Source organism: Arthrobacter sp. P1_B4 (genome assembly GCF_056406555.1).
Genome location: NZ_JBFTZW010000009.1, coordinates 56,762 through 165,693, shown reverse-complemented (window position 1 = coordinate 165,693; position 108,932 = coordinate 56,762). Strand labels below are relative to the sequence as shown.

Sequence of the window (108,932 nt, the reverse complement as noted above, 5' to 3'; positions counted from 1 at the left end):
GTGGGGACCTACGGCCGGCAATACTACGTCGATGTCCCGCAGCAGAATCCATTGGCACGTTTTGTATTTATCACTCCGGGAATACCTTTTACGGGCGGAACCCCTGACTACTCCGTCGGCAGCCCTCGTTATAACTGGACAGCAGCAGCAATCGACGGAGCCCGGTCCGCGTCCATACCCTGGGTCGTGGTGGCCATGCACACACCTTGCATCTCGATCGGCATATACGACTGCGTTGCAGGCACCGACATTACTAACCTGCTTCTCAGCAAGAAAGTGGACGTCGTCCTGAACGGCCATGAACATCACTATCAGCGCAGCAAGCAGCTTTCAGTAGCAGCCGGATGCGCGGGGCTCCAGCCTGGCGTCTACAACCCATCCTGCGTGYGTGACGGGGACAATTCCCTGGCCAAGGGAGCCGGCTCCGTCTTTACAACCGTCGGGACGGGTGGCGTGGGCCTGCGCGATGTCAATACCGCCGATCCAGAAGCACCGTACTTCGCCGCCTATTCCGGCCTCAACCTGAACCCCAGTCACGGCCTGCTGGACATGAAGTTCACCGCCACCACCTTGGACGCCCGATTTGTCGCCACCGACGGCGCGTTCACGGATGCCTTCAGCGTCGCTTCGTCGGGGAGCAATGTGCCTCCAACGGCGTCCTTCAGCTCGTCCTGCTCCAATCTCACCTGTGCATTCGACGCGTCGGCATCCACAGATCCGGACGGCACCATAGCAAGCTATGCCTGGGACTTCGGCGACGGCACCAGCGGCACCGGCCCTTCGCCGTCGCACCCCTACGCCACCCCCAGCAGCTACAACGTCACCCTGACGGTCACTGACAACGGCGGTGCCACGGGCGCGGCAACCCAGACAGTCACAACAACAGCTGGCACAGCACCGTTTGCCCAAGACGCATTCAACCGGGCGGTCACTAATGGTCTCGGCACCGCGGAAACGGGTGGCCCCTGGTCCGTGACGGGTAGCACGAGCGATTACTCCGTGGCCAGCGGGACAGGACGCCTGCGCATCGCCTCTGCGGGCGTCGCCAACTACGCCTATCTGGGTTCTGTCAGTTCCTCGACCACCGACCTCTACCTCGAGCTTGCGACCGACAAACCCGCCTCGGGTTCCGGCCTGTATTTCTCGGCAGTCGGACGAAGGATTGCGGGATCCGGAGAATACCGGGCTAAGGCCCAAGTGACATCCACGGGCGCTGTGAACCTGTCATTGATAAGGACATCGGCCAGCGGCACCGAAACCACGATCCAGAGTGGCCTCACGATCGGTGGCCTGAACTATGCCGTCGGCGATCGATTGGCAATGCGCCTGCAGGTCACGGGCACGGGGACCACCACCATCCGCGCCAAAGTCTGGAAAGTGGGGACGGCCGAACCGGTCAGCTGGCAGCGCTCCGTGACTGACACGACGGCGGCTCTGCAGGCGGCGGGCGGCATCGGGTTATTCACGTATCTTTCCAGCAGTGCTAACAATGCGCCGATCACTGTGCTGCTGGACAATGTGACGGCGGCGGCCCCGTAGCCGGTTCACGAGCCCTGGGCGCTGTTATCCGACCGGCGCCCAGGGTGTAATACAGGCCTCCGGCCAGGCGGACCGTAGTGAGTGCGGTATTTTTGAACCTGTGCTGATCTCTGACCGCGACATTCGAACCGAAATTGACTCCCAGCGGATTGTCCTCGAACCCTTCGACCCCGACATGGTCCAGCCGTCCTCGGTGGACGTCAGGATCGACAAGTTCTTCCGGCTGTTCGATAACCACAAATACGCCCACATTGACCCGGCCGAGGAGCAGCCCGAGCTGACCCGCCTGGTGGAAGTTGAGTCCGGCGAGCCGTTCATCCTGCACCCGGGGGAGTTCGTCCTCGGCTCCACGTACGAGACCGTGACGCTGCCGGATGACATCGCGGCCCGCCTCGAGGGCAAGTCTTCGCTCGGCCGGCTCGGCCTGCTGACGCACTCGACGGCGGGTTTCATCGATCCCGGATTCTCCGGCCACGTCACGCTGGAACTGTCCAACATGGCCACGCTGCCCATCAAGCTCTGGCCCGGCATGAAGATCGGCCAGCTGTGCTTCTTCCGGCTGACCTCGGCCGCGGAGCACCCGTACGGTTCGGGGGAATACGGCAACCGCTACCAGGGCCAGCGCGGGCCCACGGCCAGCCGCAGCCACCTGAATTTCCACCTCACCAACATCTAGGCGGGACGGCTGCCATCCAGGCCGGACGGCCGCGCCAGGCAGCCAAGCCAGCCTCCCGGCCACGCAGCAAGCGCCGTGTCGCAGGGCGGCAGCGTTACGCTGGGCCCGAGGTCCGGAACGCGGGGCGCCGTGCGGGACGGCGCAGGAGCCGGACCAGCGGCTCCACAAAGCGGGCGGCCAGCGGCCCCACGATCGCCATGATCAGAACGTAGGCGGTGGCGAGGGCTGCCAGATCGGCGGGCACCACGCCGGAGGCAACGGCCAGGCCGGCGATGACAATCGAGAACTCGCCGCGTGCGATCAGGGCCGCGCCCGCGCGGTAGCGGCCGGGAATGCCAATCCCGGCCCGCTTGGCCGCCCAGTACCCGGTGACCACCTTGGTGGCTGCCGTCACCAGGGCCAGCAGCAGGGCCCAGCCCAGGACCGGGGGGATGGACCGGGGGTCGGTGTTGAGGCCAAAAACAACAAAGAAGATGGCCGCGAAGAGATCACGGAGCGGTTCCAGGACGCGGGTGGCGCTGTGGGCCGTGGCGCCGGAAATCGCGATGCCGAGCATGAAGGCGCCCACTGCCGCGGAAACCTGCATGGCGGCCGCGAGCCCCGCGACCAGAAGTGCCGCGCCCAGCAGGTTGAGCAGGAAAACCTCGGAGTTTTCGCTGTGCACGGCCTTGGACACGTGGTGTCCGTGCCGCAGGGCCACCACCAGGACCAGGCTGACGACGGCCAGGGAGATCCCCACCGTCTGCAGCCCCAGCAGGATGCTGACGCCGGCCAGCGTGGCGGTCAGGACCGGCAGGTACACGGCCATGGCGAGGTCCTCGAACACCAGGATGGACAGGACCACCGGGGTTTCCCGGTTGCCGATGCGGCCAAGATCCGTGATGACCTTGGCGGCGATCCCGGAGGATGAAATGTAGGTGACGCCGCCCATCACCATGGCCCCCACGACGCCCCATCCCAGCATCACCGCGAGCCCGGCACCGGGCAGGAAATTGAGCAGCAGGTCCAGGACGCCGGCCTGCCAGGACCGCCGCAGGCCGGTGACGAGCTCGGACGCCGTATATTCCAGCCCAAGCATAAGCAGCAGGAGAATCACGCCGATCTCGCCGGAAAGGTGCGCGAACTCGTGCATGCCTTCGAGCTTGACCAGGCCCCCGGCCCCGAAGAACAGCCCGCCCACCAGATAGAGCGGGATGGGGGACATGCCGATCCGCCCGGCCAATCTGGCCAGCAGGCCGAGGCAGAAGACGACGGCCCCCAGCTCGATCAGGGTCAGCGCGAGCGGATCCATCCGGCTTATCCGTTGCGGAGGATGCCGGCCGCCGTGTCCAGGCCTTCTTGCGTGCCCACCGCAACGAGGAGGTCACCGGGGTGAAGGACGACGTCGGGTCCCGGGGAGGGCAGGACCTCGCCTTCGCGCATGATGGCCACGATCGAGACCCCGCTGCGGGTCCGGATGCACGCCTTCCCCATCGGCTGGTTCTGGAAGGGTGACTCAGCGCTGATCGAAAACTGGCGCGTGACAATACCCGGGATTTCCCGGTGCGCTTCCGAGAGCTGCATGGCGATGCGCTGGCCGCCCAGGAGGTTGCCCAGGGCGGCGGCCTCATCCGCAGTCAGCGGGACAGAGGCCTGGCAGGTGTCAGGATCGTCCCAGGTCGAGACGATGAGTTCCGTCTGGCCCTCGCGGTATTCGACAACGCCGATCCGGCGTCCGGAGGCAGTCATGAAGTCCTTGCGCCGGCCGAGGCCGGGGAGGTCCGTCTCATCCACGTTCATACCCTCAGCCTAGTGCGCGAACCGGTGATTCGGCCGCCTCAGGACTCGGGGACCACCGCGATTTCGGTCTGGTCGGGGGCCTTGACCGGCAGGAGCACGAGCAGGCCCACGAGCAGCACCACCATGATGCCGAGGATGCCCCAGCGCTGGGCCTGGCCCTCCGCTACGAAGGGTGCGGCGACGGCGATGCACAGCGTGAAGAGGGCGGGGGCGAGGAAGCTTACGGCCCGGCCCGTGGTGGCGTAGAGGCCGAAGAGCTCGCCGGATTCGCCGTGCGGGGCGAGCCTGGCGAGGTAGGCGCGGGAGGACGACTGGGCCGGCCCCACGAAAAGGCACAGCAGCAGGCCGAAGACCCAGAACGTGGTGGTCCCGGCCCAGGCCATGCCAAAGAACGTGTAACTGCCGTTGCCGAGGACCAGGATCGCGGTACCCGCGACCAGCAGGCCGGCGAGGGACGCGATAATCACAGTCTTCGGCCCGATCCTGTCATCCAGGAAGCCGCCGAGGATGGCGCCGCCGGCCGCCACGACATTTCCGAAGATCGCGAAGAAGATGACGTCCTTGAGCTCGAAGCCAAAGGTGCCGGCCGCGATCACGCCGCCGAAGGTGAAGACAGCTGCCAGCCCGTCCCGGAAGATGGCGCTCGCGAGGAGGAAGTAGATAGTGTGCGGGCTGGTCCGGTAGATCGCCTTGATGCGCCGGACGAGCAGGCCGTAGGAGGCGAGGAACCCCAGTCCGGCGCCCCGGTCCGAGCGCGGCAGCTCCGGGACCGCGAACAGCACGGGCAGGGCAAAGACGAGGAACCACAGGGCCGAAAACACCGCCACCAGCCGGATGTTCAGGCTGTCCGCGGTGGAGGCGCCAAACCAGTTCACGCTGGGCTGGACAAAAAGCTGGAGCACAACCAGCAGCGCGACGATGCCGCCGAGATACCCCATGCCCCAGCCGAAGCCGCTCACTTTGCCGATGTTCCGCGGGGTGGAGATCTGGGTGAGCATGGCGTTGTAGTTGACCCCGGCAAACTCGAAGAAGACGTTGCCCAGCGCTATGAGCGTGACGCCCAGGATCAGGTAGTCCGGCCGCGGGAAGACAAAGAAGCAGAGCCCGGTCAGGACGACGACGGCGGCCGTGTTGACCCCCAGCCACAGCTTCCGCCGGCCGCCCGTGTCCGAGCGCTGCCCGGTGACCGGGGCCAGGAGGGCAACGGCCACGCCGGCGACGGCCAGCGCGGCGCCCAGGACTGCCGAGGCCTGGTCCTCCCCGCCGAATGCCCTGGAGGTCAGGTAGACGGTGAAAACGAATGTTGTCATGACGGCGTTGAAGGCTGACGAACCCCAGTCCCACGAGGCCCACGCGAGGATCCGGCCCCGGTGCGGGACGGGACTTCCCGATTCCAGTTCCGTGGGGCGCATGGCCTCTGGGGCGGCGGCAGTGTTCATAGCCAGAATCGTAGCCGCCCAGGGCGTCCTCCGAGGGGGAGCGGGAGGGGGTTTTGCCAGCCGGGGTTTAACCCCGGCTTCACATTTGCGTCGAATTGTTCAGCGGCCGATGACCCGGCCAAAAGAATTTGTACACGCTTGGTAAACTGACGGCACCGAACCTAACAAATGACCCGCCTGCTCCAACTTGCTGACAATCGACTTTCTGACGTTGCGGAGATACCAGTGATCACAGTCCTTGCCGTGCACTTTGCGGTGGCTGCTGTGGCCCCGCTGCTGTTCCGAAAGTTTGGCAGGAATTCGTTCTTTGCCCTGGCCGCGGTCCCCGCGGCCTCCTTTATCTGGCTGCTGCTGCAGCACGACGAAGTCTATTCAGGCACAGTCTATTCAGGTTCTGACGGGGCGATCACCGAAGTCATCCCCTGGATTCCCGGCTTGCAGCTCGAACTCGCGTTCCGGATGGATGCCCTGGCCTGGATCATGTCCCTGCTGGTGCTGGGGGTGGGTGCGCTGGTGCTGGTCTATTGCGCCCGCTACTTCAAGGACAAGGACGACTACCTCGGCGGTTTCGGCGCCCAGCTCCTGGCCTTTGCCGGGGCGATGTTCGGCCTCGTTACCGCTGATGACCTTCTGCTGCTGTTCATCTTCTGGGAACTGACCACAGTGCTGTCCTACCTGCTGATCGGCTACGCCCGCACCCGGCTGTCCGCGCGGCGCTCGGCGTTGCAGGCACTCGTGGTGACCACCGCCGGCGGCCTGGCCATGCTCGTGGGGCTCATCATGCTCGGTTCAACGGCCGGAACCTACCGGATCCAGGCCATCTTGGATCTGGCTCCCACCCTGGTCGCCGGCCCCGCAGGCGGGGTCGTGAACGCCGCCGTCGTCCTCATCCTGATCGGTGCGATCACCAAATCCGCCCTGGTGCCGTTCCACTTCTGGCTCCCCGGCGCAATGGCTGCCCCCACCCCCGTGAGCGCCTACCTGCACGCCGCGGCCATGGTGAAGGCCGGGATCTACCTTGTGGCCCGGCTGGCCCCCGGATTCGCGGACACCGCGGCGTGGCTGCCGATCGTGCTGGGCCTGGGCCTGGCCACCATGCTGGTGGGCGGCTACCGGGCCCTCCGGCAGACAGATATCAAGCTCATCCTCGCCTACGGCACCGTGAGCCAGCTGGGCTTCATGACCATGGTGGTGGGCCTCGGCACCCCCGACGCGGCACTCGCCGGAATAGCCCTGCTCCTGGCGCACGGGCTTTTCAAAGCCACGCTCTTCCTGGTGGTGGGCATCATCGACCACCAGTCCGGGACGCGGGACATCCGCGAGCTCTCCGGCGTCTACGGATCGGCCAGGGCACTGGCGGTCGTCGCGGCGATCGGCGCGGCCTCGATGGCGGGCGTGCCCCCGCTGGCCGGCTTCGTCGCCAAGGAATCGGTGTTCGAGGCCTTCCTCCAGTACAAGTCGGAGACCGGGACCGGACCCTGGCTCCTGGCCGGTGTGGTCCTGGGCTCCATCCTGACCTTCGCCTACAGCGCCCGGTTCATGTGGGGAGCCTTCGCCCTCAAACCCGGCGTGGAGCCCACGGCCTTCAAGCCGGTCAAACCGGCGTTCCTCGCCGCACCGGCGATCCTGAGCCTCCTCACAATCCTTTACGGGCTGTGGCCTGCCCCCGTTGACGCCTGGATCCAGCCCTACGCGGAGCTTTTTGTGCACGGCTCCGAGGCCCCGCCCGGGCACCTGGCGCTGTGGCACGGCATCACCCCGGCCCTCGGCCTGACCGCAGTGACGTTCGTCCTGGGCCTGGCCATGTTCTACGGCCGCAACGCCGTGGCCCGGCTGCAGGCGCTGGTGCCGGGCTGGATCGACAGCGACCGTGCCTACCAGCTGACGATCGGCGCCCTGGACGACACCGCGGTATGGATCACCGGCCGGACCCAGCGAGGTTCGCTCTTCTTCTACCTGTCCGTCATCCTGACCGTGGCGTTCGTCCTGCCGCTGACGGCGCTGCTGCTGGCCAACAAACCGCTGCCGCCCGGTCTCTATGTCATCGATCCCGGCTCGCCGCTGCAGTTGGTGGCCGGCGCCGGAATCGTGATCGGGGCGCTGGCCGCGGTGCGCGCCAACAAACGGTTCCTGGCCGTCCTGATGGTGTCCGTCACCGGCTACGGGATTGCCATGATGTTCGCCCTGCAGGGAGCCCCGGACCTCGCCCTGACCCAGATGCTGGTCGAAACCATGATCCTGGTGGCGTTCGTGCTGGCCATGCGGAGCCTTCCGCCGGGGCTGCGGGACCGCACCGGCGGCAAGTACAGGGTCATCCGCGTGGTGATCGGCCTGGCATTCGGCGTCACCATGATTTTCGTGGCCATCCACGCCCTCGGCGCCCGGGTGGCGCCGCCGGTCTCCCTGCAGTTCCCGCAACTGGCCTATGAGGGCGGCGGCGGACTCAACGTCGTCAACGTGACCCTGGTGGACATCCGGGCCTGGGACACCTTCGGCGAGATCTCGGTCCTGGCCCTGGCCGCCACCGGCGTCGCAAGCCTCATCTTCGTCCGCGGCCGCGGTGACCGCATCCGGACATCCGCGAGCGTCGCGGAAGGGACAGTGGGCCGGCGCACCGGGGCCAGGGGCAGCACCAGGGAAGACGCCGCCCTGGCGATGAACCGGCGGTTCGCTGCCGCCACTCGCGACGCCTGGCTGGTGGCCGGCCGGACCCTGGCACCCGAACGCCGCTCGATCATTTTCGAGGTGGTCACCCGCCTCATCTTCCACTCGATGATCGTGTTCTCCATCTATCTGCTCCTTGCCGGCCACAACCTGCCCGGCGGCGGCTTCGCCGGCGGCCTCACCGCCGGCCTCGCCCTCACCATCCGCTATCTGGCCGGCGGCCGCTTCGAACTGCGCGAGGCGACACCCGTCGGCGCCGGCACCCTGCTGGGGATCGGACTGGCCACGGCGGCTGCCGCCGGAATGACGCCGCTGCTGCTGGGCGGCGAAGTGTTCCAGAGCGCCATCGTGGAGCTGTGGCTGCCCGTCTTCGGCGACATCAAGTTCGTCACCTCGACCATTTTCGACATCGGTGTCTACGTCGTGGTCGTCGGACTGGCCCTGGATGTGCTGCGCAGCCTCGGCGCGGAGATCGACGAGCACTTCGAAGAGCAACCCGAGACGACCGAAGAGGGGGCCGCCGAAGACCAGGGCAGCGGAGGATTCCCGGGCGGTGTCCCCGCCGGGTCCGCCGACGAGTCCGCCGACGCGGAAACCACTGCCAAGGGGAGAACATGAGCGTCAACCTGACCCTGCTGACGGTCATGGGCGCCCTTTACGCCTGTGGCATCTACCTGCTCCTCGAACGCAGCCTCACCCGGGTCCTGCTGGGCCTCATGCTGCTGGCCAACGCCACGAACCTGCTGATCCTCGCCACCGGCGGCTACGCCGGGCTGGCGCCGCTCTTCGACAAGGACACCGCGGCGGGAGACTACAACGACCCCCTGCCGCAGGCCCTGATCCTGACCTCGATCGTGATCTCCTTCGCCGTCACGGCGTTCATGCTGGGCATCATCTACCGCACCTGGGTCCTGGCCCGCCAGGATGAAATCCAGGACGACGCCGAGGACCGCCGCGTCGCGGAAACGCCAAGCTTCGATGCCGAGGATGACTCCGTGATCCCGGTCGAGACGTCGGAGTTCCCGCTGGCCACGGTCATGTCCGGTGACCGCCCCGTGCGGGCGGACAAGGCCGCCTCTGAAGAACAGCCCGGCTCCCTCAACGTTGACCCCAGCCCGGAAGGAGGCGGAGAGTGAACATCACCAGCCTTGCCCCGCTCGCCGTCGTACTCCCCATCCTGGGCGCCGCTCTGACCTTCCTGCTCATCCATCACCCCCGGGTCCAGCGCGCGGTCAGCATCGCCGTGCTGACGCTGACACTGCTGCTGGAATGCTGGCTGCTGGCCTCCGTCTGGGATGGCGGGACGGCCGCGGTGAACATCGGCGGCTGGCTGCCGCCCTGGGGCGTCGTGCTGGTGGTGGACCAGTTCTCCTCCCTCATGCTCGTGGTGTCCTCGGCCGTGAGCCTTGCGGTGCTGATCTACGCAACGGGACAGGGCATGGCCGACGGCGACCGCGACGCGCCGGTCTCGATCTTCCACCCGACCTACCTGATCCTCGTGGCCGGGGTGTCCAACGCCTTCCTCACCGGAGACCTCTTCAACCTCTACGTCGGCTTCGAGATCCTGCTGACGGCCAGCTACGTGCTCATCACCCTCGGCGGGACAGGCCCGCGCATCCGGGCCGGCGTGACCTACGTGGTGGTCTCCGTCGTGTCCTCGGTGCTGTTCCTGATCGCGATCGCGATGATCTACGGCGCCACCGGAACCATCAACATGGCGGACCTCGCCATCAAGCTCGGCGACCTCGACCAGGGCACCCGGACGCTGCTGCACGTCATGCTGCTGGTGGCCTTCGGCATCAAGGCTGCCGTCTTCCCGCTGTCCTTTTGGCTCCCTGACTCCTACCCCACCGCCCCGGCCCCGGTCACCGCGGTGTTTGCCGGGCTGCTGACCAAGGTGGGCGTCTATGCGATGGTCCGCACGGAAACGCTGCTTTTCCCGGGGGATGCGCTCAACGCCCCGCTCATGGTCGCGGCGCTGCTGACCATGGTGGTGGGCATCCTCGGCGCCCTGGCCCAAAGTGACATCAAGAGGCTCCTGTCCTTCACCCTGGTCAGCCATATTGGCTACATGGTGTTCGGCCTGGCCATGTCCACCGTGGCCGGCCTGGGCGCCGCGGTGTTCTACGTGGCCCACCACATCACTGTCCAGACCAGCCTGTTCCTGGTGACCGGCCTGATTGAACGCCGTGGCGGCAGCTCGTCCATGGACCGTGTGGCGGGACTGGCCAAGCTCTCCCCGGTCTTGGGGGTCCTGTTCTTCATTCCCGCCATGAACCTCGCCGGAATCCCGCCGTTCTCGGGTTTCCTGGGCAAGCTGGGGCTGCTTCAGGCAGGCGTGGAACTGGGGACGCCGCTGGCCTACGCCCTGGTGATCGGCGGCGTGCTGACGAGCCTGCTGACCCTGCTGGCGATCGCGAGGGTCTGGAACCGGGCGTTCTGGCGCAAGCCCGGGGACGCCGAACACCCGGATCCGGTGCTCCTGGCAGCGCCGGCCGACTCCGCCACGGGTGACCGGGCCGGCAAGACGAATGTGACCCTGCTGCCCCGCACCATGGTGGGCTCCACCCTGGGCCTGGTGGTCTTTGGCGTGGCCCTGACGGTCTTTGCCGGGCCGCTGTTCAGGGTGGCCGACCAGTCCGCCCAGGAGATGCTGGACCGGACCTCCTATATCCAGGCCGTGCTCGGCCCGGACGCGCCCGTGCCGCCGGTGCCTCCATCGCTCCATCCGGCGCAGGTCCGGGAGGGCGGCGGGAAATGAACCGGCAAAGAATCTCGCTGCGCCAGGAACTGCCGCTGCTGGTCTGGCTCGTCTTTGTCTGGGGCGCGCTCTGGCAGAACTTCAGCCCGGGCAATCTCCTCTTCGGCGCCCTCATCGCGGTGCTCGTGGCGCGCATTTTCTATCTGCCCCCGGTGGAACTCGGCGGCCGCTTCAACGTGCTCCGCGCCGTGCCGTTCGCCCTCATCTTCCTCGGAAAAGTCGTCGCGGCAAGCTTCCAGGTCCTGTACCTGGCCGTGGTCCGCGGCCCCAACGTGGTCAGCGCGGTCGTAGCCGTGCCGCTCCGCAGCCATTCGGACCTCCTGGTCACGGCCACCGGGCACGTGATCTCGCTGATTCCAGGGTCCCTCGTGGTGGAGGTGGACAGGTCGACGTCCACGCTCTACATCCACGGCATCAACGTCCGCAATGCCGAGGACGCGGCCAAGCTGCGCAAAGAGGTCCGGGACACCGAGGCCGGGCTGATCCGGATCATGGGGACCAAAGCCGAACTTTCCGCCCTGACACTGGAGACTGCCGCATGATGCAGACCGTCCTGACGGTGACCGCCGTCGTACTGTCCCTGGCCGCCGCGGGGGCGATCGTCCGGATCGCGCGGGGGCCCTCGCTGCTGGACCGGGTTCTGGCCGCCGACGTGCTGCTGGCCATCTTCGGCGCGGCCCTGTGCATCGACATGGCCGCCAACCGGCACCTGAACAACCTGATGCTGCTCGTTGCGATTTCCCTGATCGGCTTCGTCGGCTCGGTCACCGTGGCCCGGTTCGTGGCCGACAGGCGGGAGGGCGTCCGTGAATCCTGACACAGTGATCGACGCCGTCTCCGCCGTGTTCATGGTGACCGGAGCCCTGATGTCCCTCGCGGCCGCCATCGGGCTGCTGCGCTTCCCGGACCTCATGAGCAGGATGCACGCGGCCACCAAACCGCAGGTCCTCGGCCTGTTCCTGCTGCTGGCGGCCCTCGGCCTGCAGATGCGCACCTGGTCGGTGTGGCCCGTCCTGCTGGTGGCCTGGCTCTTCCAGCTGCTCACCGTCCCCGTGTCCGCCCACATGGTGGGCCGGGCCGGCTACCGGACCAAGCACCTGCACCCGGAGCTGCTGAGCTCCGACGAACTCGAGGCGGTAGTCCAGAAGGCCGCCCAGCAGGCGGCCACGCACGGAGCGGACGGCGACGACCGCTGAGCCCCCGACCGGGCCCGGCGGACCCGGCCGGCACGTCGACGGACGCGGCCGGGGCCTTCGACTGCCGCGGCGGGCGCCGCGGCAGGTCGGGTCAGACGACGTCCTGGGTCTTGGCGAAGCGGGTGATCGCGCGCTGGGTGCCGCGGTTGGCGAGCACCTGGATGATGGCGCTGACCGATGCGGAGATCAGGGCGAACGTCAGGGCCGAGCGCAGGGTGGTGGGGACGTCGTCCTCCTGGCCCTTGGGCGGTTTGTTGCCCGTGGACTTTTCCCACAAGGTGTCCACCAGCTTGGTGCCGGCAAAGCCGGCCAGGAGGCTGACGCCGGTGCCGAGCAGCTTGATGAGGATGTTCATTCTTCGGTCTCCTTGGGACGGGAACGGTTTTCCCCTAGCCTAGCGTTCCGGGGTGAGGACCATCCGCAGGGCCTCGACCACGAGTTCGTGATCCGCCTTCTGGGGCAGGCCGGAGACGGTGACGACGGCGACGGCGCCCGTGCCGCGCACGTAAATGGGGAACGCCCCGCCGTGGGCGGCGAACTCCGACTGATCCCACCAGGCGTTGTCCTCGATCCTTCCGCCGGCGGCGCGGGCCCGGAGGCCCACCAGCAGGGACGGGACCTCGTACCGCATGGCGGTGCGCTTCTTGGCGTTGATCCAGCGCTCATTGTCCGGTGTGGCGCCGTTCAGTGCGGCGTGGAAGAGCACCTGCTCGCCTTTGGTGATGTCGACGGCGATCGGCAGCGAGCGTTGCCTGCCCAGCTCGACAAGGAGGAGCCCGAGGTCCAGGGCGTCATCCTTGCTGAACGACGCGAACTGGAGCGCCTCTATCTCGGCCAGCACGCGGCCGATGAGCGCCGCCAGGGAGCCGTGCGGCTGCGGCTCACTGGAGTCGGGATCGTATTCCCCGGAGGGATCTTGGGTGACCGGTGTGTGCGACAAAATATTCCAGCTTTCCGGTGGGTGACGAGGCCGCCCGCTGGCGGGTCCGGGGGTCCGGCACGACGACTCTACCAAGAGGGTTTTCCGGGCCGCCGGGACTGCCGCCGTCCGCTCCGCGATTGTGACGGCACACCACTGAAAACCCGGCCGTTCGGGTGTAAACTAAGCCAGCCCACAAGGGCGAAAATAATTACGACAGGGGAGCGCCGCCGTCGGGCATCGCCGGAACAATCCGGGGAAACCTTTGGTGGGCGCTGAGAGTGCGGACAGCCGCAGACCCTCGAACCTGATCCGGTTAGTACCGGCGCAAGGGAGTCGAGTTCTCAGGGTGCGCGGAGGGCGGCGGAAGCCGAGACCGGCCGGCGCACCCTCCCCTCCTGTTCCTCAGGAGGACGACATGACAGATATTTCAGCACAGCATGGTTCCGCCAGCCGTTCATCCGCCCGGCGCAACTACAGCTGGCGCGTGGTGGACATTGTGGTGGCCGCGTTGATCGCCGTTGCCGGCGGCGTCATTTTCTGGGCCTGGTCCCAGGGCGCGAACCTGATCTCGACTCCGGTCAACGCGGTCTACCCGCCGTTGAGTGGACTCTACGCCGGCGGCTGGATGATCCCGGCGGTGCTGGGCATGCTCATCATCCGCAAGCCGGGCGCCGCGCTCTTCTGCGAAACCGTCGCGGCCACCGGCGAGCTCATCATGGGTTCGCAGTACGGCACCACGGTGCTGATCTCCGGCATCCTGCAGGGCCTCGGCGCCGAACTGGTCTTCGCGGCCTTCCTCTACAGGAAGTTCAACCTGCCCGTCTCCGTGCTGGCCGGCGCCGGCGCGGGCCTCTTCTGCGGCCTGAACGATTCCTTCCTGCCGTGGGGCTGGAACATCGCCTACGAAGCCGGCGACAAGCTCGCCTACATCCTCTTCACCACGATCTCCGGCGCAGTGATTGCCGGCGGACTGGCCTGGCTCGCCACCCGCGGCCTGGCGAAGACCGGAGTGCTGGGCTCCTTTGCCTCCCGCAAGGCCGCCACGGAGCCCGTCTTTTCCTGAGCCCCGTCGCTGAATCCTGCAGAGAATCATGAGATCTTCACCGGGCGTCCGGCCGGCCGCCGTCACGGCCCGCGGCTGGGGCTGGCGGCATGCCGGACGGACCAGGCCCGCGGTCAGCGGCCTTGACCTGGACATCCGGCCGGGGGAGCGCGTGCTCCTGCTGGGGCCCTCCGGCGCCGGCAAGTCGACGCTGCTCCACGCCCTGGCCGGCGTGCTGGGCGACGGCGCCTCCGGCGACCCCGGCGGCTCCGGCGCCTCCGGCGAAGCCGAAGATGCAGACGAGACCGGCAGCCTCCTGATCGACGGCGCCGCGCCACGGGCGCAGCGCGGCCGCGCCGGGCTGGTGCAGCAGGACCCGGAAACGCAGGTGGTGCTCTCCCGCCTCGGCGACGACGTCGCCTTCGGGGCGGAGAACCTAGCCGTCCCTGCGGCGGAGATCTGGCCGCGCGTGCGCGAGGCCCTCGACGACGTCGGGCTGGGACAGCTGCCGCTGGACCACCCGACGGCGGCCCTCTCCGGCGGACAAAAGCAACGGCTCGCGCTCGCCGGGATCCTCGCGATGCGGCCAGGGCTGCTCCTGCTCGACGAGCCGACCGCCAACCTCGACCCCGCGGGCGTCCTGGAGGTCCGCGACGCTGTGGGCCGCTGCCTGGACAAGACGGGCGCCACGCTGGTGGTCGTGGAGCACCGGGTGGGGGTCTGGAAAGATCTGGTGGACAGGATCGTGGTGCTGCAGCCAGGGTCCGCCACGGACTCCGCGGTCTTGATTGACGGACCGCCGGACCGGGTCCTGGCCGAGGCACGGGACATGCTCATCGGTGCGGGCGTCTGGGTGCCGGGCTACGTCCCGGCGACGCGGATGCGGACACCGGCGCGGGGCGCAGGACAGACTCTGCTCACGGCCGACGCGCTCGCGGTGTCCCGCGAACGGCCGCGGCGGGCCGGGCTGCGCGACGGCTTCCGCACCATCGCGCCGCGTCCGGTCCAGTCCGGGCTCTCCGTCCGGGTCCGCGCCGGCGAGGCGCTGACCATCACCGGCCAGAACGGCACGGGAAAGTCCACCCTGGCGCTGACACTGGCCGGTCTCCTGCGGCCCGTCGCGGGAACAGTCTCGGCCACGGCGGAGCTGAGCAGTCCCGCCACCGGTCACTCCAGTGGTCGCTCCAGTGGCCGCGTACGCGACAGCGCCGGACCCGATCCCTACCGGTGGAAGGCCCAGCAGCTGATCGCCAGGATCGGAACCGTCTTCCAGGAACCCGAGCACCAGTTCGTCACTGGCAAGGTCCTCGACGAGCTCATGTTCGGGCCGCGCCACCTCGGCTACGGCGAAGACCGCGTGGACGAACTGCTGGAGCGGCTGCGGCTGACGGAGCTTGTGGACGCCAACCCCTACACGCTCTCCGGCGGCGAGAAGCGGCGCCTTTCGGTAGCCACTGTGCTGGCGGCGCACCCCCAGGTGCTGGTCCTGGACGAGCCCACCTTCGGCCAGGATGCCAATACCTGGGCCGAACTCGCCTCGTTCCTCTCCGAGCTCCTCGACGCCGGCACCGCCGTCGTGTCCGTGACGCACGACGCCGAATTCAGCGCCGTCCTCGGTGGCGCCGAACTCCGCCTCCGGCCACGGGAAACCGGAGCCGCGGACGCTCCCGGCCCGGATCTTCAGCTGCCGGAGGGGGCCTCGCCATGAGGGACGCACTGAGCCTGCGCGGCAACCATGCGCTGCTGACCCGAGCCAACCCGCTCGCCAAGTTCACGGCGGTCACCCTGATCACCCTGGTCCTGGCGCTCTCCATTGACTGGGTGTCGGCGTCGGTGGCGCTGGCGTTCGAACTGCTGCTCCTGCCGCTGGCGGGCCTGACTGTGGCCTTGCTGTGGCAGCGCGGCTGGCCGCTGATCCTCGCCGCGGCGCTGGGCGGCTGGAGCACGGCCATCCTGGCGCCTGATTCCGGACCCGTCCTGCTCGATGCGGGGATCTGGTCCATCAGCGCCGGTTCCCTGCAGCTGGGGATCGGCTTCATGCTCCGCGGGCTCGCGATCGCCTTGCCCGCGGTGCTGCTGATGAGCTGCACCGACCCCACGGACCTGGCCGACGCCCTGGCCCAGAACGCGAAACTGCCGCACCGGTTCGTCCTGGGCACCCTGGCCGCGATGCGGCTCGTCGGAATCATGGCCGAGCAATGGCAGACCATCGGCATGGCCCGGCGGGCCCGCGGCGTGGGCTCGAGCGGCAACCCCTATCAGCGGTTCCGAGCCACGCTGGGCCAGAGTTTCGGCCTGCTGGTGCAGGCGATCCGGAGCGCCTCGCGGCTCGCGGTGACCATGGAGGCCCGCGGGTTCGGCGGTGCCGCCCGGACCTGGGCCCGGCCCTCCACGTTCAGCGGACTCGATGCCTGGGTGCTGCTGGGCGGGCTCGGCATCGCGGCCGCCGCCGTCGCCGCGGCCCTCGGCGCGGGCACCTGGAACCTCGTCTTCCTCACCCGCCAGTAGACCGGCGCCGCCGGTTATCGCATGGCGTGGGTATCCGTGTGAGATTGACGCCATTCCGGCCGGAATTGCCGTGGTTTATAAATCATGCGTGATATTTTCGGGAGCATGACTCAACCGACTGCTGAACACGTAGGCATCCTGCTCCGCGAGGCGCGCGGCGCCAAGGGCTGGACCCAGGGGCAACTCGCCGCCGAGCTGGGCACCAGCCAGAGCGCCATCGCCCGGATGGAACAGGGCAAGCAGAACCTGAGCCTGAAGATGATCCAGCGTCTGGAGGCGATCGTCGGGCATAGCATCGTCAAGGTGGGCCGGCCCCAGATGACCCACCTGCGCGTCGAGGGCGGCCGCACCCTCGCCGGCGCGGTGGACGTCAACAGCAGCAAGAATGCCGGCGTCGCGCTGTTGTGCGCCAGCCTCATCAACCGCGGCACCACCACGCTGCGCAGGCTTGCCCGGATCGAGGAAGTCAACCGGATCGTGGAGGTGCTGACCAGCATCGGCGTCGAATGCACCTGGCTCAACGCGAACGACCTCCAGATCCGCCGCCCCGCCGTCCTGGACCTGGCCTCCATGGATGTGGAGGCGGCCCGCCGGACCCGCAGCGTCATAATGCTCCTGGGCCCGCTGCTGGACGAGGCCGACACTTACCGGCTGCCCTACGCCGGCGGCTGCGACCTCGGCACCCGCACCGTGCAGCCGCACATGCAGGCACTGCACCAGTTCGGCCTTAGCGTGGAGGCGAAGTCCGGGTTCTACGCGGTGCAGGCGCCGCCGTCGGACGGTCACGACCGCTCCTTCGTGCTCAGCGAACGCGGCGACACCGTCACCGAGAACGCCATCATGGCCGCAGCCCACCGCCGTGGCACCACCATCATCCGCAATGCCAGCCCGAACTACATGGTGCAGGACCTGTGCTTCTACCTGCAGATGCTCGGCGTGGACATCGCCGGGGTTGGCACCACCACGCTGAAGATCACCGGCCGGCCGTCGATCGACGCCGACATCGAATACTTCCCGTCCGAGGACCCCATCGAGGCGATGAGCCTCATCACCGCCGGCATCGTGACGAACTCGGAAGTCACCATCCGCCGCGTCCCGATCGAATTCATGGAAATCGAACTCGCCACGCTCGAGCAGATGGGCCAGCGGCTTGAGGTTTCCGGGGAGTACTTTGCCCGCAACGGCCGAACCCGCCTGGTGGACGTCACCACCAAGCCTTCGGAGCTGCGGGCGCCGGAGGACAAGATCCACCCCATGCCCTTCCCCGGGCTGAACATCGACAACCTGCCCTTCTTCGCGGTGATCGCCGCCAACGCCCACGGCCAGACCATGATCCATGACTGGGTCTACGAGAACCGGGCCATCTACCTGACCGAGCTCAACAAGCTCGGCGCCCAGGTCCAGCTGCTCGATCCGCACCGCATTTACGTCAACGGGCCCAGCAAGTGGCGGGCGGCCGAGGTGGGCTGCCCGCCTGCCCTCCGCCCCGCCGCCTGCCTGCTGCTGGCCATGCTGGCGGCCCGTGGCGTCTCGGAGCTGCGGAACATCTATGTCATTGAACGCGGCTATGAGGACCTGGCCGAACGGCTGAACACCATCGGGGCGAAGATCGAGTATTTCCAAGACTGAGCCCCGCGTTGGTGTGGGGCGTTTCGGCGGATCCTGACGCACAATAGATTCATGCGCACCTTCGGCGTGGAGGAAGAACTGCTGATAGTGGACCCCGAATCGGGGATGTTGCTTGCCCTCGCTGACCTCATGCTGCCGAGTCTGGTGCCGCCGCAGCAGGAAGCCGCCAGGGTTCTCCCGGCACAGAAACCGGTCCACGAAGGCGCCGACTTCAGCTACGAGCTCAAGCTCGAACAGATCGAGACCCAGACGCATCCGTGCCTGGAATACACGGAACTGCTCCGGCAGCTCAGGCGTGGCCGGTCCCTTGCGGACCAGGCCGCCCGGGCGCACGGCGGGCGCGTCGCGGCCATCGCCACGTCGCCCCAAGGCTCAGCCACCCACCTGACCCCGAATCCGCGCTATATGACCATGCAGCAGCGCTTCGGGCTCACCGTCCGGAACCAGCTGACCTGCGGCCTCCACGTCCACACCTTTGTGGAGTCCCCGGAGGAGGGCGTGGCGGTAATGGACCGGATCCGCGACAAGCTGGCCGTGCTGATAGCACTCAGCGCGAATTCCCCGTACTGGAACGGGGCCGAGACCGGATTCGAAAGCTACCGCACCCAGGCCTGGAACCGCTGGCCGGGCTCGGGTCCCACGATGATCTTCGGCAGCCTGCCCGTCTACCGCCGCGTGGTCACCCGGCTGGTCGAAAGCGGCGTCCTGATGGATGAGGGGATGGTCTATTTCGACGCACGGCTGGCCCGGCAGCATCCCACCGTGGAGATCCGGGTCGCGGATGTCTGCCTGCGGGCCGAGGATGCTGCCCTGATTGCCGTGCTGGTGCGCGCCCTCGTGGAGTCGGCCGCGCGGGAATGGAACGACGGCGTCGATCCCGCCCCGGTGCCCACGCTGCTGCTGCGGATGGCCGCCTGGCAGGCCAGCAATTGCGGACTGCGCGGGGAGCTCCTGGACTTCGGAACCTTCACCCCGGCCCCGGCCGCGGACGTGGTCAGGGCGCTCGTGGACTTCGTGGCCCCGGTGCTTGAGGAGCAGGGCGAGCTGGAACTGGCGCGCGAGGGCGTCGAACGGATTCTTGCAGAGGGCACCGGTTCCCAGCTGCAGCGCGGCCCGTTCCGGGCCGGCGGCCTGCCCGCCGTCGTCGAGCGGGCCATCGAACTGACCACCCAGGGGCCCGTCACCGAGGGGCCGGCAGGCAATCGTTCGGTCCTGGGCCGGTTGCGCCCGGCCTGACCGGGAGCCCGCAACAGCTGCGGGTGCGGGACGCCAAAAGAAAATACGGCCGAAGAGGCGCCGCATTTATTGCCGAATGCTGATAGGGAATCACGGTTGTTTAATGATTGCCGCCCAGCCCTTTTCAGTTAACCGTTCCCGGCAGGGCGGCACGCCCCCGTTCGCCTTGCGAAAGCCTGATCCGGGTAGTCGAAACAAGAAATATGAGTACTACCTGTGACCGCCATTAATTCCATTCACTGAGGTTCGGGTATTGCCTACTCGGGCGCCCTGATAGGCCACTCGCCTTTACTGGAAGAGCAAGTTCAAGGTTTTCCGAAGGTTTCCAGAAGGTCTCACAATGTCACGTAACACGCCGGGGGGCGGTTGTGCTGTGCCACATATGCGCTGGTCAACGTCCTGCAATGCTCGCACAGCCCGCAGTGGCTGCACCTTTCGCCGACGCGGCACCCTGCCAAGGGTGCCGCGAACCGATTCAGAAAATTGCCCCTCCCACTTCCCAAAGCCAGGTTCGCTTATGCGCCCGGCCCTGAAGATCAAATCCGGCCCGGCACTGGGGTGCCGAACAACATAGGAATTGAATTCATATGGTCTCGATTTATGTCTTGCTCATCGTTTTCCTGATTACTTTTGTGGCCGCCGCCGCCCTTGGCCGGTCCTGGTTCCACCGCCGCCTGCGCCGTCCCGAACTGCTTCGCAGGATTTGCCTTCTTGCCGGCTCAACGCTGCTGGTGGCAAATCTGGCCAGCGTTTTCCTCGATGCGCCCGAGTTGTGGCGGACTGCCGACCTCACGTTTACCCTTGGCGGGCTCGCGTCCCTGGGCGTTGCTTTGACGGCCCTTCGCACCGGGGGGGGGCCGGCCCCCCAGCCGCGCAGAGTTCTGGCCATCGGCGCCCACCCCGACGACCTTGAACTTGCTTGCGGCGGTACCCTGGCGAAGTTCGTAGACTCCGGACACGAGGTGCAGGGGCTCGTCATGAGCGATGGCACCCGTGGAGGGGATCCCCTGGAACGCTCCCTCGACGCGCGGCGCGGCGCGGCGTTCATGGGCCTGACCGGAATGACCCACTACAACTTCACAGACACGGACCTGTTCCGGCACAGCCAGGAAATGGTGGGTGTCATTGAAGCCGCCATCGCCCGCTACAACCCGGACATCATCCTCACGCATTCCAACCACGACCAGCACCAGGACCATCAGGCCGTCCACATGGCGACGCTGCGGGCCGCCCGCCAGCACCACTCAATCCTCTGCTATGAAAGCCCGTCGGCAACGCGGGACTTCAGCCCGAGCGTCTTCATTGACATCGACGACTACCTTGACGCCAAGGTCCAGGCCGTGAGGATGCACAGCGACCAGCTCGCCAAGCCGTATATGACGCCCGAGCGGGTCCGCGGCATCGCCTCGTTCCGCGGCGGGCAGGCGAGGCGCCGGGTCGCCGAAGCCTACGAACCCGTCCGTCTCCTGAGCACGGAAATGGAAAAGCTGTGATGCCCCGCGTGCTGGTCACCGGCGCCGGAGGCCCCGCGGGCCGCGCCGTAGCGGCCCAGCTGAAGTCCCGTGGCGTTCCCGTCCTGGGCACGGACATCCGCGAACTGCCCGCCGGGGCGGGCCTTACCGTCGTCCCGGTGCCCCCAGCCTCGGACCCGGACATGGTCTCGGCTCTGCGCCGGCTTGTCGTCCAGGAGGGCATCAACCTGGTCATCCCCACGGTGAGTGAGGAACTCCCGCAGCTTGCGGGGTACCGTGCCGCCTTCGGGACCGACGTCCGGGTCATCATCGGCGATCCCGGTCCGGTGGCTCTCGCCAACGACAAGCTCTTCACGGCCTGGCAGCTGCAGACCGCCGGGGTCCCCGTGCCGAGATTCGGCGTGCCCAGGGACTTCGCCAATGCCGGTGCCGCCATGGCCGCGCTCGGCGGCCCCATAGTTCTCAAGCCGCGGGTCTCCCGCGGCGGACGCGGCGTGATGGTCATCGACGGCAGCAAACAGGTGGACTGGCACGGCCTGCCGGAAGGCCTGATTGTCCAGGAGTTCATCCCGGGCACCGAATACGGCCCGATGGTCTTCGGCACCCCGGCGCACAACGGGGCCGCGCCGTTCGTCGTCGTCGTGGAGAAGACCGAACTGGCGCAGGGCAGCGTGGGCAACGCCGTGAGCACCCGCCGCGCCGAAGCCGGCGAGGCCACGGACGTCGGAAATCTGGCGATGGCGGCCGTCCGCTCGCTGGGCCTCACGGGCCCGGTCGACGTCGATGTCCGCCGGCGTGCCGACGGGACCCCGGTGGTCCTTGAAGTGAACGCCCGGTTCGGCGCGAACAGCGGGCGGGCCCCGGAACTGCTCGACGCCGTGCTGGCGTCGTTTGCCCTTCCCTCCTTCAACCCGGCCTCCTTCAGGCCAAGCACAGGAGCGTACGCCCATGTCCTGGTTTAGTTCCGCCTCCGCATCAGCCGTCCCCGGGGCCGAGTACCTCCTGCTCCTCATCGGCCTGCCGATTCTGGTGTTCGGGCTCGTGAAGCTGCTCGTGCTGCCGCTGTCCGTCTGGTTTGAACTCCGTGCGGGGCGCCGCCGCCGCCGCGCAACGCCCACCCTGCTGGATGAGCGGCCCAGCGTGTCGATCATTGTCCCGGCTTTCAACGAGGCGACCGTCATCGAAAACTGCGTCCGCTCCATTCAGCTCACCCTGTACGACCGGTACGAGGTGGTGCTCGTGGATGACGGCTCCACTGACAACACGGCCGGGCTGATGCGCGCGCTCGCCGCGACGGATCCCCGGATCACGGTCCTGACCCAGGCCAATGCCGGCAAGGGGGCCGCCCTGAACCTGGGCATCCGCCACGCCACGGGCGAGGTCCTCATGTTTGTCGACGCTGACGGGATCTTCTCCCAGAACACCGTCAAGCGGATGCTCCAGGGTTTCACTGACCAGCGCACCGGAGCCGTGTGCGGCGACGACAGGCCGGTAAACCTGGACCGGGTCCAGACCCGGATGCTGGCCTTCATCAGCCATGTCGGCACCGGGATGGTCAGGCGCGCCCTGACCATGATCGGCTGCCTCCCGATCGTCTCCGGCAACATTGGGGCGTTCCCCCGCCGGATCCTGGAGGAGATCGGGCCGTTCCGCGAAGACACGGTAGGCGAGGACCTGGAACTCACCTGGCGGGTGCACAAGGCAGGCTACCGGGTGGTCTTCGCCCCGCGGGCGCTGGTCTATGCCGAGTCGCCGTCAACGGTCCGGGCGCTCTGGCGCCAGCGCGTCCGCTGGGCCCGCGGGCTGCTGCAGACCATGGGTGTGCACAAGCGCATGATCGGCAACCTCCGGCACGGACAGTTCGGCGCGTACCTGTTGTTCAACACCATCACCATGGTGGTGCTCCCGGTGCTCCAGATCCTGGTACTCGTGGATCTGGTCTTCCTCACGGCGTTGGGCCGCAGTCCGTTCGGCGCGGATGTCTGGGCAATCCTTGGCTGGGTGGGGCTGTTCATCACGTTGCTGCTCACGGTGTTTGCCCTGGCCATGAACAGGGCGTGGAAGGACCTGCGGCACGCCTGGGCGCTCCCGCTCATCCCCCTCTATTCCGTGTTTACGAGCCTGACCATGGTGGCCGCGCTGGTGCAGGAACTCCGCGGCAAGGAGGCGCACTGGAACAAGCTGACGCGGACCGGGGTGGTCAGCGTCACCGCCCCGGCGGTGCGCCCGGACGTCAGCGTTTGAAACGCGGACCGGCTGCCTTCCCTGCCCTTGCGCTCCTGTCGGTGCTGGCGCTTGCCGCCACTGGGTGCGGCGGGCCGCAGGGACCCACGGCGCCCGCCGCGGAGCGCACTGTCGGCGTCGGCTACGAAACTGTGGTCGACGCCGCCTCGACGCTGCCGGGACTGGCCAGACGGCTCGATGAGGTCAACGCCAACAGCGTCACCATCAGCGTGGGGCGGCTGGACTGGACGGCGTTCCCTTGGGACGCCCACCCCGAGGTGGAGGCCGTCCCGGGCCGTGACCACGTCGCCGAAGCGGTCAAGGCGCTGGGGACCGGCGGTGATGGCAGGAAACGCAGGATCACGCTGACCATCGACCTGCTGATCCCCGGCTGGATCCGCACCAACCCGGGCCTGGCCGGCATCAACTTCGACGGCACCCGCTCCACGGAGTTCGCCAGCGTCAGCGCACTCACGACGGGACCCGTCGGGGAGCGGCTGGTCGCCTTCGTGGCCGAGGTGACCAGGCGGTACCAGCCTGACGCCGTGGCCTTGACGGAACTGATGTTCGATAACAACACCTACGGCGGCGACGACCGCGACTCCTACCGGCTGGCCAGCGGCGGGACGGACTGGCCGCGGCTCGCGAACGGGGCCATCGACGTCGAACACCCCAGCCTCGGGGCCTGGCGGTCGAAGGCGGTGGCAGCCATCGTGGCCAAGGCGGCGGCGGCCGCGCACGCGAACGGCGCCACGCTCGACATGGACGTCCGGGCGCCGTGGCACGATCCCGCCGCCGACCGGCCGGAGAGCGGCCATGACTACGGGCTGCTGGCCGCAGCCGCTGACCGGCTGGTCTTGTGGGACTACTTCGGGCTCAACGACGCCGCTCCGGCCTACTCCGCCGAGCTGGCCGCGGCCATGGCGAAGCGGTCCGGGAAGTTCGCCATCTCGGTCGGGATGTGGGCCAAGGACGGGCGCATCTCCGCCGCGGACCTGGCGGCCGGGCTGGAGGCGTCTGTCTCCGGCGGGGCGGCCGCCGTCGCCGTCACACCATCCAGCATGCTCGACGACGACGCCTGGCGGGCGCTCAAGGCGGCCTGGGCCTGAGCGGCCATGGCCCCGGACCTGCTTAAGGGCCTGGACCTGCTTGAGGGCCTGGACCTGCTTGAGGGCCTGGACCTGCTTGAGGGCCTGGACCTGCTTGAGTGCCTAGACCTGCTTGAGCGCCTGGCCGAGGTCGCGGATCAGGTCCTCGACGTCCTCCAGCCCCACCGAAAGCCGGACCACGCCGTCGCTGAGCCCGATCGCCGCGCGGCCTTCCGGGCCCATCGCGCGGTGCGTGGTGGTGGCCGGGTGCGTGATAAGCGTCTTGGCATCGCCCAGGTTGTTGGAGATGTCGATGATCCGCAGCGCGTCCAGGAGTGCGAACGCGGCCTGCTTCGCCGTGCGCCCGGGGGAGGGCTGCAGTTCCAGGGTGAGCACGGTCCCGCCGGCCTTCATCTGCTGCACTGCGAGCGGGTACTGCGGGTGAGACGGCAGCAGCGGGTACTTTACCCAGCCGACCGCAGGCTGTCCCTCGAGCCATTCGGCCAGCCACAGCGCGGAGGCCGAGGAATGGTTGACGCGCAGGGCCATGGTCTCCAGGCCCTTGGTGAGCACCCAGGCGTTGAACGCCGAAAGCGCCGGACCGGTGTGCCGCATGAGCTGCTTGACGGGCCCGTCGATGAATTCCTTGGTGCCCAGGATGGCTCCGCCCAGGACGCGGCCCTGGCCGTCGATGTGCTTGGTGCCGGAGTAGACCACCACGTCCGCGCCGAGGTCGCCGCAGCGCTGGAGCAGCGGGGTGGCGAAGACGTTGTCAACCACCACCGTGGCGCCGGCCGCGTGCGCCAGTTTGCTCACGGCGGCGATGTCCACGATTTCCTGCATCGGGTTCGACGGCGACTCGAAGAACACCGCGGTGGTCGGCACGGACAGCGCGGACTGCCACTGCTCCAGGTCCGGACCGTCTACAAAGACCGTCTCGACACCCCAGCGCGGCAGGATTTCGTTGAGGATCACGAAGCACGAGCCAAACAGCGAGCGGGCCGCGACCACCCGGTCGCCGGCCGCCAGCAGCGCGCCCAGGGCGGTGAAGACGGCGGACATGCCGGACGCCGTCGCGAAACACGCCTCCGTTCCCTCGAGCAGCCGCAGCCGCTCCTGGAAGGTGGCGACGGAGGGGTTGCCGTAGCGGGAGTAGACGAAGCGCTCGTCCTCCCCGGTGAAGGCGCGCTCGGCGGCGGCCGCGGACTCGTAGACGAATCCTGAGTTGAGGAAGATCGGCTCGGTGGTCTCCTGGAAGCCGGTGCGGTCAAGGCCGCCACGGACAGCCTGGGTGTCGGCCGCCCAGCCGGCGGCGTCGGGATTGAAAGTCACTTAGATCTTTCCGAGGTTGGTGGGCAGGCCGCGGTTCTTCCAGCCATTGACGGTGCGTTCGCCAAAGCGGTCGGTCTCGCCTTCGAAGCCCTCAAGGACGTTGTACGAGGTGTAGCCGGCGGCCGTCGCGGCCGTCGCGGCGCCGATCGACCGGGCACCGGAACGGCAAAGGAACACCAGTTCGACGGCGGTGTCCGCCGGCGCCTGCTGCCTTAGCTGTTCCACGAAGTGCGGGTTCGGCGTGCCGCCGGCAAGGTTCCACTGGATGAAGAGCGGATCGTTGCGGCTCTCGCCCGCGGCCGCGGTGTCCGGGATGCCGATGTGGGCCCATTCGCCTTCGGTCCGGACATCCACCAGGATGGCTCCGGCCTCCAGCTTGGCCCACGCCTCCTGCGGGCTGAGGTCTCCGGCGTAGCTCATGCGTGGCCCGCGAAGGCTCCGTCGGCGCCAAATTCGTCGGCGTCGAGCTCATCAACCGCATTGGCCACGGCGGCGTCCGCACTGGCAATCGCGGCCGGCAGGACCAGCGCCTGCGCCACGATCACGGTGCTTCCGTTGAAGCTGGCGGCGGGGCTTCCATGCAGCACGTAGCCCTCGGCCAGGGCGGCTGACACCCGCTCGCAAAAGGCGCGGTCATCCGCGCCGGTGAACAGGCGGTAAGCCAGCCTCTCCGCGCCGGGTGCTGAACCGGGTGTGGCTGTTGTGGGTATTGACGTCTCGGGCACGACGGATCTCCTCTTTCACGCTTGCAGCTCGAATTCTCGAATGCCGAGTATTCACCTGAGGCACCCCGCCGCGAAAGGGAGGGTTGCCGACCGGCCAGTCAGGGCTTGGCACCGGTTCTCATTACTCCCCAAAAACGTAACACCTGCGACGCCGGCCCGCACCGCCGCCGTCGTCATGTTCCGTAACCGGACCGCGGCCCGGGCGAGTAGTGGCGGGCTCCAGTTTCGGGTACAGCCCACTCGTGTCTGCCGGGACGTTTCGCCGTCTACTGGGGGGATTAGGTCCGACGAGTCGGCCGGAGCTGCAGGTGATTCGAGCAATGTGTGAATCGAGCAGTCCCGGAATCGACTCGCCTGTCCATCAACAAGCTGTCTGGGAATCGGTGGCTGGAACGGTCGGAGCCGCAGCCGCGGTCCGGCCGGTGACGGCGGAATGGAGCAATCGTGGGCCCGCGCATACTCGTTACCGGGATTACAAGCGCCGCCGGACGGGCCGTCGCGGCCCAGCTCGAAGCCCGGGGCCTCCCGTACCTCGGCTCCGACGCCCGCGCCGACACCCGCCAGGCCGGGGAGGCTCCCGCCGCCGCGGTCAGGCTCCTGCCGGCGACGAACCCGGACATGGTCCTGGACCTGCGCCGGGTGGTGGACCGCGAAGCCATCAACGTCATCATTCCGACCCTCACCGTGGAGCTCCCGGTCCTGGCCGCGGCCCGCGCCGGATTCGCCCAGGACGTGCGGATCATCGTGGCCGACCCCGCCGCGGTGGCCCTCGCCAACGACCACCTGTTCACCACCTGGGCGCTGCAAGCCGCCGGCATCCCGGTGCCCCGGTTCGCGGTTCCGGGCGACCTCGCCGCCGCGCCGGCATCCCTCGCCGGCCTCAGCGGCCCCGTGGTGGTCAAGCCTCGGGTCTTCAAAGGCTCCCATGGTGTCCACCTGCTGGCCGGAACCGGCTCCGTTAGCTGGAAGAACATGCCGGCGGGGCAACTGGTCCAGGAATTTATCCCGGGTGCCGACTATGTGTGCCTGGTGTTCGGCACCCCGGCACGCAACGCGATGGCGCCGGTGGCGGTGGTCCTCGAGAAGACCAGGACTCCGTATGGACGCGCCGGCAGCGACGAGGTCAGCCGCAGGGTGCCGGCGAACCAGGCCGGGGATGTGCGCAAGCTGGGCCTGGCCGCCGTCCGCACGCTCGGGCTGGCCGGGCCGGTCCAGGTCCAGATCCGCCGCCGCACCGACGGAACGCCCATGGTGCTGGGTGTCTGCGCGACCCTGGGGGAGAACAGCACCTGGGCCCCGGAAATGCTCGACGCCGTGCTCGCAACGTTCATGCTCCCGGCGTTCAACCCGGCCTCGTTCCGCCGGTGCCCGGCAGTGCCCGCGGACGCCCTGGGGTGAGCGTTCCTATTCGATGGTCGCGAAGAGGGCGTTGAGTTCGGCAGTGAGCTGGCGCCGGAGTTCCGGGGTGCCGATTTCCTGCCCGTCGATGTGGTTCACCGGGGCCAGAAGCCGGATGCTGGAGATCAGCCAGACCGCGTCGGCGTCCAGCAGGTCCTTCGGCTCCAGCGGGCCGTAGCCCAGCTCCCAGCCGGCGGCCTTGGCGGCGGTGAACAGGGCGCCCTGTGACGTGCCGGGCAGGATGCCGCTGTCCAGCTGGGGCGTGATGAGCCGCCGGACGGTGCGGACTCCGCCGGCGCCGTCGTCCGAGGTTTCCAGGTGGGCCAGCAGAACGGTCGACGTCGGACCCTCCAGCACCCTGCCGTCCGCGGACGTGAAGATGACGTCGTCGGCGCCCTGCCGGTGGGCGTAGCGCAGCGCCGCCATGTTCACGGCGTAGGAAAGGGTCTTGGCGCCGAGCAGGAGCCACGGGGCGCGCTCGCCGACTTCACTGTCGTAGCCGCGGTCGAGCAGGATGACGTCGATCCCGGTCTCGCGCTGCCGCCGTCCCGCGGCGGCCGGGGCGGAGGCCTGGACCCAGCACGTGGGGGCAGCCGCGCCCTCCGGCCCGCGGGTGACAATCAGCTTCACCACCACCTCGTCCTGCGCCGCGCCGCCCGGTGCAGCCGCGGCGGGTTCCTGCCCGCGGAACTCGCGGATGGCGGTTTCCACCGCCCGTCGCCATGCATCCTCGGCGGGGATGTCCAGCTCCAGAAGCCGGGCCGAGCCAGCCAGCCGGGTCAGGTGCGCCTGGATCTTGCGGGGCCGGCCGCCGACGGCCAGGAGGGATTCGAAAACGCCGTCGCCCCGGGTGGCGCCCAGGTCCGTGGCCATCAGCTGGGGCTGCGACGCGTCGGCAACGCGGCCGCCGTCGAACGCCGGGTCGAGGAAGACCAGAACGGTCGCGGGCGCAGGAACAGGGGCAGGAGTGATCATGGCTAAAGCTTAGTCTCGGTGGTCCCGGGATAGGATTTGGGCACTGCCCGTTCGGAACTGTTCCGCGTGGCTTGTACGTTGAGGGGTTCGCCTGTGCTGTGGCCATTTCCGCTGGCGGAGACTTTACCGTCCTGGGCGATTCTGATTTTGACGGTGATCGACTTCGCCATCCGAGTGCTGGCACTGGGCATCATCCCCGGAAACCGGCGGCCCACCACCGCGATGGCGTGGCTGCTGGGCATCTTCATCGTGCCGACCATCGGCCTGCTCCTGTTCCTGCTGTTCGGCAACTTCCGGCTCTCCCGCAAGCGCCGCGCGCAGCAGGACGCGGTCAATACCCGAGTGCGCGCCGGGACCTCGGAACTGGCGATGCTGGAAAGCCGCTACGCCGGACCCGAATGGGTGGCTTCCGCCGCGGAACTGAACAAGACGCTGGGCTCGCTGCCGATGGTGGACGGTAACCAAGTGGAGCTGCTGCCCGGCTACCCCGACTCCATCAAGGCGATGGCCGCGGCGGTCCGCGGCGCAAAGTCCTTCGTCAACGCCGAGTTCTACATCATGAGCTCGGACCACGTCACGGACGATCTGCTGACCGCGCTGGAAGAGGCCGCCGAGCGCGGCGTCGAGGTCCGTGTCCTGTTCGATCACCTTGGCACGCTTCGCATCAAGGGCTATCGCAAGCTGATCGCCCGGCTCAAGGCCAGCAAGATCCGCTGGCGGCCCATGCTGCCGCTCAGCCCGCTGCAGGGGCAGTGGCGCCGACCGGACCTGCGCAACCACCGCAAGATCATGGTGATCGACGGCGAGATCGCCTTCACCGGATCGCAGAACCTGATCGAGCCCTCCTACAACAACCCCAAGCACCGAAAGATCGGCCGCGAATGGGTCGAGCTGATGGCCTGCCTGCGTGGACCGATCGTCACCACGCTCAACGTCGTCTTCGCCACGGACTGGCTCAGCGAGACCGACGAATCCATTGAGGAACAGCTCGCGCACCGGCCCGAACTGCACGCCGGCAACATCACCGCCCAGGTGGTGCCCAGCGGCCCCGGCTTCATCACCGAAAACAATCTGCGGCTCTTCAACACGCTGATTTACTCGGCTCAGCGCAAGATCTCGATCTGCAGCCCGTACTTCGTCCCGGATGACTCGCTGCTGTATGCGGTGACGACGGCGGCGCAGCGCGGCGTCGACGTCGAACTCTTCGTCTCGGAAAAGGGAGACCAGTTCCTGGTCCACCACGCCCAGCAGTCCTACTATGAGGCGCTGCTTGAAGCCGGGGTACGGATCTACCTCTACAAGGCCCCCTTCGTGCTGCACGCCAAGCACTTCACGATCGACGACGACGTTGCCGTGCTGGGTTCCAGCAACATGGACATGCGCTCCTTCTCGCTGAACCTGGAGGTCTCGGTGATGCTCCTGGGGGAGGACATCGTGCGGCGGATCAGCGCCGTGGAGGACACCTACCGGGGCATTTCGCGCGAACTTACGCTCGAGGACTGGATGAAACGTCCGATGGGCGTCAAATACGTGGACAACGTCGCGCGGCTGACGGCCACCCTGCAGTAGCCGGGGCGGCGGGACAGCCGACTCAGCCCGTCGGAAACCCGGCGCCGAGCGCCGAGAGGACACCGAACGCTTTGGTCCGGATTTCGTCGTACTCCTCCTGCGGGGTCGAGTCGGCGGTGACAGCGCCGCCGACGCCGAGACTCAGTTCCGCGGCACCCTCGCCGGGGGCGCTGACCACGAGGGTCCGGATTGCCACGGCGAGGTCGGCGGCCCCGTTCAGGGAGAAGTAGCCGATCGCCCCGGAGTACACGCCGCGCGGCGCGGCCTCCAGCCGGTCCAGGATGGCCATGGTGCTGACCTTCGGGGCGCCGGTCATCGAACCCGCGGGGAAACAGGCCGCGACTGCCTCGGCCCGCGGCATCCCGGGCCGCAGCCGGGCATCGATGGTGCTCACCATTTGGTGCACGGTGGCGTAGCTCTCGATCGCGCACAGCCGGCTGACGGCCACCGAACCCGGGACGGCAAAATGGCTCAAGTCGTTGCGCAACAGGTCCACGATCATGATGTTTTCCGCCCGGTCCTTGGCCGAAGATTCCAGCTCCTCGCGCAGCGCGGCATCCGTGCCTGGGTCTGTGTCCCGGCGGCGCGTGCCCTTGATCGGCTCGGCCCGCATCCTGCCGTCCGCGGCAATCTGCAGAAACCGCTCCGGCGACGTGCTCGCCACGGCGAGCCCGCCGAACCGCAGGAAGCTGGCGAACGGGGCCGGGTTCCGGCGCCGCAGGTCCAGGTACGCCGGCCACGGATCCACGCCCTGAGACCCCGCGGGCGAGGCAGCCGTGAGCACCGTGGTCAGGCAGACCTCGTAGGTGTTTCCTTCCGCGATCTCACGCTGGGCCTCGGTGACCTTCGCCTTGTACCCGGCTTCCGTGTCCCGGGCGGCGAAGCGCGGGGCGGTGGTTTGCGGGGCGGTGGTTTGCGGGGCACTGGCGCGCTGGGCCGGGGAGGCGTGCGCGGCCACGTGCGCCGACGCGGCCGCGGTGACGGCCGTGCGCGCCGTCTCAAGCCAGTCCCCGGCGTCGGGTGCGTCCAGGGCCAGCAGCCAGGCTGTGCCCTCGGCATGGTCAAGGACCACGGCACGGCCGGCGAAGATCAGGCAGGCGTCCGGGGTGGCGGCGGTGACGTCGCTCCCGCCGGTTTCGCGCTTGAGCTCGTAGCCGAGGTACCCGAGCCAGCCCAGGGTGAACTCGCACGGGTAGGCATCGGGTGCGCGGAGCACGCGGCGGCCCCACACGCCGTCGAGCCAGCGGAAGAACGGGCCATCGGTGGTCACGGTGGCCTGGCCCGTGCTGACGCGGGTCCGTCCGGAACTGTGCCGGACGGCCTGGCCGAAGCGGCCGCCGTCGTCGGCCAGAATGCTGAAGCGGCTCCGCTCCGCGGCCTCCGGGGCCAGTCCTGCCGGGTCCAGGGAGGAGTCGAGCCACACGGCGTTGGGTGAACCGCCAAAGAGCGCCGCAAACAGCTGCCCGGCCTCGGGCCGGGCCTCGACCCGTTCTGCCAGCAACTGCAGCCCGCGCCGGGCGGCGAGTTCGGGCAGCAGGGCGGGGGCGACGGCGGGAAGGTACTGAAGGGCCTGCAGGACGTCGTCCGGGGCGGTGCCGTCCGCCAGGTTGAGCACGTGCACATCCGCGCGGGCCGGGACGTCATCGGCCGCCAGCCACTCCGCTTCCTGCGCAGCCCACTGGTCCCAAAACGGTTCGTAGGTGTCGCCGTCCCGGGCCAGCGCCCGGGCCCGGCGGTCCGCGTCGGAGGAGTCCGCCCAGATCACCGCGTCCAGCAGGGGCACTGCGGCCGCCGCGGCGGCACCGACGCCCTCCACCAGGACGATTTCGGCCGGGCGTGTGGTGCGGGTCTCGCCGTCGTAGTGCCGTGCCCAGTCCCAGCTGACCCATTCCGCGTTCTCCCCGCGCCGCAAGGGCGAAAGCACGGTGGTGACGTAGCGTTCGATCCCCGCCGCCAGCCCGTTCCAGCCGGGATAGATGTCCTCGAGGTGGAAGAGCGAGACCTTGTGGTGCTCCCTCAACCGCGCCGCCAGTTCGATGGCCAGGGTGGTCTTGCCGGAGCCGGAGCGCCCGTCGATTGCGATGATGACGGGTGCGGGGCTCATGAAATAGAGCGTACCGGCTGCTGTGCATTGGGTTGATCACTGCCGTGATGTTGCCCGTCCTGCCGCTCAAGTTCGATGCGTACGTGCTGCACAATCCCCGGAAGGGAGGCCCGGATGAGGTTCCAGGTGGTGTCGAAGTCGGTGTGGCCGCCGTACCACGGGTCCTCGATGCCCTGCTCCAGCGGGTCCTCGTCCGCCACGGCGGGGTCGAAGCTGCGGAGCATGCGGATCTTGGCCAGAGAGTCCCGGTCCGGTGCTGCCTGCCGGAGCCAGCCGTAGTGGTCGACGTCGAGGGCCAGGATCAGATCCCGGCTCGCGAACCATTCAGGCCGCCATTCGCGCGCCACGTGGTGGTCCGAAGCGATGTTCTGCGCCGTGAGTTTGCGCGCTGCCCGGGGATCGATCGGCCGGCCCGCCTCATACGCGGTGGTGCCGGCGGAATCGACCACGGCCCCCGTGAGGCGCTCGGCCCGGAATGCCTCCGCCAGCATAAGTTCCGCCATCGGGGACCGGCAGATGTTTCCGGTGCAGACCGCGATGATCCGGTACTGGCTCGACATTGAGGTCATAGCTAAGCATGAACGATCCCGGGCCTCTTGGCTAGCTGGCCCCCGCGAAATATTACAAAAGATGTCAACCGACTTTTACTTATTGTCATGCCCGGGCGCGGGGGCGGCCGGGTCAAGTCCAAGGTGCCGGACCAGCGCGTCGAGGACCGGCAGCTGGCCCTTGACCAGCCTGGACCGGGCTGCGGGCTCGGCGGTCCATTCCGCGCGGTCGATCTCGGGGAAGCTTCCGATTGTGCCCGATCCCCTCGGCCACTCCAGCTCGAAGGTGTTGCTCACGATGCGTTCGGGCTGGAAGTCCGCTTCCGCCGTGAAGACCGTGATGATCTTGCCGGAGGGCTGGCGGAAGTCGCCGAGCCGGTGGTACTCGGCGGCGGGTGCCGGTGTGCCGATTTCCTCCGCGAACTCGCGGTGCGCGGCCGCCAGGGGGTCCTCGTCGGCGAGGTATTCTCCCTTGGGGATGGACCAGCCGCGGGCGTCCTTGCGGGCCCAGAACGGGCCGCCCATGTGGGCTATCCAGAGCTCGAGCTGCGGTGCGCTGCCGGATGGCGGCGCCCCGCCGGGCGGGGATGCACTCCTTAGCCGGTACAGCAGAAGGCCTGCGCTGCGAACGGTCATGGCTCCCTCCTGCCCCAAGGGTATTCCCTCAGTGCTTGAGCGGCCGCGATCAGGCTGCCGGCCCCCACAGAGCCTTGCGGAGCAACCCCTTGAGTGTCGCGATCTCCGGGGCGCTGAGGCCGGCCAGGGCGGCGGATTCCGCGTCCCGCGCCGCGGCCTCGGCCCGCCGGAAGAGGGCTTCCCCCTCCGGGGTCGAGGAAACAATCTTGGCGCGCCGGTCCAGCTTCCCGGGCGCCCGGATCACCAGCCCGCGCTTCTCCAGCTCGTCGATCAGGGCGACAATCTGGCTCGGGTCCAGGCTGAGGAACTCGGCCATCTCCCGCTGGGTTGGTTCCAGCCCGCTGTTGGCCAGGGCGAGCACCGAATAGGAGCGCTCCTTGAGGTCGAACGCGGCCAGGGCGCGGTTGTTCAGGACCGACCCGCCGGCATGCAGCTTGGCCAGCAGGAAGCCCGCGTCCAGGCTGATGGTTGCCGCCGTGAGCTTCTCCGCAGGCTCGGTGCCCGGCCCGTCGTCAACTTCGGTCGCCATGCCCAACTCCAATAGTCCAAAAAATAAATCGTTGACTTTTTCAACTATCCATATTTTCATGGATACAGAACAGCATCCCACGCCGCGGGGCCGGATGCACAAGGCAGCTAGCAAAGGAGCGGCAATGAGCCTGTCAGGAAAAGTAGCAATCGTCACCGGAAGCGGACGGGGCCTCGGCCTGGCCTACGCCCGGGAACTGGCCCGCCAGGGCGCCGCGGTCGTCGTCAACGATGTGGACGCCGAGGTCGCCGCCGACGCTGTCCGGACGATTCAGTCCGACGGCGGCCGCGCAGCCGCCGTCGTCGCCCCGGTGGGCAGCTCCGACGTCGCCAAGAGGCTCGTGCAGGCAGCCGTCACCGAGTTCGGCCGGCTGGACATCCTGGTCACCAACGCCGGCATCCTGCGGGACAAGAGCCTGCTGAAGATGACGGACGAGGACTTCGACGCCGTGATCAACGTCCACCTGCGCGGCACCTTCACCTGCGCCCGGGAGGCCTTCGGCTACTTCAAGGAGCACGGCATTCCCGGCCGCATCATCACCATCGGCTCCCCGACGGGCCAGCGCGGCAACTTCGGCCAGACCAACTATGCCGCCGCGAAGGCCGGAATCGTGGGCATGGTCCGCACCTGGGCGCTGGAAATGAAGAAGGCCGGCGTCACCGCCAACGCCGTCATTCCCGTGGCCGCCACCGCCATGACCAAGACCGTCCCGTACTTCCAGAAGGCCGTCGAGGCCGACGAACGCGGCGAGGCGATGCCGGCCTTCTTCCGCCACGACCTCGGGTTTGGCACGGCCGGCGACGTCGCCGGGCTGGTGGCCTTCCTGGCCTCCGACGCTGCCGCCGGCGTCACCGGCCAGGCAATCGGAGCGGGCGGTGACCGGCTGCAACTCTGGACCCACCCCGACGCCGCCGCCACCGAATACCGCGAGGGCGGCTGGGGCTACCAGGATCTCGTGGAAAACTTCGGCGCGCTCTTCGGGGACAAGCTGCAAAGCGTGGGCGAGGACTTCCTGCCGCTGCCGGCGGAACTGCAGCCCGAACCGGCCGAGGTCCGCTGAGATGGCTGCCCGGCGCTACGAACCCGGCATCGACGCCGCCTCACTCGATGCGATCGACATGCACGTCCACCTCGAAGTGGACGGCCACGGCCACGAGTCCCTTCCGGCGGCCCTGACTGAGGCCTCCGCCAAGTACTTCAAGGCCGAGGACCGCAGCCCTTCGCTGGATCGGATCGCCGAGGTCTACCGCGAACTGAACATGGCCGCCGTCGTCTTCACCGTCGACGCGCGGACCCAGCTCAAGCACGAGCCCAACAGCATCCCGGACCTCATTGCCGGGGCGGCGCGGAACAACGACGTCCTGATCCCCTTCGGGAGCGTGGACCCCCGCACCGGCGCCGAGGCGATCCAGGGCGCCAAGCACCAGGGGATCGACCTCGGCGCGCGCGGGTTCAAGTTCCACCCGAGCCTGCAGGGCTTCGACCCCTCCAACGAGCAGTTCTACCCGCTCTGGGAAACCCTGCAGGAACTGGGCCTGCCGGCCATCTTCCACACGGGACAGAACGGCATGGGGGCCGGGCTCCCGGGCGGGTACGGCATCAAACTGGCCTACTCCAACCCGCTCCTGCTCGACGCCGTGGCCGCGGACTTCCCGGAGCTGCAAATCATCATGGCCCACCCCTCGGTGCCGTGGCAGGACGAGGCCAACTCGATCGCCACGCACAAGGCCAACGTGTTCATCGACCTCTCCGGCTGGTCCCCGAAGTACTTCCCGGAGTCCCTGGTCCGGATGGCCAACTCGGTCCTGCAGGACAAGGTCCTGTTCGGCACCGACTTCCCGCTCATCACCCCGCAGAAATGGCTGGGCGCCTTCGCGGACCTGCCGCTGAAGGACGAGGTCCGGCCCAAGATCCTCAAGCACAACGCCGTCCGCCTGCTCGGGCTCGGTGGCTGAGGTGCCCGTGGAAACCGCGCCCCAGACAACAGCCCAGGAGCGCCTCTACAGCGTCTGCGACTACTACGACGCCGAATCCCTCCTCACCGACGGGGAGCGGAGCGTGCTGGGGCGGCTGCGGGAGTTCCTGGACACCCAGGCCCGCCCGCTCCTGGCCGACTACTGGGAGCGCGGCGAGTTCCCGGACCAGCTCGCGCGGCCGCTGATCGATCTGGACCTCATGGAACCGGCGGAACTGACCGGCGTCCCGGGTACGGGTCAGACGCCTGCCCGGGGCATCTACCAGGGCTTCCGGATCTTCGAACTCGCCCGCACGGACGCCTCGCTGGCCACCTGGTACACGGCCCAGGCCGGGCTGTTCCGGACCGCCATCCGGGTCGGCGCCTCCGCGGAACAGCAGGCCGACTGGATGCCCAGGGTCATCGACTTCTCGCTCAAGGGCGTCTTCTCGCTGACCGAGCCGGAATCCGGCTCCGACATCGCCGGCGGACTCGCGACGACGGCCCGCAGGGAAAAGGGGTGTGAGGCTGGCCCGGACGGCGACACCTGGGTCCTGGACGGCGCCAAGCGCTGGATCGGCGGCGCGGCAACGGCCGACGTCCTGGCCGTCTTCGCCCGCGACGTCGCCGACGGCCAGGTCAAGGCTTTCCTCGTGGACCGTGAGGCGGCCGGAGTGACCCTGGAGAAGATCCACGGCAAGACTGCGCTGCGGATGATGCAGAACGCCCACATCACCCTCGACGGCGTCCGCGTCCCCGAGGCCACGCGGCTCCACAACGTGAACTCGTTCCGGGACGTGGCGGCGATGCTGCGGGCCATGCGCTCGGACGTCGCCTGGATCGCAGCCGGCATCGCGGCAGGAGCTTTCGAAGCCGCGCTGCGCTACGTCTCCGGGCGCCGGCAGTTCGGCCGCCCGCTCGCGTCCTTCCAGCTCGTCCAGGAAAAGCTCGCCCGGATGCTCGGCAACGTCACCTCGGCGCTGTCCCTGGTGGTCCGGCTGACTGAACAGCAGGAGAAGGGCATCTACCGGGACCAGGACTCGGCCCTGGCCAAGATGCAGACCTCCCTGCTGATGCGCGAGACCGTGGCGCTGGCCCGCGAAGTGGTGGGCGGCAACGGCATCACGCTCGCGGCCGACGTCGCACGGTTCCATGCCGATGCCGAAGCCGTCTACTCCTACGAGGGGACCCACGAGATCAACGCCCTGATCGTCGGCCGGGCCCTCACCGGCCACAGCGCCTTCACCCACTGACGCTCTTCACCCACTGACGCTCTTCACCCGCTGACGGCGTTCCGCCGTCGTCGGACACCCAAACCCAACCGCTCCAGGAGCCAAGATGCCCAACCTCGTCGTCGACTTCGACAAACTCCTCACCCTCGCCGGCACCGACCTCGGCGCCACCGACTACCGCGAAATCACCCAGGAACAAATCAACAAATTCGCCGACGCCACGGGCGACGACCAGTGGATCCACGTGGACCCGGAACGCGCCAAGGACGGCCCCTTCGGAGCCCCGATCGCCCACGGCTTCCTCACCCTCTCGCTCATCATCCCGTTCTGGGGCGAGCTGTTCGACGTAGACGGCGTCACCACCAAGGTCAACTACGGCCTCGACAAGGTCCGCTTCACCTCCCCCGTCAAGGTGGGTTCACGCATCCGCATGCGGGCCACCATCGCGGAAGTCACCGAGGTCAAGGGCGGCGCCCAGATCAAGGTCGCCAACACGATCGAGATCGAAGGTCAGGAACGCCCGGCCGTCGTGGCCGAGTTCCTCGCCCGCTTCTACAAGTAAACCGCCACACCCCTTCACCATCCCCCTCTGCCATAAGGAACAACGATGTCCCAAATTTCGCAGTTGCAGGCCATGGACGCGGGTACGCGTCGCCGTGAAGCACGGACCGTCATCGCCTCCAGCTATCTCGGCAGCACCATCGAGTATTACGACTTCCTGCTCTATGCCACGGCCGCCGCGGTGGTCTTTCCCAAGGTGTTCTTCTCCGGCGCGGATGAATGGGTGGGGGTGGTGGCCGCGTACGGGACGTTCGCCGCCGGCTACGTGGCGCGGCCCCTCGGCGGCATCATCTTCGGCCACTTCGGCGACCGGCTGGGACGCAAGAACATGCTGATTGTCTCGATGCTGGTCATGGGCATCGCCTCCACCCTGATCGGACTGGTGCCCGGGGCCGCGGTAGCCGGAGCCTGGGGTGCCGTGATGCTCGTCATCCTTCGGGTCTGCCAGGGCATTGCCGTCGGAGGGGAGTGGGGCGGCGCCGCCCTCATGGCGCTGGAGCATTCGGAATCGGGCAAGCGCGGCTTCGCGGCCTCGTTCGTCAACGCCGGCGCCCCCACCGGCGCGGTGCTGGGCACCCTGGTCATGGGCGCGTTCGCGGCCCTGCCCAACGAACAGTTCCTGGCCTGGGGCTGGCGCGTGCCGTTCCTGCTGTCCTTCGTCCTGCTGGGCATCGGCATGTTCGTCCGGCTCAAGGTCTCCGAAAGCCCCATCTTCAAGGCGGCACTGGAACAAGAGAAAGCCGAACGGGAACATGCCGAACGGGACAACACCCGGCCGACGGTGCCGGGCAGCGCGTCGGCGCGCCGGGAGATTCCGCTCCTGCAGGTCCTGCGCCGGCCCAAGACTCTGATCTTCACCATGCTGGCCGGCGCGGCCGGGTTTGCCCTCCAGGTGGTGCTGGCCACGTTCTCCGTGACCTACGCCGTGTCCAAGGGCGCGGACCGGCAGGGCGTGCTCTACGCCTTCGCGGCCGCCTCCTTCGTGTCCATCGCCTTCGTGATCATGGGCGGCCGGCTCTCCGACAAGCTGGGCCGGCGGCCCGTCATGGTCGGCGGCCTGGTGCTCTTCATCCTTTACCTCACACCGATGTTCCAGCTCCTGTCCTCCAACAACATCGGGCTGATCTTCGTGGCCTTCGCCGTGGGCCTCATGATCCATTCCACCCTGTTCGGCCCGCTCGCAGCGTTCGTGTCCGAGCAGTTCGGCACCACCTCGCGCTACACCGGCGCCTCGCTGGGCTACCAGCTCGCCACGCTCCTCGGCGCGGGATTCACGCCGGGCATCGTGGCGCAGATCTTCAAGGACTCCGGACAGGACACCGCCGCCGTGGTCTGGTACCTGGCCATCATGTCCGTCGTGTCGATCGTCTTCATCCTGCTGACTCGAGAGCCCAAGAACAACGATCTGCAGGCTGTCCGGTCCTAGCCCGGCCCGCTGGCGCTACCGACTAACTAGAAAGGATTTTCCGTGGAGAATTTTGGCATCGGCTCGTGGCTGCAACGGCGCCGCCCGAAGTCGGGCACCAAGACCGCAATCATCGCCGGGGAACGCAGTCTCAGCTACATCGAGCTCGCGGACCGTTCCGCCCGGCTCGCGAACGCCTTCCGGGACCGCGGCGTAGTCAGGGGCGACAGGGTGGCCTACCTGGGCGAAAACGATCCCTCCTTCCTGGAGACCCTCTTCGCCGCCGGCCTGGCCGGGGCGGTCTTCGTCCCGCTGAACACCCGGCTTGCCCCGCCCGAGATCCAGTTCCAGCTCCGGGACAGCGGCGCTGTCCTGCTGGTCCATTCGGCGGCGCTCGCGGTGCTTGCGGAACGCGGCTCGGCGGAGACCGCTGTGGGTTCGCGGATCGTCGTCGACGAGTCGACAGTGCCAGCCAAAACAGTTCCCGATTCAACGCTGCCCGATTCAACGGTTCCCGACGGCGGGGCCGACGGCGGTGCTGGCCGGGGAACCGCAGTGGAGGCGTATGAGGCCGTCATGGCGTCCGGTGCGGCGCTGGCGCCGGACGAGCCCGTGGGCCTGGACGACGCCGCCATGATCCTCTACACCTCCGGAACCACCGGAAACCCCAAAGGAGCGCTCCTGACCCACGGCAACATCACGTGGAACTGCGTCAACGTTCTGGTCGATTTCGACTTTGCCTCCACCGACGTGGCCCTCATGATCTCCCCGATGTTCCACGTCGCCTCCCTGGACATGGGCGTCCTGCCCACGATCCTCAAAGGCGGCACCGTGATATTGGAGGCCAAGTTCGATCCCCGCCGGACCCTCGAGTTGATCCAGCAGCACCACGCAACCACCATCAGCGGGGTGCCCACGACATACCAGATGCTGTGCGAGCACCCGGACTGGGACGCCACGGACCTCAGCTCGTTGAACAAACTGACCTGCGGCGGGTCCGCGGTGCCGATGCGGGTCCTGGAAGCCTACGAGCGGAGGGGGTTGCGCTTCTCCAACGGCTACGGCATGACCGAGACGGCCCCGGGCGCCACCACGCTGCCGGCGGCGAGGTCCCGGGACAAGGCCGGGTCCTCCGGACTGCCGCATTTCTTCACCGATGTCCGGGTGGCCGATCCCCTCGACCCGGCGTCCGGGCCCGCTGCGCCCGCAACGGTGGGGGAGCTCCAGATCAAGGGTCCCAACGTCATCCACCAGTACTGGAACCGGCCCGGGGCCTCGTCGGACTCCTACACAGCGGACGGCTGGTTCAAATCCGGCGACATGGGCTACAAGGACCCGGACGGTTTCGTGTTCATCTCCGACCGGCTCAAGGACATGATCATCTCCGGCGGGGAGAACATCTACCCGGCCGAGGTGGAGCAGGCCATCGCCGAGCTCGACGCCGTCGGAAGCGTCGCGGTGATCGGGATGCCGGACGAGAAATGGGGCGAGGTGCCGCGGGCCGTGGTGCTGCTGCGGGAGGGCGCCCGGCTCACGGAAGAACAGCTCCGCTCCCACCTGGAGGGCCGGCTGGCGAGGTACAAGATCCCCAAGTCCGTCGTCTTCGTGGACGAGATGCCCCGGACAGCGAGCGGCAAGATCCGGAAGGCGGACCTTCGGAAGCTGGCGCCCGGCCCCGTCTGACAGGGGAGCGGGGACGCCCTTGGCGCGAGCGTAGGAAGCACACGGAAAGACCGGGGCTGCGGTGAAGCAGCCCCGGTCCTGCCTGTGCCCGGCCGGCCGGGCGGCCGCTAATCGACCGTGAAGATCCTGATGACCACCCGGCCGGGCCGCCGTTCGCCCGTCCCGAGCATGAGGCGAGTGTTCAGCCAGTCCAGGGCGGGGGAGGCAGTGGTGAGCCGTGGCCAGCAGCGGAAGTAGATCTTTGAAGGGTCGACGGCGGAGCCGGAGTTCAACAGCTCGATGTCCCGGGCCGAGCCGTGCCGGAGAGCGGTGTTGTGCACGAAGATCCGCTCGCCGTCGTCGGTTTCCAGGACGTACCGGGCGTCCAGCTCCGTCAGCGTGGCGCTCCGGAGGAGCTGGTAGTCCGCGCCGCCCGGGAGGACCCGCCCGTTCAGGACCGGCCCGCTGACCGTTCCGCCGGTGATCGGTATGACGCGCCGGTGGCCTTCCGGTGTTGGCCCGACGTCGATCGGCTCGGCGACGGTGACGGAGAGTTCCGCAAGGAAGGTCAGCCCGGGTGCTTCCGGGGCTGCAGGCGAGGGCGCGCTCACAGGATTCCAGCCGTCAGCCGGCTGGGGTGGCCCTCGCCGAACAGGATGGACTGCCGGGCAACGAGTGTCTCGGCGGAGTCATAGGCCAGCTTGCCCGTGTTGAGGTTCCGGTCCCAGCGCGGGTGGCAGCTGGAGGTGACCTGGACGCGGAGCCGCTCGCCGGGGGCAAAGGTGCAGGCCGTCTGCCAGAGACTGACCGTGTATTCGTACGGCCGGCCGGGTTCGATCGGGGAGGGCTCGTGGCCGGCCTCCCACAGCCCTGTGCCTGCATGGCTGTCCCGCCAGGACGCGCGGACTATGCCGTCGGCAATGCCCAGGGATGTTCCATCTGGAGTGACCCGGCAGAGCCGCACTACGAAGTCTGTGTCCACAGCGGTGGAGGCCGCGAAGAACGTGGCGCTGACCTCGCCGAACAGGGTGACCGGCTCCTCGAACGCCTCTGCCGTAAAGGTCAGGACGTCGGCGCGGGCTTCCACGGCATGCTGCGCGGCCGGGCCTGCGGGGTACGCCCCGTGGATCATGGTGGCGCCGCCCTCGGCGGGAACCGGGTCCAGGGGGTCGTAGTCGTAGCCGACGGAACCGCCGGATCCCGGCGTGTCCCGCAGCGTCCCGTCCACGCCGAGGAACCAGGCGCGGTGGCTGCCCGGCGAAGGCAGCTCCTCAAAACCGCGCCACTGGTTTTCGCCCATGAAGTACAGCAGGACCGGCGGCACCTGCCCCAGCCGCTCCGGCTCGCCCTTGAGGACGGAATCGAACCAGGCCGTCTGGAGCCCGGAAAGATCCCCCAGGCCGTTCATCATGCCCCCGGCAGCGTTCACCCCGAAGTGCACGTCGGGGTAGCCGGCGGAGAAGTTCGTATGGGTCCAGGGGCCCACGATAAGCCGGGGCGCGGGCGCGGCCCCCGTTTTGCTGTGTTCGAGCTGCATCGAGTACTGGGAGAGGGTGCTGGGGCAGAAGATATCGAACCAGCCGCCGATGTGCAGCGTCGGCAACGCCACCGGCTTGCTGGATGCTTCGTCCCACAGGCGCGTGAAGCTGTTGCCCGGCGACTCCCCGGCCGAGGGGAGGACATGGCGGTTCATGAATGTGCCAAGCTGTGCCGAGAGATCCCGCAGCGGCAAGGTGTCGAAGGCGCTGCCGTCGGAAAATGAGCGGTCCAGATCCAGCCACGCCTGGAATTCCTTGCCCTGCCGTTCCGGGTCGTCGGCAAATTCGCGGAGGAGCTCGCTGGCAGAGACAGAGGCATGGCCCCAGCTCAGCCGGCTGCCGAGCTCGTAGGCCCCGCCGCGGTAGAGGGAACCGTTGTTTGCGTTGGCTCCGGCGGAAATGCCGGGGGAGAGGGCAGCGAGCCCCTTCGGGGCAAGGGACGCCGCCCGCCACTGGCTCTCCGCGAAGTACGACCGCCCCCACATCCCCACAGCCCCATTGGAGTACGGCAGCAGTGCGGCCCACTCGACGGTCGCGGCGCCGTCGGACGCTTCATTGGCGGACGGGTCGAAGACCCCGTCGGAGCCGAAGCGCCCGCGGCAGTCCTGCATGATGACCACGTAGCCCGCCGCCGCGACGGTTACGGGGTTGAAGTAGGCGGAGTTGACGGAGAGGTCACGTCCGTAGGGCGTCCTGGTCAGCAGCACCGGGCACGGTTCCCCGTCCGCCGGGCGGTACACCGTGGATCGCAGGATGGTGCCATCCGGCATCCGGGTTTCGATGTCTTGTTCAATCAGCACAGGCTTTAGCGCGGGGCTCGGTGTCACGGAAGGTTTCCTCACTGGCGTGTTCAGGGCGTGTGGTTTGTTCGAGGGCTGTGGGTTGTTCACGACGGGAGGGGAACGGCCGAGAATCACCCGGCCGTTCCCCTCCGCTTTTGTCCTGGGATCAGGACTTAAGCGTTCGCGGATTCCCTGGTCCCCAGCGCCTCGGTGGGGACGTTGTAGGTTTCCTTGACCCAGATTGCGGTGACGGCTGCCGAGGCAAGGCAGCAGGCCGCGGTGAAGGCGGCCACGGGAATCCATCCGGTGGGGCCGGGCTGTACGATGGCCGCGGCGATGGCCGGCGCGAAACCGGTGACGACGAGCCCCAGCTGCGAGGCCGTGGCGGCGCCGGAGTAGCGGATCTTCGTGGGGAACATTTCGGCCGTCATGGCCGGGCCCAGCGGGTTGACCATCCCGTAGCCCACGGTCATGAACAGGATGCCGCTGGCGAAGATCAGCGGGATGGACGCGGTGCTGATGGACCAGAAGTAGGCGAAGGCGGCCGCGGCGCAAATGATGTTGCCGGTGATGAAGACCGGCTTGCGGCCGATCCGGTCCGCGAGGATGCCGGCGTAGGGCTGGGCGATGATGCCCAGGGCGGCCGTGGCGATGGTGACCCCGAGCATGGCGGCGGACGGGATCCCGAATTTTCCGGTGGCGTAGGCCAGCCCGAAGGCCGCGAAGACCGACGACACCACGCTCCAGAGCCCAAAGAAGATGACTTTGACGATAGTGCGCCAGTGGTCGCGGAGAACCACCTTGATGGGCAGTTCCTCCTCGGTTTCCGCTTCCTTCGCGGCTTCGAACACCTCGGATTCGGGCAACCGGAGGCGGATCCAGAGCCCGACGGCGACCACCAGGATGCTGGCGAGGAACGGCAGCCGCCATCCCCAGCTGAGCAGGTCCTCCTGCGGCAGGAGGGACACAGCCAGGAAGGCCAGGGAGGCGAGCATGATCCCGGCCACGGCGCCGGTGTTGACCCAGCTGCTGTAGAAGGCCCGCTTATTGCTGGGCGCATGTTCCATGGTCATGGTGACGGCGCCGACTGATTCGCCGGCCGCGGAGGCGCCCTGAAGCGCGCGCAGGACGACCAGGAGGACCGGGGCGGCCGCGCCGATGACGGAGGCCGGCGGCAGGCAGCCGATGAGGAAGGTGGCCACGCCCATCACCACGAGCGTCAGGACCAGCATCTGGCGCCGTCCCATGCGGTCGCCAAAATGGCCGATCACGCTGGCCGCGAGGGGGCGGATGACGTAGCCGATGCCGATGGTGGCCATGGACAGGATGGTGCCGAGAGCGGGATCGATGCCGGGGAAAAAGATCTTGTTGAAAATCAGGGCGGATGCCGAACCGTAGATGAAGAAGTCGTAGTACTCCAGGGTGCTGCCGATGAAGCTGGCGGTGGCGGCGCGGCGGGCATGTTTGGTTCCCTCGGCGGAAACGGGGCGGGCCTGGTCCGCGGGCGGCGTCAACGGCGTCGGCGGAACGATGGGACCAGCGGTCATTGCGGATCTCTTAGGTGGGCAGGGATATGGCACGGGAAGGTGGGGCTGGGGGAAGATCTTGGGCTCGCATGCTGAGCAGGGCGGGCGGGGTCGGCTGTGGCCTCCGTCACTCTGGTGCAATAGTATGCACTTGAATTGGCGTCCGTCAATCTAAGTGCAAAATAAAATGAAGGCGGATGTGACTGGCATGATGGAGGCGTGATGAGCGAGCGGCCGGCCTCCCTGCCCGGCATGGACCCGGACCTGGCCATCGACTTTCCGCGGCCTTTGAAGGGGCCGTCCACCCAGCACCAGCTGCTCACCCTGCTGGTTGACTACTGGTTCAAGAGCGAGGCATGGCTGCCGTCCCGGCTCATCGCCGCCCTGGCCGCGGGCCTGGGAATCACGGCCTCGGCGTCGGCGACGGCGTTGAGCCGCCTGGCGTCCCGGGGCGTACTCGAACAGTCCAGTGCAGGGCGAACGTCGCGCTACCGGATCACCCCGGGGGCGCGCAACCGGCTCCGCCACGGCCTCGAGCAGGTCTCCGTCTTCGGCGAACAGTCCCGCCAATGGGACGGCCACTGGACCGTCATCGCGTTTTCGATTCCGGAGACGTCGCGGGATGTCCGCGAAATGTTCCGCTCACGCCTGCGTTGGCGCGGATTCGCGCCGCTGTTCGGGGCGCTGTGGGTGTCTCCGCGGGACCACGCCGAGGAACTCGAAGAAACCTGCAAGGGCTACGGCGTGGACGACTACGTCATCTTCCGCACCGCTGAATCGAGCCTCCGCGGCAAGCGGCTCGTCGAGGCCTGGTCACCGCAGGAGTTCAGGGAACAATACCGGCCGTTTACCGAAAAATTCACGCCCTGGGCCGAACGCCTCGACGCCGGAACGGTCAGCCCGGCGGAGGCCTTCAGGGCCAGGACCGAGCTGATGGACGCCTGGCGGGCGTTCCCGTGGAGCGACCCTGATCTTCCCGCCGAGCTCCTGCCGGAAGCCTGGCCGCGGACCGAGGCCAGGGAACTCCTTGTCCGCCTCTACGACGGGCTCGCGGACGCTGCCACTGCCTACGTCGAGGAAATCGTGGCCCGGGAAGCTCCCGAACTGGCGGGAACGGCGCAGGCGTTGTCGGTGGCGCCCGGGCTCTGACCTGCCGCCGGTGCCGGGACGCCGGCGGCCGCGGTGCCTAGTGGATTGCGGCCAGGAGGACGCCTACGCCGACGAAGAGCCCGCCGAACGTCCGGTTCAGGACCTTTTGTCCGCGGGCGTCGCGGGTGAAGCGCTGGAAGGACCGGGCCGCAGCCGCGAAGAAGAACCACATGACCAGGACGTCGATCACGATCACGGTGGCGGCCAGGACCACGTACTGCGGCAGCAGCGGCTGCTCCGGCCGGATGAACTGCGGCATGAAGGCCAGGAAGAAGACCACGGCTTTGGGGTTGAGCAGATTGACCCAGAGGCCACGGCGGAACATGGACAGGCCCGGCTCGTTGCGCAGGGCCGCGGCCTTCTCCTGGTCCAGGTCCGGTTTGTGCAGGAACTGCCGGATGCCAAGGTAGACCAGGTAGGCGGCGCCGGCGTAGCGGATCACGTTGAAGGCAACCGGTGAGCTCGCCACGAGCACCCCGACGCCGAGCGCCACGATCAGGATGTGCACCACGAGGGCGGCCTGCTGGCCCAGGATGCCCCAGAGGGACCGTCGGAATCCCGAGTTCAGGGAGTTGCTCATGGTGTTGATGGCGCCCGCGCCGGGAGTGAAGCTGATCAGGACGCCGGCGCCGGCCAGGGCCAGCCAAAGGGAGGGTTGCACCAGGTAAGTTTACGGTCCCGGCCGTGGCGGGTCCGATTGATGACGGGAGTCAGTCGCGGCGGAGGCCGTAGCTGAGAATCATGTTGCCTTTGCTGGTCTGCTGGGACGACTGCAGCTCCAGCCGGGTGAGGGCATCGCCGTCGTTGAACAGCCGCCGCCCGCTGCCGGCGATCACGGGATGGACGATCAGCATCAAGGTGTCGAGCAGCCCGGCGAACAGTAACTGGTGGACCAGCGAAATGCTGCTGAAGATCCCGATTTCGCCGCCGTCGCTGTTCTTCAGGGCCGCGACGAAGTCTTCCAGCGGGCCCTCGATCAGGCGTGAATTTTGCCATTCCAGCTCGCCTGTCAGGGTCCGGGACGCGACAAATTTCGGCAGCGGATTGATGAATCCGGCAAAGTCCGCGTCGCTTTCGGCGTTGGGCCAGTATTCTGCCCATTGCTCGTAGCCCACGCGGCCGAGGAGCGCAGTGTCGATCCGGCCCATCATCTCGCCCATCCCGGCGCCGAGCTCCTCGTCGAAGCTGTCGAATTGCCACTTGAACGGGTCTTCAACCACGCCGTCCACAGAGCAGAAAAGGCCGGCCGTCAATTTGCGCATGGGTTTCTCCTTGCCGTGGTCTCCAGTGCAGATGTCTAATGCACCCTATCCGCAGACCCGGAAGCAGGGAATGGCTGCCGGCAACTCGACGGTGAATGCCCCGGAGGCCGGCCGTGCCGCCAGGATCGCGGGCCTTGGGCGTGCAAGGGCGCGCCCAAGACCCGCTAAGGGTTAGCCGTTGGACGTGTAGCCATCCGTGGCGGTGTCCCCGGGGCCGCCATGGCCGCCGCCGGGGCCGCCCTGGCCTTCCTGGGTTGCGGTCACCGTGAAGTTCGCATCCAGCAGGACAGTGGCGCGCGTGCCGTCCGCCTTCGTGATGTGGGCTTCGTAGGTGGCGCCGTCGGCGTCGGTCTCCATCCGCTCGATCGTCGCATCCGGCTGGGCGGCCTTTACCGCCGCCTCGACCTTCGTGGCGGTGTCGCCGGTGAGGACCTCCTCCGTCTTTCCGTTGGCCTGGTGCGGGCCGCGCTGGCCCCCGGTGCCGTAGCCGTCGGTGGCCCGGGTCGAGGACGAGCTGCCGGTGGAATCTGCAGCCATCGCGGGGATGGCCGATGCGCCGATGGCGCCGCCGCCGATCACCGCAGCGAGCATGATGCCCGCGGTGGTCTTGTTGATCTTTGCCATGGTGAAACTCCTTTGCTGGGGCCCGGGCTTCCGGGCCGGCCGAGGATTCGGCCTGTACCCAGCCTCAGGCGCGGAGTTATGGCTGCACTTTCGGCGGGCTGTGCCGGTGCTGTGACCGCTGGCCGCCGCTCACGCCCGGGCGATGACCTCGCCGTTGGGAATCAGGAACCAGCCGTCGTCGGTGGAGCCCCACCGGTGCCAGCCCGCGGAAATCCGGGCCAGGTCCGCCTCGCTGGCCAGGCCGTACTCGAGCGCCTGGTCGGCAAAGGACGAATGCAGCACCCGCTCGCCCCACACCCGGGCCTGCCACCGCCGCTCATGCCCAGTGGCGTAGAGCCAGTTGCTGCTGGACGGCGCCACATCCGTGAAGCCGGCGGCCTGCGCCCAGGACACGAGCCGGCGGCCGGCGTCGGGCTCGGCGCCATTGCGACGGGCGATTCGCTGGTAGAGCTCCATCCAGTCGTCGAGCTCGGGGATGGCCGGGTACCAGCTCATGCCGTGGAAGTCGGCGTCGCGCACCGCCACAATCCCGCCTGCCTTGGCCGCCCGGCGCATCTCCCGCAGCGCCGCGACCGGGTCCGTGAGGTGCTGGAGGACCTGATGGGCGTGGACGACGTCGAAGGATTCGTCCGGGAAGTCGAGGTCGTAGATGTTGCCGGCGGCAAAGCCGACATTGTCCACGCCGCGCTCGACGGCGAGGGCCGCGGCCTGGGCGATGATGTCGGGGGAGCGGTCCAAGCCTGTGACCCTGCCCGGCGCCACCAGCTCCGCGAAGTCGCAGGTGATGCTGCCAGGCCCACAGCCGACGTCGAGGACGGAGGTCCCGGGCATCAGATGCGGGAGCACGAACGCTGCCGAGTTTTCCGCCGTGCGGGAGGCATGGGCACGGACCACCGACTCGTGGTGGCCGTGCGTGTACACATCGTCAGGCTGCTGCGCACTCATAATGGAACGCTACCCTCCCTCGCCCGGAAAAGGGTGGACCCCCGACTGCGGGTCAGCAGGCGCGCGGCGGCAGGCAGTTTTTTGCGGGTGGCCGTCAGTTTTGCCGCTTCCGGCGCCGGTGATTCTACGGATGAATGGAGGGGTGAAAGTCAACAGAAAAAATGACGGCAGCGGCAGCGGCGCCGGCAACGGACTGGGCCTGTTCCGGGCCACCGGAATCTATGTCGGCGCGATCCTGGGCTCGGGTGTCCTGGTGCTTCCCGCCATCGCAGCCAAGGAGGCCGGCCCGGCGTCGCTCCTGGCCTGGGCCGTCCTGCTGGTGTTCTGCGTTCCCGTTGCCTTCAGCTTCGCCGAAATGAGCCGCCAGCAGCCCGACGCCGGCGGGATCGCCCACTTCGTCAAGCGTGCCTTTGGTCGCCGCGCCTCGGTGGTGGCCGGGTACCTCTTCTACTTTTCGATCCCCTTCGGCGCCCCGGCTACGGCCGTGATCGGCGGCAACTACATCGCCCACGCTGCCGGCGGCGGCCGGGACACCGCAGTCCTCGCGGCGGCGGTGATCCTGCTGGCCGCCTTCGCGAGCAACGCCGTCGGCATCAGGGTTTCCAGCCGCATGCAACTGGCGCTCATGGTGCTGCTGGTGGCACTGCTCGCGCTCGCCGTCGTGCTCGCGGCACCGCACGCCAATGCGGAAAATTTCCAGCCCTTCGCCCCGCACGGCTACTGGGCGGTCGGCGGTGCCGCGAGCCTGCTGTTCTTCTGCTTCGCCGGCTGGGAAGCCGTCTCGCACCTGGCCGGTGAGTTCCGGAACCCCGGGCGCGATCTCCGACGGGCCACGTGGCTCACGCTGATTGTGGTGGGCGCGGTCTACATTGGCGTTGTCGCCGCCTCGGTGGCCGTCCTCGGCCCGGAACTGCCCGCTACTGCGGTGCCCGTCGCGGCGTTGCTGGAGAAAGGGCTGGGCTCATTGGCGGCCCCGCTCACCGCGGTTGCGGCGGCGGTTTTGACGTTCGGCCCCATCAACACCTTCGTGGCCGGGGCCAGCCGGCTCGGGGCTGCTCTGGCGTCCGACGGCGTGCTGCCGCCCGCGCTTGCACGCGGTGCCGGGCGGGGACAGGTACCCGCCGCAAGCCTGGCAACTCTGGCCGTCCTGACCTTGCTGTCCTTCGCTGCCGCCGTCGCCGGACTCACCGACATGCAGTTCCAGATCGGCGCGGCCTCGGCGTGTTTCACGGCCGTCACCGCGTTTGGGCTGGCGGCCGGCATTCGGCTGCTGCAGCCGCGGACCGTTGCCTGGTACGGCGTAATCGTGGCGGCCGGGGTCATGGTGGCCGTCCTGATCTTCAGCGGCTGGGCGCTGGGGGTTCCGCTGGCACTGGCAGCGGCCGCCGTCGGCGTCGGCAGGCGCTTTGGCGGGACCCCAGAACAGGAAACGATGCCGGAAACGGCGCCTTCTGCACTGGCGGAGGCGCTCCCCGGTCGCCGGCCGCAAACCGCCGCCCATCCGTGACGTCCGGGCCGCGATTCAGCCGGGGCGCTGCCCCGGCGCTTGCTCCGGCCCGGGGCCGCGGGCCGCTTCCTCGCCCGCCCGGACAGTGGCATCGATCATGGAGTTCATGAACCGGGTGACGATCTSCAGTTCCTCCGGCGTGAAGTTCGCCATGGCTGCACCCATATGGCGGGCCAGCGGCAGGAACATTGCGCCGCCGTCCCGGTAGGCCTTGGGCGTCATGCGCAGCTGCACCTGGCGGCGGTCAGCGCCCTCGCGCTCACGGACCACGTGGCCGGAACTGTGGAGCCGGTCGATCAGTGCGGTGGTGGCCGGGGAGCTGAGGTTCAGCTCTTTCCTCAGCACCCCTGGAGTGACAATCTGGTCCCGCGCCGCGTGCCGCATGATGACGGCGAGGGCGTTGAGGTCCGTGCGGTGCATGTCATTGCGGCCGCCGGCGGAGTCCACATAGCGGTTGGCTTCGAGGGTGAATTCCTGCAGGAGCCGGACGAGGGGCGGCGGACCGGCGGCTTCGGGCGGGACTGTGTTCCTGGGCGAGGCCGCGTCTTCGGATAGGCCCGGGGATTCGGCTGACACGGCGGACCTCCTTCGTCCCTTGATCCTGCCCCGGCGGTCTGACCGCGGCAGGTCGGCGCTGTCGACGGCGCCTTCGGGAGTCTACTGCAGGGTCTGCGCAGCGGCCTGACGCCGGCTGTCTCTATTCTCCTCCGGTGCCCCGGCCGATGGGTTATCTCTATGATGGAGATAGTCTACTATGGAGTTGATCTCTGCTCCCACTCCGAGGCGCACCCTGGAAGGAAACATGAAAACGACTTCGTCCGCGGCGACCCGTGTCCCGTTCTGGCTGCGCTGGCTGGTCCCCGCAGTGCTCGTCCTGGCCTGGCTGGCCATCGCCGGCGTCGGCGGCCCTACATTCGGCCGCCTGAGCGAGGTGTCATCCAATGACCAGGCATCGTTCCTTCCCGCCGGAGCCGAGGCCACCGAGGCCGCGGACTGGCAGGCCAAGTTCAGGGACTCCAAGGAGATCCCGGCAGTGATCGTGGTTGAGAGTGACTCCGCTTTCACTCCGGCCCAGCTCCGCGAGACCGCGGCCCTCAAGGGCAAGCTGGAGGCCCTGCAGGCCGGGAGCACGGTGATCGGTCCCATCCCCTCCGAGGACGCCAAGGCAGTCCAGTTCGTGGTGCCCATTGCTTCCTCGGCGGAAGTGAAAACGGTGGTCAAAGAACTGCGCAACGAGGTCCGGGCTTCCGCGCCGGCCGGAATGCAGACCTTCGTCACCGGACCGGCCGGGCTCACCGCGGACCTTGTGAGTGCCTTTGCCGGCATTGACGGCATCCTGCTGCTCGTGGCCCTGGGCGCCGTGTTCCTGATCCTGCTGATTGTCTACCGCTCCCTGCTGCTGCCCGTCATGGTGCTGTTCACCTCGGTCTTCGCGCTGTGCGCCGCGATCCTGCTGGTGTTCGGCATGGCCAAGGCCGGTTGGATCCAGTTGAACGGCCAGAGCCAGGGCATTTTGTCCATCCTGGTCATCGGCGCAGCCACCGACTACGCACTGCTGTATGTGGCCCGGTTCCGCGAAGCCCTGACCCACACCACCAACCGGACGGCCGCCGCCGTCACCGCATGGAAGGCGGCCTGGGAACCGATCCTGGCCTCTGGCGCCACCGTAATCATCGCGCTGCTTTGCCTGCTGTTCTCCGACCTCAACTCCAACAAGGCCCTCGGCCCGGTGGCGGCGGCGGGCATCCTCTGCGCGCTCTTCGCCGCCCTGACCCTGCTGCCGGCCCTGATGGCACTGCTGGGCCGGGCCGCGTTCTGGCCGTTCAGGCCCAAGCTGCTCCCGGAAACCGATCGGGAGCCGGAACTGGTCACCGGCCTCGAGGGCCAGAAGGGACTCTGGCGGGCCACCGGTTCGCTCGTATCCCGCCGGCCGCGCACGGTCTGGGTCGCCTCGGTGCTGCTGCTCCTGGTAGCCGCTACCGGCGTCCTGCAGCTTAAAGCCAACGGCGTCGCCCAGACCGACGTCATCCTCACCGCCTCCAACGCCGTCGACGGGCAGGATGCCCTGGGCCGGCACTTCGACGCCGGGTCCGGCAGCCCCGCGGTGATCGTGGCCGACGAGGCAAACGCCCAAGAGGTTCTGGCGAAACTGCAGACCAGCGACGGCGTCGGAGACGCCTATCTGCTGGCCGAAGGCGGCGCCCCGGTCATCACCGGCGCCCCGGGCGCACCGGCTGCCCCCGCAATCAGGGACGGGAAGGTCCTGATCAACGCGACGCTGAACCACGCCGCGGACTCCGCCGAGGCCGAAAACGCCGTGGTGTCGCTCCGCCAGGACCTGAAGAAGATAGACAGCGGCGTGCTGGTCGGCGGTGTGACGGCCACGGCGCTGGATACCAACACCACTGCCCAGCGCGACCTCGTCACCATCATCCCGGTGGTCCTGGGCGTCATCCTGGTCATCCTCATGCTGCTGCTGCGCTCGGTGCTCGCGCCGGTCCTGCTGGTCGCCTCCGTGGTGCTGTCCTATGCCGCGGCGATGGGCGTCTCCGCCTTCGTGTTCAACAATGTCTTCGGCTTCCCGGGCGCGGACGCGACGGTGCCCCTGTTCGGCTTCGTCTTCCTCGTGGCACTGGGCGTCGACTACAACATCTTCCTGATGAGCCGGGTCCGGGAGGAATCCCTCAAGCACGGCACCCGGGCCGGCATCCTGCGCGGCCTCGTAGTGACAGGCGGGGTCATCACCTCTGCCGGGGTGGTCCTGGCGGCCACGTTCGCGGCCCTCGGCGTCATCCCGATCATGTTCCTGGTCCAGCTCGCCTTCATCGTCGCGTTCGGCGTCCTGCTGGACACGGTGCTGGTCCGTTCCCTGCTGGTGCCCGCGCTGGCCTACGACATCGGCCCGCGGCTTTGGTGGCCCGGCAAGCTCGGCCGGCCCGGGAGCGGGGCCGTGGCCGGCGATGGCGCCCGGGCCACGCTGCCCGCCGAAAATCCGAAGGCAGATCCGGCTGAAAACGAGGAGGCCGGGGTCCGCTAGGCGGAACCGAAGACCGCAGCCGCCGTCACTGTCCCTGGTCCCCCCACCAGGCGACGGTGGCGGCGGCTGCCTCGTCCAGCGGGGTCGGTGTCAGCCCCAGGGCAGCCTGGCTCGCCATGGAATCCGTGACGAAGGGGTGCTCGAACTGGTACAGGGTCTCGGCCAGGTCCCGCATATCCGGAGAAAACACTCCCATTGCCCTCACCGCCCACCCGGGAACTCCGGTGACACGCGGTGCCCGGGCGCCGGCCGCCTTGGCGAATGCCCCCGCGATCTCGCGCTGGGTCAGTGCAGGTCCGGTGGGCGCATGCCATACCCGGTTCCACACCTGAGGCCTGTCAGCCGCCGCAATCATGGCGGCCGCGAGGTCCGGAACGTACGTGAAGGAATGCGGCTGGTCCGCCCGCCCGATCACCTGCATTGGCTTGCCGGCCGCGACGGGCCGGACCATGCGCTCGCCGGCGTGCGAGTTGCGGACCCGCGGCCCGAAGAAATCGCCGGCCACCATGCTCACGGTGGCGGTGGGGGAGGCCGCCCGGGCTGCGAGCAGTGCGGTCCGGACTCCGCGCTTGCCGCCCTGCGCCTGCCGGGGGCTGTCCTCGGTCATGATGTTTTCCGGGGTGCTGTAGGAGTACAGGCTTTCCGGGAAGACCACGATGGCGCCCGCTGCGCCCGCCGCGGCGAGCACATTCAGCTCGGCGGCCGGGAGTTCCCTGGCCCACACCTCGGCGTTGTACCGCGAGCCGTGGATGCAGTGAAAAACGGCCGCGGCGCCCTGGAAGGCCTCGCCGAGCCGGGCGGGCTCGGACACGTCGATCGACACTCGTTCCACCAGCGGGTGGGCGGGTCCGCTGCCGGACCTTGTCAGGAGGCGCACCCGGTGTCCCGCCGCTGCCAACTGTTCGGAGACGGTCCAGCCCACCGGCCCGGCCCCTGTGACGACGTGGAGCCGGGACGGTTGGTGCCCGGAGGGTGCAGGTTGGGACATTCCGATCTCCTTTTCAAATAACGAGAGCAGTGCTCTCCCATTCAGGATGCGACGCCGCTGCCGACAAGTCAAGAGCAGTGCTCACATTTGTTGTCAGTGCTCTTGGATGTGGAATGCTGGACTCATGCCAGAGGACAGGATTGCGGGCGCGACAGACTCCGGCGTTGCGGCCGGCCCGGCCGGAGCGGCCCCGGCGGCGGTGCGCCTGCGCACCCCGCGCGACCGTGCCCGCGCCCAGACGGTGGCCGATATCGTCCGCCTGGGCCGGGAGCATCTGGCGCTGCACGGGGCCGCCGCGCTGTCCCTCCGTGCCGTGGCCCGTGATCTCGGGGTCGTCTCTTCGGCGGTCTACCGCTACGTGGAGAGCCGCGAGGAGCTGCTGACCCTTCTGCTGATTGATGCGTACAACGAACTTGGCGATGCGGTGGATGCCGCCGTCGGGGCCGTGCCGGAGGAAGACTTCGGCGGGCGCTTCGCGGCGCTGGGCGGCGCGGTGCGGGACTGGGCGCTGCGCGAGCCATCGCGCTACGCCCTGCTCTTTGGCAGTCCGGTGCCCGGTTACCAGGCCCCGGCGGAGCGGACCACCGGCCCCGGGACGAGGGTGATTACGGCCTTAATTGGAATCCTCGACGGCGCCTTCCGGGCCGGGCGGCTCGCCGCGACCGGCCGGCGGGGTCCTGCCATGGCCGCCGGACTGGCGGGGGACCTGGCGAAAATCCGCGCCGAGTTCGGCCTGGCGGTGCCGGATGACCTCCTGGCCCGCGGCGCACTGGCCTGGACCTCACTCTTCGGCGCCGTCAGTTTCGAGGTTTTCGGCCAGTACGGCCCAGGCACGTTCACTGCCCGGGAGGAGCTCTTCGGCCACCACCTCGCGGTGCTGGCCGACGTCGCGGGCCTGCCGGCGGCCGGCGCTGCCCGGTAAAGCAGGTTCCCCTGTTGCCCTGCCGTGGCGCTCGATAGACTGCCCCTGCGCCCGCACGGGCGCGCCAGATGCGTCCAGGAAGGATCCATCCATGTCTGAAGAGACCAGGCCTGAAGAGAACAGGCCGGCAGAGAACACGCCTGAAGAGAATGTCCCCGGAGAAGCGGCGCCGCGGAACGTCGATGCCGGTCCCGCGGAAGTTGAGGCAGAGGCCGCGGCACCTGAGGGGCAATACGTTGAGGGCGACTACGGCTCCGCCGGCACGGCCGGCCAACTCCCGCCCACCGCCGTCGAGGGGGAGTACGCGGCGGGGGACTATGGCGAGGCCGGCGTGGCCGGAGCCGCCGTCGTCGGCGACGTGGAAGGCGACTATCCCGAGGGCGACTACGGCGAGGGCGGGGTCTCAGGTGAGCCCGCCGGGGTCTCAGGTGAGCCCGCCGGCGTCGCCGGTGAGTCGGCCGGCGTCGCCGAGGAAGGTGAATACCCCGAAGGTGACTACGGGAGCGCCGGTACGTCCCGTCCCGAGCGATCCGCCCGGCCGGCAACGGGAGAGCCTGCCGACGGCGACGCCGCTCGGGGCGACAACTAACGAGACCAAAGCTGGCGGGACCAGCCGGCGCGGGTGCCGGCTGGTCCCCTGCCATGGTCTGCGCCCCTGTGCCCCTGCGCCCAGGGTGCAGGTTCGCGCAGGGCGAAACGCCGCCCTGGACGCGCCGGAAGGGCTGGATTGAGGGGAATTTAGGCGGCGGGGAGCTGCCTCGGGCAGGACGGGAAAGCAAAGTTGAGTCGACTTCGCTCAACTTTAAATTGACTTATGTCCCCCTCTGGGTAAAGTTGAGTGTAGATCGCTCAATAACGGTCGGACCCGTTGCGGTTAGAGCCCTTGCGGTTAGAGTCACTGCGGGTCCGCGGCCATCTCCGCAAGATTCCTAGGAAGTAAGGAAACAATCCATGTCACGTGCAGTAGGTATTGACCTCGGAACCACTAACTCCGTCGTCTCCGTTCTCGAAGGTGGCGAGCCCACCGTCATTGCCAACGCCGAGGGTGGCCGCACCACGCCGTCGGTTGTTGCCTTCTCCAAGTCCGGCGAGGTCCTGGTCGGCGAGATCGCCAAGCGCCAGGCCGTCAACAACATTGACCGCACCATCGCGTCCGTCAAGCGCCACATGGGCACTGACTGGACCGTCGCCATTGACGACAAGAAGTACACGGCGCAGGAAATTTCCGCCCGTATCCTCATGAAGCTTAAGAACGACGCCGAGTCCTACCTCGGTGAAAAGGTCACCGACGCCGTCGTCACCGTGCCGGCCTACTTCAACGACGCCCAGCGCCAGGCCACCAAGGAGGCCGGAGAAATCGCCGGCCTGAACGTCCTGCGCATCGTCAACGAGCCCACCGCGGCCGCCCTGGCCTACGGCCTGGACAAGGGCAAGGAAGACGAACTCATCCTGGTCTTCGACCTCGGCGGCGGAACCTTCGACGTCTCCCTCCTGGAGGTCGGCAAGGATGAGGACAACTTCTCCACCATCCAGGTCCGCGCCACCGCCGGTGACAACCACCTCGGCGGCGACGACTGGGACCAGCGCGTCGTTGAATACCTGCTGAACCAGCTCAAGGTCAAAGGCATCGACCTCACGAAGGACAAGATCGCCCTGCAGCGTCTCCGCGAAGCCGCGGAGCAGGCCAAGAAGGAACTCTCCTCCTCCTCCAGCACCAACGTTTCCCTCCAGTACCTGTCCGTCACCCCCGACGGCCCGGTCCACCTGGACGAGCAGCTGACCCGCGCCAAGTTCCAGGACCTCACCAAGGACCTGCTGGACCGCACCAAGAAGCCGTTCCAGGACGTCATCAAGGAAGCCGGCATCAAGCTCTCCGAGATCGACCACATCGTGCTCGTCGGCGGTTCCACCCGCATGCCGGCCGTCTACGACCTCGTCAAGGAACTGGCCGGCGGCAAGGAGCCCAACAAGGGCGTCAACCCCGATGAGGTCGTCGCCGTCGGCGCCGCCCTGCAGGCCGGTGTCCTCAAGGGCGAGCGCAAGGACGTGCTCCTGATCGACGTCACCCCGTTGTCCCTGGGCATCGAAACCAAGGGCGGCATCATGACGCACCTGATCGAGCGCAACACCGCCATCCCCACCAAGCGGAGCGAAACCTTCACCACCGCGGATGACAACCAGCCGTCCGTGGCCATCCAGGTCTTCCAGGGCGAGCGTGAGTTCACCCGCGACAACAAGCCGCTGGGCACCTTCGAACTGACCGGCATCGCCCCGGCCCCCCGCGGCGTCCCGCAGGTCGAGGTCACCTTCGACATCGACGCCAACGGCATCGTGCACGTTTCGGCGAAGGACAAGGGCACCGGCAAGGAACAGTCCATGACCATCACCGGCGGCACCGCGCTGTCCAAGGAAGACATCGACCGCATGGTCCACGACGCCGAAGAGCACGCAGCCGAGGACAAGGCCCGCCGCGAGGCCACCGACACCCGCAACACGGCCGAACAGCTCGCGTACTCCGTGGACAAGCTGATCGCGGACAACGCCGACAAGCTGCCCGAAGAGGTCAAGACCGAGGTCAAGGCCGACGTCGACGCGCTCAAGAAAGCCCTCGAAGGCACCGATGACGCCGCCGTGAAGACCGCGTTCGAGAAGCTGCAGGCTTCCCAGAGCAAGCTCGGCGAAGCCATCTATGCCCACGCCGGATCCCCCGACGGCGCCACCGGCGCGGAGGGTGCCCCCGCGGGCGAGCAGGCAGCCGGTTCCGATGAGGACATCGTCGACGCCGAAATCGTTGACGAAGACGAGAAGAAGTAATCATGCCGCACCACGGTAACGAAGAAGAGCACGGTTCTTCCGAGAGCCGGCGCGACGCGGAACAGCAGGAGAACGAGCCGCAGAAGCCGGTGATCCACGACAACCGCAAGGTTGATCCGAAGACCGGCCAGGCCCGCCACCCCGGCCAGGATCACGCCGCTGCCGCGGCAGACTCCGGGGACGCCCTGTCCCAGGCAGAGGACATCCTCAACAGTGTTGAGGTGCCCGCCGCGGAATCTGTAGCCCAGGGCGTTGACGCGGCCGCGGCGGAGGAGCTCAGGAATGACCTCCGCCGGCTGCAGGCCGAGTACGTCAACTACCGCAAGCGGGTCGAACGCGACCGGGCCGTGGCGGGGGAGATGGCCGTCATCGGCGTCCTGAACTCCCTGCTCCCGGTGCTGGACGACGTCGACGCCGCCCGCCAGCACGGCGACCTCGCGGACGGCCCCTTCGCCGCGATCGCCGCCAAACTGGAGGCTGCGCTGAAGACGTACGGACTGGTCCGCATCGATGAGACCGGCGTGGAGTTCGATCCGACCATCCACGAGGCCCTCATCCAGCAGCCCGGCACGGATATCGAAATCGACACCGTCAGCCAGGTGCTGCGCTCGGGCTACAAGTCCGGCGACCGCGTCCTCCGCGCGGCCCAGGTGATCGTGGCGGTACCGGCGTAGGTTGCCTCTGGCGCTCCGCCGGATAGGGGGCGGTGCCCGCTTCGCGGTGCCCTCCACACCGCCGCCCCCTATCCGGCCTCCGCGCCAGCGTGTTGCTCGCCTAAAGTGAGTTGAGAAACAGCGCGAAGCAGATGATGGGCCCCGGGAGTGGCATCGGGCCTGTCGGAGCGTGGTGGCTTGGTCCGTCAGGACCAGGCCACCACGCGAAGGGGCGGGGGCCCATCATCTGCGAAACGCACTCTGCACGACTTTTGAAAGGAAACGCCATTGGCTAGCCAGGACTGGGTGGACAAGGACTTCTACAAGATCCTTGGTGTCGCCAAGGACGCTTCCGACGCCGACATCAAGAAGGCCTACCGCAAACTTGCCCGGCAGCACCACCCGGACACCAACGCGGGGAACGTCGCGTCGGAGAAGAAGTTCAAGGACATCTCCGAGGCCTATTCCGTGCTCTCGGACCCCGATGAGCGCCAGCAGTACGACGCCATCCGGGCCATGGGCGGCGGCGCACGCTTTGCCCCCGGCGGAAGCGGCGGGGCCGGCGGCGGAGCTGGCTTCGAGGACCTCTTCGGCGGCCTCTTTACCGGCGGCGGAGGCCGCCACTCCGGCGGCTACAGCACGGCCGGCGGCATTCCGCCCGAGTTCGCAGATCTCTTCGGCGGCGGCGGATTCGGCGGCGGGGGCCAGTCCTTCCAACGGGCTCCGCAGAAGGGCTCGGACCGCACCGCGTCGACCTCGATCTCATTCGGCGGATCCATCCGCGGCACCACGATCGGCCTGCGTGAACCGGACGGCGAGATCATCGACGTCCGCATCCCGGCCGGCATCAAGGACGGACAAAAGGTCCGCGTCCGCGGCAAGGGGCAGTACGCCCCCGCCGGCAACGGCGACCTCATGGTCACCGTCTCGGTAAAGCCGCACGAATTCTACGTCCGCGACGGCGACAACCTCCGGATCCACGTCCCGGTCTCCTTCCCGGAGGCGGCCCTGGGCGCCGACATCGAGGTTCCGACGATCGACGGCGACACGGTCAAGGTCAGGGTTCCGGCAGGGACGCCCTCGGGCAGGACCCTGCGTGTCAAGGGCCGCGGCGTCAAGCACGCCAAAGCCACCGGCGATCTGCTGGTGACGATCGACGTCGCTGTTCCACGGAAGCTGAACAAGGAAGCGGAGGAGGCCGTGAAGGCCTTCGCCACGGCCACCGCCAATGAGGACGTCCGCGCGGGCCTGACAGCCAAGGCCCGGCTCTAGGAACGGGATCCAGCCATGGCCATCGACTTCGACCAGCCGATCTTCGTCATCTCCGTTGCCGCGGAACTGGCGGACATGCACCCGCAGACGCTGCGCCAGTACGACCGGCTGGGCATCGTTTCGCCCAGCCGTGCCCCGGGCAAGTCGCGGCGTTACTCGCAGCGGGATGTGAACATGCTCCGCGAGGTCCAGCGGCTCTCCCAGGAGGGGGTCTCGCTCGAGGGCATCAAGCGGATCCTGCAGCTGGAGAACCAGGTGGCCGCCCTGCAGCGCCGGGTCGGCGAACTGACTGAGGAGCTGGGCCGGCGCCGCCAAGGGGCCGATTCGCGGATCTTCGCCGCAGGAACCGCCGGCGACGTCGTCAGCCTGGCCCGCGGCAAGCGTCCGCAGGCGCGGTCGCAGGCGCTGGTGGTGTGGCGGCCGAGGGGCATGGGCTAGGACTCATCGGCCAGGACACGCAGCTGGGCCCGGGACCAGTGGTCCCGGGCCCAGCTGTTGTTGCGTCCTGTTGTTGCGTCCTGTTGTTCCGTCCGGTGGGGGGGCTGCCGTGGCCTACTTGCTGGCGGCGATGAGCTGGTCGACGGCGGCGCGTTCGCGGTTTCCCCAGGTTTCCCTGGTGAGCAGGGCGGCGATGAGTCCGATGGCTCCGCAGGCCATGTAGACGATTGCCACGCCGCTCCAGCTCCAGGCCGCGGCCGTGGCTGCTGCGATGAGGGGGATGAAGCCGGAGATTGCGGCCGAGAACTGGTATCCGATGGATGCCCCGGAGGTCCGGGTGTTGGCGGGGGACAGCTCGGAGAACCAGGCGCCCTGGGCGCCGGCGAGCATGTCGCGCAGGATCGGCAACCCGATGATATATACGAGGATCACCATGAACGGGACGCCCGTGTTGACCACATTCTTGATGACGGTCAGGAGCGGATTCTTGACGAGTTCGCCCTTGGCTTGGTGCCGGGCAGGTGTGCCGACCAGGAGCAACGGAGCAAGAAGTCTGTTTTTTGCCCGATCAGCCGGCCGGCGGGCTGTGGAGCGAATCCGCCGGGGCAAGTAGCGGCAGGAGCGAACCGAGTACACCGGAACGCAATCAGGTACCCGACCATCCGATAGTCGGGTACCTCATTTGCGTGACTTCATGCCCATTCCGCGCGTTGAATTGGAGTGTCAGAAAAGGCTGGCATGACACGCCTACAGCTCCTACGGGAAGCCCGGGCGCGGAGCCAGCGCAGGAGCAGCGTAGACGCCGGGGGGCATCGCATGCATGATTCAACCGAGTATGATCCGTCCACTGCCGATTCTTCACGGCCGGCTGCTTTGACGGGCACGCCGTGAGCCCGGGGCTCCAGGCGGCCGTGCTGTTTGCCGGCTCCCTGCCGGGGCACATCCTGATGTCCCTGGGGCAGGCCCTGGTGGTCGTCTGCCTGTGCTTCGACTTCGTACGCGCGGTCTCCGTGCCGCGATCCCGCAGCCGGTACGTCGCCAACACGTGGTTCCGGACACTTGCGCTGCCTTCCATCCTGGTCATGGCGATCAGCGTGCTCCTCGATGCCGCCTCCGGCTCTTGGCCCGAGGTCGCGGCCGGGGTGTTCGTCATGGTCGCTGTGATCTTCCGGTGGCACTATGGCAGCGACGAGGACAGCTGGTGGAAGGGCAAAGGCAAGGCCCTGGGCCGTTGGCTCCGGAACCGGGCAGCCTCCGGGTCCCTGGTTGCTCCGGCCACGGCCTGAAAAAGACCTTGCTGTCCGGGCGTCCCAGGGTGTCCAATCCTTAACACAAGGCCCTGCAGGGCACGAGTGGATGCGACGCCGGGAGGTTCTCATGCCATCGAAAGGCGCCAAGACGCAGTCAAGGGGACCGGTCCGGGGTACGTCTGACCTCCGGCGGGCAGACGCCAACGGCGTCGCGCCGCCGGAACAGCCGGACAAGGTCCGCAATGTGGCACTCGTGGGGCATTCCGGTTCCGGAAAAACGATGCTCACCGAGGCACTGCTTGCCGCCACCGGAGCCATCACCCGCAAGGGCTCGATCGCCGAGGGCACTACGGTGAGCGACTCGGATCCTTCCGCCATCGCGCAGCAGCGCTCCGTGGCGCTCGCGGTGGTGCCGGTGATGGTGGGGGACATCAAGGTCAACCTCCTGGACACTCCGGGCTATACGGATTTCATCGGCGAGCTGAGGGCAGGGCTCCGGGCGGCGGATGCGGCGCTGTTCGTCGTCTCGGCCACCGACGATGTCGACGCAGCGACCACGGCGCTTTGGAGCGAGTGCCAGCGGCTCGGGATGCCGCGGGCCGTGGTCATCAGCCGCCTGGACCATCCGCGCGCGGATTTCGACGCCGCCATCGCCCGCTGCCGCCTGGCATTCGGCGACTCCATCCTTCCGCTCTACCTGCCGGTCCCCGCCGACGGTCCCGTCACCGGGCTGCTGGGACTGCTGACCGGCACGGTCTCCGACTACAGTGATGCGGAACCGGCGCCGGCCACCCGGGCCGCGACTGGCGTCGAACTCGCCGCCGCGGAGTCCGCACGGGGCGCGCTGATCGAAGGGATCATTGCCGAGAGCGAAGACGAGACGCTCATGGACCGCTACCTCGGAGGCGAGGAAATCGCCCCCGACGTCCTGATCACCGATCTTGAGACGGCGGTGGCCCGCGGGTCCTTCCATCCGGTGCTGCCGGCCTCGGCGGAGTCCGGACTCGGCCTGTCGGAACTGCTCGAGGTCCTGGTGCGTGCGTTTCCGACGCCGGGGGAGCGCGACGTCCCCGCAGCGACCGACCTCGACGGGGTGCCCGCCGGGGCGCTCGGCTGCGACCCCGACGGCCCGCTGCTCGGTGAAGTGGTCCGTACGACGATCGACCCGTTCCTTGGCCGCGTCTGCCTGGTGCGCGTCTTCTCCGGCGTGGTGCGGGAGGACGCCGCCATCCATGTGGGCGGCCGCGGAATGGCCGACCGCGGCCACGAGGACCACGACAGCGACGAGCGGGTCACCCACCTCTACTCGCCGCTGGGATCAGGACTGCGGCCAGTGCCGTTCTGCGTCGCGGGGGATATCTGCGCGCTGACCAAGCTGGGCACCGCCGAGACCGGCGACACGATTTCGGCCAAGGAGCTGCCGCTGCTGGTGGCCGCCTGGGACATGCCGGACCCGCTTATGCCGGTCGCCATCGAAGCCGCCACGCACGGCGACGAGGACGCCTTGGCCAGGAACCTGGGGAAGGTCACGGCCGGGGACCCGACGCTGCGGGTGGAACGCAACTCCGAAACCCACCAGCTGATCCTGTGGTGCATGGGCGAGGCGCACGCCGACGTCGTCTTGGGCAGGCTGCGGGACCAGGGCGTGAACCTGCAGAGCGTCCCGGTCATCACGCCGCTGCGGGAGACGTTTGCCGCGCCGGCCGCCGGGCACGGGCGCTACGTCAAACAATCCGGCGGCCACGGCCAGTACGCGGTGTGCGACATCGAGGTGGAACCGCTTGACCGTGGCGGCGGGTTCGAGTTTGTCGACAAGACCGTTGGCGGCGTGATTCCCGGGCCGTTCATCACCTCGGTGGAAAAGGGCGTGCGGGCCCAGATGCAGAAAGGCGTCTCGGCCGGGTTCCCGGTAGTGGATATCAAGGTAACGCTGATCGGCGGCAAGACGCACAGCGTGGATTCCTCCGATGCTGCCTTCCAGGCGGCCGGGGCGCTGGCTCTCCGGGAGGCGGCCGGGGCAACCCGCATCCAGTTCCTGGAACCGGTCTCGTCCGTGACCATCAGCGTTTCGGAGGACCATGTGGGCGCCGTGATGAGCGACTTGTCCTCCCGGCGGGCACGCCTGACCGGAACCACCTCCGCCGGCGCCGACGGCACCGAGATCAGCGCCGAGGTGCCGGACCAGGAACTGTTGCGGTACGCGGTGGAGTTGCGGGCCCTGACCGCCGGCAGCGGCCGGTTCCGGCGCAGCTACCTGCGGCACGAACCAGTGCCGCAGGCGCTGCGCTGATGGCCCCTGCTAAATGCAGCGTCAGCCGTTGATGACCTGCGGAACGCCGAGGGCCTTGAGGCCTTCGACACCGAATTCGAGTCCGTAGCCGGACTGCTTCGCGCCACCGAACGGGATGCGGGGGTCCACGGCGCCGTGCTTGTTGATCCAGACGGTGCCGGCCTCGAGCCGGGCCGCCACCTTGCGGGCTTCGGCGGGGTCGGAGGACCAGACCGAGGCGCCGAGGCCGACGTCGACGGCGTTGGCCATTACGATGGCCTCGTCCACGGTGCCGTAGCGGATGATCGGCAGGGCGGGGCCGAACTGCTCCTCCGCGACCAGCGGGTTGCTGTTGGCGATGTCAGCGACCAGGGTGGCGGGGTAGAAGTTCCCGGGCTGGTCGTTCTCCGGGTTGCCGCCGAGCAGGATCCTGGCGCCGGAGTCGCGGGCTGCCCCGACGAGGCCGGCGACGATGTCGAACTGCTGGCGGTTCTGCAGCGGGCCCAGGACGTTGGCCTCGTCGAGTCCGTTGCCCATGGGCATGGCCCGGGCGACGGTGGTGAGTTCCTCGCAGACGGCGTCATAGATGTCGGCGTGGACGTAGAGGCGCTTGAGCGCCGCGCAGGTCTGGCCGGTGTTGATGAAGGCGCCCCAGAACAGGCCCTCGGCGATCGCCTTCGGGTCGGCGTCGGGCAGGACAATGCCGGCGTCGTTGCCGCCGAGCTCCAGGGTGAGGCGTTTGACGGTGTCGGCGGAGGATTTGATGATGGCCTTGCCGGTGGCGGTGGAGCCGGTGAACATGATCTTGCCGATCGTGGGGTGTCCGGCCAGGGCCTCGCCCACGTCACGGCCGCCGGAGACCGCCGTGAGGAGGCCTTCGGGGAGTTCCTGGTTGAGGACTTCGACGAGGGCAAGGACGGACAGCGGGGTGTATTCGGACGGCTTGATGACGACGGCGTTGCCCATGCGCAGGGCTGGGGCGAGCTGCCAGACGGTGATCATCATGGGCCAGTTCCAGGGGCCGATCGCGCCGACGACGCCGATGGGCCGGTAGTGCAGTTCGGCGCGGGTTTCGCCGTCGTCCACCACGGTTTCGGGGTCCAGGGGCGTGCCGGCGGCGACGCGGAGCCAGGCGGCGCAGGCGCCGACCTCAAAGCGGGCGTTCGGGCCGTTCAGCGGTTTGCCCTGCTCGCGGGAGAGCAGGCGGGCGAGTTCCTCGGCGGAGCGTTCGACGGCGTCGGCGGCCTTGAGCAGCGCGGCGGACCGGGCGTCGTGGCCCAGTGCAGCCCAGGCCGGCTGCGCGGCGGCTGCGGCGGCGATGGCGGCTTCGAGGTCCTGAACGGTGTGGACCGGTGCTTCGCCGACCGGCTGTCCGGTGGCCGGGTCAAAGATCGTGCGGGTTTCCCCGGCCACCGGGGTGATCGAGGCGAGTAGGGCGTCGTAGGTTTCCATGGGGGTACTCCACATCGAGTAGGTCAGAGAACGCGGCCGGTGCGGCCTAAGAGTGCTGTTTCAAGCGTGCTCCGGCGAGGGGCCGAGGGGCTTGTCTATCCGCGAAGAGCTGTTGTGCGGGAGCGAACGGAACACCGAAAGCAATTTCCCGAGGCTGCGGACCGGAGGGCGTCCGGCCGGCCGTGCAGGCGGCGACGGCCCTGGTGCTGACTACGCTCAGGAACAACAACCGGTCGCTCAGCGACAAAAGCGTGACGGGCGCCACCTGCCATGCTGGATTTCACGGTGCAACGCACCCCCATTTCCCAGACCGCCGTTCCCCAGACTCATGACCGTTAAGAAGGATCCGATGAGTATTTCAAATTCAGATTCCCGGACCGCAGAATCCAGCCCCCGCACGGAGCACTCCACCGCGCTGCGTGCCGGCAGCGTCGGCGTCATGGGCATTCTTTTCTTTGTTTTGTCAGCCCAGGCGCCGTTGACCGGAATCGTCGGGGCATCACCGCTGGCCGCAGCGCTCGGCAACGGCGCCGGCGCCCCCGGCGCGTATCTGGTGGTGGGCATCGTCATCGTGATCTTCGCGGTCGGCTTCGTGGCCATGAGCCGGAAGATCCAGGCCAACGGCGCCTTCTACGCCTATGTCACCGCCGCCTTCGGACGCAAGGTTGGCGCGGGAGCGGCGTGGCTCGCGCTCCTCGCGTACAGCACGGTCCAGGCCGCGATGTATGGATTGTACGGCGCGGCGTTCTCGGGCCTCCTCGGATCTGCCGGGATCGTGGTCCCTTGGTGGCTTCTGGCCGCCATCACCATGGCGGGCGTGCAGGTGCTGGGCTCCCTCAACATCGAACTCGGGGCGAGGGTCCTGGCGGTGCTCGTGGGCCTGGAGGTCGCCATCCTGCTCATGTTCGGGTTCACCGTGCTGTTGCGGGGCGGCGGGCCGGAGGGGATCAGCCTGGCGGCGTCCTTCTCTCCCGCGGCGATCGGCGCAGGAGCCCCGGGCGTTGCCATCATGTTCGCCGTCGCCTCCATGTTCGGCTTCGAATCAACGGCCATCTACTCGGCCGAGGCCAAGGACGCCCACCGCACCGTAGCCCGGGCCACGTACCTCTCGGTAGTCGTCATCGCGGTCTTCTTCTCCTTCATTTCTTGGATGCTGGTCAGCTACTACGGACCCTCGCATGTCATCGACGCCGCGGGCGCGGCCCTCGAATCGGGCGATTCCACCGCGTTCGTGCTGACGCCGATGGTGGAGCTGTTCGGGCCGTGGGCCGGAACGGTCACCGGCATGCTGCTCGTGACCTCCCTGCTGGCCGGCATCATCGCCTTCCACAACGGCATCAACCGCTACCTCCATTCGCTGGCCCTGCGCGGGTCGATGCCCCGCGGAGTGGCCCGGACCAACCGGCACAAGGCGCCCGCCGTCGCTGCACGGATCCAGACCGTGGTCGCCTTCCTGCTCGTGGCGCCGTTCGCGGTGCTGTCCCTGGATCCTGTCCTCACCCTCTTTTCCTGGTTCAGCGGGCTGGCCGTGGCCGCGCTCCTGGTGCTCTACATGCTCTGTTCGCTGGCCGTCGTCGCGTACTTCCGGCGGGAAAGGGTGCCCGGCCAGCTCTGGCAGACCGCGGTGGCACCGGTGCTCGCCACCCTGCTGCTTGGCTGGGTCCTGTCCCTCGTCATCATCAACTTCACCGCTCTGATCGGCGGCAGTGCCGAAACGGCCGTGGGCCTGCTGCTGACCGTACCCATAGTGTTTACCGCCGGTGTGCTGGTGGAAATTGCCGTGGAGGGCAGGGCCGCGCGCGCAGGGGTCACTGTCTGACGGGCGGCGGTGGGCATCAGCAGTGGGGACAGATCCGGCACCGCCCCCTCTGCCTTTGTAGTTTCCGCGGCGCCGACAACGGCGGTGCTGACGACAGCAGGTGCTCTCGGCAGGGGGTGAAGGCCAGGCTCAGGCGCCGCGCCGCCAGTCACTGGGGGACTCACCGAAGGCATCCCGGAAGGAGCGGCTGAAATGGGCCGCATCCAGGAAGCCCCAGCGCGCGGCCACGGCTCCGACCGGCATTCCGGCCAGGAGCGGATCGCGCAGTTCGCGGCGCGCCCCCTCCAGCCGCTGGGTCCGGATCCAGCTCGCCACGGTGGTCCCGGATTCATGGAAGACGTTGTGCAGGTGCCGGGTGGAGATGAAATGGGCCGCCGCGATGGACGCCGGTGACAGCATTGGATCGGCCAGGTGGGCATCGATGTACTCGCGGACGGATGCCGCCAACAGGGCCTGGGGTTTCATGCGGTCGGGGGACATGTCCAGTTCCGAATGCAGCATCGTGGAGACGAGATCAAGGGCGTTGGTGGCCAGCCGCGATCCGCTGGGGCCGCTCAGCGCCTCCAGGTTCTCAGCGAGGTGGGCAATGAACGGCCCGACGATGGCGGCGAGGCCCCCGTCGGAGGCCAAACGCACGGCCGAAAGCTGTGCGATGCACTCCGGCGGCAGGGACAGTGCGTCCCAGGGAAACATCAGCACCATGAGCCGTGCGTCGCCCTCGAAGGCAAGCGTGTAGGGGCGGCTGGTGTCATAGATGGAGAGATCTCCCGGATGCAGGACTGCCTCGCGGTTGTCCTGGATGAGGAGCCCGGTGCCCTGCAGCTGGAGGTTGAGCTTGAAATAGCGCTGGTTGGACTGCGCAATCAGCGCCGGTGTGCGGTGGACCTCATGGCTTGTGGAGGAGACCTCGACGAGTGCCATGCGGTCCAGCCTGCGGGCCCGTAAGCGGCCGTGGAAGTTGTCCGCATTTGCTCTCGAGGCGGCCAGGGGAACGAAGGATTCCGCGACGAGGTGCCGCCAGTGGTCGAAGGATTCTGCCGTGCTGGTTCGGACGTCCTGTCCCGTGGGACCGAGCGAGGGGCGGGCTGCAACTGCGGTCATAGGAGATCCTGACGCCGTCGTATTTCTGGGAGTGTGTCATGGGACACAGTCCTTTCAGGGTAGCGCCGCAGCCCGCCGCTGTCATCTTTTTTCGACAACCGGCGAAAAAAGATCGCCCGGGCCCAATTACCGGGCCTGGCAGCCCAGCAGGGTCAGGAAGCCCTCCAGCTGCTCGTTCAGCCCGAGTTCCACCTGGCCTTCCGGGGTGAGTGCCGCCGTAATCTGCGCGCCGAGCAGGAGGTTGAGCAGCTGCCCGGCCAGGGCGGCGTCGTCGACGGCGGTGGTGACGGCGCCGGCCTGCCGCGCCTCGGCAAGGAACCGCCGCATCGCCGCAAGCCACTGCTCCATCGAATCCCGGTGGATCCGGGCCTTGCCGGGGTCGTTGATGGCCTTCTGCCAGAACGGGATGACAATCCGGGCCTCATTGATCCGCTCCTCATCCAGCGGCAGCACCTCGACGCAAAACGACCGCAGGGCCGCCAGCCCGGCCTGCCCGGCGGTGACACCTGCGATACGCTCGTTGGTGCGGTTGAAGACGTGCCCGAACGCGAAAGTCAGCAGGTCATCCTTGGTGGGGAAGTACGGCTTGAGGGCGCCGTTCGCGAATCCTGCCTCGAGGGCAATTTCCCGCATGGTGGCACTTTCAATCCCGAGCCGGGCGATGATCCGCCACGTGGCGTCGACGAGTTCAAGCCGCCGCTGGTCGTGGTCGACAATCTTTGGCACCGGACAGCTCCCCAAATATTTTTCGTCGGACTCTTGTGGCACAGCTTACATTTCCGTATTCTCTACAACTATAGAAAATAAAGTTCTGACCCGCCAAGGTCACCGAACGAAGGCCGTCATGATGACCGCACAAACTGACACCCGCACCTCGTTTAGTCCGTACAGCCGCTACAGCCTGGCCACGGGCGCCGAAATCACCGCGGTCCAGGGCATCCTGCGTGCCGCGGGACTGCTGGGCGAGACCCGGCGCATCGCGTACCTCGGTCTGCTGGACCCCGCCCGGAACGCGCCGGCCGAAAGTGAGGACCGGCGGTTCCGGGTCTTCCTGCACGATGCCGCAGGGGGAAGGCCGGCCGATGTGACCGTTTCGGTCTCCAGCGGCACGGTGGTTTCCGCCGTCGAGCTGGACACGGCGGTGACCGGCGAGCTCCCGGTTCTGGAGGAGGAATTCGAAGTCGTCGAACAGCTCCTGGCCACGGACGAGCGCTGGCTCAAGGCCCTCGCCAGCCGCGGTCTGGACGTCAGCAAGGTCCGCGTTGCCCCGCTGTCCGCCGGCGTCTTCGAGTACCCGGAGGAAAGGGGCCGCCGGATCCTTCGGGGTCTGGCCTTCGTGCAGGATTTCCCCGAGGACAGCGCCTGGGCGCACCCGGTGGACGGGCTCGTGGCATATGTCGACGTCGTGAGCCAGGAAGTGACGCAGGTGCTGGACACCGGCGCCGTCCCGATTCCCGCGGAGCACGGCAACTACACCGATCCGGAGCTCACCGGCCCGATGCGCACCACGCAGAAGCCGATCAACATCACGCAGCCGGACGGGCCCAGCTTCACGGTCACCGGCGGCAACCACGTTGAATGGGAAAAGTGGAGTGTCGACGTCGGCTTCGACGTCCGCGAGGGGGTGGTGCTGCACAACCTTGCCTTCCAGGACGGCGACCGCCTGCGTCCCATCATCAACCGCGCATCCATCGCCGAAATGGTGGTCCCGTACGGGGACCCGTCGCCGATCCGGTCGTGGCAGAACTACTTCGACACCGGCGAATACCTCGTGGGCCAGTACGCCAACTCCCTGGAACTGGGCTGCGACTGCCTGGGCGAGATCACCTACCTCAGCCCCGTCATCAGTGACGCCTTCGGCAACCCCCGCGAGATCCGCAACGGCATCTGCATGCACGAGGAAGACTGGGGGATCCTGGCCAAGCACAGCGACCTCTGGACGGGCATCAACTACACCCGCCGCAACCGCCGCCTGGTGATCTCGTTCTTCACCACCATCGGCAACTACGACTACGGCTTCTACTGGTACCTCTACCTCGACGGCACCATCGAGTTCGAGGCCAAGGCCACCGGCGTCGTCTTCACCTCCGCCTACCCCGAAGGCGGCTCGGCCAACATCTCCCAGCTCGCCCCGGGCTTGGGCGCGCCGTACCACCAGCACCTGTTCAGCGCCCGTCTCGATATGGCGGTCGACGGCCTCACCAACCGGGTCGAAGAAGAAGACGTGGTCCGCCAGGGAATGGGCGAGGGCAACGAACGCGGCAACGCGTTCTCCCGGAAGCGGACTGTCCTGGCGCGCGAGTCGGAAGCCGTCCGGGAAGCCGACGCGCGCAGCGGCCGGACCTGGATCATTTCCAACCCGGAATCACGCAACCGCTTGGGCGAACCCGTGGGCTACAAGCTGCATGCCCAGGGCCAGCCCACTCTCCTGGCAGATCCGGAGTCCTCCATCGCCAGGCGCGCGGCCTTTGCCACGAAGGACCTGTGGGTCACCCGGTTCGCGGAGGAGGAGCGGTACCCCACGGGGGACTTCGTCAACCAGCACGCCGGGGGAGCAGGCCTGCCGGCCTACATTGCCCAGGACCGCGACATCGACGGCCAGGACATCGTGGTGTGGCACACCTTCGGCCTGACCCACTTCCCCCGGATCGAGGACTGGCCCATCATGCCGGTGGACACGGTCGGCTTCAAGCTCCGCCCCGAGGGCTTCTTCGACCGGAGCCCCGTGCTGGACGTGCCGGCCAACGCTCAACAGTCCTCAAGCTGCCATGGCGAGGGCGACGCCGGCGCACACTGCCACAGCTAGGCCGGCGCCGTGAGTGTCGCAGCCAGCTTGGGCCGCCGGGCCGGCCTCGCCGGCGTCGTCTTCCATTCCCGGATCTGCGCCGCCGTGACCGCGGCGTCGTGCCTCGCGCATCTGTGGCTGGCCGCCGGGAACCAGCACGGGACCTGGCTGAACGTGCTCATGCTCGCCATGGTGGCAGTGTGCCTGCCGTGCGCCGTGCACATCTGGCGCCACGGCAGGCACAGGGCCCTTCGCCAGGTGATGGCCGCGGCGCTGGCCATGACCGCGGTGCACGCGGTCCTGCTCCTCGGCACGGGAGCCGGCGGCACGGGCCACAGTCACCATGTGAGCACTGCGGCAGCAGGGGCCGGCGCGGCGCCGTCGGGATCCGGGGCGCTGCTGGCAGTCATCGCGCTGGAAATGACGACGGCGCTGCTCGCCGCGACGCTGCTGGCCCGGCTGCGGGCGGAGCCCCGGTCGGCCGTATCAGGGTTGAAGCGCGGCTAAAGCGCAGCTTCCGGGTTGGTCAGCGTCAGTCGTTGAACAGCCCCGCCAGGTCTTCCGCCGTCAGGGCGCCGCCGGTGAGTGCGTCGCCTTCCATGACGTCGGCGAAGAGCTGCGACTTCTTCGCTTTGAGCGCCATGACCTTCTCCTCGATCGTGTCCTTGGCGACCAGCCGGTAGACCATGACGTTCCGGGCCTGGCCGATCCGGTGGGTCCGGTCCACGGCCTGGGCCTCCGATGCCGGGTTCCACCACGGGTCCAGCAGGAACACGTAGTCGGCCTCGGTGAGGTTCAGGCCGAAGCCGCCGGCCTTGAGGCTGATGAGGAACACCGGCGCGGCGCCGTTCTTGAACTCGTTCACGACGTCGGTGCGGTTGCGTGTGCCGCCGTCGAGGTAGCAGAACTCGATGTTCTCTTCGACCAGCCGCTCCCGGACCTTGCCCAGGAAACCGGTGAACTGGCTGAAGATCAAGGCTCTGTGCCCTTCGGCCACCAGGTCCGCGAGCTGCTCGAAGAGGACATCGAGCTTGCTGGAACGCACCCCGGACAGGGAGGGATCGATCAGCGAGGGGTCCAGGCTCAGCTGCCGGAGCAGGGTCAGCGACTGGAAGATGGTGAACCTGTTCTTGTTGACGTCCTCAATCAGGCCCAGGATCTTTTGGCGCTCCCGCTGCAGGTGGGTCTGGTAGACCTTCTGGTGCCGCGGGTTCAGCACGACTTCCAGGATCTGCTCCTGCTTGGGCGGCAGGTCACTGATGACCTGTTCCTTGGTGCGCCGCATCATGAGCGGCCGGACGCGCCGCCGGAGCTTGTCCAGCTGCCCCTTGTCGCCGTTCTTCTCCACCGGCTTCTGGTAATACTCGGCGAACCGTTTGGGGCTGGAAAAGAGCCCGGGAGCCACGATCGAGGTCAGTGCCCAGAACTCCATCAGGTTGTTCTCCAGCGGCGTGCCGGTGATGGCGAGTTTGAAGGCGGCGGGCAGTTTGCGGGCGCACTGGTAGGCCTTGGACTGGTGGTTCTTGACGAACTGCGCCTCGTCCAGGACCAGGCCGGCCCAGGTCTGGGAGGTGTAGGCCTCGTAGTCGATGCGGAAGAGGGCGTAGGAGGTGATGATGATGTCCGCGCCGGCCATCGCCTCGGCCGGGTGCGTGCCGCTCTTGGCGAAGGTTTCGCCGATGGCGCGCACGTTGAGCCCGGGAGCGAACCGAGCCGTCTCCGCCTCCCAGTTGCCCACCACGGAAGTGGGGGCGACGACAAGGAACGGGGCGGTCCCGGACCCGGTTCCGGCTTCATCTCCTGCGGCGGCGTCTTTTGCGGCGCAGATCAGGGCGAGGGCCTGGACGGTCTTGCCCAGGCCCATGTCATCGGCCAGCACGCCGCCGAGGCCGTGGCGGTACAGGAAGCTCAGCCAGTTGAAGCCCTCCAGCTGGTACGGGCGCAGCTCGGCGTTCAGCGACCCGGGCAGGGGAAGGCCCTTGATGCCGCCTTCAAGTAGACCGCCCACGGACTCACGCCACGCCGCGGCCTGTTCATCCACGATGCCCAGGTGTGCGAGCTCGTCCCACAGCCCGGCCTGGAAGCGGCTGATCTGCAGCGGGGCGTCCTTGTCGCCGGGGTTGTCCTGCAGGGAGCGGGCCTCGTCGATCAGGGCCCGCAGCTGGTGCAGCTCCGGCAGGTCCAGCGCGAAGTACGCCCCGCTGGGGAGCAGCATGCGGGTCTGGCCGGCGGCGAGGGCGGAAAACAATGCCGCGAAGGAAACCGGCTGGCCCTCCAGGGTGATGACGATGCCCAGATCGAACCAGTCGCGGCTGTCCGTCGCCTTCGTGGAGATCGCCACCACCGGGGCTTCTTCGGCTTCGCGGTAGTCCGCCATCTCGCCGGAGGTATCCACGGAGACATCGCGGAGTTCGCGGAGCCGGGGAAGCACGTCCTCGGTGAAGGCGAGCGTGTCCAGTCCGGCCAGTTCTGCCGTGGCCGCCAGGCGCGGCGTGCCCCAGCCGCCCGTCGCGGATTCGCCCAGTGCCGGCACCACATCCCAGGGCTGCCCGACCGCCTCGAGGATGCGCGCCTCGGCCGGGTCGTCCCGGTAGCCGTGATCGCCGGGGTGCCGCCACAGCGGCTGCGCCGTGACGAGGTTTCCGGACGTGTAGTGCCATTCCCAATGCAGCCGGACCCGGTGGTCGGCCCCGTAATTGGCCAGCAGGGACAGGGTGGGGACGGCGAGCGTGGGCAGTTCCACCGACTCGTCGGAGGCGGTAACCCGGGCGGTTTGCTTGAGCTTGGGGTAAAAGCCGGTCAGGAAGCGGCTTTCGTCCCGTGCGGGGATGTGCAGGGTTGTCCCGCCCGTGACGAAGGTCAGCAGTTCCTCGCTGAGACCGCTTTCCAGCGGGGCGAGGGTGATGACGGGGTCCGCGGGGGCGGTACCGGGCAGGGCGCCGCCGTCGGACGCCAGGAAGATTCCGTGCGCCGGGCGGCCGATGGTCCCGACCGACGCCGGATCCACCACCTCACCTTCGACCGTGATGGTCGGCGCGAGCTCGAGACCGCCGTCGTCCCCGCCGGTGCCGATGCGCGCCAGGTTCAGCCCGACGGCGGCAGGCTGCTCGACCAGCCGCACCGGCTCCGTGCCGCGGCTGTGCACCAGGGCGACGCCGATTTTCTGGGCCTGGGACAGCAGGCTCCACAGGTTCTTGCCGGCGTAGGTGTTCAGCCCCAGCCACAGTCCGGTGCCGGAGTGCTGCCGGTTTGCCACAGCGGTGTGCGAGGCGAGGAATTCCTGCATCCACTCGACGTGCGCCTCGTTGCATTCGCGCCGGTAGTTCAGGTAGCTCAGCGTGCTCCAGGAGACGTCGCCGCGGATCCACTTGCCCTTGGCGCCCATGATGACGGGGCGTGCCTTGAGCTGGCGGACGCTGCGGAGCGGATCGCGGCGGCCCGTGTAGGAAAAGTGCGGGGCGGGTTCCTCGATGTCGAACTGGAGCGCCAGCGGGGTGCCGTTGGCGGACGGCGTGATCCCCGGGTGGGCGATCAGGGGGCCAAGGGCCTGCTCCCAGTCGGCCATTTCCGGTGGCGCGCTTTGGCGGGACAGCCGCGTGCCCTCGGCGGGGGCCAGCAGCTGCATCCTGGTGGCGGGGTTGTCTTCGGCCGCGAAGAGCAGGGCCGCCACGTGCTTGCAGTCCTTGCGGACCGGGCAGCTGCAGACGCCCACCGTGCAGCTCCAGCCGCCTGCCTTCCGGACCAGCTTCGCCGTCGTGGAATAGGGCACGTCGGAACCGCCCCGCACCTTGCCCAGCAGCAGGCCTGTGGCGGCGTCGAAAGAGATCCCGGAAACGCGGCTCCCCATGGCGTAAGCGAGCCCGGCCGCGAGGGAGCGGTCGTTGATCGCGGGAGTCTGTATTGCCAGTGCCGCACTCTCGTCCGGATGGGATGGCATGTGCGCGCTACTTTCGGCAGGTAATCATCTGATCCATCTTACCGAGCCTTCGCAGGCCCCGGAACTTCGCCGCCGCCCGCACAAGCGCCGCCTAAACTTCGCCGGACGTTCAACCGGGGCTCGGCCGCCCGCCGTGACGACGGACCTACCGTGGAGAGGTCCGGAGTATCAGCAGCGCCAGCAGTAAGGATTCCGCATGACCCACAGTGAGCCCACCATCCAGTCCGCCCACAGCTACCCCACCGTGCTGACCACCGAAAGCCTCAACGGCGGAAACGGGGACGTTGTCGACGCGAACGTCAACGTGGTCAACGCCATGTTCGAGGAGTTGCTGGACACGGAAGAGATCTCCCCGGCCGCGCTGCGCGGTTACTACGTGGACTTCTACCTGACGCAGGCGCTGGCCGGCGGCTTCGCGCAGTACGTGTTCACCGCGCCCGAACGCGAGGAAGTCGACCCCTACGTCCGGGAAGGCCTGGAGGCCATGGGTGCCGCCGCGCACCTGGACCTCTTCAACCGCACGGTAGCCGCCTTCGGCGCCCTGACCGACGCCGACGTCGACAGCTACCTCGACGGCGGCAGCGGCTGGGCCGCCGGAAGCGCAGAGGAAGACGAACCCGGCGACGGGGTCTCCGACGCTGTTCGGCGCATCGAAGAACTGGACGGGGAATTCGAGTCGATCCTCGCAACGGAGGACATCGCCGCGCTGAATGCCGCGTGGCTGCGCGGCCAGGAGGACTTGCTGATCCTTTCCGACGACGACCTCGACGCCCACATTGCCGGGCGGGTGGCCCGGCTTTCCGACCTCGCGGAGCGCCAGGCGGCAGCCGCCGAGGAAGCGCTTCTGGACGCGCCGGAGTTCGAGCAGATCATCCGCGAGCTGTGCGGCCTCGCGGGCCACAGCCTGGTGCGGATCACCATGGGCGATCCGAATTATGAGCACAACGGGGAGACCACCCTGGCCTGGCACTTCACCACGGAGCAGGGCGAATTCCTCATGCTGGAGGACGACGACGAGGCTTTCATGCTCAATCCGCGGACCCAGGAAATCCTCGCGGCTGTGGAGTTCGAAGAGGCTGTGGAGTTCGAAGGGGCTGTTGACTTTGAAGGGTCGGCGGAGTTCGAAAAGGCACGCCCGTAGGCGGCCTTCCACGACAGTTTTCCGGTACGACCGGCGCCTGCCCCCAAATGCAGGCGCCGGCCGTGCCGTGTTGAGCAACCCGTGCCGACTAACTCTGGCCCGGCCGACCGGGCCCGGCGGATCCGCGGCCGGTGAGCCTACCCGGCCGGCGGTGCTGTGATCATTTCCCCCGAGGGTGACACGAGGAACCAGACCCCGCCAACGCCCTGGCCGTTGATGTCCCCCGCGGCCTGATCCTTGGAGTAGTAGTAGATCGGCATCCCGTTGATGGTCACCTGCATCTTTCCGTCAGCCGTGGGAATGGTTCCGACCTTGCCGGTGACACCGTTAACTGTGGGAGTCGCCGTCGTCGACGTGACAGCGGGCCACGAGGTCAGGCACGCGCCGGTGCAGACGCTGTTCCCGGAATCCTTCGTGTTCTTGGCGAAGAAATAGACGCTCAGTCCCTGGTCGGCCACCACGATCTGGCCCGTCTTGGAGTCGGCCACCGAGAGCACCGCGGCGGACATGGACGACGGCGCGGAACTGGCCGGCGCGCTCGTGGCGGTCTCTGCGGGGGCGGAGGTGGCCGGTGCCGCCGACGTCGGCGTCGTGGTCGTTCCGCCGCCGCAGCCGGACAGGAGGGCGGCCAGAGCGAACGCGGACAAGCCAATGCTGAGATGCTTCTTCATTTGCTGCTCCTAGACTCGAGCCAGCCCAACTCGGAGGCCGGCGCTACGAGATACGACGCCATGGAGAGCGGAATGGTTCATGGCGGAACCGACATGTCCGTGTCGGGCTGTCCTGGGGCACACTGAACTATTGGGCCTGCCCCTACGTCGTAAAAGGGCAGGGCACCAATTTCCGGGAGGTGGACAATGCCGCTGGACGAAGACGTCGTGGCTGCGATCTACCGCGACCACGGTGCGGCCCTGAAACGCTTTGTCCTCAGCGTCTCCCGGGATCCTCAGCTCGCCGACGACGTCGTCCAGGAAACGGTGCTGCGGGTCTGGCAGCAGGCGCCGCAGATCACGGGCAGCCTGCGCAGCTACCTGTTCCGGACGGCCCGCAACATCATGATCGACAATTACCGCAAAGCCCAAAGGCGGCCGCAGGAAGCCGGCGACCGCGATGTCCAGGCCCTCCCGGAAGGCGGCGTCGGCGCCGGGCGCATCGACGAGCTGCTCAACAAGGTGCTGATGGAAGAGGCGTTGCTGCGGCTCAGCGCGGAACACCGCGAAGTCCTTGTTGCGCTCCACTACCGCCGCTACACAGTCCAGGAGGCATCCGCCCAATTGAAGATCCCCAGCGGCACGGTGAAGTCCCGGGCGTTCTACGCCGTCCGGGCCCTACGGACGATCCTCGACGAGATGGGGGTGCAGCAGTGAACGGGACCGAGTTGCATCACTTCCTCGGCGCGTACCTGCTCGGCGGGCTGGAGCCGGCCGAAGCCGCGGCCTTCGAGCAGCATCTTGCGGTGTGCGCCCACTGCCGCCAGGAGCTGGACGAACTTGCCAGCCTCCCCGCGCTGCTGGACGCGATCCCGGTGTCCGACGCCGTCGCGCTCACCGCCGCGGCGGCGGCCGCCCGGGACCGCGCGCTGGTCCCGCCGGAACCCGAACCTGTCCCAAGCCGGCTCCTGGACGAGCTCGCCGCCCGACGCCGGAAGGTGCGGCGCCGGTGGACGTCGGCGGTGGCCGCGGCGGCCGCCGCATGCCTGGGGCTGGGGATCTTGGCCGGTCCGCTGCTGAACCAACCCGCCAAACCGGACGCGAGCTATTCCGTTGCGGCCAGCAGCGGGTTGGAAGTCACGGTGGGGCTCGTCAAGAAAACCTGGGGCACCGAACTGGCGGTGGACGGCCGCAGCCTGCCCGTCGCCGGGACCCTCTCACTCTGGGTAAAGGACCGTGACGGCGGCGTGGACCGCGCCTGCGCGTGGACGGCCACGCCCACCGGCAGAGTCCGGATCACCGGGGCGACGCCGGTGCAGCTGGCCAGGATCGCCAGTGTCGAGATGCGCGATGAGCAGCAGCAGACCGTTGCTGTCATCGCCGTGCCCCAGGGGTAGCCCACTCCTGGGGCGCGGCGGTCCGTTCGGTCCGGGAGCCGGCAACGGGCGCGGGCCTACATTTTCGCGAGCTTGGCCCGCACCGCCATGTAGATGCCGTAACAGATCAGGCCTACGCCCACTGCGGCCAGCAAGTACACGCCGAACGGCTGCTCCCGCAGGGCCTTCAGGCTGCCGTCGAGCCCGGTTGACTCTTCGGGGTGTGCCTTCACCGTGGCGATGATGATGAGCAGGCCCACCAGCAGCAGGGCAAAGCCCTTGGCAACGTAGCCCACCATGCCGATCACCGTCACTGCGGTGCGCGCCTGCGGCTGGGACGGCATGCGCAGGTACTTGATGAAGGACTTCTTGAAGCCGCGGATCGCGTAGACGATCCCGGTGACGGCTACCGCGGCGCCGATGATCACCAGGAGTGCAACGCCGCCCGGTGCCTTCATGAGGTTTACGGTCATGTCGGAAGTCGACTCGCGGTTGTCGGAGCCGGCCCCGGTGGCGACCGACGCGAGCGTCAGGGCGAACGCGGTGTACACCACGGCCTGCAGGGCTGCCTTGAGTTTCTTGCCGACCTTTTTCTTGGTCGGCAGGTGCCCGAAATCGAAAATGGCGTCGGACGCCTGCCAGATGGCCAGCGCCACGCAGGCGGCAAACGATGTCCAGAGCAGCAACGGCCCCGCCGGCTGCCGGGCGAGCTCTTCCACCGCGCCGCTGACATCGGCCTGGCCCTGACCGCCCATGGCAAGCCGGATCGCGACCAGCCCGATGAGGAAGTGCAGCAACCCCGACACGGCGAACCCGGCCCGCGCTGCGATTTCGAGGGGCTTCGAATTGGTGACGTCCTCGGCGACGTCAGCAGCGTCGTTCAATTCTCGTTTGATGATCGTGTCCTTAGTACTACCCAGCGTGGTTCGTTCCGTAATCGTGCCACGCGAAGCCGCTCAACAAAAGACACCCGCGCGCCGGGGTGCCTAAATTCGGCGGTAGCTGAGGTCGAAGATCAGGCGGCCGGCTTCGTGCGCCTTGTTTTCGAAACTGGTCAGAACACGGCCCTCAAACCGCGGCGCCCACCCGCCGGTCCCGTCGACGCCCTCGTTGGGTCCGGTGTGCTCGGTGCTGACCGGCGCCCGGCCTTCCTTGACCGGTGCTCCGCCCACGCGGGACTCGACGCCGGATTCCCACACCTGGGTCAGGGGGCTGTCCGCGCCGGCGCGCTCGCCCTGGTGCAGGTTCTCGAACTCCGCCGAGCCCCCCATGACCTCGCGGACGTGAACGGCGTAGTTGGACCAGTCGGTCGCGATCCGGAAGATGCCGCCGGGCTTGATGGCCCGGGCGGCGAGATCAGCGAACGCCGGTTGAATGAGGCGGCGCTTGTGATGCCGGGACTTGTGCCATGGATCCGGGAAGAACACCCATAGTTCCGTGACGGAGCCGGCCGGGAGCATGGTGGCGAGCACCTCAGGGGCGTTCGCCTCGACAACCCGCACGTTGCTCAGTCCGCGGCTGTTGATTTTGATCAAGGTGTTGGCCAAGCCGGGGGTGTAAACCTCCACGGCCAGGAAGTCCTTGTCCGGGTTTTGCTCGGCGGCGTGGCAAACGGCGTCGCCCAGTCCGGAGCCAATCTCGACAACCAGCGGAGCCGTGCGGCCGAATTCGGCCTCTGCGTCGAACACATAGTCCGGGTGGACGGAGGTGTTTGCGACATGGCGGGGGACCTCAACCGCCCAACGGTCCGAGTGTTCCTCCCAGGCCGCCTGGCGTCGGCCCTGAAGGCGCGTGCCGCGGCGCACAAAGCTCACCGGACGGCCCCCATAGGTGCCGAACGAGGCCTGGCTGCCGGGGGTCACGGGGCGCGGCAACCGGCTCTGGTCCGGGGCGCCGGACTCCGGGTTTGCCTGCAGGCCGGGGGATTCTGGGGATTCGCTCATCCCTTCCAGAATAGTTGAGTTCGCCGGGCCCGGCCGCCCGGGGATCCCGCGGCCGCCCCGGCGGGCCGGCCGCGGAGGAGGGGTTGAGCCGCTGAGGGAGGGGTGAAGGGAAGGGGTGAAGACGCGGGGCTGCAAGAATGGGGCGGGTGACCTCAGCTGGGAAAACTGACGAGTTGGACCATTCGGCCGGCGCCGTTCTCCGGGACGGCCCCGCCGGGCCGCCCCGCGCGGCCGGCCGCCGGCAGCTCGCGTATTTGGGGATCTGCCTGGTCCTGATCGGGCTGAACCTCCGCACAGTCTTTTCGAGCTTCGCTGCGGTACTGCCGGAGGTGACGGCCGACGCCGGGCTTCCGGCCTGGGCGGTCATGGTGCTCACCACCGTCCCGGTGACGTTGCTGGGGGTGTTCGCTCCGCTCGCCCCTGGGCTGGCACGCCGGTTCGGGGCCGAACGGGTGCTGCTCGGTGCCATGGCGGTGCTCACTGCCGGGCTGCTGCTGCGGCCCGTGGAGCTGCCGGCGGCCGGCCACCTTCCGGCTCTGCTCGCCGGGACCGCCGCGTGCGGTGCCGCGATTTCACTGTGCAACGTGCTGCTGCCGGGCGTGGTCAAGCGTGACTTCCCGCATCGCCTGGGCCTCATGGGCGGCCTCTACACCACCGCGATCTGTGCCTCGGCCGCGCTCGGTGCCGGCTTCACGTTCCCGGTCTTCCGCGCGAGCGGGGAATGGACGGCGGCGCTCTGGTTCTGGGCGCTGCCGGCCGGCGTCGTCCTTCTGCTGTTCCTGCCGCCGGCGCTCCGGGCCCGTCCCGGCGGGGCGGCGCGGCCGGCCGGCGGCGTCAACGTCTGGCGTTCCGCCGTGGCCTGGCAGGTGACCGGGTTCATGGTCCTGCAGGCCATGATGTCCTTCAGCGTCTTCGCCTGGCTGGCGCCGATCCTGCGCGAACGCGGGGTGGACGGCGGCACGGCCGGCCTGATCGTCTCGGCCTCGATTGTGCTGCAGATGTTGGGCTCGCTGTTCGCGCCGGCGCTGGCCACCAGGTTCCGGGACCAGCGTGCCCTCAACACGGCGGTGGCGCTCATGACCGGCGCTGGCTTCGCGCTGAGCATCTTCGGGCCTGTGGAACTCCTGTGGCTGTGGACCGGGCTGCTCGGCCTGGGGCAGGGAAGCCTGACCGCCGCCGCGCTGACGCTGATCATGGTCCGCACCAGGGACGGGCACACCGCGGCCCACCTTTCCGGGATGATGCAGGGCGTGGGCTACGGGATTGGCTCCAGCGGCACGCTCCTGGTCGGCCAGCTGCACCAGTTCACCGGATCCTTTGCCGCGGCGGGTGTGCTGTTCATGCTGGTGGGCTCTCTTGCAGCGGTGTTCGGGTACCGGGCCGGGCGCGACCGCTACATCGGCGACTGACCCTTCCCCCTGCAAAAACGGGATGAGCCATCAGTTGTGGCTGTCCTGAACCCTCCAGAACAGCCACAACCGATAGCTCAACCGGGCCGGACCGGATCAGAGCGTGAGGTCCTTACCCTTCGTCTCCGGGATGGTGAAGACGCAGGCCGCGGAGATCGCGAGCAGCAGCACGGCGTACACAGTGAACAGCTGCGGCATCTGCACCGTGGTGCCGAGCCACTGCTGCAGATAGGGCGCGGTTCCGCCGAACACGGCCACGCAGATCGAGTAGGGCACTCCGACGCCCACGGTGCGGATGCTGGTGGGGAACAGCTCGGCGTAGACGGCCGGGACGATCGCCGCGCTGGCGGCGATGAAGATCAGCATGACGGACATGCTGACGGCCAGCTGCCAGGCGGAATCCTTCAGCAGGGCGGTCATCGGGAAGTGCATGATGCCTGCGCCGATCGCACCGGCCCACAACACTTTCTTCCGTCCGATCCGGTCCGCCAGCTTGCCCCAGAAGGGCAGCGCCGCGATGAACACGATGTTGCCGATCACGCCGGCCCACAGGGCCTCGCCCCGGTCGATCTTCAGGGCGGTGGTGGCGTAGCTGGGGGCGACGACACCCCAGATGTAGTAGATCACGGTCAGGCCGACCGTCAGGCCGATCACCTGGAGGGCCTGCTTGCGGTGGCGGACGATCTGCGGCCAGATCGGAGCGCGCTTCTCCGTCGCGGCCTCACCCTCGAAAACGTCCGTTTCGTGCAGCCGGGACCGCATGATCAGCGCGTAGAGACCCATGGCCGCGCCGATCAGGAACGGGATGCGCCAGCCCCACGCGTTCATGAGTTCAGTGCTCAGCGTCATGTTCAGCACGGCACCGAGCAGGGTTCCGAACAGGATGCCCACGGTGCCGGAGGTGTAGATCAGCGTGGCCCAGAAGCCGCGGTGTTCCTTCGGCGCCATTTCGGACAGGTACGTCTGCGACGACGGCAGCTCGCCGCCGTGGGCCAGCCCCTGGATCAGGCGCGCCACCAGGAGCGTGAGCGATGCCCAGACGCCGACGGCCGCGAACGTCGGAGCGATGCCGATCATCAGGCTGCCCACCGACGCCAGCCCCACGGCCAGGGTCATGGAAGCCTTCCGGCCGATCCGGTCACCGATCCAACCGAACAGGAAGCCGCCGAAAGGGCGGGCAACGAAGCCGACGGCGAAAATCGCCAGCGTGGACAGCACCGCGGACGCAGGATCCGACTTGCTGAAAAGCTGGCTGGCGATGAACGGCGTGAACGTGGCGTAGATCGCCCAGTCATACCATTCGACGGCATTGCCGATGCCGGTGCCGACGAGCGTCTTGCGGGTGGATGTTCGGGTTGCCGCCGGCGTGATCGTGGCTGCAGTCATGGTCTTCTCCCTCGGGGGTGCGGGTTAGGAAAGGGCGGAGGCCGCGGCAACCGTGTTGGCCGCGGCAGGAGCGTCGGCGGCCGCGAGTGCGGCCAGCCTTGAGATGGCGAGCTCGGCGTAGAGTGCGGCGCCGTCAGCCAGCACGCCGTCGTCGAACGTGGCGTACGGGGAGTGGTTGAACGCGGAGGTGGCATGGTCGGCGTCCCGGGGGACGGCGCTCAGCCCGATGAACGTGCCGGGGACCTCGGCCAGAACCCGCGAGAAGTCTTCGGAGCCGCTCAGCGGGGTGGCCCAGCGGGAGAGCCGGGAGTCGCCGAACAGGCCCGCAATGACGTTCTCCGCGGTGTGCGTTTCGTCCTCGTCCGTGATGGTCAGCGGATACTCCTGCTGGTAGTCGACATCGACGTCCAGGCCGTGTGCCGCCGCGATTCCCTTCAGCAGCCGCGGCACGGCGTCCATCATTTTCTGCCGGGCTTCCTCGGAGAAGGTCCTGATGGTGGCCTCGATGCGTGCGGTTTCCGGGATGATGTTGCGCTTCGTGCCGGCCTGGAGGACCCCCACGGAGAGGACTACGGGGTCGAACATGTTGAACTGGCGGGTGATCATGACCTGGAGGGCGGTGACCATCTCGGCGGCCGCCGTGACGGGGTCCTTGGCCGAGTGCGGGGCCGACCCGTGGCCGCCGGCGCCGAGCACGGTGACCACCAGGCCGTCGGAGGAACTCAGCATGACGCCGGGCTTGGTGCAGAACGTGCCGTACGGTTCCAGGGCGGAAAACACGTGCATGCCGTAGGCGGCGTCCACACGCCGGCCGGCGGCATCCAGCACGCCTTCGCGGATCATGTGGCTCGCGCCGTCGAAGCCTTCCTCGCCGGGCTGGAACATCAGGACGACGTCGCCGGCCAGCTGGTGCCGGCGTTCGGCCAGGAGGGTGGCGGCCCCTGCCAGCATGGAGGTGTGCAGGTCGTGGCCGCAGGCGTGCATGGCGCCGTCGATCCTGGACGTATAGTCCACGCCCGTCTTCTCCTGCACCGGCAGGCCGTCCATGTCAGCGCGCAGCAGCACCGCCGGGCGCGAGCCCCCTTCGGTCCCGGGCCCCTGGCCCCGCAGTACTGCGGTGACCGACGTCGTCTCCTGGCCCAGGGCGATCTCGTAGGGAAGCCCGTCCAGGGCCTTGAGCACCTTTTCCTGGGTGCGGGGCAGCGCCAGGCCGATCTCGGGTTCCCGGTGCAGTTCATGGCGGAGCCGGGCAAGGTCCGTCTGCATTTCCCGGGCATCTGCGGTGATCGGCACGTGTTCTCCTTGTTTGTCGGTTGTCGTTTGTCGTTTGTCGAACATCGCCTGGTTGGCGACTGGCTTGTTTTTCGAAGTTCCTTGGTTCACGTCCGGCGGGGACGTCCTGCGTCTATTCTCAAGTGACACAGTTCACACCCGCCCGAAGGCCAGAAAAAATGCACGAATAGACTGTTGCCGCAGGTTTCGTGCATGGATGAAGGGAAGAATGATGGAACTCAGCGAGGACGATCTCGCGCTGATCAACGTCCTGCAGATTGCCCCGCGGCTGAGCTGGGCGGATGCGGCGCAGGTGCTGGGCGTGCACGCCACCACCCTGGCCGCCCGGTGGGAGCGGCTGTTGGACTCTGGCGTGTCCTGGATCACCGCTCACCTGATCGGTGACCCCCAGCAAATGTGCCTGGCATTCGTCGCTGTGGACTGCGAAATGCACCGGCGCGAGGAAGTCACCGCCAGGCTCGCCGAGATGCCGGAAATCGTCACGGTGGAGGAGGCAGCCAGCCACCGGGACCTCATGCTGACCGTCATTACGCCCTCCCTGGACGATTTCAGCCTGAAAGTCATCTCGCGGCTGAAGGAGATTGACGGCCTCCTCAAATATCAGACCGCCCTGTGCACCAGGCTGCACGCGAGCGGCGGCTCCTGGCGGCTGAACGTGTTGAGCCGCGCGCAGCAGGCCGCCGTGCGGGCGTTGGCCGGCCCCGAGGCCACCGGGGTTGCCCAGGCTGCCGCCCGGGAAGCGCTGCCGGAAAGCCACCTGGCGCTCCTGCCGTTCCTGGCCAGGGACGGGCGGGCCACGGCGGCAGACATCGCCCGCGGCCTGGGCAGGCACCCGGCCACCGTCCAGCGCCAGCTCAACCGTGTGCTCGCCAGCGGCATCCTGTCATTCCGGTGCGAGGTGGCCCAGAAACTCTCCGCTTTCCCCGTGACCTGCCAATGGTTCGTCAACGTCCCGGCCGGGCGGCACGAGGCAGCCGCCGCGGAGCTGAGGACCATGCGGAACGTCCGGCTCAGCGCCTCCACCACGGGGCCAACGAATTTCGTGATCATCATGTGGCTGCAGTCCCTGGCGGACGTCATGAACATCGAGGTGGCGCTGCAGCAAAAAGTGCCCGGGATCGAGCTCGTGGAAAGCGTCGTCATGCTGAGCACCGTCAAGCGTGTGGGCTGGATGCTGAACCCGGACTCCAGGGCCAGTGGCGCCGTCGTGGTTCCTGCCCAGGGGTTCGACGAGGCGGACTGACGGCGGCGGACCGGCAGCTGATAAGCCGAACGGCCAGCTGATAAGCCCACAGGAGGGCGGGCTGCGGGGGTCCGGTTGTAAGCTGTGGCACGTGCCCCAGACCGACCCGCCCCCTCACCAGGAGTCCCGTCCGAAAGCCGTCCCGGAATCGGCCGGCATCTTCCACCGCAGCTACCTGTTGGTGACCCTCGGCGCCTGCGCACTGGTGTTCCTGGCGGCCTTCGAGTCGCTGGCGGTGACCACCATCATGCCGCTCGTCAGCCGGGAACTGGATGGGGCGGGACTCTACGCCTTGGCCTTCGCCGGGCCGCTCGCCACCGGGGTGATCGGGATGGTGGCCGCGGGCAGCTGGTCGGACCGCAAGGGGCCGGTGGCGCCGCTCCTGGCCGCAGTGGGCATGTTCGTGCTCGGCCTGCTCATCGCTGGGACCGCCGGAACCATGCCGGTCCTCGTGTCCGGACGGCTGGTGCAGGGACTCGGCGGGGGCGGGCTTACCGTGGCCCTGTACGTGGTGATTGCCCGGGTCTACCCGCCGGTCCTGCATCCGAAAATTTTCGCCGCCTTCTCCGCGGCCTGGGTCATCCCGTCCCTCGTGGGACCGTTCGCGGCCGGCGCCGTGGCCCAACTGGCCGGCTGGCAGTGGGTCTTTCTCGGCGTGGTCGGGCTCGTGGTGCCGGCCCTGCTCCTGACGGCCCCGGCTCTGCGCGGCCTGAACGGCAGCACGGGCGGCGCCGACGGAGATTCCCCGGCCGCTGAGCCAGGGTCCCGCGGCCGTCCGCCGGGAGGCCTTGTCAAGTTGGCGCTGGCGGCACTGGCGGCGCTCGCCGTGCTGGGCCTGAACCTGTCCGCAGCGGTACCGGTCGCCGGCGGGGTGCTGGCGGCGGCCGCCGTCGCCGTCGCGCTCCTGGCCGTCCGTCCCCTCATGCCGCGCGGAACGCTGACCGCCCGGCGCGGCCTGCCGAGCGTGATCCTTACCCGCGGCCTGGCATCCGCGGCGTTTTTCGGCGCCGAGGTCTACCTGCCGTACCTGCTCGTGGAACGCTACGCCTTCGCCCCGACATTTGCTGGCCTCACGCTCACCGGCGGCGCCATCGCCTGGGCGGCGGCATCGGCCATCCAGGGCAGGCTGGGGACCCGGCTGGAGCACCGGAGGGCGGTGCGGATTGGATCGGCCATGGTCCTTGGCGCCGTCGTCCTGGCCTTCGTGACCACGGTACTGGCCTGGCCGGCCGCGGTCGCGATCGCGGGATGGATCTTCGCGGGGGGCGGCATGGGCCTGATGTATCCGCGGCTGAGCGTCATGACCCTGGCGCTCTCCACCAAGGACACCGAGGGTTTCAACAGTTCGGCGATGTCCATTTCGGATTCCCTCGGCGGTGCCCTGGCCCTCGCCGGCACCGGGATCGTGTTCGCAGCGTTCGCGACGGCGGCGCCGTCGGCGTCGTTTGCCGGGGTGTTCGCGCTGACGGCGGTGATCGGGATCGCCGCCGTGGCCGTCGCGCCGCGCGTCGCCGTCGTCCCGGCCGCCGTCACCAAACGCTCGTAGCGGCAACCACTAGAACGGGCACAGCACCTTGATGCGCCCTGCACCATAAAAAGCGCTGCACCATAACAAGCACTGCACAGGAGCCCCGGCCGGATGATCCGGCCGGGGCTCCTGTGCGTCAGCGCTCCTTTGTTTCAGCGCTCCGTTGTTTCCGCGCGGGGATCAGGCAGACGCGCGGGCTCCCTCCTGCGAGCGGACGGCCTTCCATTCCACAATCCGGGCCTGCTGCAGCGGGGACGTGCGGTTGAAGTGCCAGGCCGCGCCCAGCAACAGGAACCACACGGGCGCCACGAAGAGTGCCAGCCGGGTGTCGTCGGCCTGCCCCAGGGCCACCAGCATGAACACGAAGAAGGCGAGCACGACGTACGGCATGAAGGCGGAGCCGGGCATCTTGAAGGACGACGCCTCGTGCAGGGCCGGCCGGCGGCGGCGGAAGACGATGTAGCTGACCAGGATCATGGACCACACAAACATGGTCAGCACGGACGCCACGGAAGTGACCACCGTGAACGCGCCGATCACGGAGTCGCCGGAGTAGAGCAGGACCAGGCCGGCCAGCAGGAAGATGCAGGAGAACAGCAGCGCGTTCTGCGGTACTTTGCGGACGCTGAGCTTTCCGAACGCTTTGGGCGCGTTCCCGTCCTGGGCGAGGCCGTAGACCATCCGGGAGGTTGAGTAGATTCCGGAATTGGCGCTGGAGGCGGCGGAGGTCAGGACCACAAGGTTAATGACCACCGCGGCGATCCCCAGCCCGGCGAGGGTGAACATGCCGATGAACGGGCTGCTGGCGGGGTCGATGGTGCGCCACGGATTGACGGCCATGATGACCACCAGGGCGCCCACGTAGAAGAGGAGGACGCGGACCGGGATGGAGTTGATGGCGCGCGGCAGGTTCTTTTCCGGGTCCTTGGTTTCGGCGGCGGCGGTGCCCACCAGTTCGATTCCGGCGAAAGCGAAGATGGCGATCTGGAAGCCGAGGACGAAGCCGAACATGCCGTGCGGGAACATGCCGCCGTCGTTCCACATGTTGGCGAGGTTGGCTTCCGCGCCGTTCGGGGACGTGAAGTGGGTGGCGATCATGACCGCGCCGGTGACGATCAGGGCCACGATGGCGACCACCTTGATGATGGCAAACCAGAACTCCGCTTCACCGAATGCCTTCACGGTGGGGAGGTTCAGGAGGATCAAGACCACGGGCGTGAGCAGCGCAGGGATCCACAGGGGCGTGCCGGGAGCGAGCTTGTCCACGTAGCCGGAAATGGCGACGATGTCCGCCACCCCGGTGACCACCCAGAAGAACCAGTAGGACCATCCGGTGAAGAAGCCGGCCCACGGCCCCAGCAGGTCACCGGCGAAGTCGCTGAAGGACTTGTAGTTCAGGTTGGAGAGCAGGATCTCGCCCATGGCACGCATCACGAAGAACAGCATGAAGCCGATGATCATGTAGACGAAGATGACGGAGGGCCCGGCGAGCGAGATGGTCTTCCCGGACCCCATGAACAGGCCGGTGCCAATCGCGCCGCCGATGGCGAGCAGCTGGATGTGGCGGTTGCCGAGGGCCCGTGCGAGGTGCGGCTCGCGGTCCCCGGAGTCACCGCTGGCGGAGGCGGCAGTTCCAGTTTGGGCAATGTCAGATTCTGCAGTGGCCGGAGCGGCCGTGGTGGTGCGTTCAGACATGAGGCTTCTTCCTTGTCACAGGCGGTCGCCGGCGGGGGTTCCACAGTGCGGGCCGCACGGATCCGTCAGAGTGTGACGGAGGTAACAGTTTTGGCGGGTAGATCAAGGTTAGGGCCGGTATTTCGTGGTCCCTGTTGTCGGAGCGGTCCGCGTATGTGGTCCGGCTGGTCGGTGGGGTGCCGCCGCGCTCCCGGCGGGACGAGGCTCCCGGAAGGCGCGGGAACCGGCAATCTTCGCGGACTCTGGGGGAGGACGCGACGTCGGCACAGTCGCCCGGTGCGGGCGCTGGCACCGCTTTTCCGTGGATCGCCCGCCCGCAGGCAGGCTCGACAACTGTCGACCATCTTAGCTTCAGTTGTCGTCCGCTGTCTTTTGTCACATTTTTTCGCGGCAGCGGCCGCGGAGGGCCGCCGCTAGCTTTCCGCAGCGTTGGCCGGCTCGGGCCGGCCCTGCACAACAGAATGGCCCCGCCTTGGGCGGGGCCATTCCTTGCAGAGCTCAGCTGCGGCGCAGCCCAGTTGGGCAGTCCAGTTGCGCCCGCTACTCCTTGGCGAAGCCGTCCTTAACCTTCAGCGGCCCTGATGGCTCCGATGTCGGCGGCGTCCTTGACGCGGTCGCGGGCCTCCGACAGCTTGGGCCGGGCCTGCTCATGTTGGCCATCGCGCTTGAGGTCCTCATTGCCAGTCACCGTGCCGGTACCTTCTGTGGCTGCACCGATATGGTGGATGACCGTGAGTTTGGCCTTGCCGTCGAATCCCATGATGTTCCCTTCCCCTGATTGCTAGGTCATGCGGTGTTGCTGTAGGTCCACAGGGCGGCCAACGGGCGCGGTCAGTTCCAGCCACATTGGGGATTCGGAACAGAACCCGAAGTGGATGGCCCGGCAGTGTATCGATTTCGGGGGTGGGTCAGCGACGGCGTCCGTGATCCCGGGGATGCTCCCTCGACCGATTGCCCGACAGGCCGTTGGGCCGTCTACTGGGCGGCCAGGCGCGTGGCCCGCAGCACGGCATCCGTGAGGGACACTGCCTCGCCGTCGGGCCCGACGGCGCTGCGACGCCGGCTGTCCAGGACCTCGGCACGCCACAGCGGCTCCTCGATCCGGAGTTCCCGGGCAAGGTCCTCGGCGGTGAAGAACTTCTCCGGAGTATGGTGCGCGCCCCACGGAGGCAGCCCGTCGGGGTGATGGCCGACGATCAGCAGCGTCCCGCCGGTCCGCACCGCGGCCGCGGCGAGCTGCAAAGCCTGCTGCCACGGCATCTGGGTGGAATGCAGGAACTGGGCCGTGACGAGGTCGAACAACCGGTCCGGGACCCAGGTGGCAAGATCCTGCTGCACCCACTCGATGGCGGCGTCCTGGCCCCGTTCCCGGGCGTGGGCGGCCGCACGCTCCAGGGCGACGGCGGAAACGTCCAGGCCCGTCACGCTCCAACCGCGGGCAGCAAGCCACATCGCGTCCGCGCCCTCGCCGCACCCCAGGTCCAGAGCCTCGCCGGCAGGAAGGTCCGCCACCTCGGCAACGAGTTGCGGATTCGGCTCCCCGCTCCACATCCTGGACCGGCTGCTGTACTTTTCATCCCACATCCGGGCTGCGGAACCGGGCGCCGCATCCTCGACGGCCGCATGTTCGGCTGTGTCATGCTCGTCGGCGTCATGCTCGTGGCTGTGGCTGCGTTTTGTCATGGTTCCCCTCATCACGGCGGTTCGCCGGGTTTCGCTGTTTGTTTTCAGGCACGACGGCGGTGACGAACCCTCCCGGCGCGGACCGCCGTCGGGTCTCCTTGCCGAAATTCCTGTGCTCCTCAAGCACCAGTCCGAAGCCCCCAACAAAGTCCGCGGCGCTTTTCCTGGCCGGGGGAGTGTTGTCGATCCCAAAGGTCAGGGGCTCGCCGACGAATCTCGCGGTAGCCCGCGCATACCGCATGTAGGGCGATCCCGAGGTGATCGTTTCCCTCGAAAAGTAGTCGAAGGCCACGATGCTGCCCGGGGCGGTGCCGGCGATCCTGCGCAGCGTCGCCTCGACGGAGGCGCGGTCCAGGTACATGGTCACCGCTTCCCAGAGGAACAGTGCGGGCCGGTTCGGGTCGAAACCGGCAGCGAGCAGCTTCTCCATCCAGTCCTCGGTCTCGAAATCGGCGGGTACGTACGTGGCCAGGCGCGTGGAGAGGCCCGCCTTTTCGAGCATCGCGAGTTTGAAAGCCTGGGTCCGGGGCAGATCGAGTTCAAAGCAGCGCACCCGGTCCCCGGGCGCCAGCCGGAACGCCCGGGTGTCGAATCCCGCTCCGAGGATTACGAGCTGGTCGATGCCGCCGCGATGCCTTTGAACGGCCGCGTCATAGAGGCTGGTCCGTGCTGTCGGCTGGTGGCGCATCGGTGCCCGCCCCGGGTACGGATAGCGGTAGAGCCTGGGCACGTAGCCCGTGATCAGGTGGGCGGCGAGCGTGGGGGCGGTCTCCATCTGGATGCCAGTCGCGGACACGTTCGGCAGAACGGCCATGAGCCGGGCCGCGGGGACGTCCGGCCGTGTCCCCAGACGGTGCTGCATCCAGCGCGTGTAGAGGGATGCGAGCAGCGTGGCCGACGTGCCGGTGCGCCGGCTGTAGGCAAGCATCCCGGGGACGGATGTGATGTAGCCGGCCGCACTCAAGGGAAACAACGCCAGCTGGATGACCCGAAACAGGCCAGCGGAGACTATTCGCGGCATTGCGTGCGACTCCCCTCACGGCCCGCCCGTCGCGCGGCCCTTCCCGCCCACCATGGTCCTCCCGGACGTAACGGCGGTCAATAGACCGTCCGGGCTTCCGTCCGGGCGCCGCGCAGGCGGACGGACACGTGGAAATCACGCTCCGGAAACCATTCTGAAACTTGCGTCATGAATGCTGGGCACAAGACATTGAACGCTGGGGAAGGGCAATGACCATGGACGTTGACGAAGCACGGCAGATCCGCAGCTCGGCCGAGTTGAACGTGGGGGACGAGATCGAGGCGTGGCACAACGGGAAGCTCTTCCACCGGGGCCCGGTGACCCAGACCGTCACAGGCGTGGACCTGTTCTGGATCCTGGATGCCCGGACGGGGACCCGCCGCCTCATCGACGCCGAGGCGCTCGTGATCCTGCGGCCGGCTGGCCCGGGACCGGCCAAAACGCCGTCACGGGCGGCCGTCAACACATCCGCTCATGCACCGGCCCAGTCGTCCCACATGCCGCTGTTCCAAGCCCCCAGCATGGCGGGCTAGGGGCCGGGCCGGCCGTCACGGATACGGGGCCCGGGCATCCTGGGTGGTAGACTACTAAAACTTGATGTGCAGTGATGCCCACTTTTGATTTGGTTGACCGGCTTCGGTCCATCAGCCGGATTCCTTCGGGAATCCGCACGCAGGCAGTGGGATTTTTTCATGTGAGAGGCACATCCTGCGTCGATGAACGCGTTCCATTTGGTCCCGGCGGCCGCTTGCTGAAGTTTGGCAGCAGCCCGGTTGATCACCTGACTTTTCTTCGGCGAACCCTTGAGCCAACCGGCATCGGGGGCCGATATCCGCACGGATACCGCCTGAAAGACTTTGAAACACATGACTACATTTGCTGCCCTCGGCACGCCCAAAGCACTTGCCGACACCCTGACCGCACAGGGGATCGTGGAGCCCTTCCCGATCCAGGTCAAGACCCTTCCCGACACCCTGTCCGGACGCGACGTCCTGGGCCGCGGCCGCACCGGCTCCGGCAAGACCATCGCATTCGCCATCCCGCTGGTGGCACGACTCGCAGAGCGCGAAGCCAAGCACTTCCGCAAGCCCGGCCGCCCGATGGGCCTGGTCCTGGCGCCCACCCGCGAGCTGGCCACGCAGATCAACGCGACCATCGAGCCGATGGCCAAGGCCATGGGCCTGACCACCACCGTGATCTACGGCGGCATCTCCCAGGCCCGCCAGGAAAAGGCCCTGCGCGCCGGCGTCGACATCGTCATCGCCTGCCCGGGCCGCCTGGAGGACCTGATCCGCCAGCGCATCCTGACCCTCGAAGCAGTCGAGATCACCGTCCTGGACGAGGCCGACCACATGGCCGACCTTGGCTTCCTCCCGGTGGTCAAGAAGCTCATGGACATGACCCCCACCCAGGGCCAGCGCCTGCTGTTCTCCGCCACCCTGGACAACGGCGTGGACAAGATCGTCCAGCGCTACCTGTCCAACCCGCTGACCCACTCCGTGGACGACCCGCAGGCCGCGGTGACCACCATGGAACACCACGTGCTGGTGGTCAACGACCAGACCGTCAAGAAGCAGCTGATCGTCGAGCTCGCCTCCGGCGCCGGCCGCCGCGTACTCTTCATGCGCACCAAGCACCACGCCCGCAAGCTGGCCAAGACCCTGACCGACGCCGGCATCCCCGCCGTCGATCTGCACGGCAACCTCTCGCAGAACGCCCGTGACCGCAACCTGGCCGAGTTCTCCTCCGGCGATGTCCGCGTCCTGGTGGCCACCGACGTCGCGGCCCGCGGCGTCCACGTCGACGACGTCGAACTGGTCATCCACGTGGATCCGCCCACGGAGCACAAGGCGTACCTGCACCGCTCAGGCCGTACGGCCCGCGCCGGTTCCGACGGAACCGTGGTCACGCTGACCCTGCCCGAGCAGCAGTCCGACGTCAAGAAGCTGATGAAGGCTGCCGGCGTCGAGGTCAACTTCGAGCGCGTCACCGCCAACTCCCCGCTGGTTGCTGAACTGGTCGGCGAAATGGCCGACAAGATCGATCCGCGCACCCGCGCCGCGCTGCTGGCCGCCAAGGCCGCACAGCACGGCGGCGGTAGCTCCACCGGTGCCAACGCCGAGCGCAAGCGCGCCCGCCGCACCACGCAGGCTGCACCCACTGCGGGTGGCCGTGGTGGCCGTGGCGGACGCGGACGCGTCGGAGCCGAGGCTCCCCGCACCGATCTGCCGCGCGCCGAGCGCCGCGCTGTAGCCTATGAAGGCCAGGCTGCTGCCCGCAACGCTGCTGAGCGCGTTGCGGAGAAGAACGAGGACCGCGCGGAGGCCGAGCGCGCCGAGCGCCGGAATGCGCGTGGCCGCGGCCGCACCACCGCCTACGCGCACCACAACGATGTTCCGGCAGCCGGCGGTCGTGCCGCGGCCGGCCGTGGTTCGGACGGACGCGCCGCCGAGGGACGCAGCGACGCCCGGGGCGCTTCGGCTCCCCGCAGCGGAGCACCCCGCACAGGTGGCGCTCCCCGCTCCGGTGGCGCACCCCGCATCGGCGCTTCGACCGGCGGCCAGCGCAGCGGACGCCCGGCAACCGGCCAGCGTGCAGCTGCCGGCGCCAAGTCCGCTGGCAGCAAATCCGGTGGCAGCGCTGCTGTTTGGTCATCCAACACAGGTGGCACCTCGGGCGGATCCTACGCCGGCGGCGGCAATGGCCGTTCCGGCGAAGGACGTCCGGCCCGCGGCTCCGGCCCCCGCCGCGCGTCGGCTCCGGCCTCGAACGAACGCCGCAGCCGCTAATCCCCAACCGCTCCCTAACCTCGCAAGCTCGGTCAGGGAACCCGGCGGTCGTGGCCCCAGCTAACCACCATCGAGTGCTCCGTAACTGCCGTTTAAAGGGTTCATAACGGCAGTTCTGGAGCACTCGATGAGGTTTCAGGCCCTACCAGCCGCGGGCGCGCCACTCTTCCAGGTGCGGCCGTTCCGCGCCGAGGGTGGTGGGCTGGCCGTGTCCCGGGTGCACCACGGTGTCATCCGGATATACATCGAACAGCCGCTCGCTCACATCGGTGATCAGCTGGGCAAAGCGCGCCGGATCCTTCTGTGTGTTGCCTACCCCGCCGGGGAACAGCGAGTCGCCGGAAAAGATGTGGGCCGGGCCCTCGGGGTCCTGGTACACGAGGGCGATCGAACCCGGTGTGTGGCCGCGCAGATGTACAGCCGTCACGTCGAAGCCGTCGAAGTTGCCGACGTCCCCGTGATCCAGCAGTACATCCACCGGCACCGGCAGCTCCGGGGCATCCTCTGTCCCGGCCGCCGTTTTCACACCGGTGGCTTCCACCAGGCCCGGCAGCGCCCGGACATGGTCCCAGTGCTGGTGGGTGGTGGCAACCAGCGCCAGCTTCGGCGTCGCGGAAGTATCCGCGGCGGCGTCCGCGAGCAGCCCTTGGATGGCGGCCAGATCATCGGCCGCATCGATCAGGAGCTGCGCGCCGGAGGCCCTGGCCGTGAGCAGGTAAACATTGTTGTCCATCTCGCCGACCGAAATCCGGCGGATGGTGATGTCACGTAAAGAGTGAATGAGCGAGTCCATGGGCATCAGTCTACGGAGCCGCTATTCACGGCCCTGGGACACCCAGTTGGGGTCCGCGGCGCGGGAACCGACGACGGCGTCCGCGGCGGACTCGAGCGTCCTCAGTTGCGCTGCGGTGAAGTCGAGGGCCAGGGCGCCCAGGTTTTCGTCGATCCGGTCCGCCTTGCGGGTGCCGGGAATGGGGACCACGGGCAGTCCCAGCTGGCGGCCCCGCGCAAGCAGCCAGGCCAGCGCCACCTGGGCAGGAGTTGCAGCCTGCCCGGCAACGCTCAGTTCCGCAGCGACCGCCTGCACGGCCGCCACCACGCCCTGGTTGGCGCTGGCAGCATCCGCGGCGAAACGCGGGATGTTGCGGCGGAAGTCGTTGCTGCCCAGCGTCGAGGCGTCCACGGTGCCGGTGAGGAATCCCCGGCCCAGCGGCGAATACGGCACAAATCCCACCCCGAGTTCGGCGGCGGCGGGCACCACGTTGCGTTCCACGTCGCGGCTCCAGATGGACCATTCGCTCTGGACCGCGGCGATCGGGTGGACGCGGCTGGCGTCGCGCAGCTCCTCGGCCGTCACCTCTGACAGGCCCAGATGCCGCACCTTGCCGGCCTGTACCAGCCCCGCCATGGCCTCCACGGTTTCCACTATCGGAACGCGGAGGTCACGGCGGTGCAGGTAGTACAGGTCAATGGTGTCGGTGCCCAGCCGTTGCAGGCTGCGGTCCACGGCCTGCCGCACGTAGGCGGCGTCGCCGCGGATGTCCGTGTAGCCGGCCGACGGTGTGCCCACGAGGCCGAACTTGGTGGCCAGCTGGACTTCGCCGCGGCGTTCCTTGAGCAGCCGCGCGATCAGCTCCTCGTTGCTGCCGCCGCCGTAAATGTCCGCCGTGTCGATGAAGCTGACGCCGGCGTCCACCGCGTGATGCAGGGTCCGCAGGGCCTCGGCCGGGTCCACCTCGCCGTAGACGGGGGTCAGGGCCATGCCGCCGAACCCCAGGGGGCTGACCATAAGGCCGTCGCCGAGCCGGACTGTTGCTGCCGTCATCTTGGTCTCCATTCGCGCACTGAATAGTTCCGTAGGACTTCCGTCCCTGCCAAGAACCCCAGGATGCGCGCGGCTATTCCGGCCCCTGTTATCGGCCGGGCAGACGATTCTCCCCACCTTTGACTGTTGCGCGGCCGGCACGACGGCGCGCCGCAGGGGACACGCCGTCGTACTGCCCTAAACGTGGGGAATTTCCGCGGGGGAGGCCGGCTGGACAGCGCTTTGTGCCGGTTCCTTTGCCGGCAGGAGCTTCAGGCCCGCCGCGCAGCCGACGATCCCGGCGATGAACAGCAGCTTGAGCGGACTGGCCGGTTCGACGCCGGTGGCCATCGCCCAGACGACCGTCAGTGCGGCGCCGATCCCCACCCAGATGGCGTAGGCGGTGCCGAGCGGAATACGCTTCACGGCCAAGCCGAGCCCCACCATGCTGAGGGTGGCCGTCACGGCGAACACGAGGGTCGGCAACGGGCGGGAGAACCCGTCGGACAGGCCCAGTGCCGTGGCCCAGACTGCCTCCAGCACAGCGGAAGCGAGCAGGATCATCCATGACATTGCAGCTGGTTTCACCATGGTCACGCCACCAGCTTCAGACCGGCGACGCTCGCGGCAATCCCGCCAAGAAGCAAGATCCGTGCCGCGGTCGGGCGCTCAACTTTGGCGGCTATCGCGTAGCCGGACGTCAGGACGACGCCGACCCCCACCCACACGGCGTAGGCCGTTCCGGTTGGGATGGACTGCATGGCGACGGCGAGCCCGCCGGTGCTGGCGAGGACGGAAACGAGGAAGACGAGGGCCGGGACAAGCCGGCGGCGGCCCCTGGCCTGGGCGGTCCGGTGCAGGGCGGCGGCCCAAACGGCCTCCAGCGCCCCGGAAAGAATGAGTATTAGCCACGACATGACAGCTCCTGTGGCCAGTCTTGTCGCGTGCCGGGTACTGAACCGTCGTCCGGAGGCCTGGAAGAGGGCCTTGGCCTCCAAGTTTAGCAAATCGGCATCAGAGCCCGACGGCGTCGCTGCAGAGAGTGAACGTGCGCCCCACGGGGTACTGCGCGCACGGCTCGTTCGGCGCGGTCAGGTCGCCGGCGTCGATATCGGACGCCGCCGACACGATGGCCCGGCCGTCGGCATTGGCCAGTGTGGCCCGGCCGCCGATCCGCCGCAGCGCCGCCATGGCTCCGCGTTCCAGGCGCTGAACTGTCACGTCGATGCCCACGATTCCCGCGACCGGGCCGTCCGGGCGGGTAAACACCGGGTGCGTGAAGGTCAGGACGTACTCGTCGGTGCAGAGGAAATCCACGTAGGGCCCGGTGACGTGGGCCCGTCCTGTTTCCACGGGGATCCGGAACCATTCGGCCTTGACGTAGCGGCTGATGGAGTTGGGACTGAAGTTGGCCAGCGCGTCGACGTGCTCCAGATCCGGGCCCTGCCACCAGGCGATATAGCTGCGCTCGGGCCCGAGCAGCCCGGCGTTGGCGATGAACCCCGCTCCGGCCGCGTAGCCGCCGGGCAGCTGCACCAGTTCCTCGACCACCGGACGGATGAGCTTGTCCACGGCCGTGCCGGTGACTTTGCCGGACATGGCGGCCAGGGCGGCCCCGGTGTCAGCGGCCCATTCCGTCAGGCGGTGCTCGATGCCGGCGATGGTGGCGTCGAGTTCGGCTGCGGCCAGCTGGGCCGCCTTCCCAACATCGCCGGGTTCGGCCGGCGCTGCCATGGACGCTGTGGTGGGGCCTGCGGTGGAGGTGGTTTCGGACATCGGTGCTGCCTTAGCTCGAAGGTGCCGGACATTTGCGGTCAAAAGTTGGCCACGATCGTGGCTCCGGGATGCGGGTGCGGTCAATAGCTTTTGGCCTGTTCGGTCAGCAGCCAGTCGGTGGTGGCGGAGATGAGGGCCTTGACCCCCGTTTCGGCGGCCCCGGGATCGTGGGTCTCGATGGCGGCTGCCACGTCACCGAGGATCACGGCGGTGCGTCCGCGGTAGCCGGTGTCGGCGCAGGGCAGCAGGGTGAGGGTGCCGAGATCTGCCTGCAGCCGGATGAGCTCCCGGGCAAGCCGGGCCGAGCGGGCGATGGCCGCGACTTCCAGCAGGAACTCCGAGAGGGCCAGACGCCAGCTCAGCGGGTCATCGTCCGCTGCGGGGATGAACGAGCGCAGCGTGGCGATGTCGGCGGCGTCGGAGCGGCGGGCCGCCACGCCCGCGCAGGCCGCGGCGATCGCCTGGTAATGCAGCGCGAGGTCCCTGATCTGCAGCCGGCTCAGCTCATGCAGTTGCGCCAGGGCCCGTTCCCGGGAGGGCAGCACGTCGTCGGCGATGAAGCTTCCGCCGCTGCGGCCGCGCGCGGTCCGGATGATTCCTGAGGCACGCAGCTGGGAGAGTGCCTCCCGTGCCGTTACCGCGGACACTCCGAGGGCCGCGGCCAGCTCGGTTTCGTTCGGCAGCCGCTGGCCGCTGGTGAGCAGCCCGGTCTCCACGGCCTGTTCGATCCGGCCGCACACTTCATCGACAAGCCCGCGTGATTTGATCGGCGTGAACACCGCCGCCAGGCTCCGGGAGGCGCCCGTGGGCGACAACACCATTCGGGCCTCCCTTCCCTCCGGCGGTATCCGCCCTGCCCCGGCCGTGCATCCGTGCGGCTTCCGCGGTGTCGCCGCGCGCCGCCCGGGCTGATGACATCCTAATCCGGGCTTTGCCGGAGGGTCTATACACAAAACCTATGGAGTAATAGCATTTGGCCCAGCAGCCCAGTGTGGACTGGAGCACATTCGGCTGCGTGGTTCCTGTGGACGATCCGGCAACGGAGTAAGGCGCACCCCATGACCGAAACACTGGCCGCCGGCACCTCGACCGGAAACGAAGAGGTTCCGGCGATCCGTCTGCGTAAGCTCACCAAGGTCTTCGGGGACACCGTCGCGGTAAATGGCGTGGACCTGGACATCCGCCACGGGGAATTCTTCTCCATGCTTGGCCCGTCAGGCTCCGGCAAGACGACGGTCCTGCGCCTGATCGCCGGCTTCGAGCTGCCGACGTCCGGAACTATCGAACTCGAGGGCAAGGACGTCACGGCCATGGCGCCCTTCCAGCGGGACGTCAACACCGTATTTCAGGACTACGCGCTGTTCCCGCACATGTCCCTGGTGGACAACGTCGCCTATGGGCTGCGGGTGCGCGGCATGCACGGGAACCGGCGGCGGGAGCGGGCCAGGGAAGCCTTGGACCGCGTCCAGCTCGGGAAGTTCCTCGGCCGCAAACCCGCCCAGCTCTCCGGCGGCCAGCGGCAGCGCGTTGCCCTGGCCCGGGCGCTGGTGGTCGAGCCCAAGGTCCTCCTCCTGGACGAGCCGCTCGGTGCCCTGGACCTCAAGCTCCGGCAGCAGATGCAGGTCGAACTCAAGGAATTGCAGCGCTCGCTGGGTATCACCTTCATCTTCGTCACCCACGACCAGGAGGAGGCCCTGACCATGAGCGACAGGATCGGTGTGTTCAACAACGGCGGCATCGAACAGATCGGCACCGCGCACGAAATTTACGAGCGCCCGGGCGGCATCTTCGTGGCCAACTTCGTCGGCACCTCCAACATTTTCGACGCCGGCCAGGCCCAGGCCATCTATGGCCGGCCGGAGCCGCTGTGCATCCGTCCCGAGCGGCTGCGCGTCGCCTGGACCGGCGAACCGGAGCACCGTTCCGGCACCACCTCCCGGCCCGGGACAGTGACGTCGTTCGTATACGTCGGGCACGCCACCCAGGTGCGGGTGCAGCTCGACGGCGGACCTGCCGTCGTCGCGCTCGTTCCGGAAAAGCTGCCCGGCAGCGACACCGATCTGGTGAACGGGCCCGTCACAGTCAGCTGGGACGACGACGCCGTCGTTTGGCTTCCGGTCCCCGGCACTACCTGACGCCGGGCCATGCCGGGCGGGGTTGCCGTCCGTGCCGCGGCGCAGCGTTCCAGTCCAGAGTTTTTCTCCACAGCGAAAGGTACGGATCATGGCACCAGGAACTAAGGCCTCCCTCGTAGTCGGGGTGGTTGCAGCCGCAGCCCTCGCGCTGTCGGCCTGCGGAACCAGCGGTGGATCGGGTTCTGCACAGTCGGCGCAGCCGGTCAAGACCGAGATCGGCACCGGTGAAGGCCAGGTGTCCATCCTCGGATGGCCCGGCTACGTCGAGGATGGCAGCAACGACCCGGCCGTCGACTGGGTGCATCCGTTCGAACAGGAAACCCAGTGCAAGGTCAGCTTCAAGCCGTTCGGCACCTCGGACGAGGCCGTGACGCTCATGCGCACGGGGCAGTACGACGTTATCTCGGCCTCCGGGGATGCATCGCTGCGCCTGATCGCCGGCCAGGACGTGCAACCGGTCAACATGAGCCTGCTGAAGAACTACCCGGACATCTACCCGTTCCTGAAGGACAAAGCCTGGAACACCGTCAACGGCGTCAACTACGGAATGCCCCACGGCTGGGGCGCCAACCTGCTGATGTACTCCACGGACAAGGTCACCCCGGCGCCCGCCTCCTGGAGCGCGGTGTTTGACGACGCCGCCAAGAACACCGGCAAGGTCACGGCCTACGACTCGCCCATCTACATCGCCGATGCCGCCATGTACCTCATGGCCCATAAGCCGGACCTCGGCATCAAGAACCCCTATGCCCTCGACAAGGACCAGCTGACCGCGGCCGTTGACCTGCTCAAGCAGCAGCGCACGCACATCGGCGAGTACTGGAGCGACGTCGTCAAGGAGGTCCAGGCTTTTACGTCCGGGAGCACCGTGGTCGGCACCACCTGGCAGGTGGGGGCCAACATCGCGACGGCAGACGGCGCCAAGGTCGCAACCCTCGTCCCGGACGAGGGCGCCACCGGCTGGTCGGACACTTGGATGATCGGCTCCAAGACCAAGAACCCGAACTGCGCCTACAAGTGGCTCGACTACATCGCCAGCCCCAAGGCGAACGCCCAGGTGGCGGAGTACTTTGGCGAATCGCCAGCCAACGCGAAAGCCTGCGAGCTGACCAAGGATCCCAACCACTGCCAGACGTACCACTCAGGTGATGCGGCCTACGCCGACAAGATCTGGTTCTGGACCACACCGGTGGCCGAGTGCCTCGATGGCCGCAAGGACGTCAAGTGCACCGACTATTCGGAATGGACCAAGGCCTGGACGGAAATCAAGGGCTGATTCCGGCTCTGCCGCACCAAACCCGCAACAACGAGCCGGCCCCGGGGGCCGGCAGAGATTAAGGCGAGATGGCACTTCATACGCAACAGCTGCCGCCCGGGGCGCCCGGCGATGCCGGGGCCGTGCCGCGGGCGAAAACCAACGCCTTCTCGGCGTTGCTGCACCGCTCGCCCCGGCTGAGGCTGGCGGCCCTGCTCACCGCACCGGCGGGCTGGCTGGTGCTGGTGTACATCGCCGCTTTGGCGGCACTGCTTATCACCGCGTTCTGGACCGTGGACACCTTCACCGGGGAGGTGTCCACGGTCTGGACCACGGAAAACATCGTCACGGTCCTGACCGATCCGGTGTATCAGCGGATCACCCTGCGGACATTGTGGATCGCCGTGGCGGTCACCGTGATTGACATGATCCTGGCACTGCCCATCGCGTTCTTCATCGCCAAGGTCGCTCCCGCCCGCTGGGAGAAACTGCTCGTGGTGGCCGTGCTGATGCCGCTGTGGGCAAGCTACCTGGTCAAGGCCTACGCCTGGCGGAATGTTCTGTCCGAGGGTGGGTTGCTGGAGTGGCTGGGGGCCCCGATCGGACTGTCCTCGCCGGGTTACGGCGAAACCGCCGTCATCCTAACCCTGTCCTACATCTGGCTGCCGTACATGATCCTGCCGATCTACGCGGGCTTTGACCGGGTGCCCGACTCCCTGCTGGAGGCCTCCGGGGACCTGGGCGCGAAGCCGCTCACCACCATGCGCCTGGTCATGCTTCCGCTGCTGGTCCCCTCCATCATCGCGGGCACGATCTTCACGTTCTCCCTGTCCCTGGGCGACTACATCACTGCGCAGATCGTCGGCGGGACCACCCAGATGCTGGGCACCGTGATTTACGCCAACGTCGGAGCGGCCAACAACCTGCCGTTCGCCGCCGCGGTATCGCTGGTGCCGATCGCCATCATCATGTTCTACCTTTTCGTCGTCCGCCGCACCGGCGCCCTGAACAGCCTGTAGTGCGAGGAGCATCATGAGACTTTCCCGTAGCGCCAAGGTGGTCCTGGGCATTGTCACGGCGCTGGTGTTTTTGTTCATCTACACACCGCTGCTGCTGGTGGTGGTGAACTCGTTCAACGCGGACCGGACTTTCGGCTGGCCGCCCAAGGGCTTCACACTGGAATGGTGGGGCAAGGCCTTTGACTCGCCCGGCGTCAGGGACGCCGTCGTGTCCTCCCTGTGGGTGGCGGTCGTATCGACCATCATTTCGCTGGTGCTGGGGACGCTGCTGGCGATCTCATTGCAGCGCTACGAGTTCTTCGGCCGCGACGTCATCAACCTCCTGGTCATCCTGCCCATCGCGTTGCCAGGGGTTGTCACGGGCATCGCGCTGAACAACATGTTCACCACGATCCTGGGCGTCCCGCTGAGCCTGTGGACGGTGGTGATCGCCCACGCCACGTTCTGCATGGTGACGGTGTTCAATAACGCCATTGCACGGCTCCGCCGCACCAGCGCCGGCCTCGAGGAAGCCTCTGCCGACCTCGGCGCCGGTGTTTTCACCACGTTCGGCCTGGTGACTTTCCCCCAGCTCCGCTCCGCGCTTCTGGCCGGCGGCCTGCTGGCCTTCGCGCTGAGCTTCGACGAGATCATCGTTACCACGTTCACGATCGGGGCCGGCGAGACCACGCTGCCGATCTGGATCCTGCAGAACCTCTTCCGTCCGAACCAGGCGCCCGTGGTCAATGTCGTGGCGGTCGTGCTGATCGTGGTCTCGATCGTCCCGATCTGGCTCGCGCAGCGGCTGTCCGGGGACTCGGTGCGTGTCAGCGGCGCCCGGGTGTAGGCGGACAGCGCTATACGGTGCCGGGTTCCGCAGGGTCGATCGAGATGACAGCCAGGAATCCGCGGCCCAGGATTTCCGGCGTCGCGGTATCGGCGCCGACGACGGCGTCGTAACGGTTCAGCTCGACGCGCTCCGGCTCGGGGGCGGCGACGGCGGCCGGCCCGGTGGGAAGGCTGCCGGCAGTCCCGGGGCTGGCCGTCCCCTGCCCCTGCAGGAGGATGCCGAGTTGGCCCGCGAACACCGGATGGGCGCGCTTCTTGGACAGCTCGATGATGGAGGTGTAGCCCTTGAAGGCGCCGTTGCGGGTGATGACGTTCAGATCCCGGATGTCGCCGGTGGGCAGCGCCCCCGCCGAGTCCGCGTCGCCGGAGAACCGGAACGGCCGGTACTTCTCCAGCGGATGCTCGGCCCCGTCCACGCTCAGCAGCAGCAAGTCGCCGTCAACCACCGTCAGTACACGGTCCATTCCGGCGTAGGCGGAGAAGGGGCCCGCTTTGGAGACTTCGGCAATGCTGACGCGCCAGTCCCAGGCGTTGTCCTGCCCTGTATCTTGCGGAGCGGTCTGCGGGCCGGTCTGCATGGACGGGGTCCGTGGATGGCGCGCCACTTCGCGCGTCACCCCGCCGCCGTTGCGCCAGGGGTGGGCTTTGAGCTCGGCATAGCGGATGATCTCCATGGCCTCAGCCTATCGGCCCGTTTCCGGGGACGGCGCTCGCGCCGACGCCGCCGGCACGCCGGCGGGGACTGCGCACGCCCGTGTCGACGCAAAGTCGGCGGCTAGGGCCCGGCCTTGCTAACGTCGGAGGCAGGAAGCGCCCAGAAGGAGCCCGAATGTTTGTCAAAGTGTGCGGCCTGAGCACCCCCGATGCGGTCCGCGTCGCGGCAGGCGCCGGCGCGGACGCCGTCGGCTTCGTCCTGACCCACAGCCCCCGGGAGGTCACGCCGGAACAGGTCAGGAACCTCCTCGCCCACGTCCCGGACGGGGTGCCCGCGGTGGGGGTGTTCCGGCACGAACCGGCCGCCGACGCCGTCGCCGTCGCCCGTGAGGCGGGCCTGGCCTGGGTCCAGCTCCACGGGGACCGCTCACCCGCCGACGTCCGGACAGTGCACGACGCCGGGATGAAACTGATCAGGGCCGTCACCATGGCCGCCGCGCCTGAGGACTTCAGCGACTGGGGCGAGGAGCTGCTCCTGATCGACGCCGCCGTGCCAGGCTCAGGCGAGGCCTGGGACTACGGATCGGTCCGGGCCAAGGCCCTGACCGGACGCAAGTGGCTGCTCGCCGGCGGTCTCGATCCCGCCAACGTGGCCCGGGCAGCGGCGGAGGCCGGGGCGTGGGGTGTCGATGTGTCCTCCGGCGTCGAATCGGCGCGCGGCATCAAGGACTTGGCCAAGATCGGGGATTTCGTGCGGGCGGCCAAGGCGCCTGAATGAGGCTGGGCCGCCCGCGGACCATCTGAGGGGGGCTAGGAGCGTTTGATGATCACGTCATCGATGTATTCGTCGCCCTTTTGCCGGTTGTGCTCGGCCCCGAGCTGAACTTTGCTCAGGCTGCTTCCGAGCATTTGGACGCTCGAGCTGCTGTAGCGCTGCACGCCGTCGAACCATACCTGGATCGTTGACGAATTGCCGTTGGCGGTCACCCGCATGGACACATGGTGCCAGGCGCTCAGAGAGATGCTGCTGGAGATCAGCTTCGTGTAGACAAAGCTGCCACTCGGTGACGTGACCCGGAGCCACAACTGCCCGTTGCTGTTGTAGCGGTAGATGTCCGCGACACGGGTGGAACCGGAGAAGAAACGGAAGTACGGGACGTCATTGCCGGAAACGCCGGCAACAGTGATATTGAACCAGCCGTCTGCGTACGAGGTCTTGGTCCCCGAGGAAAACGAAGGGGAGGAGAGGTTTGCGAGCGAGCCGGAGTCCGTGGTCACGTGCAGCTTAACCGCATGTGTCCCGGTGTGGGGCCGCGAAGTGGACATCGTTGCGGTGCCGGTGCCGGACACCTTGGGGACAAGGCCGCAAAAGCCGCCCGCTTCAAAACTGGTGGCGAGCACGACGGTGCCCGGATAGGAGTTTGTCGGTGCCGGGCTGCAGGTAGCGGCGGTGGCAGCCTGGGCGGAACCGAAGACAAGGGAACCGGCTACGAGCATTCCGAGCGTCCCAACCATGCTGAGTGTTCTAAGTTTTCTCATTGAAAATACTTTCCGTGATTGGTTCGACTTGTTGGTGTCCGCCCGGCGCCGCGGCACCGGGCGGACGGTTTCTGTCATGCCAGCTGCGCCAAATGCACCAATTGCATGACCACCGCGACGCCGACTATGGCCAGCAGGGCTGCCGTGGTGATCACCACGGCGCGCGGGAGTGCCTTGTCCGGCTGCAACACGCGAAGCACATCGCAGCTCACGAGGGCCGTCATGGTGGCCAGCCCCGTCAGGAAGATGATCATTTCGCACGCACCAGGGCACGCTTTGGCCGCTTGAGCTCAATGCCCAGGAATACGAGGGTCAGGGCCGACAGGAGGCATACGGCCGCCGGCGGTGACCAGAGACGTGCGTAGATCATCGCCGTCGCCACGAGGGTGGACATCGCGAGGCTGAAGGCGATTGCGATGGCGATGCTGAGGGGAAGCGCGCCAGTGGCCTGGGCTGAGCGCGGGGGGTCGAAGCGGAGGAGCAACACCAGCGCCGTTCCAGGCCCGGCCAGCATCAGCAGGCCAATCACCGCCAGGCGCAGGCCCTCGGGGCCGACAAACGAGAGCGGTATGGCTGCTACGGCGACGGCTGCCGTCGCATAGCTCACGTAGCTGCGTTCAGTTGCCATTGCTAACTCCTTCGATGTGAAAAATCACGCCGCCTGCGTTTTCAAAAACCTTTGTCCAGCCCGGACTCGTGGCGCATGTGGCGGTAAAACGTTGAAGGTCGCCGGTGGGAGTCGAACCACGAAGTTCGGCTGCCTCCTGCTGGCTTTCGGTAACGATGAGGTACGCGCCCGCTTTGTGGGCGATCTGGTTGGCCGCGTCACAGCTGAGCGGCGCGGCGTTGGGAATGGGCTCGGCAGCAACGAGCGCCCGGTAGTCGTAGTCCGCGTAGTGCTGGTATCTCCACGGGGTGTTGCGAACTGCCTCAATGAGGACGGAACCGGTGGGCGCAGTCGCATAGAGGTGGTTCACTAAGGCGATTTCGTCGTCGTTGAAGCTTTCCATGCCGTCATTTCCGTAACGGGAGACGACAGTGGCTGTAGCGAGTACCGCGCCCATCAGCAGCAGCGCTAGGGCCCGGCGCAGGCTCAGCCCCGCGGCACTGTCTGACATCAGTGGCAGCACAACCAGGCAGACGGCGAACGGAAGGCTGAAGAGGTACAGGCGCAGAAGCAGTTCACCGCCATAGGGCTGGAGGGGAATCAGGACCAGCGGCGCCAGCGCCGCGGCCGCGGCCGCCAGCCACGGTGCCTTCCGCCGGTAGCCCACTATGGCGCCGGCAACGGCGAGCACCCAGACCACCGCAACCTCGGCCATGCGCGTGTAGACCACGAACATGTGGGCGTCGCTGCCTGAGACCCTGTTGCTCAGCGCGCCGAGGCTGTTCGCACCGATGTCACCGAGCGAGCCGAGCAGCTGGCCGAAATGCCCCTCCACGAATGTGGAAGCCGCAAAGAGCAGCCAGCCGACGGGCAGGACCACGGCCAGGACCGGCAGGAAGCGCAGCCGGAGACGTCCGGTCAGCAGGAGCGCGGCCAGGATGGGGATCGCGGCGAAGGGGCTGAGCTGGTGTGAAGCAGTCATGGCAAGCAGGATCAGCGCGCAGACCACCACGAGAATCGCCGTGTCCGCCCGGTGCGGTTCCGCGGCGCCATACCGCGGGACCGAGCTGTCCAGTTTGCCGACACTGCGGGCAAGCCACCGGGAGAAGCGGGTGCGCTCCGTGGGCCAGGCCCAACCGCCGAAGACGCTGAGCAGGCAGGCAATCAGTGTGAGCAGGAGGAGGAACGAATAGGCCTGTGGTGACAGGTAGTCCTGCCCAATCCAGCTGGCCACGTAGAAGATCCAGACAGCCGCCCAGGCCTGGCGCGGATTTGCCGTCAACCGCCGGGCCAGGGCCAGCAGCGGTGCGAGCAGGAGGATGTTGATGCCCACCGGCGCCCACGTTGCGATCCCGAAAAGATCCTTGGCGCCCGTCGCCCCGGAGAGCATTCCCAGCACGTTGAAGAATCCTGGCCAGTTGAAGTAGGCGTCCAGGGTCGGATCCAGCTGGCCCGATTGGCTAATGGTGTCGGCAATGCCCAGATGCCGGTAGCTGGCCTCGAGGCGGGGCAGGCCATGAATGATGGGGTCAGCACCGTCGAGGAGAACCACTGTGACCAGGAGCTGCCAGGTCAGAAGCGCCGGAACCAGACGGCGGAGGCTCAGCGAGGCGACAAATCCGGCGAGGCTGAGCGCGAGCGCAACGAAATAGGCCGGGGGGAGGGCATCAATCAGCCCGGCCCCGCCGATCTGAAAGGGATTGACCTGGTTCATGCTCCACACGCCGAGGGCGAGCGCGGCCGCGGCTGCCGCGGCCAGGGCACCGATGTGCCACGACGGCGTGAGTCCGAGGTTGCGGTGGGTGGGCGGCTTAGCACCGCCGACGTGCGCATGCGCCTCATGCCGGTGGGCGGTGCCCACCGGGAGGCTTGTTGCCGTTTCGTGTGTCATCATTTCTCGATTCAGGTCGGCTGGTGGCGCGCCGCTGAAGGAATCTCGCCTGCGGTGGAGGCGGGCTTCATCCGGGTCAGGGTGATCAGGCGCCAGGTGGCCATCAGGCAAGCAGCCGCTTGGGCAACGGCCCAAAGGACTGAGACCCCGGTGAGGCCATATTGTTGCGCCACGGCCGCGGCGGGTGCCACGACCAGGATGGCGGCCAGAGTGGCGACTATCGTGGATTCGAAAAGCCGCCCTTGGGCCCGGCACAGACCGTAGTAGACCTGGGTCACGCAACTCAGGAGGAGTGCCGGGACGAGTACAGGAATGAGGACCCACGCGGACGCGTAATCCGGCCCGAGGAAGCCCAGAAGCAGGGGGCCGGCCAGCAGCAGTATCAGCCCGGCCACGAGAGTCAGCATAAAGCTGGCCCGTAACGCGGAGGCGAGGAGGCCCGGCCGCGCCCGTGAACCCGCGAGGGCCGTTTGCAGGGTAAACCCGGCGGACTGCGGCACGAAGAACACTGCCGAGGCCATCATCCAGACTACATACCAGGCGGCAGTCGACGCCGGGCCCAGGGTAGCTGCAACGATGAGCGGGAGCAGGTAGCCGGGCGCGCGGTCGGCGAGCGTGAGGGCGTGGTTGGGAAGCCCTGGCTTCAGGAGATTGAGGGCCGGCCGAGGCCGGAAGCCGTGCTTCCAGTCGGGGGACACGTGGGCCCGGGCGAGCTGGCGCAGCCCTACGAGGACACTGGCCAGGGCGCCGGCGGCAACGGCGCCCACAATCACCGCCAGGTCACGGAGCCCGGCGGCCAGCGCGACGGCCAGGAAGAGGAGCTGGACGAGGGACTGTGCGAGGCTTCTGACCAGCGTGCGGTCGGCCCGTTCCTGGGCTACGCCCACGTGGTCGAGCTGGTAGGCGCTGGCGGCGAGCAGCGCCGTGGCCAGGAAAAGAACCGTGACCAAGGGGTCGGCCCAGGCCTCGCCCACGCCTGTGCCGAGCCAGGAGGTGACGGCAACCAGCAGGCCCGCGCCCAGCAGGGAGCACGTCGCCACGGTAAGCAGGCCGGTGGCGATGAGGCGCCGGCCGCCGTCAGTTTCCGCGGGCAGCAGCGTCAGCGTGGCAGGCCCGACGCCGAGCATCCCCAGCTGCACGGTCAGGAGCGCGGCTGCGACCACCGCGGACCCCAGACCTATTTGCTCCGGCGGGAGCACGAGGGCCGCGAGAGCCCAGAACAGGAAGCCCGTCACCATGGGGGCAATCCTCGCGGCGGCCAGCCAGGCAGCGTTCCCGCCGACCGAGATCGGTTTGTGGGCCGGCCGCAGGAGCTCGCCGGCCATGGCGCGGTAGTTGTAGAGCAGGAAGCCCATCCAGTACGGCAGGAAGCGGGGTGCCCGGAACAGGGACA

General features: G+C 68.0%; 100 protein-coding genes and 3 riboswitches (1 of these 103 cut by a window edge). Of the genes, 52 read left to right on the top strand and 48 right to left on the bottom strand.

Annotated elements, in window-relative coordinates; genetic code table 11:
* A partial coding sequence (locus AC1D1W_RS06620) for a PKD domain-containing protein (protein WP_476943264.1) occupies positions 1-1,539 on the top strand: 1,539 nt, incomplete at its 5' end.
* A gap of 100 nt (positions 1,540-1,639) precedes the next feature.
* The gene (dcd, locus tag AC1D1W_RS06615; protein WP_476943263.1) at positions 1,640-2,215 is read left to right on the top strand and encodes a dCTP deaminase; all 576 of its coding nucleotides are present in this window, start codon (positions 1,640-1,642) and stop codon (positions 2,213-2,215) included.
* Between the two features lie 94 nt (positions 2,216-2,309).
* Here dcd and AC1D1W_RS06610 read toward each other — a convergent pair whose 3' ends face one another.
* Genes AC1D1W_RS06610 through AC1D1W_RS06600 form a run of 3 tightly spaced genes read right to left on the bottom strand, consistent with a single transcriptional unit; the run spans position 2,310 to position 5,433 of the window.
* Positions 2,310-3,506 (bottom strand): cation:proton antiporter, encoded by a 1,197-nt coding sequence (locus AC1D1W_RS06610; RefSeq protein ID WP_028275381.1) that lies wholly within the window; start codon positions 3,504-3,506, stop codon positions 2,310-2,312.
* A gap of 5 nt (positions 3,507-3,511) precedes the next feature.
* A complete protein-coding gene (locus AC1D1W_RS06605; RefSeq protein WP_018774037.1) occupies positions 3,512-3,994 on the bottom strand; it encodes a cation:proton antiporter regulatory subunit in 483 nt (160 codons plus the stop codon).
* A 38-nt stretch (positions 3,995-4,032) separates the two neighbouring features.
* Complete coding sequence (locus AC1D1W_RS06600) at positions 4,033-5,433, bottom strand: MFS transporter (RefSeq protein WP_476943262.1); 1,401 nt, start codon at positions 5,431-5,433, stop codon at positions 4,033-4,035.
* Positions 5,434-5,658: 225 nt separating this feature from the next.
* Between AC1D1W_RS06600 and AC1D1W_RS06595 the strand changes: the two genes are divergently transcribed.
* Genes AC1D1W_RS06595 through mnhG form a run of 6 tightly spaced genes read left to right on the top strand, consistent with a single transcriptional unit; the run spans position 5,659 to position 12,054 of the window.
* Positions 5,659-8,715: a Na+/H+ antiporter subunit A gene (locus AC1D1W_RS06595; RefSeq protein ID WP_476943261.1), complete on the top strand. Its 3,057-nt coding sequence runs from the start codon at positions 5,659-5,661 to the stop codon at positions 8,713-8,715.
* The gene (locus AC1D1W_RS06590) at positions 8,712-9,233 is read left to right on the top strand and encodes a Na(+)/H(+) antiporter subunit C (RefSeq protein ID WP_476943260.1); all 522 of its coding nucleotides are present in this window, start codon (positions 8,712-8,714) and stop codon (positions 9,231-9,233) included. The genes AC1D1W_RS06595 and AC1D1W_RS06590 overlap by 4 nt, the downstream gene beginning before the upstream one ends.
* Positions 9,230-10,858, top strand: coding sequence for a Na+/H+ antiporter subunit D (locus AC1D1W_RS06585; protein ID WP_028275386.1), 1,629 nt, complete (start codon positions 9,230-9,232; stop codon positions 10,856-10,858). Before AC1D1W_RS06590 ends, AC1D1W_RS06585 begins: the two co-directional genes overlap by 4 nt.
* Complete coding sequence (locus tag AC1D1W_RS06580) at positions 10,855-11,400, top strand: Na+/H+ antiporter subunit E (RefSeq protein ID WP_476943259.1); 546 nt, start codon at positions 10,855-10,857, stop codon at positions 11,398-11,400. The genes AC1D1W_RS06585 and AC1D1W_RS06580 overlap by 4 nt, the downstream gene beginning before the upstream one ends.
* Positions 11,397-11,675 carry an MrpF/PhaF family protein gene (locus AC1D1W_RS06575; RefSeq protein WP_018774043.1) on the top strand — a complete coding sequence of 93 codons (279 nt, stop codon included), beginning with the start codon at positions 11,397-11,399 and terminating at the stop codon, positions 11,673-11,675. The genes AC1D1W_RS06580 and AC1D1W_RS06575 overlap by 4 nt, the downstream gene beginning before the upstream one ends.
* 31 nt (positions 11,676-11,706) lie before the next feature.
* Entirely contained in the window at positions 11,707-12,054 is a 348-nt protein-coding gene (mnhG, locus tag AC1D1W_RS06570; protein ID WP_476943266.1) for a monovalent cation/H(+) antiporter subunit G, read from the top strand.
* Between the two features lie 91 nt (positions 12,055-12,145).
* On the opposite strand, the gene AC1D1W_RS06565 is transcribed toward mnhG, so the two are convergent.
* Together AC1D1W_RS06565 and AC1D1W_RS06560 are read right to left on the bottom strand one after the other, a co-directional pair.
* Positions 12,146-12,409: a DUF4235 domain-containing protein gene (locus AC1D1W_RS06565; protein ID WP_028275389.1), complete on the bottom strand. Its 264-nt coding sequence runs from the start codon at positions 12,407-12,409 to the stop codon at positions 12,146-12,148.
* Positions 12,410-12,448: 39 nt separating this feature from the next.
* Entirely contained in the window at positions 12,449-12,994 is a 546-nt protein-coding gene (locus AC1D1W_RS06560) for a heme-degrading domain-containing protein (RefSeq protein ID WP_476943258.1), read from the bottom strand.
* 187 nt (positions 12,995-13,181) lie between these two features.
* Positions 13,182-13,325: riboswitch (TPP riboswitch) on the top strand.
* 66 nt (positions 13,326-13,391) lie between these two features.
* Here AC1D1W_RS06560 and AC1D1W_RS06555 point away from each other — a divergent pair.
* From AC1D1W_RS06555 to AC1D1W_RS06515, 9 genes are all read left to right on the top strand, one after another.
* Entirely contained in the window at positions 13,392-14,039 is a 648-nt protein-coding gene (locus AC1D1W_RS06555) for an ECF transporter S component (RefSeq protein ID WP_476943257.1), read from the top strand.
* A 28-nt stretch (positions 14,040-14,067) separates the two neighbouring features.
* Positions 14,068-15,726: an ABC transporter ATP-binding protein gene (locus AC1D1W_RS06550; protein ID WP_476943256.1), complete on the top strand. Its 1,659-nt coding sequence runs from the start codon at positions 14,068-14,070 to the stop codon at positions 15,724-15,726.
* Positions 15,723-16,526 (top strand): energy-coupling factor transporter transmembrane component T family protein, encoded by an 804-nt coding sequence (locus AC1D1W_RS06545; protein ID WP_476943255.1) that lies wholly within the window; start codon positions 15,723-15,725, stop codon positions 16,524-16,526. The genes AC1D1W_RS06550 and AC1D1W_RS06545 overlap by 4 nt, the downstream gene beginning before the upstream one ends.
* A 105-nt stretch (positions 16,527-16,631) precedes the next feature.
* The gene (locus AC1D1W_RS06540; protein WP_476943254.1) at positions 16,632-18,155 is read left to right on the top strand and encodes a UDP-N-acetylglucosamine 1-carboxyvinyltransferase; all 1,524 of its coding nucleotides are present in this window, start codon (positions 16,632-16,634) and stop codon (positions 18,153-18,155) included.
* A 51-nt stretch (positions 18,156-18,206) separates the two neighbouring features.
* Positions 18,207-19,391, top strand: a complete 1,185-nt coding sequence (locus AC1D1W_RS06535; RefSeq protein ID WP_476943253.1) for a glutamate--cysteine ligase 2 — start codon at positions 18,207-18,209, stop codon at positions 19,389-19,391.
* Positions 19,392-19,978: 587 nt separating this feature from the next.
* Positions 19,979-20,884: a PIG-L deacetylase family protein gene (locus tag AC1D1W_RS06530; protein ID WP_476943252.1), complete on the top strand. Its 906-nt coding sequence runs from the start codon at positions 19,979-19,981 to the stop codon at positions 20,882-20,884.
* On the top strand, positions 20,884-21,825 hold the full coding sequence (locus AC1D1W_RS06525) for an ATP-grasp domain-containing protein (RefSeq protein WP_476943265.1): 942 nt from the start codon (positions 20,884-20,886) through the stop codon (positions 21,823-21,825). The genes AC1D1W_RS06530 and AC1D1W_RS06525 overlap by 1 nt, the downstream gene beginning before the upstream one ends.
* Positions 21,812-23,107 (top strand): glycosyltransferase family 2 protein, encoded by a 1,296-nt coding sequence (locus tag AC1D1W_RS06520; RefSeq protein ID WP_043434418.1) that lies wholly within the window; start codon positions 21,812-21,814, stop codon positions 23,105-23,107. The genes AC1D1W_RS06525 and AC1D1W_RS06520 overlap by 14 nt, the downstream gene beginning before the upstream one ends.
* A complete protein-coding gene (locus AC1D1W_RS06515; protein WP_476943251.1) occupies positions 23,104-24,195 on the top strand; it encodes a hypothetical protein in 1,092 nt (363 codons plus the stop codon). Before AC1D1W_RS06520 ends, AC1D1W_RS06515 begins: the two co-directional genes overlap by 4 nt.
* 102 nt (positions 24,196-24,297) lie before the next feature.
* On the opposite strand, the gene AC1D1W_RS06510 is transcribed toward AC1D1W_RS06515, so the two are convergent.
* From AC1D1W_RS06510 to AC1D1W_RS06500, 3 genes are read right to left on the bottom strand one after another with little or no spacing between them, the layout of a single operon-like run.
* Entirely contained in the window at positions 24,298-25,506 is a 1,209-nt protein-coding gene (locus AC1D1W_RS06510) for an O-succinylhomoserine sulfhydrylase (protein WP_476943250.1), read from the bottom strand.
* Positions 25,507-25,926, bottom strand: a complete 420-nt coding sequence (locus AC1D1W_RS06505) for a rhodanese-like domain-containing protein (RefSeq protein ID WP_243180575.1) — start codon at positions 25,924-25,926, stop codon at positions 25,507-25,509.
* Positions 25,923-26,231, bottom strand: a complete 309-nt coding sequence (locus AC1D1W_RS06500) for a DUF1737 domain-containing protein (protein ID WP_243180576.1) — start codon at positions 26,229-26,231, stop codon at positions 25,923-25,925. The genes AC1D1W_RS06505 and AC1D1W_RS06500 overlap by 4 nt, the downstream gene beginning before the upstream one ends.
* A gap of 12 nt (positions 26,232-26,243) precedes the next feature.
* Positions 26,244-26,357: riboswitch (SAM riboswitch) on the bottom strand.
* Between the two features lie 318 nt (positions 26,358-26,675).
* Here AC1D1W_RS06500 and AC1D1W_RS06495 point away from each other — a divergent pair.
* Positions 26,676-27,629 (top strand): ATP-grasp domain-containing protein, encoded by a 954-nt coding sequence (locus AC1D1W_RS06495; RefSeq protein ID WP_476943249.1) that lies wholly within the window; start codon positions 26,676-26,678, stop codon positions 27,627-27,629.
* Positions 27,630-27,635: 6 nt separating this feature from the next.
* On the opposite strand, the gene AC1D1W_RS06490 is transcribed toward AC1D1W_RS06495, so the two are convergent.
* Positions 27,636-28,604 carry an aminodeoxychorismate lyase gene (locus tag AC1D1W_RS06490; protein WP_476943248.1) on the bottom strand — a complete coding sequence of 323 codons (969 nt, stop codon included), beginning with the start codon at positions 28,602-28,604 and terminating at the stop codon, positions 27,636-27,638.
* Positions 28,605-28,697: 93 nt separating this feature from the next.
* Between AC1D1W_RS06490 and cls the strand changes: the two genes are divergently transcribed.
* Entirely contained in the window at positions 28,698-30,173 is a 1,476-nt protein-coding gene (gene cls, locus AC1D1W_RS06485; protein WP_028275402.1) for a cardiolipin synthase, read from the top strand.
* A gap of 22 nt (positions 30,174-30,195) precedes the next feature.
* Here the strand turns inward: cls and pabB are convergent, their stop codons facing one another.
* From pabB to AC1D1W_RS06465, 4 genes are all read right to left on the bottom strand, one after another.
* Positions 30,196-32,277 (bottom strand): aminodeoxychorismate synthase component I, encoded by a 2,082-nt coding sequence (gene pabB, locus AC1D1W_RS06480; protein ID WP_476943247.1) that lies wholly within the window; start codon positions 32,275-32,277, stop codon positions 30,196-30,198.
* A complete protein-coding gene (locus AC1D1W_RS06475; RefSeq protein WP_476943246.1) occupies positions 32,274-32,846 on the bottom strand; it encodes a low molecular weight protein-tyrosine-phosphatase in 573 nt (190 codons plus the stop codon). The genes pabB and AC1D1W_RS06475 overlap by 4 nt, the downstream gene beginning before the upstream one ends.
* Positions 32,847-32,921: 75 nt before the next feature.
* The gene (locus tag AC1D1W_RS06470) at positions 32,922-33,461 is read right to left on the bottom strand and encodes an NUDIX hydrolase (protein ID WP_028275405.1); all 540 of its coding nucleotides are present in this window, start codon (positions 33,459-33,461) and stop codon (positions 32,922-32,924) included.
* 49 nt (positions 33,462-33,510) lie between these two features.
* Complete coding sequence (locus AC1D1W_RS06465; protein WP_028275406.1) at positions 33,511-33,990, bottom strand: MarR family winged helix-turn-helix transcriptional regulator; 480 nt, start codon at positions 33,988-33,990, stop codon at positions 33,511-33,513.
* A 124-nt stretch (positions 33,991-34,114) separates the two neighbouring features.
* On the opposite strand from AC1D1W_RS06465, the gene AC1D1W_RS06460 reads away from it, so the two are divergent.
* The 6 genes from AC1D1W_RS06460 to AC1D1W_RS06435 all read left to right on the top strand — a co-directional run bounded on the left by AC1D1W_RS06460 (position 34,115) and on the right by AC1D1W_RS06435 (position 40,825).
* Complete coding sequence (locus AC1D1W_RS06460) at positions 34,115-35,050, top strand: SDR family NAD(P)-dependent oxidoreductase (RefSeq protein WP_243180582.1); 936 nt, start codon at positions 34,115-34,117, stop codon at positions 35,048-35,050.
* Between the two features lies 1 nt (position 35,051).
* Positions 35,052-35,945: an amidohydrolase family protein gene (locus tag AC1D1W_RS06455; protein ID WP_476943245.1), complete on the top strand. Its 894-nt coding sequence runs from the start codon at positions 35,052-35,054 to the stop codon at positions 35,943-35,945.
* 7 nt (positions 35,946-35,952) lie between these two features.
* Positions 35,953-37,197: an acyl-CoA dehydrogenase family protein gene (locus tag AC1D1W_RS06450; RefSeq protein ID WP_476943244.1), complete on the top strand. Its 1,245-nt coding sequence runs from the start codon at positions 35,953-35,955 to the stop codon at positions 37,195-37,197.
* Positions 37,198-37,282: 85 nt separating this feature from the next.
* Entirely contained in the window at positions 37,283-37,738 is a 456-nt protein-coding gene (locus tag AC1D1W_RS06445) for a MaoC family dehydratase (protein ID WP_090952699.1), read from the top strand.
* Positions 37,739-37,783: 45 nt separating this feature from the next.
* Positions 37,784-39,163: an MFS transporter gene (locus tag AC1D1W_RS06440; protein ID WP_476943243.1), complete on the top strand. Its 1,380-nt coding sequence runs from the start codon at positions 37,784-37,786 to the stop codon at positions 39,161-39,163.
* A gap of 42 nt (positions 39,164-39,205) precedes the next feature.
* Positions 39,206-40,825 carry an acyl-CoA synthetase gene (locus tag AC1D1W_RS06435; RefSeq protein ID WP_476943242.1) on the top strand — a complete coding sequence of 540 codons (1,620 nt, stop codon included), beginning with the start codon at positions 39,206-39,208 and terminating at the stop codon, positions 40,823-40,825.
* A 107-nt stretch (positions 40,826-40,932) separates the two neighbouring features.
* Here AC1D1W_RS06435 and AC1D1W_RS06430 read toward each other — a convergent pair whose 3' ends face one another.
* From AC1D1W_RS06430 to AC1D1W_RS06420, 3 genes are all read right to left on the bottom strand, one after another.
* On the bottom strand, positions 40,933-41,415 hold the full coding sequence (locus tag AC1D1W_RS06430; RefSeq protein ID WP_476943241.1) for a DUF3237 domain-containing protein: 483 nt from the start codon (positions 41,413-41,415) through the stop codon (positions 40,933-40,935).
* Positions 41,412-43,169, bottom strand: coding sequence for a CocE/NonD family hydrolase (locus AC1D1W_RS06425; RefSeq protein WP_476943240.1), 1,758 nt, complete (start codon positions 43,167-43,169; stop codon positions 41,412-41,414). The genes AC1D1W_RS06430 and AC1D1W_RS06425 overlap by 4 nt, the downstream gene beginning before the upstream one ends.
* 128 nt (positions 43,170-43,297) lie before the next feature.
* On the bottom strand, positions 43,298-44,671 hold the full coding sequence (locus AC1D1W_RS06420) for an MFS transporter (RefSeq protein ID WP_243180589.1): 1,374 nt from the start codon (positions 44,669-44,671) through the stop codon (positions 43,298-43,300).
* A 201-nt stretch (positions 44,672-44,872) separates the two neighbouring features.
* On the opposite strand from AC1D1W_RS06420, the gene AC1D1W_RS06415 reads away from it, so the two are divergent.
* Positions 44,873-45,799: a PaaX family transcriptional regulator gene (locus AC1D1W_RS06415; RefSeq protein ID WP_028275415.1), complete on the top strand. Its 927-nt coding sequence runs from the start codon at positions 44,873-44,875 to the stop codon at positions 45,797-45,799.
* Between the two features lie 37 nt (positions 45,800-45,836).
* On the opposite strand, the gene AC1D1W_RS06410 is transcribed toward AC1D1W_RS06415, so the two are convergent.
* From AC1D1W_RS06410 to AC1D1W_RS06395, 4 genes are all read right to left on the bottom strand, one after another.
* Entirely contained in the window at positions 45,837-46,460 is a 624-nt protein-coding gene (locus AC1D1W_RS06410) for a LysE family transporter (protein WP_028275416.1), read from the bottom strand.
* Positions 46,461-46,509: 49 nt separating this feature from the next.
* A complete protein-coding gene (locus AC1D1W_RS06405) occupies positions 46,510-47,061 on the bottom strand; it encodes a dihydrofolate reductase family protein (RefSeq protein WP_243180590.1) in 552 nt (183 codons plus the stop codon).
* 171 nt (positions 47,062-47,232) lie between these two features.
* Positions 47,233-47,685, bottom strand: a complete 453-nt coding sequence (locus AC1D1W_RS06400) for a hypothetical protein (protein ID WP_243180591.1) — start codon at positions 47,683-47,685, stop codon at positions 47,233-47,235.
* A gap of 129 nt (positions 47,686-47,814) precedes the next feature.
* Positions 47,815-48,630, bottom strand: a complete 816-nt coding sequence (locus AC1D1W_RS06395) for a methyltransferase domain-containing protein (protein ID WP_243180592.1) — start codon at positions 48,628-48,630, stop codon at positions 47,815-47,817.
* Positions 48,631-48,772: 142 nt separating this feature from the next.
* Between AC1D1W_RS06395 and AC1D1W_RS06390 the strand changes: the two genes are divergently transcribed.
* A complete protein-coding gene (locus tag AC1D1W_RS06390) occupies positions 48,773-50,137 on the top strand; it encodes an APC family permease (protein WP_476943239.1) in 1,365 nt (454 codons plus the stop codon).
* A gap of 15 nt (positions 50,138-50,152) precedes the next feature.
* Here AC1D1W_RS06390 and AC1D1W_RS06385 read toward each other — a convergent pair whose 3' ends face one another.
* Entirely contained in the window at positions 50,153-50,713 is a 561-nt protein-coding gene (locus AC1D1W_RS06385; RefSeq protein WP_476943238.1) for a MarR family winged helix-turn-helix transcriptional regulator, read from the bottom strand.
* A gap of 226 nt (positions 50,714-50,939) precedes the next feature.
* On the opposite strand from AC1D1W_RS06385, the gene AC1D1W_RS06380 reads away from it, so the two are divergent.
* Positions 50,940-53,174 (top strand): MMPL family transporter, encoded by a 2,235-nt coding sequence (locus tag AC1D1W_RS06380; protein ID WP_243180595.1) that lies wholly within the window; start codon positions 50,940-50,942, stop codon positions 53,172-53,174.
* A gap of 25 nt (positions 53,175-53,199) precedes the next feature.
* On the opposite strand, the gene AC1D1W_RS06375 is transcribed toward AC1D1W_RS06380, so the two are convergent.
* A complete protein-coding gene (locus AC1D1W_RS06375; protein WP_476943237.1) occupies positions 53,200-54,162 on the bottom strand; it encodes an NAD-dependent epimerase/dehydratase family protein in 963 nt (320 codons plus the stop codon).
* Between the two features lie 124 nt (positions 54,163-54,286).
* On the opposite strand from AC1D1W_RS06375, the gene AC1D1W_RS06370 reads away from it, so the two are divergent.
* From AC1D1W_RS06370 to AC1D1W_RS06345, 6 genes are all read left to right on the top strand, one after another.
* Positions 54,287-55,084 carry a TetR/AcrR family transcriptional regulator gene (locus tag AC1D1W_RS06370; RefSeq protein WP_476943236.1) on the top strand — a complete coding sequence of 266 codons (798 nt, stop codon included), beginning with the start codon at positions 54,287-54,289 and terminating at the stop codon, positions 55,082-55,084.
* 91 nt (positions 55,085-55,175) lie between these two features.
* Positions 55,176-55,673 carry a hypothetical protein gene (locus tag AC1D1W_RS06365; RefSeq protein WP_476943235.1) on the top strand — a complete coding sequence of 166 codons (498 nt, stop codon included), beginning with the start codon at positions 55,176-55,178 and terminating at the stop codon, positions 55,671-55,673.
* 362 nt (positions 55,674-56,035) lie between these two features.
* Positions 56,036-57,898, top strand: a complete 1,863-nt coding sequence (dnaK, locus tag AC1D1W_RS06360) for a molecular chaperone DnaK (RefSeq protein ID WP_223915273.1) — start codon at positions 56,036-56,038, stop codon at positions 57,896-57,898.
* Between the two features lie 2 nt (positions 57,899-57,900).
* The gene (locus AC1D1W_RS06355) at positions 57,901-58,572 is read left to right on the top strand and encodes a nucleotide exchange factor GrpE (protein ID WP_028275424.1); all 672 of its coding nucleotides are present in this window, start codon (positions 57,901-57,903) and stop codon (positions 58,570-58,572) included.
* A 267-nt stretch (positions 58,573-58,839) separates the two neighbouring features.
* Complete coding sequence (locus AC1D1W_RS06350; protein ID WP_243180598.1) at positions 58,840-59,823, top strand: DnaJ C-terminal domain-containing protein; 984 nt, start codon at positions 58,840-58,842, stop codon at positions 59,821-59,823.
* A 15-nt stretch (positions 59,824-59,838) separates the two neighbouring features.
* A complete protein-coding gene (locus AC1D1W_RS06345) occupies positions 59,839-60,261 on the top strand; it encodes a heat shock protein transcriptional repressor HspR (RefSeq protein ID WP_028275425.1) in 423 nt (140 codons plus the stop codon).
* Between the two features lie 114 nt (positions 60,262-60,375).
* Here AC1D1W_RS06345 and AC1D1W_RS06340 read toward each other — a convergent pair whose 3' ends face one another.
* Positions 60,376-60,801, bottom strand: coding sequence for a hypothetical protein (locus AC1D1W_RS06340; protein ID WP_476943234.1), 426 nt, complete (start codon positions 60,799-60,801; stop codon positions 60,376-60,378).
* Between the two features lie 347 nt (positions 60,802-61,148).
* Between AC1D1W_RS06340 and AC1D1W_RS06335 the strand changes: the two genes are divergently transcribed.
* Positions 61,149-61,547 carry a hypothetical protein gene (locus AC1D1W_RS06335; RefSeq protein WP_243180600.1) on the top strand — a complete coding sequence of 133 codons (399 nt, stop codon included), beginning with the start codon at positions 61,149-61,151 and terminating at the stop codon, positions 61,545-61,547.
* A gap of 91 nt (positions 61,548-61,638) precedes the next feature.
* On the top strand, positions 61,639-63,801 hold the full coding sequence (locus AC1D1W_RS06330) for an elongation factor G-like protein EF-G2 (protein ID WP_243180601.1): 2,163 nt from the start codon (positions 61,639-61,641) through the stop codon (positions 63,799-63,801).
* Positions 63,802-63,822: 21 nt separating this feature from the next.
* Here AC1D1W_RS06330 and AC1D1W_RS06325 read toward each other — a convergent pair whose 3' ends face one another.
* The gene (locus tag AC1D1W_RS06325) at positions 63,823-65,232 is read right to left on the bottom strand and encodes an aldehyde dehydrogenase family protein (RefSeq protein WP_243180602.1); all 1,410 of its coding nucleotides are present in this window, start codon (positions 65,230-65,232) and stop codon (positions 63,823-63,825) included.
* 349 nt (positions 65,233-65,581) lie between these two features.
* On the opposite strand from AC1D1W_RS06325, the gene AC1D1W_RS06320 reads away from it, so the two are divergent.
* The gene (locus tag AC1D1W_RS06320; protein ID WP_243180603.1) at positions 65,582-67,051 is read left to right on the top strand and encodes an APC family permease; all 1,470 of its coding nucleotides are present in this window, start codon (positions 65,582-65,584) and stop codon (positions 67,049-67,051) included.
* 129 nt (positions 67,052-67,180) lie between these two features.
* Here the strand turns inward: AC1D1W_RS06320 and AC1D1W_RS06315 are convergent, their stop codons facing one another.
* Both AC1D1W_RS06315 and AC1D1W_RS06310 read right to left on the bottom strand, forming a co-directional pair.
* Positions 67,181-68,152: an AraC-like ligand-binding domain-containing protein gene (locus AC1D1W_RS06315; protein ID WP_476943233.1), complete on the bottom strand. Its 972-nt coding sequence runs from the start codon at positions 68,150-68,152 to the stop codon at positions 67,181-67,183.
* A gap of 126 nt (positions 68,153-68,278) precedes the next feature.
* Positions 68,279-68,878, bottom strand: a complete 600-nt coding sequence (locus AC1D1W_RS06310; protein WP_476943232.1) for a TetR/AcrR family transcriptional regulator — start codon at positions 68,876-68,878, stop codon at positions 68,279-68,281.
* Between the two features lie 118 nt (positions 68,879-68,996).
* On the opposite strand from AC1D1W_RS06310, the gene AC1D1W_RS06305 reads away from it, so the two are divergent.
* Both AC1D1W_RS06305 and AC1D1W_RS06300 read left to right on the top strand, forming a co-directional pair.
* Positions 68,997-70,958 (top strand): primary-amine oxidase, encoded by a 1,962-nt coding sequence (locus AC1D1W_RS06305; protein WP_476943231.1) that lies wholly within the window; start codon positions 68,997-68,999, stop codon positions 70,956-70,958.
* Between the two features lie 9 nt (positions 70,959-70,967).
* The gene (locus AC1D1W_RS06300) at positions 70,968-71,444 is read left to right on the top strand and encodes a hypothetical protein (protein ID WP_243180606.1); all 477 of its coding nucleotides are present in this window, start codon (positions 70,968-70,970) and stop codon (positions 71,442-71,444) included.
* Between the two features lie 25 nt (positions 71,445-71,469).
* Here AC1D1W_RS06300 and AC1D1W_RS06295 read toward each other — a convergent pair whose 3' ends face one another.
* Positions 71,470-74,874, bottom strand: coding sequence for a DEAD/DEAH box helicase (locus AC1D1W_RS06295; protein WP_476943230.1), 3,405 nt, complete (start codon positions 74,872-74,874; stop codon positions 71,470-71,472).
* A 196-nt stretch (positions 74,875-75,070) separates the two neighbouring features.
* Between AC1D1W_RS06295 and AC1D1W_RS06290 the strand changes: the two genes are divergently transcribed.
* Positions 75,071-76,015 (top strand): DMP19 family protein, encoded by a 945-nt coding sequence (locus AC1D1W_RS06290; RefSeq protein ID WP_476943229.1) that lies wholly within the window; start codon positions 75,071-75,073, stop codon positions 76,013-76,015.
* A gap of 137 nt (positions 76,016-76,152) precedes the next feature.
* Here AC1D1W_RS06290 and AC1D1W_RS06285 read toward each other — a convergent pair whose 3' ends face one another.
* The gene (locus AC1D1W_RS06285; RefSeq protein ID WP_476943228.1) at positions 76,153-76,686 is read right to left on the bottom strand and encodes a COG4315 family predicted lipoprotein; all 534 of its coding nucleotides are present in this window, start codon (positions 76,684-76,686) and stop codon (positions 76,153-76,155) included.
* A gap of 186 nt (positions 76,687-76,872) precedes the next feature.
* On the opposite strand from AC1D1W_RS06285, the gene AC1D1W_RS06280 reads away from it, so the two are divergent.
* Together AC1D1W_RS06280 and AC1D1W_RS06275 are read left to right on the top strand one after the other, a co-directional pair.
* The gene (locus AC1D1W_RS06280) at positions 76,873-77,382 is read left to right on the top strand and encodes a sigma-70 family RNA polymerase sigma factor (protein ID WP_476943227.1); all 510 of its coding nucleotides are present in this window, start codon (positions 76,873-76,875) and stop codon (positions 77,380-77,382) included.
* Entirely contained in the window at positions 77,379-78,062 is a 684-nt protein-coding gene (locus tag AC1D1W_RS06275) for an anti-sigma factor family protein (RefSeq protein WP_243180610.1), read from the top strand. The genes AC1D1W_RS06280 and AC1D1W_RS06275 overlap by 4 nt, the downstream gene beginning before the upstream one ends.
* A gap of 56 nt (positions 78,063-78,118) precedes the next feature.
* Here the strand turns inward: AC1D1W_RS06275 and AC1D1W_RS06270 are convergent, their stop codons facing one another.
* Complete coding sequence (locus AC1D1W_RS06270; RefSeq protein WP_243180611.1) at positions 78,119-78,925, bottom strand: DUF1206 domain-containing protein; 807 nt, start codon at positions 78,923-78,925, stop codon at positions 78,119-78,121.
* A 102-nt stretch (positions 78,926-79,027) separates the two neighbouring features.
* A complete protein-coding gene (gene trmB / locus AC1D1W_RS06265; protein ID WP_476943226.1) occupies positions 79,028-79,984 on the bottom strand; it encodes a tRNA (guanosine(46)-N7)-methyltransferase TrmB in 957 nt (318 codons plus the stop codon).
* 137 nt (positions 79,985-80,121) lie between these two features.
* Here trmB and AC1D1W_RS06260 point away from each other — a divergent pair, with 137 nt between their 5' ends.
* Positions 80,122-81,393, top strand: coding sequence for an MFS transporter (locus tag AC1D1W_RS06260; protein WP_439954122.1), 1,272 nt, complete (start codon positions 80,122-80,124; stop codon positions 81,391-81,393).
* 96 nt (positions 81,394-81,489) lie between these two features.
* On the opposite strand, the gene AC1D1W_RS06255 is transcribed toward AC1D1W_RS06260, so the two are convergent.
* Positions 81,490-82,779, bottom strand: coding sequence for an MFS transporter (locus AC1D1W_RS06255; RefSeq protein ID WP_476943225.1), 1,290 nt, complete (start codon positions 82,777-82,779; stop codon positions 81,490-81,492).
* A gap of 24 nt (positions 82,780-82,803) precedes the next feature.
* The gene (locus AC1D1W_RS06250) at positions 82,804-84,072 is read right to left on the bottom strand and encodes a M20 metallopeptidase family protein (protein ID WP_476943224.1); all 1,269 of its coding nucleotides are present in this window, start codon (positions 84,070-84,072) and stop codon (positions 82,804-82,806) included.
* A gap of 211 nt (positions 84,073-84,283) precedes the next feature.
* Here AC1D1W_RS06250 and AC1D1W_RS06245 point away from each other — a divergent pair, with 211 nt between their 5' ends.
* Together AC1D1W_RS06245 and AC1D1W_RS06240 are read left to right on the top strand one after the other, a co-directional pair.
* On the top strand, positions 84,284-85,315 hold the full coding sequence (locus AC1D1W_RS06245) for an Lrp/AsnC family transcriptional regulator (protein WP_243180906.1): 1,032 nt from the start codon (positions 84,284-84,286) through the stop codon (positions 85,313-85,315).
* Between the two features lie 91 nt (positions 85,316-85,406).
* The gene (locus tag AC1D1W_RS06240; protein ID WP_243180614.1) at positions 85,407-86,861 is read left to right on the top strand and encodes an MFS transporter; all 1,455 of its coding nucleotides are present in this window, start codon (positions 85,407-85,409) and stop codon (positions 86,859-86,861) included.
* A gap of 162 nt (positions 86,862-87,023) precedes the next feature.
* Here AC1D1W_RS06240 and cycA read toward each other — a convergent pair whose 3' ends face one another.
* The 4 genes from cycA to AC1D1W_RS06220 form a co-directional block, all read right to left on the bottom strand.
* On the bottom strand, positions 87,024-88,538 hold the full coding sequence (gene cycA / locus AC1D1W_RS06235) for a D-serine/D-alanine/glycine transporter (protein WP_476943223.1): 1,515 nt from the start codon (positions 88,536-88,538) through the stop codon (positions 87,024-87,026).
* Positions 88,539-89,100: 562 nt separating this feature from the next.
* Positions 89,101-89,298 (bottom strand): CsbD family protein, encoded by a 198-nt coding sequence (locus tag AC1D1W_RS06230; protein ID WP_476943222.1) that lies wholly within the window; start codon positions 89,296-89,298, stop codon positions 89,101-89,103.
* Between the two features lie 215 nt (positions 89,299-89,513).
* The gene (locus AC1D1W_RS06225) at positions 89,514-90,221 is read right to left on the bottom strand and encodes an SAM-dependent methyltransferase (RefSeq protein ID WP_243180617.1); all 708 of its coding nucleotides are present in this window, start codon (positions 90,219-90,221) and stop codon (positions 89,514-89,516) included.
* Positions 90,190-91,242, bottom strand: coding sequence for a class I SAM-dependent methyltransferase (locus AC1D1W_RS06220; protein WP_243180618.1), 1,053 nt, complete (start codon positions 91,240-91,242; stop codon positions 90,190-90,192). The genes AC1D1W_RS06225 and AC1D1W_RS06220 overlap by 32 nt, the downstream gene beginning before the upstream one ends.
* A gap of 215 nt (positions 91,243-91,457) precedes the next feature.
* Here AC1D1W_RS06220 and AC1D1W_RS06215 point away from each other — a divergent pair, with 215 nt between their 5' ends.
* Together AC1D1W_RS06215 and AC1D1W_RS06210 are read left to right on the top strand one after the other, a co-directional pair.
* Positions 91,458-91,775 carry a hypothetical protein gene (locus AC1D1W_RS06215; RefSeq protein ID WP_243180619.1) on the top strand — a complete coding sequence of 106 codons (318 nt, stop codon included), beginning with the start codon at positions 91,458-91,460 and terminating at the stop codon, positions 91,773-91,775.
* A gap of 333 nt (positions 91,776-92,108) precedes the next feature.
* The gene (locus AC1D1W_RS06210; protein ID WP_243180620.1) at positions 92,109-94,031 is read left to right on the top strand and encodes a DEAD/DEAH box helicase; all 1,923 of its coding nucleotides are present in this window, start codon (positions 92,109-92,111) and stop codon (positions 94,029-94,031) included.
* A gap of 142 nt (positions 94,032-94,173) precedes the next feature.
* On the opposite strand, the gene AC1D1W_RS06205 is transcribed toward AC1D1W_RS06210, so the two are convergent.
* From AC1D1W_RS06205 to AC1D1W_RS06180, 6 genes are all read right to left on the bottom strand, one after another.
* A complete protein-coding gene (locus tag AC1D1W_RS06205) occupies positions 94,174-94,824 on the bottom strand; it encodes an MBL fold metallo-hydrolase (RefSeq protein WP_243180621.1) in 651 nt (216 codons plus the stop codon).
* 21 nt (positions 94,825-94,845) lie between these two features.
* Positions 94,846-95,856 (bottom strand): aldo/keto reductase, encoded by a 1,011-nt coding sequence (locus AC1D1W_RS06200; protein ID WP_459385749.1) that lies wholly within the window; start codon positions 95,854-95,856, stop codon positions 94,846-94,848.
* Between the two features lie 177 nt (positions 95,857-96,033).
* Positions 96,034-96,408 (bottom strand): DMT family transporter, encoded by a 375-nt coding sequence (locus tag AC1D1W_RS06195; RefSeq protein WP_243180623.1) that lies wholly within the window; start codon positions 96,406-96,408, stop codon positions 96,034-96,036.
* Positions 96,409-96,428: 20 nt separating this feature from the next.
* Positions 96,429-96,752 (bottom strand): DMT family transporter, encoded by a 324-nt coding sequence (locus tag AC1D1W_RS06190; RefSeq protein WP_028275448.1) that lies wholly within the window; start codon positions 96,750-96,752, stop codon positions 96,429-96,431.
* Between the two features lie 9 nt (positions 96,753-96,761).
* Positions 96,762-96,826: riboswitch (guanidine-III (ykkC-III) riboswitch) on the bottom strand.
* 23 nt (positions 96,827-96,849) lie between these two features.
* A complete protein-coding gene (locus AC1D1W_RS06185) occupies positions 96,850-97,611 on the bottom strand; it encodes a cache domain-containing protein (protein WP_243180624.1) in 762 nt (253 codons plus the stop codon).
* Between the two features lie 80 nt (positions 97,612-97,691).
* Positions 97,692-98,432: a FadR/GntR family transcriptional regulator gene (locus tag AC1D1W_RS06180; RefSeq protein WP_243180625.1), complete on the bottom strand. Its 741-nt coding sequence runs from the start codon at positions 98,430-98,432 to the stop codon at positions 97,692-97,694.
* Positions 98,433-98,669: 237 nt separating this feature from the next.
* Between AC1D1W_RS06180 and AC1D1W_RS06175 the strand changes: the two genes are divergently transcribed.
* The 4 genes from AC1D1W_RS06175 (at position 98,670) to AC1D1W_RS06160 (ending at position 102,846) form a co-directional block, all read left to right on the top strand.
* The gene (locus tag AC1D1W_RS06175) at positions 98,670-99,746 is read left to right on the top strand and encodes an ABC transporter ATP-binding protein (RefSeq protein ID WP_243180626.1); all 1,077 of its coding nucleotides are present in this window, start codon (positions 98,670-98,672) and stop codon (positions 99,744-99,746) included.
* An 88-nt stretch (positions 99,747-99,834) separates the two neighbouring features.
* Positions 99,835-101,022, top strand: coding sequence for an ABC transporter substrate-binding protein (locus AC1D1W_RS06170; RefSeq protein ID WP_043434485.1), 1,188 nt, complete (start codon positions 99,835-99,837; stop codon positions 101,020-101,022).
* A 68-nt stretch (positions 101,023-101,090) separates the two neighbouring features.
* Positions 101,091-102,020, top strand: coding sequence for an ABC transporter permease (locus AC1D1W_RS06165; protein ID WP_459385745.1), 930 nt, complete (start codon positions 101,091-101,093; stop codon positions 102,018-102,020).
* Between the two features lie 13 nt (positions 102,021-102,033).
* Positions 102,034-102,846 carry an ABC transporter permease gene (locus AC1D1W_RS06160; protein WP_243180628.1) on the top strand — a complete coding sequence of 271 codons (813 nt, stop codon included), beginning with the start codon at positions 102,034-102,036 and terminating at the stop codon, positions 102,844-102,846.
* Positions 102,847-102,856: 10 nt separating this feature from the next.
* Here AC1D1W_RS06160 and AC1D1W_RS06155 read toward each other — a convergent pair whose 3' ends face one another.
* Complete coding sequence (locus AC1D1W_RS06155; RefSeq protein WP_243180629.1) at positions 102,857-103,522, bottom strand: HutD/Ves family protein; 666 nt, start codon at positions 103,520-103,522, stop codon at positions 102,857-102,859.
* Between the two features lie 155 nt (positions 103,523-103,677).
* Here AC1D1W_RS06155 and AC1D1W_RS06150 point away from each other — a divergent pair, with 155 nt between their 5' ends.
* A complete protein-coding gene (locus AC1D1W_RS06150; protein ID WP_476943221.1) occupies positions 103,678-104,280 on the top strand; it encodes a phosphoribosylanthranilate isomerase in 603 nt (200 codons plus the stop codon).
* Positions 104,281-104,312: 32 nt separating this feature from the next.
* Here the strand turns inward: AC1D1W_RS06150 and AC1D1W_RS06145 are convergent, their stop codons facing one another.
* The 5 genes from AC1D1W_RS06145 to AC1D1W_RS06125 all read right to left on the bottom strand — a co-directional run.
* Positions 104,313-105,017, bottom strand: a complete 705-nt coding sequence (locus tag AC1D1W_RS06145; protein ID WP_243180631.1) for a hypothetical protein — start codon at positions 105,015-105,017, stop codon at positions 104,313-104,315.
* Positions 105,018-105,115: 98 nt separating this feature from the next.
* Complete coding sequence (locus tag AC1D1W_RS06140; protein ID WP_026538140.1) at positions 105,116-105,295, bottom strand: hypothetical protein; 180 nt, start codon at positions 105,293-105,295, stop codon at positions 105,116-105,118.
* On the bottom strand, positions 105,292-105,669 hold the full coding sequence (locus AC1D1W_RS06135; protein WP_243180632.1) for a hypothetical protein: 378 nt from the start codon (positions 105,667-105,669) through the stop codon (positions 105,292-105,294). The genes AC1D1W_RS06140 and AC1D1W_RS06135 overlap by 4 nt, the downstream gene beginning before the upstream one ends.
* Positions 105,659-107,542 carry a hypothetical protein gene (locus AC1D1W_RS06130; protein ID WP_243180633.1) on the bottom strand — a complete coding sequence of 628 codons (1,884 nt, stop codon included), beginning with the start codon at positions 107,540-107,542 and terminating at the stop codon, positions 105,659-105,661. Before AC1D1W_RS06130 ends, AC1D1W_RS06135 begins: the two co-directional genes overlap by 11 nt.
* Positions 107,543-107,550: 8 nt before the next feature.
* Positions 107,551-108,932: the 3' portion of a glycosyltransferase gene (locus AC1D1W_RS06125; protein WP_243180634.1), read on the bottom strand. Its footprint extends 712 nt past the window's final position; only the last 1,382 of its 2,094 coding nucleotides appear in the window; its start codon lies beyond the right edge, outside the window; the stop codon is at positions 107,551-107,553.

Excerpts from the sequence above, each read along its gene's own strand:
- AC1D1W_RS06610 (WP_028275381.1), bottom strand. The coding sequence starts at position 3,506 with ATGGATCCGCTCGCGCTGACCCTGATCGAGCTGGGGGCCGTCGTCTTC.
- AC1D1W_RS06605 (WP_018774037.1), bottom strand. The coding sequence starts at position 3,994 with ATGAACGTGGATGAGACGGACCTCCCCGGCCTCGGCCGGCGCAAGGAC.
- AC1D1W_RS06600 (WP_476943262.1), bottom strand. The coding sequence starts at position 5,433 with ATGAACACTGCCGCCGCCCCAGAGGCCATGCGCCCCACGGAACTGGAA.
- AC1D1W_RS06590 (WP_476943260.1), top strand. The coding sequence starts at position 8,712 with ATGAGCGTCAACCTGACCCTGCTGACGGTCATGGGCGCCCTTTACGCC.
- AC1D1W_RS06580 (WP_476943259.1), top strand. The coding sequence starts at position 10,855 with ATGAACCGGCAAAGAATCTCGCTGCGCCAGGAACTGCCGCTGCTGGTC.
- AC1D1W_RS06575 (WP_018774043.1), top strand. The coding sequence starts at position 11,397 with ATGATGCAGACCGTCCTGACGGTGACCGCCGTCGTACTGTCCCTGGCC.
- mnhG (WP_476943266.1), top strand. The coding sequence starts at position 11,707 with ATGGTGACCGGAGCCCTGATGTCCCTCGCGGCCGCCATCGGGCTGCTG.
- AC1D1W_RS06565 (WP_028275389.1), bottom strand. The coding sequence starts at position 12,409 with ATGAACATCCTCATCAAGCTGCTCGGCACCGGCGTCAGCCTCCTGGCC.
- AC1D1W_RS06555 (WP_476943257.1), top strand. The coding sequence starts at position 13,392 with ATGACAGATATTTCAGCACAGCATGGTTCCGCCAGCCGTTCATCCGCC.
- AC1D1W_RS06550 (WP_476943256.1), top strand. The coding sequence starts at position 14,068 with ATGAGATCTTCACCGGGCGTCCGGCCGGCCGCCGTCACGGCCCGCGGC.
- AC1D1W_RS06545 (WP_476943255.1), top strand. The coding sequence starts at position 15,723 with ATGAGGGACGCACTGAGCCTGCGCGGCAACCATGCGCTGCTGACCCGA.
- AC1D1W_RS06540 (WP_476943254.1), top strand. The coding sequence starts at position 16,632 with ATGACTCAACCGACTGCTGAACACGTAGGCATCCTGCTCCGCGAGGCG.
- AC1D1W_RS06535 (WP_476943253.1), top strand. The coding sequence starts at position 18,207 with ATGCGCACCTTCGGCGTGGAGGAAGAACTGCTGATAGTGGACCCCGAA.
- AC1D1W_RS06530 (WP_476943252.1), top strand. The coding sequence starts at position 19,979 with ATGGTCTCGATTTATGTCTTGCTCATCGTTTTCCTGATTACTTTTGTG.
- AC1D1W_RS06525 (WP_476943265.1), top strand. The coding sequence starts at position 20,884 with ATGCCCCGCGTGCTGGTCACCGGCGCCGGAGGCCCCGCGGGCCGCGCC.
- AC1D1W_RS06520 (WP_043434418.1), top strand. The coding sequence starts at position 21,812 with ATGTCCTGGTTTAGTTCCGCCTCCGCATCAGCCGTCCCCGGGGCCGAG.
- AC1D1W_RS06505 (WP_243180575.1), bottom strand. The coding sequence starts at position 25,926 with ATGAGCTACGCCGGAGACCTCAGCCCGCAGGAGGCGTGGGCCAAGCTG.
- AC1D1W_RS06490 (WP_476943248.1), bottom strand. The coding sequence starts at position 28,604 with ATGATCACTCCTGCCCCTGTTCCTGCGCCCGCGACCGTTCTGGTCTTC.
- pabB (WP_476943247.1), bottom strand. The coding sequence starts at position 32,277 with ATGAGCCCCGCACCCGTCATCATCGCAATCGACGGGCGCTCCGGCTCC.
- AC1D1W_RS06475 (WP_476943246.1), bottom strand. The coding sequence starts at position 32,846 with ATGACCTCAATGTCGAGCCAGTACCGGATCATCGCGGTCTGCACCGGA.
- AC1D1W_RS06470 (WP_028275405.1), bottom strand. The coding sequence starts at position 33,461 with ATGACCGTTCGCAGCGCAGGCCTTCTGCTGTACCGGCTAAGGAGTGCA.
- AC1D1W_RS06465 (WP_028275406.1), bottom strand. The coding sequence starts at position 33,990 with ATGGCGACCGAAGTTGACGACGGGCCGGGCACCGAGCCTGCGGAGAAG.
- AC1D1W_RS06460 (WP_243180582.1), top strand. The coding sequence starts at position 34,115 with ATGAGCCTGTCAGGAAAAGTAGCAATCGTCACCGGAAGCGGACGGGGC.
- AC1D1W_RS06455 (WP_476943245.1), top strand. The coding sequence starts at position 35,052 with ATGGCTGCCCGGCGCTACGAACCCGGCATCGACGCCGCCTCACTCGAT.
- AC1D1W_RS06445 (WP_090952699.1), top strand. The coding sequence starts at position 37,283 with ATGCCCAACCTCGTCGTCGACTTCGACAAACTCCTCACCCTCGCCGGC.
- AC1D1W_RS06440 (WP_476943243.1), top strand. The coding sequence starts at position 37,784 with ATGTCCCAAATTTCGCAGTTGCAGGCCATGGACGCGGGTACGCGTCGC.
- AC1D1W_RS06420 (WP_243180589.1), bottom strand. The coding sequence starts at position 44,671 with ATGACCGCTGGTCCCATCGTTCCGCCGACGCCGTTGACGCCGCCCGCG.
- AC1D1W_RS06415 (WP_028275415.1), top strand. The coding sequence starts at position 44,873 with ATGAGCGAGCGGCCGGCCTCCCTGCCCGGCATGGACCCGGACCTGGCC.
- AC1D1W_RS06405 (WP_243180590.1), bottom strand. The coding sequence starts at position 47,061 with ATGCGCAAATTGACGGCCGGCCTTTTCTGCTCTGTGGACGGCGTGGTT.
- AC1D1W_RS06400 (WP_243180591.1), bottom strand. The coding sequence starts at position 47,685 with ATGGCAAAGATCAACAAGACCACCGCGGGCATCATGCTCGCTGCGGTG.
- AC1D1W_RS06395 (WP_243180592.1), bottom strand. The coding sequence starts at position 48,630 with ATGAGTGCGCAGCAGCCTGACGATGTGTACACGCACGGCCACCACGAG.
- AC1D1W_RS06380 (WP_243180595.1), top strand. The coding sequence starts at position 50,940 with ATGAAAACGACTTCGTCCGCGGCGACCCGTGTCCCGTTCTGGCTGCGC.
- AC1D1W_RS06375 (WP_476943237.1), bottom strand. The coding sequence starts at position 54,162 with ATGTCCCAACCTGCACCCTCCGGGCACCAACCGTCCCGGCTCCACGTC.
- AC1D1W_RS06370 (WP_476943236.1), top strand. The coding sequence starts at position 54,287 with ATGCCAGAGGACAGGATTGCGGGCGCGACAGACTCCGGCGTTGCGGCC.
- AC1D1W_RS06365 (WP_476943235.1), top strand. The coding sequence starts at position 55,176 with ATGTCTGAAGAGACCAGGCCTGAAGAGAACAGGCCGGCAGAGAACACG.
- dnaK (WP_223915273.1), top strand. The coding sequence starts at position 56,036 with ATGTCACGTGCAGTAGGTATTGACCTCGGAACCACTAACTCCGTCGTC.
- AC1D1W_RS06355 (WP_028275424.1), top strand. The coding sequence starts at position 57,901 with ATGCCGCACCACGGTAACGAAGAAGAGCACGGTTCTTCCGAGAGCCGG.
- AC1D1W_RS06345 (WP_028275425.1), top strand. The coding sequence starts at position 59,839 with ATGGCCATCGACTTCGACCAGCCGATCTTCGTCATCTCCGTTGCCGCG.
- AC1D1W_RS06330 (WP_243180601.1), top strand. The coding sequence starts at position 61,639 with ATGCCATCGAAAGGCGCCAAGACGCAGTCAAGGGGACCGGTCCGGGGT.
- AC1D1W_RS06325 (WP_243180602.1), bottom strand. The coding sequence starts at position 65,232 with ATGGAAACCTACGACGCCCTACTCGCCTCGATCACCCCGGTGGCCGGG.
- AC1D1W_RS06320 (WP_243180603.1), top strand. The coding sequence starts at position 65,582 with ATGAGTATTTCAAATTCAGATTCCCGGACCGCAGAATCCAGCCCCCGC.
- AC1D1W_RS06315 (WP_476943233.1), bottom strand. The coding sequence starts at position 68,152 with ATGACCGCAGTTGCAGCCCGCCCCTCGCTCGGTCCCACGGGACAGGAC.
- AC1D1W_RS06305 (WP_476943231.1), top strand. The coding sequence starts at position 68,997 with ATGATGACCGCACAAACTGACACCCGCACCTCGTTTAGTCCGTACAGC.
- AC1D1W_RS06295 (WP_476943230.1), bottom strand. The coding sequence starts at position 74,874 with ATGCCATCCCATCCGGACGAGAGTGCGGCACTGGCAATACAGACTCCC.
- AC1D1W_RS06290 (WP_476943229.1), top strand. The coding sequence starts at position 75,071 with ATGACCCACAGTGAGCCCACCATCCAGTCCGCCCACAGCTACCCCACC.
- AC1D1W_RS06285 (WP_476943228.1), bottom strand. The coding sequence starts at position 76,686 with ATGAAGAAGCATCTCAGCATTGGCTTGTCCGCGTTCGCTCTGGCCGCC.
- AC1D1W_RS06280 (WP_476943227.1), top strand. The coding sequence starts at position 76,873 with ATGCCGCTGGACGAAGACGTCGTGGCTGCGATCTACCGCGACCACGGT.
- trmB (WP_476943226.1), bottom strand. The coding sequence starts at position 79,984 with ATGAGCGAATCCCCAGAATCCCCCGGCCTGCAGGCAAACCCGGAGTCC.
- AC1D1W_RS06260 (WP_439954122.1), top strand. The coding sequence starts at position 80,122 with ATGGGGCGGGTGACCTCAGCTGGGAAAACTGACGAGTTGGACCATTCG.
- AC1D1W_RS06255 (WP_476943225.1), bottom strand. The coding sequence starts at position 82,779 with ATGACTGCAGCCACGATCACGCCGGCGGCAACCCGAACATCCACCCGC.
- AC1D1W_RS06245 (WP_243180906.1), top strand. The coding sequence starts at position 84,284 with ATGGAACTCAGCGAGGACGATCTCGCGCTGATCAACGTCCTGCAGATT.
- cycA (WP_476943223.1), bottom strand. The coding sequence starts at position 88,538 with ATGTCTGAACGCACCACCACGGCCGCTCCGGCCACTGCAGAATCTGAC.
- AC1D1W_RS06230 (WP_476943222.1), bottom strand. The coding sequence starts at position 89,298 with ATGGGATTCGACGGCAAGGCCAAACTCACGGTCATCCACCATATCGGT.
- AC1D1W_RS06225 (WP_243180617.1), bottom strand. The coding sequence starts at position 90,221 with ATGACAAAACGCAGCCACAGCCACGAGCATGACGCCGACGAGCATGAC.
- AC1D1W_RS06220 (WP_243180618.1), bottom strand. The coding sequence starts at position 91,242 with ATGCCGCGAATAGTCTCCGCTGGCCTGTTTCGGGTCATCCAGCTGGCG.
- AC1D1W_RS06215 (WP_243180619.1), top strand. The coding sequence starts at position 91,458 with ATGGACGTTGACGAAGCACGGCAGATCCGCAGCTCGGCCGAGTTGAAC.
- AC1D1W_RS06210 (WP_243180620.1), top strand. The coding sequence starts at position 92,109 with ATGACTACATTTGCTGCCCTCGGCACGCCCAAAGCACTTGCCGACACC.
- AC1D1W_RS06205 (WP_243180621.1), bottom strand. The coding sequence starts at position 94,824 with ATGGACTCGCTCATTCACTCTTTACGTGACATCACCATCCGCCGGATT.
- AC1D1W_RS06200 (WP_459385749.1), bottom strand. The coding sequence starts at position 95,856 with ATGACGGCAGCAACAGTCCGGCTCGGCGACGGCCTTATGGTCAGCCCC.
- AC1D1W_RS06195 (WP_243180623.1), bottom strand. The coding sequence starts at position 96,408 with ATGTCATGGATGATCCTGCTCGCTTCCGCTGTGCTGGAGGCAGTCTGG.
- AC1D1W_RS06190 (WP_028275448.1), bottom strand. The coding sequence starts at position 96,752 with ATGTCGTGGCTAATACTCATTCTTTCCGGGGCGCTGGAGGCCGTTTGG.
- AC1D1W_RS06185 (WP_243180624.1), bottom strand. The coding sequence starts at position 97,611 with ATGTCCGAAACCACCTCCACCGCAGGCCCCACCACAGCGTCCATGGCA.
- AC1D1W_RS06180 (WP_243180625.1), bottom strand. The coding sequence starts at position 98,432 with ATGGTGTTGTCGCCCACGGGCGCCTCCCGGAGCCTGGCGGCGGTGTTC.
- AC1D1W_RS06175 (WP_243180626.1), top strand. The coding sequence starts at position 98,670 with ATGACCGAAACACTGGCCGCCGGCACCTCGACCGGAAACGAAGAGGTT.
- AC1D1W_RS06170 (WP_043434485.1), top strand. The coding sequence starts at position 99,835 with ATGGCACCAGGAACTAAGGCCTCCCTCGTAGTCGGGGTGGTTGCAGCC.
- AC1D1W_RS06165 (WP_459385745.1), top strand. The coding sequence starts at position 101,091 with ATGGCACTTCATACGCAACAGCTGCCGCCCGGGGCGCCCGGCGATGCC.
- AC1D1W_RS06160 (WP_243180628.1), top strand. The coding sequence starts at position 102,034 with ATGAGACTTTCCCGTAGCGCCAAGGTGGTCCTGGGCATTGTCACGGCG.
- AC1D1W_RS06155 (WP_243180629.1), bottom strand. The coding sequence starts at position 103,522 with ATGGAGATCATCCGCTATGCCGAGCTCAAAGCCCACCCCTGGCGCAAC.
- AC1D1W_RS06150 (WP_476943221.1), top strand. The coding sequence starts at position 103,678 with ATGTTTGTCAAAGTGTGCGGCCTGAGCACCCCCGATGCGGTCCGCGTC.
- AC1D1W_RS06145 (WP_243180631.1), bottom strand. The coding sequence starts at position 105,017 with ATGGTTGGGACGCTCGGAATGCTCGTAGCCGGTTCCCTTGTCTTCGGT.
- AC1D1W_RS06140 (WP_026538140.1), bottom strand. The coding sequence starts at position 105,295 with ATGATCATCTTCCTGACGGGGCTGGCCACCATGACGGCCCTCGTGAGC.
- AC1D1W_RS06135 (WP_243180632.1), bottom strand. The coding sequence starts at position 105,669 with ATGGCAACTGAACGCAGCTACGTGAGCTATGCGACGGCAGCCGTCGCC.
- AC1D1W_RS06130 (WP_243180633.1), bottom strand. The coding sequence starts at position 107,542 with ATGATGACACACGAAACGGCAACAAGCCTCCCGGTGGGCACCGCCCAC.